The following is a 113383-nucleotide window of genomic DNA, read 5'->3' on the forward strand; positions in this document are numbered from 1 at the left end:
GACCGGGCGCTGGCGCTGCTGGTGGAGAAGGGGATTGCCGAGCCCGGGGATCATGTCATCCTGACCCGGGGCGATCACATGAACGCCCACGGTGGCACCAATACCCTGAAGATCCTCGAGGTAAGCCAGCCATGACCGATAACCGCCCCCGGCGCAGCGTCAAACGCACCCTGCCGGCACGCAAGCGCATCGCCCTGATCGCCCACGACGGCAAGAAAGCCGAGCTCCTCGAATGGGCCACGCGTTGGCGCGATACCCTCGCCGAGCATGAACTGGTAGGCACCGGCACTACCGCCGGACGTCTTTCCGCCAGCCTGAGCCTCGACGTGGAGGGTGTGATGAGCGGCCCCCTGGGCGGCGATCAGCAGATCGGAGCGCGCATTACCGAACAGCGCCTCGACCTGCTGATCTTCTTCTGGGACCCCTTCGCACCCCAGCCCCACGATCCCGACGTCAAGGCACTCTTGCGCCTCGCCGCACTGTGGAACGTACCGGTGGCCTGCAACGCCGCCAGTGCCGACTTCATCGTCAGCTCGCCATGGCTGGGTCAGCCCTACGAGATGGCCATTCCCGACGCCGAGGCCTGGGCGGCCTCGCGTCACTCATAACCAAAGAGACGTTCCTGCGGGCCCGCGCCCGCTCGACCATGCCCGAGGACAACCATGTTCCAACTCACTCGCAGCGTCACCTGGCAGGCTCTCACGCGGCTGCGCGAACAAACCGCCCATGACCGCATCAGCGACTACTTTGCCGCCGATCCGCAGCGCTTCGACAAGATGAGCCTGCGCGTCGGCGGGCTGTTCCTCGACTATTCCAAGCATCACGTCTCCGAAGCGGTGCTGGCCAAACTGCTCGAGCTCGCCGATCACTCGGCGCTGGTCCAGCGCCGCGCGCAGATGTTCTCCGGCGACATCATCAATGTCACCGAGAACCGCCCGGTATTGCACACCGCCTTGCGCAACCTCGGCGAGGAACCGCTGATGGTCGACGGACAGGACGTGATGCCCGAGATCCAGCGCACCCGCGAGCAGATTCGCGCCTTCTCCGAGGCGGTACGCAGCGGCGAGTGGCGAGGCTACAGCGGCGAGCGCATCCGGGACGTGGTCAACATCGGTATCGGCGGCTCCGACCTCGGCCCCAACATGGCCAGCCGCGCGCTACTCAAGTACCGTCATCCCGAGCTCAACTTCCACTTCGTCTCCAACGTGGACGGCGCCCATATTCAGAAAGTCCTGGCACGCCTCGATCCGGCCACGACCCTGTTCATCGTCTCGACCAAGACCTTTTCCACCCAGGAGACGCTGCTCAACGCCAAGACCGCGCGGCGCTGGTTCCTCGACAACGCCGGCGAGGACGCCGACGTGGGCGCCCACTTCATCGCCGCTTCGACCAACCGCAAGGCGGCCATGGAGTTCGGCATTCGCGAGGAGAACGTGTTCGAGTTCTGGGCCTGGGTCGGCGGGCGCTACTCGATGTGGTCCTCCATCGGACTGCCCATTGCGCTCTCCATCGGCTTCGATGGCTTCATGGAGATGCTCGAGGGCGCCTACGAGATGGACCAGCACTTCATCCAGGCACCCAATGCACGCAACATGCCGGTACTGATGGCACTGATCGGTATCTGGTACATCAATTTCCAGGGCGCCGAGACCCATGCCATCGTGCCCTACGACCAGGCGCTGCATCAGTTGCCGTCCTTCCTGCAACAGCTCGACATGGAGTCCAACGGCAAGTCGGTGGATATCTTCGGTCATCCGGTCGACTACAAGACCGGCCCCATCGTCTGGGGGCAGACCGGCTCCAACGGACAGCACGCCTTCTTCCAGCTGCTGCACCAGGGCACGCGCTACGTGCCGATCGACTTCATCGCCTCGCTCAAGCCCGAGCCCGGCGTCGAGGAGCATCACTTCGCCCTGCTCACCAATATGCTGGCCCAGGCCAACGCCTTCATGGAGGGCAGCCAGAAAGGCAGTCAACTCGATCCCTATAGCTGTCCCGGCAACCGCCCCTCCAGCGTGCTGCTGCTCGACGAGCTGACGCCAAGGAACCTCGGCGCGCTGATCGCGCTCTACGAGCACAAGGTCTTCGTGCAGGGGGTGATCTGGAACATCAACTCGTTCGATCAGTGGGGCGTGCAGCTGGGCAAGCGTATCGCCGGCGAGCTCAGCGAGCGTATCGACGAACACAGCCAGGATTTCGACACCTCCACCCAGGGCCTGCTGGCGCTGGTGCGCGAGGCGTTCGGGGCCACGCCCGGGGCAGCCGAGCAGAAGGCACCGGGTACGGACCGTGCCGGCAAGACGCACAGGAAGCGCCTGGGCAGGACCGGCGGCAAGACCTGAGTCACGGCGGGCCCGTCGGCGTCAACCCTGGCGGTCCCGTACCAGGCGATCGCCCAACCAGGCCGCCAGCAGCCAAAGCGGCACGTTGACCAGGGCGTAGCCCAGCGCCAGCCACGGCCGGCCCGCTTCGACCAGCTGCAGGGTCTCCAATCCGAACAGTGAGAAGGTGGTAAAACCGCCGCAGAAACCGGCCATCAGGAAAGGCTGCCAGCGCCACAGGGCGCCACCGCGCCGGCAGGCAATACAGGCGGCGAACACTGCGATCAGCCATGAGCCCAACAGATTGACCGCCAGCGTACCCCAGGGGAGGGCGGCACCGGGTACGGCCTGCGCCAGCAGCGAAACCCCGTGGCGCAGCGTGCTGCCAAGGGCGCTGCCCGTCCCTACCGCGACATAGCCGCGCCAGCCGCTCAACCCCCACCTCCCATCAACCACCAGCCCAGCGCCGCCAGCGCCACGCCGGCGACCGCGGTACCCAGCAGGTTGGCGAGCGCGGCATCGCGGCGGCCGCTCTGCCATAGGACCAGGGTTTGCAGGCTGAGCGAAGAGACGGTGGTGAACCCTCCCAGCCCGCCGGCCACGAGCCCCAGCCAGGCGGTGGTAGCCTCGCCATCGAACCAGCCGATCAGCATGCCCGCCAGCAGAGCACCGCTGAGGTTGACGGTCAACGTGCCCCAGGGGAAATCGCTTCCCGCCAGCCTGGCCAGCAGCTCGGAAACCGCCAGACGCGCCATGCCGCCCAGTGCGCCACCCAGCGCTACCAGCCACCACGCTTCTCCCATTGCGGGCCCTCGCTCGTAATCGATCGCTCGATACTAGCAAGTCGATGGCACGAACGAAAAAGAAGCCACCCGGCAGTGGCAAAGTCCTGTCGAAACAAGCCGGGTCGTGTCTGGCCGGGACACACCAGAACATGATACAAAAACTATACAGTGCATAAATCACGCATAGATATATGATACCGCCACGTTCGTGCCCCGCTGACAAAGTCCGTATCATGAGCGCAGGAATAGCCCCCCTTCCGACGACACGCCCGAGATGGAGGTCATGCGTGATACCACATCGCTCGTTCCTTTGGCTGCTCGCCTGGCTCATGCTGATCATGCTCGCCGCCGCCCCCACCTTCGCCCAGGACACTGGCGGCGCCGACGTCCCCCCGCCCGAGGTCCTGGCCGACCTGCTCGAAGACGATCAAGCCCGTCAGCAGCTGATCGACCATCTGCGCCAACAGGCGGCCGCTGACCCAGCCCTCGCCGCCAGCGAGCCTGTGCAGGACGCCGGTCCGATATCGCTGCCCAGGCAACTGGCTGAACTGACCAGCGGCATCGTCAGCGATATCGGCGGTGAGGTGCGCAACCTGTTCGAGGTCGTGGTGGGGCTGTTTACCGCCGATACCGATACCAGCGCCATCGATTTCGGCGCCATTGCCACGGCGGCGATCAACCTGGGCCTGGTGATCGCTGCCACCTTTGCTCTCTTTCTGATATTCCGATCCCTGACTCGGCCCCTGTTCGCCCGGCTCAGTCGTTGGTCGCAGCAGGGCAACGGCATGACCCCGGTGCTGCGCCTGGTGCTTTGCGTGGCCCTGGCCGCTCTGGCCGATGTGCTGGTCGTGGCGCTGGCCTACGTGGGCGGCAACCTGATTGCCACCTTCGCCATCGGCGAAAGCGGCGACCTGTCGACCCGGGCATCGCTATTTCTCAATGCCTTCATGATCATCGAGCTGATCAAGGCGGCACTGCGCATGCTGTTCTCGTCGCGCTACGAGGGGCTCAGGCTACTGCCCATCTCGGCCACCGAGGCCTCCTACTGGAATCGCTGGCTCGCCCGACTGGTCGGTCTGGTGGGTTACGGCCTGATGGTGGTGGTACCGTTGGCCAGTGCCTACCTGGCGCCGACGCTGGCGCAGGGAATCGGCGCGCTGATCATGTTCGCCGCCTTCTTCTATGCCTTGGCGGTGGTTCTCAGGAACCGCGTGCGCATCCGCGACAATCTGAATGCCATGGCGGCCCGCTCCGACCTCACCGCCACCCGCGTCTCGCTACAGCTCTTCGCCCGCACCTGGCACCTGTTCGCCCTGGCCTATTTCCTGATGGTGCTGGTACTGACCCTGACACGCCCGGCCGACGCCCTGCCGTTCGTGCTCTTCGCTACTCTCAAGACCCTGGTCGCGGTGGTCGTCGGCATGCTGCTGTCGAGCCTGTTGACACAGACCATCGGTCGGCGCATTCGCCTCTCCGACGACCTGCGGCGCAAGTTGCCGCAGCTCGAACCGCGTCTCAACAGTTACGTGCCCAATGCACTGAGAGTGATCCGGATCGTGATCCTGATCGCCGTGGTCATGCTGGTCCTCGACGCCTGGGGCGCTTTCGACCTGGCCACCTGGTACGCCTCCGAGGCGGGGCGCAGCTTGGTCGGCACGCTGGTCAGCGTGGCCATGATCCTGCTGCTCGCCATCGGCGTATGGCTGGCGCTGGCCAGCCTGATCGAACACAAGCTCAACCCGGAAACCGGCAAGGGCGAGCCCGATGCCCGCGCCAAGACCCTGCTGTCCCTGTTCCGCAACGCCCTGGCCATCGCCCTGATCACCATGACCGCGATGATCGTACTGGCCGAGATCGGCATCAACATCGGCCCGCTGATCGCCGGTGCCGGTGTGCTCGGCCTGGCCATCGGCTTCGGCGCGCAGAAGCTGGTGCAGGACATCATCACCGGCATCTTCATCCAGGTGGAAAACGCCATGAACACCGGCGACGTGGTCTCGGTAGGCGGCATCACTGGCACCGCCGAGCGGCTCAGCATTCGTTCGGTGGGCATCCGCGATCTCTTCGGCACCTACCATATCGTGCCCTTCTCCAGCGTCGACACGGTCTCCAACTTCATGCGCGGGTTCGGCTATCACGTCGGCGAGTACGGCATCGCCTACCGCGAGAGTATCGACGAGGCGATCGTCGCCCTGCGTGAAGCCTTCGACGAACTGGCCGCCGACGAGGAACACAAGATGAACATCGTGGCGCCGCTGGAGGTGGCCGGTGTCATCGCCCTGGCCGACAGCTCGGTGAACATCCGCGTGCGCATCAAGACCACGCCGGGCTCCCAATGGGGCGTGGGTCGCGCCTACAACCGCCTGGTCAAGCTCCACTTCGACGCCAAGGGCATCGAGATTCCCTTCCCCCACACCACGCTCTACTTCGGCGTGGGCAAGGAAGCCGAGGCGCCGCCGGCCAATGTCCGCCTGATGCGGCAGAACTTCGATATCGACGGGCGCCCGGGTGGTCAGCCTCGCTCAGGCGAGAGCAGCCGCGAAGCTCAGGACGACCCGCGCGCCAGGCCCGATCCGGCACCCGAAGGCGACTACGAGGAGCGGGACTGACCCGCACCGGCCCGTAAGCGACCGCCGCGTCACGCCACGCATCCCCCAACGCATCCCGTTGGGGGATGCGCTTTTATAAGGCCACTGTCGAGTCGATTCTCCGCCGGCAGGAAGAATCGCGGGTCGTGCCTATACTGTTCCTGGGCTCTGGCGAAGCGCTGCCCGCGTTCCGGCAGCGCAGCCATCCATGCTTAGAAGGCGTTCAAGGGACGGGACTATTATTATGGCAAGCAAACCTCAGGGCGCCGCCTACGGCGCCTGGCTGCTGCTCGCGATTTCGATCATCTCGCTGATCCTCGCGGCTGTCGCCACGTTCAACGAAGGCAACGGCATTGCCTACACCCCAGGCACCTACCTGGTGCTGATTTCCACTGCACTGATGTTGATCGGGTCGCTGCTGCTGACCTTCGTACGCGGCATGCCGCGCTGGCTGGGCGGGCTGATCGCCTTTCTGATTCTGCTCGACCTGCTGGGCACGGGCCTGGCGGCCTATCTTCTGCAGACCGAGTGGCTGCTCGGCTGCATGGGGGTCGGGCTCGTGGCCTGGCTCGTCCATGTGATTGCCGACCCCGCCACAGGCCAGCGCGACCGCCACATGACGCAACGCAAGGAGGCCGTTTCATGAATCGCCACGACGCCGTCGCCCTGATCGCCGCGCTCCTGCTGACGGGCTCTGTCGGCCATGTGCTGGCTCAGGAGGAGTCGTCCGCCGAAGAGGAAGGCGGTCAACCGCAGGGCATCACCGAGACGCAGGATGACGAGCCCGAACGGACGACTGACGACGAAGCCGAGACCGACGATACGGACGGCGCCGATACCGGCGATTCCTCCATGACCCCGACCGGCCCCGGCGGCCGTGTCGAGACGGGCCCCGCCGGCCAGCCCCCCAGCGGCGACGACCAGGTCGAGCCGCCCCGCCAGGGGCCGGACGCCTGGATGGAGTCGCCGGATAGCTGGGCGACCTTCAACGGCGACCTGCGCGCCCAGAAGTACTCGCCCGCCGATCAGATCACGCCGGAGAATGTCGACGAGCTCGAGCAGGCGTGGGAATACCATACCGGCGACGTCTCGGATGGCAGCAGCGAGGTGCCGCTGTCGGTGTGGTCGGCGACTCCCCTGTTCGTCAACGACACGCTCTACCTGGGGACACCCTTCTACCGCATCATCGCCCTGGATCCGGGCAGCGGCGAAGAGAAGTGGACCTTCGACCCCGAAGCTCCCCTGGAAGCCCTGACCCAGCCCAACATGAAGGGCCGCGGCGTGGCCTACTGGGAAGCCGATGAACCGCAGGCGGGCGAGGCCTGCCAGAAGAGGGTCTACATCGGCACCATGGACGCCAAGCTCTACGGCGTCGATGCCGACACGGGAGAACCCTGCGCCGACTTCGGCGATAACGGCATGGTCGACGTCAACCAGTGGAACACCGTCAACGACAAGTGGCCGCTATCGCTGTTCCAGCCGCCCACGGTGTACAACGACACGCTCTTCCTCGGCTGGGCCGGCAAGGATTGGGCGGACGCCGTCGCGCCGCCGGGAACGGTCTTCGCGCTCGACGCACGTACCGGCGAGCGCAAGTGGACTTTTCACGCCCTTCCCGAAGAGGTGGTCGACCGGACCGGCACGGCCAATGTCTGGGCGTCGATGTCGCTGGATCCCGAAACTGGGCTTCTCTACATTCCGATCAGTTCGCCGAGCCCCAACTACTACGGTGGCGAGCGTACCGAGGAGCTGCCCCTGGCCACCTCGGTGACGGCGCTGAACACCGAGACCGGCGAGGTGGTATGGAGCCGGCAACTCGTACACCACGATATCTGGGACTACGATACCGTCGCACCGCCTACGCTGGTCGATATCCAGAAGGATGGCGAGACCGTTCCCGCCCTGGTCCAGCCGTCCAAGCAGGGCTTTCTCTACGTGCTGAACCGGGAGACGGGAGAGCCCGTTTACCCCATCGAAGAGCGCGAGGTGCCGGCCTCGGATGCCGAAGGCGAGCAAGCCTCCCCGACCCAGCCCTTCGTCGACGTTCCCGAACCGGTGATTCCGGATGAGTGGCCGGGCATCTCGAAGATCGCCGATATCGTGAGCCTGGGCGAGTGCAGCCGCAAGGCCGAAGGCCTACGCTACGAGGGGCGCTTCACGCCGCCGAGCGTCGAGGGCACGCTCACCTACCCGCCCACGACGGGAGGCTCCCAGTGGGGCGGTGGCGCCGTCGACCCGGAGAGGGGCGTGTTCGTAATCAACTCCAACAGCGTGGTGCAGATCTATCGCCTCATCCCGCGCGACGAATACCAGCAGCTGGAACAGTCGGGCGAGACGGGCGGTTACTACGCGCAGGGCGACACGGCCTACGGCTTCCAACTCGAGACGTTCCTCAACTGGGCCGGCATGCCGTGCTGGAAGCCACCCTACGGCACGCTTGCCGCCTACGACCTCACGACCGGCGAGCGACTGTGGAACGAGCCGTTCGGCCAGGTGCAGAAGCATGGCTTCTACATGCCCGAGTCGTGGGGGTCGGTTACCATCGGCGCACCGGTGATCACCCGTTCGGGGCTGATCTTCATCGGCGCCTCGATGGATTCGCGCGTGCGCGCGATCGATCTCGAGAGCGGCGAGGTGCTGTGGAAGCACCTGGTGGAGGCCCCCGCCGTCTCGATGCCGGCGGTCTATACCTACGAAGGCAAGCAGTACGTCACCTTCGCCGTGGGCGGCAACTCCATCCTGCTGCCCAAGGTCAGCGACCAGGTGGTTGCCTTCGCTCTGCCAGACTGAACGCCCCCTAACGGCGGACGACAGACCGCAAAACGGAAGGGCGCCTTGCGGCGCCCTTCCGTCTGCTCTTCTGTCATTTTCTAACGACCACGAGACGCCATGGGACCAGCCCGCTCAGGCGGACCTCTCTCCGTCCTTGCCGGCCGCTTCCGGCTCGGCGGGCTGTGGCAGCGAGGGCAGCGACTTGTCGAGCAGCTCGACACTCTGGCGGTAGTAGAGCTGGCTCTTGTTGTGCTCACCCAGGTTGGCGTAGAGCCGCGCCAACTCGGCGCATACCACGCCGCTGGGTCGCTGTCGCTGGCTCGCCTCGAAGTACTCCTGGGCCTTGCCCCAGTAGGCGTTGCGCAACGACAGGCGACCCAAAGTCAGCAACAGGTCGGGGTCGTTGGGCCGCTCCTGCAGCCACTTCTCGGCGTGCACCAACTGCCGCGCCGGATCGACGCTGAGCAGCCCGTAGCGCAGCACCAAGCGGCTGTCCCAGTGCTCCTTGAGCGAGTGACGCAGCAGGCGCTCGGCGATCCCCTCCTCGTTGCCGCGCACCAGCGCCTCGGTGTATAGCACCACGAGTTCGACGTTGTTGCGCAGCGGGTCGGGCATGTCGGCCCACAGGCTGCGGATGCGCTCCACGTTGCCCGGATCGCGCGCCTCGTGAACCAGCAGTTCGCGGTAGGCGCGCAACTCGAGCTGGTTGCGCTCCTGGGGCGAGATCAGCTGACGAGATGCCAGGCGCGGCGTCAGGCGGCGCAGGCCGTCCCAGTCGTTGACGCTGAGGTAGGCCTGCTTGAGCTGCTTGAGTACCTGAGGGTGGTTGGGCAGTTGCCGGTCGAGGCGCGTGAGGATGGCCAGCGCCTCCTCGTACTGCTGTCGGTCGAGCATGAGCTGCACCTGCATCAGCCCGACCGCCGTATCGGCACCTTCGGTGGAGAGATGGGCCCGCTTGAGCAGCGTATCCGCCTGATCGTAGCGGCCCTGATAGTGAGCGGCCAACGCGGCGGACAGATAGTTCACCAGTGGCGTGCTGGAGTCGTCGGCGGCCTTGACCAAGGATTTCTCGGCGCGCTTCCAGCGCCCTTCGGCCAGGGCTACCAGGCCACGCACGGTGCGCTTCATGGCATTGCGCTGCCGGGTCCGACGGTTCCATACCTTGAGCCGGCTGACCGGATAACGCATGCGCATCAGCACGCGCAGCAGGAAGTGAAGGATCAGGAATACCGCCAGCAGCAGCACCAGACCGAACCAGAAGGAGGTCTGGTAAGAGGTGTCGCCGACCCGCACCAGCCAATAGCCGGGCACCGAAACCATCAGTTGGCCGAACAGCGCGCCCAGCGCCAGGCCGAGGAGAACGATCAGCAGCAGCTTTCTCATGCGTCATCTCCCTGCTCGCCGCGCGAACCGAAACGACGCTCGATGAACTCCTGAAGAGCCTCGTGAGAGCCGCTGATATCGGGCAGCTCGGGCTGGATAGTCTCGTCGCGAAGCTCCTCCAACCGCTCGATGACCGCCTGGACCTCGTCATGCTCGGTGTCGTAGAAGGCTCCGATCAGCTCCAGCGCCTTGTCGAGGCTCGCCTCGTACAGCGCCTGCTCCTCCTCGAGCAGCGCCAACTGGGCCTGCTCGATCACGAGCCTGGCGCTCTGGCGCAGGTAGGATTCCTGCTCGGGGGCGACCAGCCCTTCCAGCGCTTCGTCGTGGTGGCGAATGACGATGAGGTCCTTCAGCTCCTGGCCGAAGCTCGCGAGCTGCTCCTGCCAGCCCCCAGTGGGCGCTTCCTCGATGCCGGAGCGGGCCGGAATCTCCTCCAGCTCGCGCGACAGCGGCAGCTCGGCCAGGCGCTCCTGCTGGGCATTCAGGGCGAGATAGAGGCCGGTACGGTCGACCTGAGGCACGCTGTCGAGAATCGACAATTCCGAGGCGATGGCACGTCGAATGGAAAGCAACGCCGGGTTGTCGGCTTCGCTAAGCCGCGCGTCGGCGGTGCGCAGCAGGGCCGCGGCCCCTTCCACATCGCGCTCGAGCTGCAGGCGCTGGTTGGCCAGCCGCAGCAGGTAGGCGGCCTCGGCGTGCAGCCACTCGCGCTCGTCGGTGTTCTGTTCGCGGGAAAGTTCTTCGAGCACCTGGTCCAGGGCTTCGTCGACCTCGCTGCGGTAACCGGCGAACTCGTTGCGCATCGACTCGACCGCCTCGGTCAGCTCGGCGTCGCGCTGCTGCTCGCCGCTCTCCAGCTGCTCGCGCAGGTCGGCGAGTTCGTCTGCCGATGCCGCGCTGCCAGCCTGCTCCTCGAGTTCGGCCAGACGCTGCTGCTGGGCGTCGAGACGCTCCCAGGTGTTCCAGGCGAAGAGCCCGGAGCCGATGCCGAGGAACAGAACCAGAATCAACGCCAGCACCCCGGCGACACGACCACCCCCCTTGCCGCTGCCGCTGGTGGTGGTCCCGGTGTTCGCCCCGGTCCCGCCCGCCGCGGCCGACGACCTGGCGCTGTCCCGGGCCGAATCCGTGCCGGCGGACGCCTGGCTGGTCGACTTGTCCTGGCCTGCGGCCTTGGGCCTTCTCTTGTCCGCGGCACCGCCCTTGTCCACGCCACTGTTTTTATCCGCGGCATTACTCTTACCGGTGGCCCTGTCGTCACCGTCGGGCCGGCCTGTGGGTGGCTGTCCGGCCGCCGCGCCTGACGGGGCGTCGGACGAACCCTGCCCCGGCTTGTCGCCCACCGCCGGCGCGCTCTGCCCGGATCGGTCCCCGCTCGACTTGGCCCCGGCCGTGTCGGCGCCGGGCTTGGCGGCCTCGGAGGATGCGCCAACCGTGCCCTTGGCGTCGCCAGGACCGGCGGCATCGCTAGCAGCAGTTGCCGGCTTTCCCTCGCCTGCCTTGCCTTCGCCGGGCGACTGTGGCGAATTGCCGTGGCCCGAAGCGCGGTCGCTGCCGCCGCTCCTGTCCTCGGTCTCGCGGCCCTTGCTGCCCTGGGCTCCTGCGGAAGGCGTCTTCTGTTCGTCCTTATCGTTGGTCTGCTTGCTCATCTGTCGCTAGCCCTTTTCGAGATCGTCGTGATCGGCATCGGCATCCTCCTGGTCGCAGGCCGCGACCACGGCGCTGGCGAGCGCCGAGGGCGTGGCACCCGATGCCACCACGGGAGTGCGAAACCCCAAGTCGTCGGCTAGTGTAGCCAAACGGCGACTGGACACGATTATCGGTTGGTTCAAAGTGGCCCCGGTACACCATCTTGCCAGATGTTCGAGTAATTCTCCGCTGCTGACCACCAGTGCCCGGAAATCGCCGGCCGCGAGCTTCGCCTGCAGCGCCGTGGGCGGGGGCTGCAGCCGGCGGCGGTAGAGTGTCAACCGGGTGACGCGCGCACCGCGCCCGGCGAACGTGTCGGCCAGCAGCGTGCGCCCGCCCTCACCGGCCGCCAGCAGCACGCGCTGCCCCGCAAGATCGCGAAGCGAAGCCAGCTGCAACAGGGCCTCGCTGGTATCCTCGCCGGCCCGTACCGGCGGCAGATGCACGCGCACGCCGAGCCGGCGGTGAAGCACTTCGGCGGTGGCGGCCCCCACTGCATACCAGGCGGTGCCGAGCGGCAGTTGCGGCCAGTAACGATCGAGCGCATCGTGCAGACACTCGGCGGCGAAGGGGCTGATCACCACCACCTTGTGGAACTGATCGAAATCGAGCCAGGCACTGCGCATCGCCGGGGTCTCGGGCAGCGTCTCCAGCGCCATGGCCTGGAGGTGCGCCACGGCGAAGCCCGCAGCCTCGATGGCCGCGGCCAAGGCATCGGCTCGCTCGCCCGGCCGGCATATCAGGACAGGGCGCCTAGCAGCCATTCAAGCGCCGTAGACCTGCGCCAGGATCTCGCCGGCACCCTGTTCTAGCAGGTCCTCGGCCACGCGTACGCCCAGCGCCTCCGGCTCGTGAATCGAGCCGCGCCCCTCGGCGCGCAGCACCTCGGTGCCTTCGGGGTTGCCCACCAGCGCCCGCAGCCACAGGGTCTGCCCGTCCTCCTCGAAAACGGCGTAGCCGCCGATCGGCACCTGGCAGCCTCCTTCCAGTCGCGTGTTCATGGCGCGCTCGGCGCGAACCCGAGTGGCGGTGATCGGGTCGTCCAGCGGCGCCAGCAGCGAGATCAGCTCGGGGTCGTTGCTGCGGCACTCGATGCCCAGCGCGCCCTGGCCGCACGCCGGCAGGCACACCTCGGGGGGGAGCTCCTGGGCGATGCGCTCGCCAAGCCCCAGCCGCTTGAGGCCGGAGGTCGCCAGGATGATGGCATCGAACTCGCCGGCATCGAGCTTGGCCAGGCGTGTCTGGACGTTGCCGCGCAGGGTCAGGATTTCCACGTCCGGGCGCGTCTCACGCATCTGCAGGCCGCGGCGCAGGCTGGAGGTGCCGACGCGCGCACCCTGGGGCAGCTCGTCAAGCGAGCCGTAATCGTTGGAAACGAAGGCGTCGGTGGGCTCAGCGCCGGCGAAAATCACCGACAGTCCCAGGCCCTCGGGGAAGTGCATGGGCACGTCCTTCATCGAGTGCACGGCGATGTCGGCGCGGCCGTCGAGGATCGCCTCCTCAAGCTCCTTGACGAACAGCCCTTTGCCGCCAACCTTCGCCAGCGGCGTATCGAGAATCTTGTCGCCGCGGGTGGAGAGCGCGACCAGCTCCACCGTGAGCCCGGGATGCTCGGCCATGAGCAGGTCGCGAACGTGTTCGGCCTGCCACAAGGCCAGTTGACTCTTGCGGGTGGCAATGCGCAGCGTGGTGTTGGATCGCACGTTGTTCTCCCCTGCAGCGGGCGCGATGACCCGGCTCGGCGGTTGTCGCCGCGGCCGGTCGCGGTCGCGGACATAGTTAGACATTGGCTTCATCATAAAGCACCCGACGAAGCAGGAAAAATCAGGCAGGACGTCACACCGGTGGCGCCCCTCGCCACATCCGTCGACTCTGGTACACTGCAAGACCATGATCCTGGCCGCTGCACGCGGCCTCCCCGAGAACGCCACAGCATGCAACACGCAGGATGCCCACGCCGATGAGCCCTAGTTCCACAAACCCCGGCACCAACCAGTCCTGGGGCGGTCGCTTCAGCGAGCCCACCGATGCCTTCGTCGAACGTTTCACCGCCTCGGTCGACTTCGATCGGCGCCTCGCCCTGCAGGACATCCAGGGCTCCGTCGCTCACGCCACCATGCTGGCGCGGGTGGGCGTGCTGACCGACGCGGAGCGCGACGCCATCGTCACCGGGCTCGGCGAGATCCGCGCCGAGATCGAAGCCGGCACCTTCCAGTGGTCGGTCAAGCTCGAGGACGTGCACATGAACATCGAGGCACGCCTGACCGAGAAGATCGGCATCATCGGCAAGAAGCTGCACACCGGCCGTTCGCGCAATGACCAGGTGGCCACCGACATCCGCCTGTTCCTGCGCGACGAGATCGACGTGGTCGAGGCTGAGCTCAAGCGTCTGCGCCAGGGCCTGATCGAGCTCGCCGAGCGCGAAGCCGACACCATCATGCCCGGCTTCACCCACCTGCAGACCGCGCAGCCGGTAACCTTCGGCCACCACCTGCTGGCCTGGCAGGAGATGCTCGCGCGCGATCACGAGCGCCTGCTGGACTGTCGCGGCCGGGTCAACGTGATGCCGCTGGGCGCAGCCGCGCTGGCCGGCACTACCTACCCCATCGACCGCCACGTCACCGCCGAGCTGCTGGGCTTTTCACGCCCCGCCGAAAATTCGCTCGACGCGGTGAGCGATCGCGACTTCGCCATCGAGTTCACCAGTTTCGCCAGCATCCTGCTGATGCACCTCTCGCGCATGAGCGAGGAGCTGGTGCTGTGGACCAGCGCCCAGTTCGATTTCATCGATCTGCCCGACCGCTTCTGCACCGGCTCGTCGATCATGCCGCAGAAGAAGAATCCCGACGTGCCCGAGCTGGTGCGCGGCAAGACCGGGCGCGTCTATGGCCACCTGATGGGCCTGCTGACGCTGATGAAGTCGCAGCCGCTGGCCTACAACAAGGACAACCAGGAGGACAAGGAGCCGCTGTTCGATACCCTCGACACGGTGCGCGACTGCCTCAAGGCCTTCGCCGACATGATCCCGGCCATCGAGGCGCGCAAGGCGAACATGTACGACGCGGCGCGGCGCGGCTTCTCCACCGCCACCGATCTCGCCGACTACCTGGTGCGCCGTGGCGTGGCCTTCCGCGACGCCCACGAGATCGTCGGTCAGTCGGTGGCCTTCGGCATTCGCGAGAAGAAGGACCTCTCCGAGATGAGCCTCGACGAGCTGCGCCAGTTCTCCGAGGTCATCGAAGACGACGTCTTCGAGGTGCTGACGCTGGAGGGCTCGGTGGCGGCGAGAAATCATATCGGTGGCACCGCCCCGGACCAGGTGCGTGCCGCCGCGCAGCGCGCCCGCGAGGCCCTGGCGGCGCTGGAGCGCGAGGCATGAGCCGGACGTTGGCGCTGGCAGCGCTGGCGCTCGCGCTGCTGGCCGGCTGCGGCCAGAAGGGGCCGCTCTACCTGCCAGACGATGAAGCCGCCGCCGAACGTTACGGCGGCAGCGCGGCGCAGCAGAACGAGCGAGGCGAAGACGACGCCGACGAGGATACGGACTGACCATGGACCACTTCGAATACCGCGACGGCGTGCTCTACGGCGAGGAAGTCCCGCTGACACAGGTGGCCGACGCGGTCGGCACGCCCTGCTACGTCTACTCCAAGGCGACCCTGGCGCGGCACTTTCGCGCCTACACCGAGGCGCTGGGCAGCCATCCCCACCTGATCTGCTATGCGGTGAAGGCCAACTCCAACCTGGCGGTGCTGGGGCTGCTGGCGCGCCTGGGCGCCGGCTTCGACATCGTCTCGGGGGGCGAGCTCGAGCGCGTGCTGGTCGCCGGCGGCGATCCGGCCAAGGTAGTGTTCTCCGGCGTGGCCAAGCAGGAGGGCGAAATGGCCCGCGCGCTCGAGGTGGGCATCAAGTGCTTCAACGTCGAGTCGCGCCCCGAGCTCGAGCGCCTCAATGCGGTGGCCGAACGGCTCGGCAAGGTGGCGCCGGTATCGCTGCGGGTCAATCCGGATGTCGACGCCGGCACCCATCCCTATATCTCCACCGGGCTCAAGGCCAACAAGTTCGGCATTCCCGTCGAGGAGGCGGTGGCGGTCTACGAACTCGCCGCTCGACTGCCGGCGGTGAAGGTGGTGGGCCTGGATTGCCACATCGGCTCGCAGCTCACCGAACTCGCCCCTTTCCTCGACGCCCTGGATCGCCTACTGGTGCTGCTCGAACGCCTGCGCGAGCGCGGCATCACGATCGAGCACCTCGACCTGGGCGGAGGGCTGGGCGTGCCCTACCGCGGCGAGCGGCCGCCGCAGCCGTTCGACTATGCCGCCTCACTGCTGGAGCGCCTGGCCCGCTGGGAACACGGTACCGGCCTGACGCTGCTGTTCGAGCCGGGCCGGTCGATCGCCGCCAATGCCGGTGTGCTGCTGACGCGAGTGGAGTACCTCAAGCCCGGCGAGACCAAGAACTTCGCCATCGTCGATGCCGGCATGAACGATCTGATCCGACCGTCGCTGTACCAGGCCTGGCAGGCGATCATCCCGGTGGATACCCGGACGCTGCGAGAGAGCGCCGTTTACGACGTGGTCGGGCCGGTGTGCGAGACCGGCGATTTTCTGGGCAAGGAGCGCGAGCTGGCCGTCGGCGAGGGCGACCTGTTGGCAGTGCGCTCCGCCGGTGCCTACGGCTTCGTCATGGCCTCCAACTACAACAGCCGGCCGCGCCCCGCCGAGGTGATGGTCGACGGCGACGCCTTCCACGTCGTGCGCCGCCGCGAGACCGTGGCATCGCTATGGGCGGGCGAGTCGCTGCTGCCCGAGGCCACGCCGGCGCACGATGAGGAGTCGCGCTGATGCTGCTGCACTTCACCAAGATGCATGGCCTCGGCAACGATTTCATGGTGGTCGACCTGGTCACCCAGCGGGCGCGGCTGCGCGACGAGCAGATCCGCCAGCTCGCCGACCGCCGCTTCGGCATCGGCTTCGACCAGTTGCTGGTCGTCGAGCCGCCGCGCGACCCCGACATGGACTTTCGCTATCGCATCTACAACGCCGACGGCAGCGAGGTGGAGAACTGCGGCAACGGTGCGCGCTGCTTTGCCCGCTTCGTGCGCGACCAGCGCCTCACTCACAAGCGCGAGATTCACGTCGAGACCGCCGGCGGTCCGTTGACACTGCTGGTGCAGGACGATGAGCAGGTGACGGTGGACATGGGCACCCCGCGCTTCGCGCCGGACGCGCTGCCCTTCGAGGCGGAACGCGATCTGCCACGGCACACCCTCGAGGTAGACGGCGAGACCTACCAGATCGGCGCCGTCTCGATGGGCAACCCCCACGCGGTATTGCGGGTCGACGACGTCGACGGCGCCCCGGTCGAGCGGCTGGGGCCGCGAATCGAGCACCATCCGCGCTTTCCGCGGCGGGTCAACGTCGGCTTCATGCAGATCGTCACGCCCCATGAGATCCGCCTTCGAGTCTTCGAGCGCGGCAGCGGCGAGACGCTGGCCTGTGGCACCGGCGCCTGCGCCGCGGTGGCCTGCGGCATTCGCCAGGGGCTGCTGGAAAGCCCCGTCACGGTGCACCTGCCCGGCGGCGACCTGCGCATCGAATGGCCCGGCGAAGGCGCCTCGCTGTGCATGACCGGCCCCGCCGAGCGCGTCTTCGACGGACGCATCGTCCTGGCCTGACCTCCAGGCCGCCCGACCCTTCAAGGAGCCACGCATGAGCCGAGCCGTTCCCGAACCGCGCAAGACCCTGGATCCGGACCGGGTGGCCGAATGGCTCGCCCGCCACCCCGACTTCTTCGTTGGCCGCGAGGGCCTGTTGCAGCAGCTCAAGGTCCCGCATCCCGAGGCCCACGGCACCACCTCGCTGCTCGAGCGTCTAGTCTACGACCTGCGGCGCCGCGCCGAGCAGGCCGAATGGCGGCTGGAGCAGCTGCTTGAGTCGGCCCGCCACAACGAGGTTCAATATCGCCGCACCCGCGAGCTGGTGCTGGCCCTGCTGGAAGCCGAGGACCCAGACGCCCTGGGCCAGGCGCTGGCCACGCAGATGGCCGAACGCTTCCAGATCCCCGCCGTGGCGCTGTGGTGCCCAGCGCAGTTCAGCGACCACGAGCCGCTGCCGCCCCAGCCGCCTCGTCAGGTCCTCGACGAGCACGCCGGCGTGCGCCTGGCCGCACTGCTCGACGGGCGCACCAGTCGCTGCACGCGGCTGACGCCCACCGACTGGGGACGCCTGATGCCCCACGTACGCCCACCGCGCCAGGCTGGCTCCTGCGCCCTGACGCGGCTGACCTTGGGCGAACCGATGGGCTACCTGGTGCTGGCGAGCCCCGATCCGGATCACTTCCGCGCCAGTATGGACACCCTGTTCACCGAGTACCTCGGCGACGTGCTCGCGCGGCTTCTGCTGCGCCTCGGCGTCTCCGCCCAGGGCTGCCCGCCGGTACATGGCTGACACGCCCCTACGCCGCCAGCTAGGCGCCTGCCTGGAGGCGTTGGCATGCACCGCCAGCCCGGCCACGGTAAGCGCCTATCGGCGCGACCTGGAGGCGTTGGCCGAGTTCCTCGAGACGCGCGGCGTCGACGACGGCGCCTTGCTCGACACCGGCCTGCTGCGTCGCTTCCTCGGCGCCGAACGCAGCCGCGGCCTGGCCCCACGCAGCCTGGCGCGGCGCCGTGCGGCGGTGTCGCACTTCGCCCGTCATCTGGTCGAGAACGGACGGCTCGGCCACAACCCGGCCGAACTGGTGCCCACCCCGCGCCAGCCCGCACACCTGCCCAAGCCGCTGGATGTCGACCAGCTGAGCCAGCTGCTCGACACGCCCCACGACGGCTCGCCGCTGGCGGTGCGCGACCAGGCAATGCTGGAGCTGTTCTACTCCAGCGGACTGCGCCTGGCGGAGCTGGCAGGGCTCGATCTCGGCGACCTGGACAGCCGCCGCGTGCGGGTGGTGGGCAAGGGCGGCAAGCCGCGCCAGGTCCCGGTGGGGCGCAGCGCCCGGGGCGCGCTCGAGGCCTGGCTGGCCAGCCGGTCGGCACTGGCCGCGCCCGGCGAGGCGGCGCTGTTCGTCGGCAGCCGGGGGCAGCGGCTGGGCCACCGCGCCATCCAGAAGCGGATGGCCGAGGTAGCCCGTCGCCGCGGGCTGCCCGAGCATCTCCATCCCCACCGGCTGCGCCACTCCTTCGCCAGCCACCTGCTGGAATCGAGCCAGGATCTGCGCGCCGTGCAGGAACTGCTGGGGCATGCCAACCTGGCCACCACCCAGGTCTACACCAAGCTCGACTGGCAGCACCTGGCGGCGACCTACGATGCCGCCCATCCCCGCGCTCGCCGTCGCAACGACGAACCGGATACGACATGACCGATCGGCCCCTGCGCATCGAGGCCATCACCTTCGATCTCGACGATACCCTGTGGGACAACCACGGCGTCATGGTGGCGACCGAAACCGGCCACTACGCATGGCTAGACGATGAGCTCGCCGACTGGCTGCGGCTGCGCGGCCGAATGCCGCGTCAACGCTTCGCCGAACGCTTTCCGCTGGAAAGCTTCGAGCAGCGCCGCCGAGCGCTGGCTCGCGCCCATCCGCTGCACCGCGGCGACTTCACCTGGCTGCGCGAGCGGGCACTGCGGGAAATGCTGGGAGAGTACGGCCTCGATCCGGCCGCGGCGGAACAGTGGGCCGGCGCGACGATGGAACGCTTCATGGCGCTGCGCCATCGGGTCGCGCCGCATCCGGAAGTCGAGCCGCTGCTGACGTCGCTGGGTGAGCGCTATCGCTTGGCCAGCATCACCAACGGCAACGTCGAGATCGAACGTCTGTCTCTCGGCCGCCACTTCCCGGTGGCCATCGCCGCTGGCGCCATGCTCGCCCCCAAGCCCGACGCCCGCCCCTTCCTCGCCGCCCTGGCCCGGCTCGCCACCGCACCGGCCCGGGCGCTGCATGTGGGCGACTCCTGGCGCGAGGACGTCGAGCCGGCCCGACGCCTGGGCATGCAGGTGGCGTGGATCTCACCCCACGTGGACCACACGCCCATGCCGCCCGGCGTGCATCGGCTCGATCACGTTCGCGAGCTGCCGGAACTGCTGACACGCCTGACCGGCCGGCCGCACTAGGTATCGGCGTCCGCCAGCCAATCGTCCAGCCGTGCGCCGGCCTCGTCGATGCCTTGGCGCTTGAGCGATGAAAACAGCTGCAACGTGACCAGGTCCTCCCACTCGCGTAGACGACTGCGCACCTGCTGCAGGGCGCTCTTGGCCGCCCCCGACTTCAGCTTGTCGGCCTTGGTCAACAGGATGTGAACCGGCATCTCCTGGTCGTCGGCCCAGCCCAACAAGGTCTGGTCGAACTCGGTCAGCGGATGGCGGACGTCCATCACCAACACCAGGCCGCGCAGCGAGTGGCGCTTGCGCAGGTACTCGGCCAGATGCTGCTGCCACTCGAGCTTGACCGCTTCGGGCACTTTGGCATAACCGTAGCCGGGCAGATCGACGAGGCGACGGCCGCTGTCATCCCCCAGCGTGAAGAAGTTGATCAGTTGGGTACGCCCGGGGGTTCGCGAGGTGCGCGCCAGCGACTTTTGCCGGGTCAGGGCATTGATGGCGCTGGACTTGCCGGCGTTGGAGCGGCCGGCAAAGGCCACCTCGGCACCGGTGTCGGGGGGGCACTGGGCGAGCGTCGGCGCGCTGGTGAGGAAGCGCGCGGTCTGGTAATTGAGTCGTGTCATGGCGTCAGTGTGGAACCGGTTGGCATCAGGGCGGCACCGTCGGGTCTTGATCTGCATTCCCGATGCCGGCTTGTTTCGTTATAATGCAGTGTCTTTTATCTGCGACCTGGGCGCGCTAGTGTACCACCGTGCTCTTGCCGGCAGCGACCGCCGAGACGGCGCGCCGAGCAGCGGGGCGAGCCCGGCCCGAAACCCGTGGGGCCCGGGCGGCACCCAGGATGCGTACCGGTAACCTATAACGGCATAGTGAAACAGCGATGAGAAAGCTACTGGCAAGCCTGGCATTTACCCTTGGCGCCTTCGGCGTCGCCCATGCGGATCCGGAAGCGGACGCCGACGCTGCCGCCGGCCGTGAAAAGGCGCAGAGCTGCGCGGCCTGTCACGGCCAGAACGGCATCAGCTCCAGTCCCTCCTTCCCTCACCTGGCCGGCCAGCAGATGTCCTACGTGGCCAAGCAGGTCATGGATATTCGCGACGGCCACCGACTGGTACCGGAAATGGCTGGGCAGGTCGACGATTTCTCCGACCAGGACGCCTGGGACGTCGCTGCCTACTTTGCCGAGCAGGACGCCAACGTCGGTCAGGCCGACCCGGCCGAGGAAGCCCTCATGCGCGGACAGGAACTCTATCGCGCCGGCGACATGGCAAAGGGGATTCCCGCCTGTGCGGCCTGCCATGGCCCGACCGGCGCCGGCATTCATACCGCGATCTACCCGGCCCTTTCAGGCCAGTTCTCCCAGTACCTGGTCGCCACGCTGCAGGATTTCGCTGCGGGCGAGCGCAACAACGATCCCAACGGCATGATGGGCGACATCGCTTCCAAGATGAGCGATACCGACATGGAAGCCGTGGCCAACTACATTCACGGCCTGCACTGAGTGCAGCGCTGCTGACATCGGCCGGCCCGTGGCCGACGGAAGGCGGCTTCGGCCGCCTTCCGCGTTTACCCTCCCTCGGGAACCGCAGCGGCCGACCATGCTCAAAGTGATCGATGGCGGCGCTCGCACGCGTACCGGCGGGCCAACCGCTTCCATGCGGCCCTTTCAAGGAGTCAAGAATTCATGTTCAAGCCATTTCGCACGCTTCAGTCCGCCCTGGTCGCCGTCGCCGGTCTCGGCCTCGCCTCGCTGGTGGCAGCCGACAACCTGGTCGAGGGCCAACATTACGAGATGTTGCCCGAGCCGGTCGAGACCCAGGTCGAGGAGGATCAGATCGAGGTCACCGAAGTGTTCTGGTATGGCTGTCCCCACTGCTACGACCTGGAGGAGCCGCTCAATGCCTGGGTCGCCGAGCAGCCCGACGACGTCGTCTTTCGCCGTATGCCGGCTACCATGGGCGGCGACTGGAACACGCATGCCGTCATGTTCTACGCCGCGGAGGAACTCGGCGTTCGCGAGGAGGCCCATGACGACATCTTCGACGCCATTCATCAGGACGGGCAGAAGCTGAACAGCGCCGACAGCATCGCCAAGTTCCTCAGTCAGTACGACGTCAGCGAAGACGAGGCGCGCCAGGCGCTGGACGCCTTCGGCGTCAAGGCGAAGGTCAACCAGGCACACGCGCGCATGCGCACCATGCGCCTGATGGGCGTACCGGCCCTGGTCATCGACGGCCGCTACCTGGTGACTCCGAGCAGCGCCGGCAGCCTGGATAACATGCCGCAGGTCGCCGATGCGCTGGTTGAGCTCGTACGCCAGGAACGCCAGGGCTGACGTGTCCTCCGAGTCGCTACACCTGGCCGATGCCAGGACGCCGCCCCTGGAGGGTGGGCACCTGAAGCTGCTCACCTTCAACATGCAGGTCGGTATCCAGACCTCGGCCTACCATCACTACGTTACGCGCAGCTGGCAGCACCTGTTGCCGCATCCCCAGCGGATGCGGCGGCTGGACATGGTCAGCGAGGTGCTCAGGCGCTTCGATATCGTCGGCCTACAGGAGGTCGACGGCGGCAGCTTCCGCTCGAGCCACATCAATCAGGTCGAGTACCTGGCGACACGCAGCGGCTTTCCGCACCACTATCAGCAGCTCAACCGCAACCTGGGACGTTTCGCCCAGCACAGCAACGGTCTGCTGTCGCGCCTGGCTCCCACCCGGGTCGAGGAGCATCGCCTGCCGGGCACGCTGCCCGGTCGCGGCGCCATTCACGCTCGCTACGGCGATGGCCCAGACGCCCTCCACCTGTTCGTCGCCCACCTGGCGCTAAGTCACCGCGGCCGGGTGCGCCAGCTGGATTATCTCAGCGAGATCATCCAGCCCCTGAGCCACGTGGTGGTGATGGGCGATCTCAACTGCACGCCGGATCAGTTGCACACGCATAAGCGCTTCTGCGCCTCGCTGCCGCTGCATCCAGTGCGCCCCCTGCTCAGCTACCCCTCCTGGCAACCGCGCCGAGCGTTGGATCACATTCTGATTTCGAGCTCACTGAAAGCATGCGACGTTCGTGTGCTCGACCATCTGTTCTCCGACCATTTGCCGATCGCCGTCGACGTGGAGTTGCCCAAGGCGTGCCGAGACATTCTCCAGGCGCTGCTGAAGGCACAAGCCCGCTAGTCTAGCTTGGCGACCACAGCTGGCGTTGAGACCCGGGGATGACGCCCGGCGCCTAATCGGCGATGATGCGTTCCCTGTTTTACTTCGACACGAGACTCTCCCATGCCAACCGCGAACCGTGATCCGGTCCTGCTCGCATGGCTCGACGGCTTTACCGAGGTCGTGGGCCGCTCCATCGCCTGGCTGGTGTTTGCCATGATGGTGGTGCAGTTTGCCATCGTGGTGATGCGCTACGTCTTCAACGTCCACAGCGTGGCGATGCAGGAAGGGGTAATGTTCATGCACGCCATGGTGTTCATGCTGGGGGCCGCCTGGACCCTGCGCCACGACGGCCACGTTCGCGTCGACATCTTCTATCGCAAGCTTTCCGCCCGCGGCCGGGCCTGGATCGACCTGCTGGGCACACTGCTGCTGCTGTTCCCGGTGACGCTGTTCATTGCCATCGGCAGTTTCAACTATGTGAAGAGCAGCTGGGCGATCCTCGAGCGCTCGTCGGACAGCGGGCTCCCCAGCGTTTTCCTGCTCAAGACGTTGATTCTCGTAATGATGGCGCTGCTGCTGCTGCAAGGGGTGGCACAGGTCATTCGCCAGGTACTGATCCTGCGCGGCGAGGCCCCGGGCAACACTCCCGATCACGACGAGGTGCTCTGACGTGGAAGCGTTGCTCGAATTCATGCCGTTGTTCCTGTTCTTCGCCGTCTGCGCGGTGCTGATGCTGGGGTACCCTGTGGCGCTGGCCCTGGCGGGTACCGCATTGATGTTCGCCGGGCTGGGGCACCTGCTGCTGCAACTCGGCCTGCCGGTGCCCTTCGAGCCGAGCATGCTGGGTGCCATGCCCAACCGACTCTATGGCGTCATGATCAACCAGACGCTGCTGGCGGTACCGCTGTTCGTACTGATGGGCGTGCTGCTGGAGAAGTCGCGGGTCGCCGAGACCCTGCTCGACGCCATGGCGTTGCTGTTCGGCTCATTGCGCGGCGGACTGGGGATCTCGGTCATCCTGGTTGGCATGCTGCTGGCCGCTTCCACCGGTATCGTCGGTGCCACCGTGGTCACCATGGGCCTGCTGTCGCTGCCGACCATGCTCAAGCGTGGCTATTCGCCGGCGCTCGCCACCGGCAGCATCTGCGCCACCGGCACCCTGGGCCAGATCATTCCGCCCTCCATCGCCCTGGTGTTGCTGGGTGACGTGCTGTCGAACGCCTACCAGCGCGCCCAGCTCGCCATGGGCGTATGGAGCCCCAAGACGGTGTCGGTGGGCGATCTGTTCGTCGGCGCCCTGATCCCGGGTCTGCTGCTGGTCGTGGCGTATATCCTTTACCTGCTGGCGGTGGCCTGGTGGAAGCCTGAATGCGCGCCGCCGGCCGACCGCGAGGCGCTTAAACAGGAACTTGGCCATAACGGCAGCCTGCTGCCGATGCTGCTCAAGGGATTGATTCCCCCGGTGCTGCTGATCGTCGCCGTTCTGGGCTCGATCCTTGCGGGCCTCGCCACCCCCACCGAGGCCTCGGCGGTGGGCGCCACCGGCGCCTTCCTGCTGGCGCTGACCCATCGCCGCCTGAACCTGCCGATGCTGCGCGAGGTGGTACGTACCACCGCCCAGGTCACCAGCATGGTGTTCCTGATCCTGATCGGTGCCGCGCTGTTCTCGCTGGTGTTTCGTGCCTACGGCGGCGAGGAGTTGGTCACCGGCCTCTTCGAGGCCCTGCCCGGCGGCGTGGTCGGCGCCACTCTGGTGGTGATGCTGGTGATCTTCCTGCTCGGCTTCATCCTCGACTTCATCGAGATCACCTTCGTGGTGGTGCCCATCGTCGGGCCGGTTCTGCTGATGATGGGCCTCGACCCCATCTGGCTCGGCATCATGATCGCGGTGAACCTGCAGACGTCGTTCCTCACGCCGCCGTTCGGATTCGCGCTGTTCTATTTGCGCGGCGTGACACCGGAGTCGATACCCACGTCGACCATCTATCGCGGCGTGATCCCGTTCATCCTGCTCCAGCTCTGCATGCTGGTGGCGCTGGCCCTGTTCCCGGGTCTGGCCACCTGGCTGCCATCCGTGCTTTGACCGGGCCTAGCCGTAGCTTCGCCGTACGCGGGCGGCTCGACCGTCAGCCGCAGAGGGGAGCGAGCCAGGCCTGAGCCAGGTAGAGGACCACGGCGTAGCGCACCCCCTTGGCCAGACCGATGAGCAGGATGGCCCGCCACCAGGGCAGGCGGAAGACACCCGCCAGCACGGTGAGCGGGTCGCCGATCACCGGTACCCAGCTCGCCAGCAGACTCCATTCGCCGAAGCGCAGGTACCAGCGCTCGGCTCGGGCCAGCCCCTGCGGCGAGGCGGGAAACCAGCGGCGATCCTGGAAGCGGCGCGCATAGCGCCCCAGCCAGACATTGACCAGACTGCCTAGAGTGTTGCCGGCCGTAGCCACCAGCCACAGCATCGATTCCGGCTCACCCAGACACCAGAGGCGCGCCAGCCAGACTTCGGAGCCTCCCGGCAACAAGGTGGCGCTGGCCAGCGCCACCACGAACAGACTCAGCATTTCGCCTCCCAGGCCCATTCACGATGCGAGACGAAGATCCCATGACCTCGACCCGTTCCATCCCCAACGTGCTTACCATCGCCGGTTCCGATCCCAGCGGCGGTGCCGGCATCCAGGCCGACCTCAAGGCCTTCTCCGCACTGGGCGCCTATGGTAGCAGCGTCATCACGGCGTTGACCGCACAGAACACTCGGGGCGTGCGAGGCGTGCATCCAGTGCCGGTGGAGTTCATCCGCCTGCAGCTCGATACCCTGCTCGACGACGTGGCGATCGATGCGGTCAAGATCGGCATGGTCGCCAATCGCGAGGTGGCCGAGGCGATTCGCGACGCGCTCGTGGCACGCCGGCCGCGCTGGATCGTGCTCGACCCCGTCATGGTGGCCAAGAGCGGCGACGTGCTGGTCGAAGCGACCGGTATCGCCGCGGTACGCGAAGTGCTGGTGCCCCTGGCCGACCTGATCACCCCCAATCTACCTGAAGCGGCGGTACTGCTGAGCGGCGGCGCCCCGGCATCGCGCGATGACATGGCGGCGATGGCACCTCGGCTGGCGGCCCTCGGCGCCGGCGCCACACTGCTCAAGGGCGGTCACCTGCGCGGCGAGGACTGCCCCGACCTGCTGATCACGGCCGACGAGACGCGCTGGATCGAGGGGACCCGAATCGGTACGTCCAACCTGCACGGCACCGGCTGTTCGCTCTCCTCGGCCATCGCCGCTCGTCTGGCGCTGGGCGACACTCTGTCCGAGGCGGTGATAGCGGCCAAGAGCTGGCTCGAGACGGCACTGACCGAGAGTCGGCGTCTCGATGTGGGCCAGGGACAGGGGCCGGTTCACCACTTCCACCCTTGGTGGTGACAGGCACGCCTTGCGCCCACGACGGGTGCCGCCCATGCTGAAGTCTGCTCGCCGCATCTTCCGTTACGGAGAGAGACTCATGACCCAGACCCTGCTGTTCGCCTGCGATCTCTCGGCCGAGAACCGCGCCGCCTATGCCCGCTCGATACGACTGGCCAACGAGAGCGGCGCACGCCTGGATGTGCTTCATGTGCTCGACCCCTACCTCCCGCACCGGGTGCTGCACGACCTGGAAGAAGCCGTGGTGGCCGACATGCAGGCCATGCTGACGGATCTGCGTGAGGATTATGCGTTATCGGCACCGAGCGTGATGCTGCAGACGGTAGCCGGAGCGCCCTACGCCGAAATCGTCCGCGAAGCCTATGATCGCGATGCGGACATGATCGTGCTCGGTTCGCATCGCAAGCGCGGCCAGCCCGACCTGATCGCGGGGACCACCCTGGCGCGAGTGCTGCGCAGCGCCCCCTGCCCGGTGCTCTCGGTCAGCCAACCGGCCAATCGCGACTGGGAGGATATCCTGGTGCCGGTGGATTTCTCGCTGGCGAGCCGCCATACCCTGCGCGAAGCGCTCAAGCGCTTTCCCGAATCCCGCCTGACCCTGTTGCACGCCTGGAACATCGCCGGCGAGCGCGTCCTGGGCTCGGACCAGAACTACGCGCGCTGGCGCGACAGCGAGGTGGCGCGCCTGCGCTGTCAGCTCGAACGGGAAACCGATCAACTGATGAGCGAACTTGACAGCGTGCCGGAGGTGGAGCTGGTACTCGAGCAGGGCGATCCGCTGGAGGTACTGCTCACCCGGCTACGGCGCCAGCCACCGGACCTGCTCGCGCTGAGCAGCCGCGGCCAGTTGGGTCGACAGAGTGCCATCACCGAGGCTCTGCTGTGCGAGCCGCACTGCGACATCATGCTTTGCCGGGCCTGGTGAAGACTTGGCCTCGAGCGCGCGCATGATACCCTGACGGCGAACCGTAGCCGCAAGGAAGCTCGCCGGATGAAAGCCCTGATACAGCGCGTGCGCCGCGCCAGCGTGACGGTCGACGAACGGGAGGTAGGCACCATCGCTCATGGCCTGCTGGCCCTGGTCGGCGTGGAGAAGGGCGACGACGAGGCCGCCGCCGAGCGGCTCCTCCACAAGCTGCTGCGCTATCGGGTGTTCGGCGACGAGGCGGGCAAGATGAACCTCGACCTGCAGCAGGTCGACGGTGGGCTGCTGCTGGTCTCGCAGTTCACCCTGGCCGCCGACACGCGCAAGGGGTTGCGACCGAGCTTCTCCAGCGCCGCCCCACCGGACGAGGGCGAGCGGCTGTTCAACTACCTGCTCGAGCGTGCCCGAGCGGTCTGGCCCAGGGTAGAGAGCGGCGAGTTCGCCGCCAACATGCAGGTCGAGCTGGTCAACGATGGGCCGGTGACGTTTCTGCTTGAGAGCTGAGAGTGGTCAGTAAGCCGAACCAAGCATAGGCCGGTTGGATGGTGCGAAGCTGGCAAGCCTCGTGGGCAGGATTGCCGTCTGCCAGGCCGCGCACCATCCTCAGGTGGACCAATAGACCCGAGCTAATGGAATAGGGTAGCGGGCTGATGAAACAGGGTTCTTCGAAACATCTGTGGTGGATAGTTCCGCTCCTGTTCGCGGTACTGCTCGTCGCGGCGGCGGCACTTCTGCCCTGGAATTTCCTGAAGCCGGTCATCAGCGAGCGCATCGAGGAGGCCACCGGTCGCCAAGTGGCCATACGCGGCGATGTGGGAATCGACCTGTTTCCACGACCAGAGTTAACGCTGAATGAGGTGACGCTCGACAATCCGGATTGGGCCGCTTCGCCGCACATGCTTGAGGCGCAGCGCATCAGCCTCGCGCCCTCTCTCCGCGACCTGCTCCGCGGACAGGTCACGATGAATGATATCGGAATCGACAGCGCGACCCTGAACCTGGAACAGCGTGCCGATGGCATCAACAGCTGGGAATTCGGCGACGGGCGGCAGGATCGACAGGATCAGCAGGCACAGTCACAAGTAGGTGCCGCCTCACCCCTGCCCGATCTCTCCGTATTCGATTCTGAGGTGCACTACCGAGCCGCCCAGGCCGATACCCCCCTCGACCTATTCATATCCAACCTTGAGGTTCAAACTGATGACGAGGCCCTGCACACTAGGGCGACACTGACATTTCAGGAGCGGCGCTTTGAGCTGGAGGCTGAAACCGATCCCATCGAAGCCTTCACGGATGGTGCCCAGGCCTTCGGCGGCGAAGTTTCGCTCAGCTCCGGGGAGAGTCGATTCACGGGAAGCTTCGAGGCACCCGAAACTCCGTCATTGGAGCGATTTCAGGTGGACGGGGAGCTCATCCTGGAGAACCTTACCCATTGGTCACAATGGTTGGAGCTGCCGCCAGTCGAGCTGGATCGCCTAGAAATGGCGGCACACCTCGAGCGCGATGGCAGCGAGTGGCACTTGCGCGACATCGACGCCTCCGCTGCCGGGAGTCGCATCACCGGTGAGCTGTCGCTGGATAACTCAGGCAAGGCACCGACATTCGACGGCCGGCTCTCCTCACCGGAACTCGATGTCGCCGCATTGCGTGAGGCCACGCCGGAATCAGAGAAAGAGACGGCAGTCTCGATTCCCGTGCTGCCGAACTGGCGAGGCGAGGTTGCACTCGCGGTGGATCGCCTCAGGTTTGCCGACACGGCGATTCACAACCTCCAGGGACAGCTTCGGTTCGCCGAGCATACGGCGTCACTCGAGCCTTTCTCCTTCGAGATGGCGCACGGTAGCGTCGAGGGTAATGCGCGGCTGACGAGCGGCCCCGAGACGCTCGACGCGCAGGCGCGCATCTCATTGCAGGAAATTGACCTGGCCCAGCTCGGCATGCCGCAGGAGGCTGATGGCACGCTGGATGCCGACCTCTCGCTCCACCTCGAGCCACTCCCGCAGGGCCCAAGCCACGAGCGCAGCACGCTGCTTGCCAATTTGCGGATCGCCAACGCTCGTGCTGCCTATCGCCACGACGAAACCGACAGCGACCTGGAAGCGATGCTTGAAAACGAAGGCGGGGGGGAGCCACCCGGACTGCGGCTGACGGTGAATGGCACCTTTCGCGACAAGCCGCTGGACATGCAGGTCAGCGGCGCTCCCCTACCCGCTCTGATCGACCTGGAAGAGACTACCCTGCGAGAGGACTACCCGCTCGAGGCGGAAGCCACCTCCGACGGACTACATGTCCAGGCGGATACCACGTTGGATCTGATCCTCAGCCCCGAAACCTTTTCAGCAGACCTGATACTGAACGACGAAAGTGGCCGCGATCTTGAAGCCTGGATCGGCCCGGTGCTGCCCCCCCTGCCAGAATACCGGCTCGCGGGCCGGTTGAGCCGTGAAGGGGAGCAGTGGTCTGCCACCGGGGTCGAAGGAGAAATCGGTTCGACCTCCATCGCCGGCAGCGTGGAGGTTCTTGCCGCTGACCACCCTGTCGTCACAGCCGATCTCGAGGCCGGGCGCATCGACCTGGCGCAGTTCCTTCCCGCTGGCGAAACGTCGGATGATACGGCCCGGAACGAATCGCTGCTGGTGCCGCTACGAAGCTTCGACGGCCAAATGGACCTGCAAGCCACTGCCCTGGTGCTGCCCAACGGACTCGTGCTTCAAGACCTCGTACTCGACGCCGACCTGGACGCAGGCAGACTGCAGGTGGATCCCCTCCGGTTTCGCCTTGGCGGCGGCTCTCTTGCCGGCACGCTTGCGCTGGACGCGACCGGAGACCCGGCATCCGGGCGCCTGGATATCGCACTCGACGACATCGCTCTGAGTAGCTTGGGTGATACGTTTACACCCGTGGAGGATCGGCTCGGCAGGCTATCCGGAAATCTGCACATCCATGTGAGTGAAACGCTGCCCACCGACAGACGCGACGATCTGCTGCTGCCGTTCATCGGCCGTCTGAGTTTCGAGCCCTCGGAGCTTCGCTTCGCTGACCCCGAGGCCGGAACCGAACTGACCCTGCGCCTGGAAACCCAGGGCGCCGATACCGGAAACCAGACGTTTCGGCTTGAGGGCGAAGGTCGCTACGATGGCGCCCCGGCATCGCTCTCCCTGCGGAGCGACCCCCTGCTTGCCGCCCGCGACCCGGACCGTTCGTATGCGGTGGATCTCGAGGCCGACATCGTCGACACGCGGCTCAGATTGCAAGGCACGCTTCTGCGGCCGCTGGCGTTGGAAGGACTGGATCTCGAACTCGCACTGGAAGGCCCGAACCCACAGCGCCTGAGCCGCCTGCTAGGCATAGCGTTACCGCAGCTCCCTGCCTATTCCGTATCTGGAAACGTGGACCTGGAAAACGAGCGCTGGGTCTTCAGCGAGATGCAGGGGCAGGTTGGCGACAGCGATCTAGCAGGACGCCTGACACTCGATACCGGCACCACGCCGCCTCGACTGGAAGGGGAGCTATCCTCCCAGTACCTCGACATCGAGGACCTCGGCTTTCTCGCCGGAGCGACCCCAGAGGAGATCGAAGCCGACGACCGCTTCGTGCTGCCCGATACGCCGATCATCACCGGTGGGTGGCTTGGGGTGGCAGCCAATATTAACTACCGGGGCGAGTCCGTGCTCGCGGGCGAGGTTCCATTGAGCAATGTAGCCATCAACTTCGTGCTCGAGAATGGGCGCGGAAACTTCGACCCCGTCAGTTTCGGCGTCGAAGAAGGAAGAGTTGATCTCACGCTCGAGATCGATGCGAGTACACAGCCCCCCAGTGGCACGGTGCAGGTGGAGCTCCGGAAACTGGACCTCGACGCTTTACTGCAAAATTGGAATCTGGCCGATGAGAGCGTCGGCACCATCGGCGGGCGCGGCAAGCTCTGGGTCGAGGGCGCTTCGATTGCGGAACTTCTGGCCTCTGCCGATGGTGGCGTGGTACTGCTAATGACCGGCGGCAAGCTGGACGCGTTGCTCGTGGAACTCGCCGGAATCGATGCGGGCCAGACATTTCTAAGCTGGATTCGAGGGCGCGATCCCATCCCCATCGATTGCGCTTACGCCGATCTTCAGGCAAGAGACGGTGTAACCCAGCTGGACACCTTCGTGGTGGACACAACCGACACCACCTTTACCTTTGGTGGCCAGGTGAATTTGAATACGGAACGCCTGGATATCAGCATTATCGCCCACCCCAAGGACCCCAGCCTTTTCGTCGGACGCTCTCCGCTCCACCTGGGCGGCACCTTCGACGATGTCGAGCTCAGCGTGCATCGGCAAGGCCTTGCTCTGCGGGCCGGCGCAAGCGCTGTCCTTGGCGCCCTCGCCGGCCCCATCACCGCTCTCTTGCCGCTACTGGAAGTCGGCGCAGGCCCCGACATGGCATACTGCCAAGGACTTATCAGCCGTTCCCGCGATGCCATCGAAGAGGAGGGCGCCGACTGATGCGTCAACGCTACTGGTTCGCCATCCTGTCGATACAAGGCCTTTTCATGCTCGGTCTTCTGGCCGGCTGCGCCGACACCCCCGTCAATGAATCTGCCAGGCTCGAACAGCAGGATTCGCTCGAAGCGGTGCAGATCAAAGCCCGGCTCCTTGAAGCACCGGACCTTGCCGGCTCGGCCATCGACGTGGATCTGGACGGTGACCGAGCCATCCTGAAGGGCTTCGTTGAGACCACGGAGCAGCGCAAGAGAGCCGAGGACATCGCACGGGATCAGGACCGGGTGAAGACGGTGGACAATCAGATCACCGTGAAATAGAGGTTTCGCTCTGTTGTCAGTTCACTACTCGCTCCCTGCCGCCAGCAGCTCCGCCTCCATTGCTTCCAGCTCCTCTTCGGCGACGAGCCATTCAGCCTCCAGCTCCTCGAGTCGCGACTTCAGCTCACCCTGGCGGGCCAGGCGCTCGGTAAGCTCGCCCTTGCGTGCCGGCTCGGTATAGAGATCGGCCTCGCCCAGCGCCTCCTCCACCGCGGCGAGCTCGCCCTGTACCTTTTCCATGGCCTGCTCGGCGCGGTCGCGCGCCTTCTTCAGCGGGCGCAGCTTCTCGCGCAGCTCGGCGGCGGCGCGGCGTGCCGCCTTGCGATCGTCCTTCGGCGCCGCGCTCTCCGCCAGGCGCCCGGCCTTTTCGGCGCGCGCCTCGCGCCGCTCCCCCTCCAGCCGCGCCTTGAGCCAAGCGCGGTAATCCTCCAGGTCACCGTCGAAGGGCTCGACGCGGTGATCGGCCACCTTCCAGAACTCGTCCACGGTGGCGCGTAGCAGGTGGCGGTCGTGGGAGACCAGGATCACCGTGCCCTCGAAGCTCGCCAAGGCTTCGGTGAGCGCCTCGCGCATCTCCAGGTCGAGATGGTTGGTGGGCTCGTCGAGCAGCAGCAGGTTGGGCTTTTGCCAAGCCACCAGCGCCAGCGCCAGGCGCGCCTTTTCGCCGCCGGAAAAGCGCCCCACCTCGCCGAAGGCATCGTCGCCGTGGAAGCCGAAGCCGCCCAGGAAGGTGCGGATCGACTGGTCGCTGGCGGTGGGCGAGAGCCGCTGCACGTGCATGAACGGCGTCGCCGTCATGTCGAGCCCCTCGAGCTGGTGCTGGGCGAAGTAGCCGATGGCGAGATGCTCGCCCGGCACGCGCCTTCCCGCGAGCAGCGGCAACTCACCGGTCAGCGACTTGATCAGCGTCGACTTGCCGGCCCCGTTGGGTCCCAACAGCCCGATGCGCTGGCCGGGCAGCAGGGTGAGCTTCACCTCGTCGAGCTGGGTGGTCTCCCGGCCGTCGGCGCTGCGGTAGCCGAGCCTGGCGCGATCGAGCACCAGCAGCGGATGCGAGGTCTTCTCCGCCGCGGGCAGGGTGAAGTGAAAAGGCGAATCGGCATGGGCCACGGCGATGTCGCCCATGCGCTCGAGCATCTTGAGTCGGCTCTGGGCCTGGCGCGCCTTGGTCGCCTTGGCGCGGAAGCGCGCCACGAATTGCTCGATCTCCTCGCGCCGGGCCTGCTGCTTGGCGGCCTCGGCCTGCTGCAGGGCCAGCTTCTCGGCACGGGTACGTTCGAAAGTGGTGTAGTTGCCGCGATAGAGCACCAGCCGGCGCCGGTCGAAGTGGACGATGTGGTCGCAGACCGCATCGAGGAAATCGCGGTCGTGGGAGATCAGCAGCAGCGTGCCGGGATAGCGCATGAGCCACTGTTCCAGCCACAGCAGGGCATCGAGATCGAGGTGGTTGGTGGGCTCGTCGAGCAGCAGCAGGTCCGACGGCATGAACAGGGTGCGTGCCAGGTTGGCGCGCATGCGCCAACCGCCTGAAAACGCCGACAGCGGACGCTCGAGGTCGGCCTGGGCGAAGCCAAGCCCGATCAATAGCTGGGCGGCACGCGCCGGCGCACTGTAGCCATCCAACGCCTCGATCGTCCCGTGCAGCTCGCCTTCGCGGTTGGCATCGCCTCGCTCGCGGGCCTCGGCCAAGGCCGCTTCGGTCTGGCGCAACTCATGATCGCCGTCGAGCACGTAGTCGACGATGGGGCGATCGAGCGCGTCCACTTCCTGGGCCATATGGGCGATACGCTGCCCGCCGCTCATCTCGATTTCACCGCGATCGGGCGCCAAGGTGCCCAGCAATAAACCGAACAGGCTGGACTTGCCGGCGCCGTTGGGGCCGACGATGCCGGCCTTGTGGCCGGCGTGCAGGGTCAGCTCGGCCTCCTCGAGCAGGGTCTGGGTACCGCGTTGCAGGGCAACCTGGCGCAGTGCAATCATGCAGGCTCCAACTGGCAGAGGGAGAAGGCCATCGCCGATACCGCTCAGTGGCAGGCATCGGAGGCGACGACCGGATCATGAACGAGGATTCTACCGCAACGACCAAGGCTCTGTGGCCCCAGCTGGCCACCGATCCGCTATGGGATTTCGCCCTGTCGTTTTATGCCCGGCCCGGCGTGGAGGCTGCCTGCCTGCTGCTGCAGGACGAAGCCGGCGTCGACGTCTGCGAACTGCTCTGGCACTGTTGGCTCCATCGTCATGGCTTGCGGCTCGTCGAGGCACCGCCCGAGCTGGCCGCCATTCGCCGCTGGCAAGAGGAGGTCACGGTGCCACTGCGAGGCCTGCGCCGCCGACTGAAAGCCGAAGCGATCCGGAGCGCAGGCGTCGCCCACGTTCGCGAGCAATTGAAGCAGGCCGAGCTCGCCGCCGAGCGCGAGACCCTTGCTCGTCTGCAGCGCCTGGCCGAGCAGGGCAGTGGCCTGAGCCCTTTAACCACTTGTGCTTCAAGTCTGGAAATTTCCCTTGCTTCGCGCTGGGAATTACAGAAAAAAGCGCAACTTTTGGCAGTTCAAACCCTCGAATGCCAGCTTGACCCTCTGTAGGGGGCACGCTAGCCTGAAAAAAGTTATGCAGCCAAACTGGCTGTTTGACGCCTGCTGATGCGTAATGCTTGATATATCGTTTTTGAGATATAGCTTTCACGGGCCCAACCTGCGAGGAGAACATAATAATGAAGGCAACCAAGTTGTTGACCACGGCCAGTATCGGCGCAGCGCTATTCGGTATGTCTACGGCTGCGTATTCCGATGACTGGCGCTACGCGCATGAGGAATTCGAAGGTGACGTTCAGGATGTTTTCGCTGTCGCCTTCAAGGAGCATATCGAGGAAAACTCCGATCATACCGTTCAGGTTTATCGCTTCGGCGAGCTGGGTGAATCCGACGATATCATGGAGCAGACGCAGGCTGGCATTCTCCAGTTCGTCAACCAGTCGCCTGGCTTCACCGGAGCGCTGATCCCCGAAGCTCAGATTTTCTTCATTCCCTATCTGCTGCCCACCGACGAAGAAACCGTGCTCGAGTTCTTCGAGGAGAGCAAGGCGATCAACGAAATGTTCCCCGAGCTCTACGCCGAGCAGGGGCTCGAACTCCTCCAGATGTATCCCGAAGGCGAAATGGTCATCACCGTGGATGAGCCTGTTCGCAGCCCGGAAGATCTGCGCGGCAAGAACATCCGCACCATGACCAACCCGCTGCTCTCCGAGACCTACCGCGCTTTCGGCGCCACCCCCACCCCGCTGCCCTGGGGCGAGGTGTATGGCGGCCTGCAGACCGGCATCATTCAGGGTCAGGAAAATCCCATCTTCTGGATCGAATCCGGCGGTCTCTACGAGGTTTCCCCGCATCTGGTGTTCACCGGCCATGGCTGGTTCACCACCGCAATGATGGCCAACAAGGACTTCTTCGACGGTCTCCCCGAGGAGGACCAGGAGCTGATCCGCGAGGCCTCGGAAGCGGCCTACGATCATACCATCGAGCATATCTCCGGCCTGGCCGAGGAGTCCCTGCAGAAGATCCAGGAGGACTCCGACGAAGTGACCGTGACGCGTCTCGACGAGGAGGAGATCGAAGCCTTCCGCGAGCGTGCGCCGCAGGTCGAGGAGCGCTTCATCGAAATGACCGGCGAAAGCGGACGTGAGCTGCTCGAGCAGTTCAAGGCCGACCTGGAAGCCGTGACCGAAGAGTAAGCCGTTTCGGCTTGCCGTCGCAGGGGGGTAGCCATCTGGCTACCCCCTTACGTTTCCGGCCGGTGCGCTTCCCGGCCAAACAGCGTTGAAGGTTTCGGCGCTCATTTGCCGCACCGTTGCTTACCCTTGAGGTCGAGAAAAGCGCTCTACTATCTTGCAGGGAAGTATCCAGGAGATCGGTCGCATGACTGAAGAAGAATCCGAAAAGAATTATCGCTCCACCCTTCCTGGCCCTCTCGGCATCCTCGACACCTGGATCAGCCGCGCCGAATCGGCCATCCTGGCGTTGGGCGTGATCCTGATGGCCGTCAATACCGTCGCCAACGTGATCAGCCGCTTCGCCCTTGGCGAGAGCCTGCATTTCTCCGAGGAGATCAACCGCATCCTGATCGTGATGGTCACCTTCGCCGGTCTCGGTTATGCGGCACGGCACGGCCGGCACATCCGCATGTCCGCTTTCTACGATGCCCTGCCCACCGGCGCTCGTCGCTGGCTGATGGTGGCGATCTGTCTGTTCACCTCGCTGGTGATGTTCGTGCTCTGCTACTTCTCCATCGGCTATATCGAGACTCTCTACGACCGGGGACGAGTCTTGCCATCGCTGAGCGTTCCGGTATGGATGATCTATCTATGGGTACCGGTAGGCTTCACCATTACCGGGATCCAGTACTTGCTCACCGCGGTCAAGAATCTCACCTCCCGTGACGTTTATTTGTCGACCCACGTGGTCGATGGATACAAGGATACGGAAACGGAAGTCTGACGCAGGGCTGAGGAACAATAACCATGACACCCATCATACTTTCCATCATGATCGTGCTCCTCCTGCTGGGGTTCCCGATGATGATTCCGCTGGCGACGGCAGCCTTCGTCGGCTTCTTCATGACCTTCGGCGGGCTGGGGCAAATGGAAACCCTCATCCAGCAGATGATGGGGGGCATTCGCCCCACCGCCCTGATCGCCGTGCCGATGTTCATTCTGGCCGCCGACATCATGACCCGCGGCCAATCCGCCGGGCGCCTGATCGATATGGTCATGAGCTTCGTCGGCCACGTGAAGGGCGGCCTGGCGGTCAGTACCGCCGCTTCCTGCACCCTGTTCGGCGCCGTATCGGGCTCGACCCAGGCCACCGTGGTGGCGGTGGGCTCGCCGCTGCGGCCACGCCTGCTCAAGGCCGGCTACTCGGACTCCTTCACCCTGGCGCTGATCATCAACTCCAGCGATATCGCCTTTCTGATACCGCCGAGCATCGGCATGATCATTTACGGGGTCATCTCCGGCACCTCGATCGGCGAGCTGTTCATCGCCGGTATAGGCCCCGGCCTGCTGATCCTGGCCATGTTCTCGGCCTATTGCGTGATCTACGCCATCGTTCGCAAGGTTCCCGCGGAGCCCAAGTCGAGCTGGAAGGAGCGCGTCAGGGCCGTGCGCGACGCGCTGTGGCCGCTCGGCTTCCCGGTGCTGATCGTCGGCGGTATCTATGGCGGTATCTTCAGCCCCACCGAGGCCGCGGCAGCGTGCGTACTTTATGCCGTTCTGCTCGAGTTCGTGATCTTCCGTTCGCTGCAGCTGCCGGACATTTACACCATCGCCAAGTCCACCGGCCTGATCACCGCGGTGGTGTTCATCCTGGTGGCGGTGGGCAACGGCTTCTCCTGGATCATCTCGTTCGCCCAGATTCCGCAGACCCTGCTGGGTGCGTTCGGTGTCAACGAGGCCGGACCGATCGGTGTGCTGGTGGCCATCTCGATATCCTTCTTCATCGCCTGCATGTTCGTCGACCCGATCGTGGTGATCCTGGTGCTGACGCCGATCTTCGCCCCGGCGATAGCGGCCTCGGGTCTCGATCCAGTGCTGGTGGGGGTATTGATCACGCTACAGGTCGCGATCGGTTCGGCCACGCCGCCCTTCGGCTGCGATATCTTTACCGCCATCGCCATATTCAAGCGCCCCTACTGGGAAGTGATTCGTGGGACGCCACCGTTCATCTTCATGCTGATCCTGTCGGCGGCATTGATCATCATGTTCCCGCAGATCGCCCTGTTCCTGCGGGACGTGGCGTTCAACTGATGGCGGAACCGACCTGAGGAGACGGTGATGTTCAATCGAATACTGGTACCGGTGGACGGCTCGAAGGGGGCTCTCAAGGCGCTTCAGAAGGCCGTGGCGCTGCATCTGCTGACCGGCGCCGAACTCTACATACTATGTGTGTTCAAGCATCACAGCCTGCTGGAAGCCTCGCTCTCCATGGTGCGCCCCGAAAAGCTGGATATCCCCGACGACGCGCTCAAGGAGTACGCCACCGAGATCGCCGTGCATGCCAAGAGCGAGGCCGTGGCTCTGGGCGCCGATCCGGACAGGCTGCGTGCCTTCGTCAAGGGCGGGCGACCATCGCGCACTATCGTGCGCTTCGCCCTCAAGCGCGAGTGCGACCTGGTCGTGATCGGCGCGCAGGGCACCAACGGCGAAAAGAGCCTGCTGCTGGGCAGCGTCGCCCAGCGGGTGGCGGGATCCGCCCACTGCCCCACGCTGGTCGTTTGACCGCCGCAGGGGCGGCGCGCCCGCGGGTGCGGAACCGACCCGGCCCTGTTAGAGTCCGATAATGAGGTCAAGCCGACCGCCCCATTAACCTTCGATAGGACTCTGCATGAAAACACTGCTGACTTTCGCCTCCGTGGCCGCTCTGCTGGCCGCGGCGCCAGTCGCGTTGGCCGCACCGGAAACAGAGGACGAGCGTCTCAGTTACAGCCTGGGCATTGCCTATGGCCAGAGCATCGCTCAGGAATATTCCGACCTCGATGTGGACGCCTTCGCCGATGCCATTCGCGACATAATCGAGGGCAACGAACCGGCCATGGACGCAGACGAGATGGCCGAAACGCTGAGCCGATTCCAGCAGGAGGCGCTGGCTGCCCGTCAGGCCGAGGCCGAAGAGCTGGCCGAGCAGAATCACGCCGAAGGAGAGGCCTACCTCGAAGAGAATGCGCAGCGCGAGGAGGTCACCACCACCGATTCCGGCTTGCAGTACGAGGTACTCGAGAGCGGCGACGGTGAAAGCCCCGAACCGACCTCCCACGTCGAAGTGCATTACGAGGGTACGCTGGTCGACGGTACCGTCTTCGACAGCTCCTTCGAACGCGGCCAGCCGCTGAGCTTTCGGGTGGACCAGGTGATCGAGGGGTGGCAGGAAGCCCTGCAGATGATGAGCGTGGGGGATACCTGGATGCTCTATATTCCCCCCGAGCTTGGCTATGGCGCCCAGGGCCAGGGTCCCATCGGCCCCAATGAGACGTTGATCTTCCGGGTCGAACTCCTCGATGTCATGGATTGACGCCCGCTCGGTCCCGCTAGTGCCCGCCCTGCTGGCCGGGCTGCTGTTCGCCGCCGGCGCGCGGGCCGAGAGCTCTCCTTCCGAGCTGCCGCCACTCGCCACCGACCCCGATGACGTCAGCGTCATCGGGGTCTCCTCGGGCGGCTACATGGCCACCCAGCTCGCGGTGGCCTGGCCCCGTCGCTTTACGGGCCTGGCGGTGCTCGCCGCCGGTCCCTGGAGCTGTGCCCAGGGTGGCCTGGGGCGCGCGCTGGGACAGTGCATGACGACACGCCACGGCGACCCCGACCTGGGCGAGCTCGCCATCCGCCTGCGTGACTATCGAGCCCGTGAGCTGGTGGGTGAGGAGGAGGATCTGGCCTCGCTGCGCGCCTTCGTCTGGTATGGCGAAAAGGACGCCGTCGTTGACCCCTCGCTGGGCAGGGCGCTGGTCGAGCAGCTCGAGGATTGGCTCGCCGAGCCGGACTCGCAGCTCAAGGTGGTCCGTTCGCCCGGAGTCGGTCATGGCTGGCCCGTCGAAGCCGACGAGCGGCTGTCGCCGAGTCAGATGGGCGAATGCCGGGACGGTGGCGGCACGCACCTGCTGGCCTGCGGTATCGACATCGCCGGTGAAGCCCTGAATTGGCTGCACGATGAGCTGAAGCCTCCCACGGAAGACGACGTCGCGCGCCTGGAGCGCTTCGATCAGACGACCTTCGACGCACGCGGCCTGGGAGACATCGGCTACGTGCTGATACCCGAGGCATGCGAATCGGGCGGCTGCGGCCTGACCGTCGCGCTGCATGGCTGCGGCATGACACTGGAACAGATCGACGATGCCTTCGTACGCCACAGCGGGCTCAATGAGTGGGCCACGGCCAACCGACGAGTCGTGCTCTATCCGCAGGCGACCACCAGCCTCGCCAATCCTCAGGGCTGCTGGGACTGGTGGGGTTTCGCGGAAAGTACCTGGCAGCTCGATCCGCTACACGACACCCGCGAAGGGGTGCAGGTGCGATCACTGATGGCGATGATCGACCAGTTGGAGGAGCGTCCGGAACGCTAGACCGCTCAGCTTTCGATGCCCAGCTCGCTGTGCAGCGCCGAGCGCAGCGGCTGCGGTGTCGGCGAATAGAGGACTCGCTGGCGAATCTTGCCATGGCGGTCGACCAGATAGAGCGATGAGGTATGATCGACCGTGTACTGCATGGCCGAGTCTGGCGTCTCCACCCGCCGCCAGACCACACCATAGCGGGTGGCAAGCTCCTTGAGCTGCTCCTCGCTGCCGGTGGCGCCGATGAAGTCGTCGCCGAAGAAGCTCACGTATTCGCTCAGTCGATCCAGCGTGTCGCGTTCCGGATCCACGGATACCAATACCGGCACTACCCGACGCCGCTGCTCCTCGTCCAGCCCCTGCATCACCTGACGCATTACCGCCAGGCTCATGGGGCAGACATCGGGGCAATGGGTGTAACCGAAGAACAGCACCGCCACCTGGTCCTCCTGCAACTGGGTCAGCGAGAAGTCTCCCCGTGTCGAAGGCAGCTCAACGGGACCGCCCCGAGGCATCCCGTCGTCCTCCTCTCGCAGCTGCTGGTAGCCGAAAAAGCCGCCGATTGCCGCCAGGAGAATCAGGGCGACGAGTGCCATCCCCATACGATTCACCATCATGATCCGCTCCGTTCCACACTGAAATCGAACCGACTGCCCAGACGGCCATCGGGCGTCTTAACTACGACTTCGGCCTGCCATGCCATGACCGATTCGGTACAGATGGGCACCTGGACGAGCCCCTCGAACCGGTTACCATCCTGCGCGTCGAGAGGGAAGCGATGCAAGCCCATGTCCATGTCGCGGCCGACCAGATCGACGCGCACGGACTGGGCGTTTACTCCTGCGACCTCGACTCTCAACGGCAACGGCTCGAGCGCGCGGATTCCCCCCGGTGCGTCGACGCGGAGTGTGAGCTGACGCGCCCCGCCAAGGCTGGCGCTACAGGTGGCAGCAGGCAGATCGCAGGGAAGCGTGGCGAGATACCAGTCGATATCGGAGTCGCCGCGCAGCAGGTGGGCCGCCAGATACCACAGCGCCACGCACAGGGTGATCAGCGTGGCCAGCATCATCAAGCGCAACCTGGGGAAACGGGATTCACCGGCATCGGGCAGGGAGGGGGACGTCATGGCGGCGAAAGCAGCACTTCAATGGATAGAGAGGGTAAGCTTAACAGCATTTGTCTTTCGGCCAGGCGTGTACCGTTGTCGCAGGGTTTAACGCTCATTAAATGGCCAGTAACCACAAGGATACCGATATGCAAGGCGTCGCCGACGCACTGGGTCCGTTATTCCTGCTGATCCTGTTGGGCGCCGTCCTGGGCCGCTTGCGCCAGCCGGACGGAGAATTCTGGTCCCAGCTTGAGCGTCTGATCTACTTTCTGCTGTTCCCCGCCATGCTGATCGCCACTCTGGCGACGGCCGATGTGGGCGAGGTCATGGTGGTGCGCCTGGCCGTGGCCCTGCTGGGCGGCATGTTGCTATTCGCGGCCCTGCTATGGCTGGCGCATAGCTGGCTGGGACTCCAGGCGGCGGCCTTCACCTCCGTCTTTCAGGGCGCGCTGCGCTTCAATACCTATGTCGGCGTCGCTGGCGCCGCGGCGCTGCACGGCACGGCCGGCATCACCGTGGCAGCGGTGGCCGTGGCGCTGATGGTGCCGCTGGTCAACGTGCTCTGCGTGGCCAGCTTCATCGGCGCCGGTACGCTCGGCACCTCCAGCCTGGGCAAAAGCCTGGCGGCACTGATACGCAATCCATTGATCCTCGCCTGCCTGACGGGTATCGGCCTCAACCTGACGGGGATCGGACTACCCGGCTGGAGCGGCGCCGCCGTGGAGCTGCTGGGGCGTGCCGCACTGCCGCTGGGGCTGGTGGCGGTAGGAGTGGCGCTACGGCCCCAGGCGCTGCTGCGCCTGGATCGTGGGGTATGGGCGGCCAATCTGATCAAGCTGGTGCTCATGCCGACCGTGGTGCTGGCACTGGCCCTGCCGCTGGGACTGGATGCAGTCAGCCGCGACGTGGCGCTACTGTTCGCGGCCCTACCGACCGCCACATCGGCCTATATCCTGGCCCGTCAGCTGGGCGGCGACGCCGAGCTGATGGCCGCCCTGATTACCGGCCAGACGCTTTTGGCCATGGCGACGCTGCCGCTGTGGCTGCATCTGGCAGGCGGATGAAATAAAAAACGTTCGCATTCGTGTTGACAGCGATAATGAGAATGGATTACATTGAAGGCGTGGTGTTGATGAGGCACCACAGCCATTAGGGGAATTGCCAGTTTCCCGCTATGGTTTCTCCCCCTCATTGCTAGTCACGGTCTTGCCTGCGCCCTCCCTGAGGGCGCTTTTTTTTGCCTCGCCGGTTCCTCATTGCAGCGCTTTATCCGATAGTACTGCCATCCACGCCCTGCCGGGAGCGCCCTTCCTTCAGGTCGCTGCGGCGCCTCGCCAAGGGCCTCGTTCGAGCAAGCGTTCACGCAGCATGGCGGCCAGCGCCTCTACCGCCGGGCGCGACTCCGCCTCGATATGGCGAGCGAAGTGCAGCCGCGCCTCGCAGCGGTCGAGCGTGGGCAGCCCCTCAGCGGCACCCAGTTCGCGCATGGCGGGGGTGAGGCGTTCACGGTCGAGTACGCTTATCGCCAGGCCCTTTTCCACCGCCCGCTCGACAGCGTGAATACTGGTGCTGGTAAACACCGCATGCCAGGACCTGCCCAGCCGCTCCAGGGCTTCGGTCGCCAGCGCCCGATAGGGGCAATCGACCTCATGCAATGCCAGTGGCAGACTCTCCCGGTCCGCCAGGCCGGCGGCACGCGGCCCCGCCCAGACGGGCGAGGTGCGCCACAGCGTCTCGCCGCCCGGCAGGGATACTGGACGGTCGAGCACCACCGCCAGGTGCAGCCGCGAGCGACCCAACTGGCGGCCCAGCTCACCGCTGGTGGCGGTGACGGCTTCCAGCAGCACGTCGGGGTGGCGCGAGGTGAATTCCGGTAGCACGTCGCCGAGCAGTTCGCGCGCATAGTCTTCGGGCAAGCCGAAGCGCACCCGACCGCGCAGCCCCTGGCCGGCATAGCGGGCCACGATCCCGTCATGCATGCGGAGCAACTCACGGGCTTCCTGCAGCAGCGCCTCACCCGTAGCAGTAGGGATGACACCGCGCGGACCGCGCTCCAGCAACCTGGCGTTCAAGGCGGCTTCCAGGCGCTTGATCTGCATGCTGATGGCGCTGACGGTGCGATGCCGCTGCTCGGCCGCCGCCGCCAGCGACCCGAGCTGAGCGGCGGCCTGGAAGCTGCGTAGCAGCTCGAGATCCAGCGCGGCCGCTTCGACTTCAGCCATATTGAACTCTCCCTGCAATAAGTTTCGCTTCATTGAAGCTGGCATAGCCGCCAAGCTCAAGGTCCCCGAACCCAGCAGAGGAGGACCCGACATGCCGAACCGGATTATATCCCTGGCGATTGCCGCCGGATTCGTGGTGTGCTGGAGTTCCGGCTTCGTCGGCGGTCGACTCGCCACCCAGGCCGACATGCCGGTGCTGACGCTGTTCGTTTGGCGTTTTCTGCTGGCCGGACTGCTGGTCGGGGCGTGGTGGCGCCTGACGTCCCGCAGGCCGGTATCAGGGGGCGAGGTGCGCTACGAGATGCTGATCGGCAGCCTGACCATGGGGGGTTATCTGCTCGGCGTGATCCTCGCCCTCGAGTTCGGGGTCAGCGCCGGCGTCACGGCATTGATTGCCGCGCTCCAGCCGCTTCTGGCGGCGGCCGTGGCGGGACCCCTGCTGGGCGAGCGTCTTGGGCGAAGAGGCTGGACGGGGATGACGCTCGCTCTCGCCGGCGCAGCACTGTGCGTTGGCGACGACCTGGGGGGCGAACACCCGGCGCCGATCTGGGCCTATGCGCTTCCGCTGCTGTCGGTCGCGTCGGTGACGCTCGGCAGCTTGCTATCGGTGCGCAGGGCGCCCACGCTGCCGCTACCCGCCGCGCTGCTGGCGCAGCTCACCGCCGCCGCCGGTATCTTCCTGGTCGCCGCGCTGCTCGCCGAAGGCGGCAAGTTGACGCCGCCCGCGCCGGAACCACTCACGCTGGGGGCGCTCGCCTGGCTGGTGGTGCTATCGAGCCTGGGCGGCTACGGTTTCTTCGTGGCCAGCCTGCGACGCTTCGGCGTCACCCTGACCTCGGCGCTGGTCCACCTCACTCCCGGCGTAACCCTGCTATGGGCCGCCGCCATGTTTGCCGAGCATCCGGGGCCCGCCGGCATAGTAGGCATGACTCTCGCCGGAGCCGGAGCGCTGCTGGCTATTCGCAGCGCTCGAAGATCAGGTCCCACACGCCGTGACCCAGGCGCTCACCGCGCGCCTCGAACTTGGTCAGCGGACGAAAGTCGGGGCGCGGCACATAGGGCGCCGTCTCCGCAGACGCCGTATTGACGAAACCAGGTGCGGCGGTCATGACCTCCGCCATCCACTCGGCATAGGCCTGCCAGTCGGTGGCCATGTGCAGCAGGCCGCCGGGCTTGAGCCGCGTCCGGATCAGCTCGACGAAGGCGGGCTGCACGATACGCCGCTTGTGGTGCTTCTTCTTTGGCCAGGGATCGGGAAAGAACAGTTGCAGCGTATCAAGGCTCGCTTCCGGCAGGCATCGCTCGAGCACCGCCAGCGCATCCTCGCGATAGACCCGGATATTGGTCAGGCCCCGCTTGTCGGCCTCATCAAGCAGCTTGCCCACGCCGGGCGCGTGCACCTCGATGCCGATGAAGTCGGTATCGGGATGCCGCGTGGCCTGTTCGATCAGCGAGGCGCCCATGCCGAAGCCGATCTCCACCACCCGCGGCGCGCGTCGACCGAACAGGGAATCGAGATCCTGGCGGCCGTCGGCCAGGGTCAGGCCCAGCCGCGGCCAGACCTCTTCCAGCCCGCGCGTCTGGGCCTGGGTCATGCGCCCGGCGCGCAGCACGTAGCTCTTGATGCCGCGGCGGTGCAAAGGGGCGTCCGGCCCTTCCGGGCCGGTACTCGAGGTGACGGTATCGCGTTGCGGATCGCTCATGGAAAATCGCTGGGCTCGGATGGGTCAGCCGTTGATGCGGCCGGCAAAGGGAGAGGAGGGGTCGGCGGTCTGGCGGCGCGGCATGCGGCCGGCGAGAAACGCCTCGCGACCGGCCTCGACGGCTTTTTTCATGGCGCTCGCCATCAGCACCGGCTGGCGGGCGTGGGCGATGGCCGAGTTCATCAACACGCCGTCGCAGCCCAGCTCCATGGCCATGGCGGCATCGGAAGCGGTGCCGATCCCGGCATCGACCAGCACGGGCACGCTCGCCTGTTCGATGATCAGACGAATGTTGTGCGGGTTCTGGATACCGTGGCCGGAGCCGATCAGCGAGCCCAGCGGCATGACCGCGCAGCAACCCAGGCGCTCGAGTTCCCTGGCGACGATAGGGTCGTCGCTGGTGTAGACCATGACGTCGAAGCCGTCGGCGAGCAACTCTTCGGCCGCCTTGAGGGTCTCGGTCACGTTGGGGTAGAGCGTCGAGTCGTCGCCCAGCACCTCGAGCTTGACCAGCTTGTGCCCGTCAAGCAGCTCGCGGGCCAGCTTGCAGGTGCGCACGGCATCCTTGGCGGTGTAGCAGCCGGCGGTGTTGGGCAGCAGGGTAAAGCGATCCGGCGGTACCACATCGAGCAGGTTCGGCTGGCCGGCGTCCTGCCCCAGGTTGGTGCGACGCACGGCGAAGGTGACGACTTCGGCGCCCGACGCGGCGATGGCGTCGGCCGTCTCGTCGAAGTCCTTGTACTTGCCGGTGCCGACCAGCAGGCGGGAAGTGAAGGCGTGGCCGGCAATCCGCAGCGGCTGGTCCTGGAAGAAGTCTGTCATTCGCGTATGCCTTTCTCTGGTCCGGGGTCCGGGATCGGAAGCGATTGCGCGGGGCGGCCCGCGCTAGCCGCCACCGATGGCGTGGACAATCTCGATGCGGTCGCCGTCGGTCAGCCGCGTGGTGTCGTGCTCACTCTTGGGCACGATCTCTTCGTTGCGCTCGACAGCGATACGACGGCCTTTCAGGCCGAGGCTGTCGATCAGCTGCGCCACCGTGAGGCCGGCGGCGAGGTCCTTGGCCTCACCGTTGAGCTGGATCTGCATGGCATCCTCTCTACGTTGACAGGTGTCGCGGGGGCGTATTGTAGCCGGTTCGCGCCCCCCGCGGTACGGTAGGTGACGAACCCACCTCATACAGGAGCAGCGCGATGCAGGACCGATTCTGGTGGAGCGGCGTGGCGCTGTCGGGCGCCCTGGCGGTGATAGCGGGCGCTTTCGGCGCTCACGCCCTGCAGGGCCAGCTATCGCCGCGCCTGGTCGCCGTCTTCGAGACAGGCGTACGCTACCAGGCGTGGCACACCCTGGCGATGCTGGGCGTGCTGGCCTGGCGCGCCTCGCGCCCTTACCGCGGCCAATGCCTCGCACTGGCTCTTTGGACAACGGGAATGCTGCTGTTCTCCGGCTCTCTTTACGCCCTGGCCCTGACCGGTGTGCGCGGCCTGGGCATGATCACGCCGTTCGGCGGACTGTTGCTGATCGGCGGCTGGCTGACGCTTGCGGTGTGCGCACTGCGCGCCAGGCCGGCCTAAGCCGAATACTCGAGCGCAAGGACATTAGAAGAACGCTCAGTCGGCGTCGGGGATGGCATAAGTCGCCGTCACATGCGCTACGGGGCGCTCGTCCCCGGCGGAGAAGAGCTGCACCTCACCCACCGCCAGGCGTCGACCTAGCTTGATGACACGGGCATTGGCGATCAAGTCGCGATCGCCGCGGGCGCGGCGCAGGAAGTGGCAGTTGAGGTCGGTGGTCACGGCCATCGGCTCAGGTCCGATCTGGGCCAGGATCGCCACGTAGAGGCAGACGTCGGCCAGTCCCATCATGGTCGGCCCGGAGACACTGGAGCCGGGGCGCAGATGCTCGTCCTCGATGGCCAGGCTCATGGTCGCCCGCATGTGGTCGACCCCCTCGATGGTACCCTCGCGCTGGGGGAATACCTCGTCGAGAAAGTCCTCGATGGCGGCGGCGGTCATCACGGTCATCTGCGGGCTCCTGGGCATGCTGGTCGGGGCGGGTCGCCGACACGAAACGGCGACGCTCAGTCAACATAACCCAAAGCGCCCCGGGCGGGTACCCGGGGCGCTTAACGGCCACACTCTTGGCTACGAGCTACGAGCTACGAGCTACGAGCTACGAGCTACGAGCTACGAGCTACGGATAGCAGTGTATACGCTACGCTGCCCGAAGCCCGAAGCCCGAAGCCCGAAGCCCGAAGCCCGAAGCCCGAAGCCCGAAGCCGATTATTTCGCCTTGTGTACGGCGCGCCAGTGGTGCAGCAGCGGCTCGGTATAGCCGGCCGGCTGCTCGCGGCCCTTGAAGACCAGGTCGCTGGCGGCCTGGAAGGCGCTGGAGTTGGCGTAATCGGCCGACATCGGCGTATAGGCCGGGTCTGCGGCGTTCTGCTCGTCGACCACCTTGGCCATACGCTCCAGGGTTTTGCGCACGCGCTCGGCATCGACCACGCCGTGGTGCAGCCAGTTGGCGATGTGCTGGCTGGAGATCCGCAGCGTGGCGCGGTCCTCCATCAGTCCCACGTCATGGATGTCCGGCACCTTGGAGCACCCCACGCCGTGCTCGACCCAGCGCACCACGTAGCCGAGGATGCCCTGACAGTTGTTGTCGAGCTCCTGCTGGATCTCCTCGTCGGACCAGCCGGCCTTCTCGGCCACCGGTACGGTGAGCAGGTCGTCGAGCAGGTCGGGCTCGCCCTTCTCCTCCAGTTCGCGCTGTATCTCAGTGACGTCGATCTGATGGTAATGCAGCGCGTGCAGGGCGGCGGCGGTGGGCGACGGTACCCAGGCGGTGTTGGCACCGGCCTTGGGGTGGCCGATCTTCTGCTCGAGCATGGCGGCCATGAGATCCGGCATGGCCCACATGCCCTTGCCGATCTGGGCGCGACCGCGCAGGCCGCAGGCCAGGCCGACCTGGACGTTGTTGCGCTCGTAGGCGCCGATCCAGGCGGCATTCTTCATGTCACCCTTGCGAATCATCGGGCCCGCTTCCATGGCGGTGTGCATCTCGTCGCCGGTGCGGTCGAGGAAGCCGGTATTGATGAACACCACGCGCGAGGCGGCCTCGGCGATGCAGGCCTTGAGGTTGACCGAGGTGCGACGCTCCTCGTCCATGATGCCCATCTTCAGCGTGTCGCGAGCCAGGCCGAGCAGGTCTTCGATGCGGCCGAACAGAGCGCTGGAGAAAGCGACCTCCTTGGGGCCATGCATCTTCGGCTTGACGATGTAGACCGAGCCCTGGCGCGAGTTGCGCGCCTCACCTTCGCCCTTCTTCAGGTCGTGCAGGGCGAGCAGGCTGGTGACGATGCCGTCGAGGATGCCCTCGGGTAGTTCGTTGCCGTCGGCGTCGAGCACCGCCGGCGTGGTCATCAGGTGACCGACGTTGCGCACGAACATCAGCGAGCGCCCGGGCAGGGTCAGGCTGCCGCCGTCCGGCGTGGTGTAGGTACGGTCGCCATTTAGGCGACGGGTGAAGGTCTTGCCGCCCTTCGCCACCGGCTCGGACAGATCGCCCCGCATCAGGCCCAGCCAATTGGTGTAGACGCCGACCTTGTCCTCGGCGTCCACCGCGGCCACGGAGTCCTCGCAGTCCATGATCGCGGTCAGCGCGGCCTCGACCAGCAGGTCCTTGACGCCGGCCGGGTCGGTCTTGCCGATCGGATGGTCGGGATCGATCTGAATTTCCAGATGCAGGTCGTTGTTGGCCAGCAGGATCGCCTCGGGGCTGGCGGCATCGCCATGGTAGCCGACCAGCTTGCCCGGCTCCTTCAGCCCGGTCTCCTGGCCGTCCTTCAAGGTCACCGCCAAGTGACCGTCGCGCAGGACATACTTGATGGCATCGCGGTGCGAGCCGGTAGCCAGCGGCGCGGCCAGATCGAGCACGCCGCGGGCGTAGGCAATGACCTTCTCGCCGCGCTTGGGGTTGTACTCGGCGGTCTTCTCGGCGCCGTCCTCCTCGGAGATGGCATCGGTGCCGTAAAGGGCGTCGTAGAGGCTGCCCCAGCGCGCGTTGGCGGCGTTGAGCGCATAGCGCGCGTTGCTTACCGGCACCACCAGCTGCGGCCCGGCCTGGATGGAGACCTCACGATCGACGTTGGCGGTGGAAACCGTGACCTGGGACGGGGCCTGGGTCAGGTAGCCGATCCGCTCGAGGAAGTCGCGGTAGGCGGACATGTCGCGTACCGGGCCGGGATTCTCGCGATGCCAGGTGTCGAGCTGCGTCTGCAGCCGGTCGCGTTCGGCCAGCAGTTCGCGATTCTTCGACGCCAGGTCGTGGAAAATGGCGTCGACGCCGGCCCAGAAGGCATCGGCTTCGATACCGGTACCCGGCAACGCCTGCTCATTGATGAAGCTGTCCAGTTCGGCAGCTACCTGTAGGCGATGGCGCGTGACGCGTTCGGACATGAAAGATCTCCTCGTGCGGGAGGGCAGGTAGCGTGCTGTTCCGCCTGCCACCATGTTGGGGTCGTGGGGGGTGATACCACTGCGATGGCGCCAATTTTGTGGAAAACTGTTCCACATGTAAACCCGAGGCAGGGTCAACCACACTAGACATAGGGTTTAGATCATGGGTTCTGACCAACTGGTCAGCTCCGATTGCCACTGATGCCGCTTTTCGCCTCGCTAGCCGGCATCCCCGCGGGTAAACTTTCCTGGCCACGCGGAATCACATCGTAGGAAGGGCAAGGAATCGCCGTATGCCGCTGGAGACTGCCATGACCGACTTTACCCCCCTGCAGGCCCTGGGGCCGATCGCCCCCCTCAGGTCGGATGGCGAGCCGCCGCTGAGCGATTATCTCGCGCACTATGGATTGGCTCCCCTGCTCACCGAACGCGTCGGTCTCTACGTCGGTTACCTGGGGACGGACCGCTATCGGCTATGGACCCAGGTCTGGCGACCGGAACATGCCATCGGCACGATCTTCGTGGTACATGGCTACTTCGATCATCTGGGGCTCTACCGACATCTGCTGGAGCGCCTGCTGAACTGCAGCTGGCAGGTCGTCTTGTGGGACCTGCCCGGCCACGGGCTCTCCAGCGGTCGGCGTGCCTGCATCGATGACTTCGCCCATTACGGCGAGTGCCTGCACGCCCTGCAGGCCCAGCTTCGGGAGCGCGACCTGGCCCCTCGTCCCTGGATCGGCATTGGCCAGAGCACCGGCGCGGCGATTCTCGCCACCGACGCCCTGACCCATCCCGACGACGGCCGCTGGGCCGGCCTGGCGTTGCTCGCGCCGCTGGTGCGCCCGCTGGGCTGGCCTCAGGCGAGCTGGCTGCACCGATTGGTCGGCCCCTTCATGCGCAGCGTGCCGCGCAAGTTCCGCGCCAACTCCACCGACGCCGAATTCGCCGCCTTCCTGCGTGAGCACGACCCGCTCCAACCCGACCATATCTCGCTCAACTGGGTCGGCTCCATGCGCCGCTGGATGCCCCAGCTGCTCGCCCTACCGCCCTGCGAGCTGCCGACACTGATCCTGCAAGGCGAGCAGGACCTCACCGTGGATTGGGAATGGAACCTGGGCGTGCTCGAGCGCAAGTTTCCCAACGCCCGCATTCATCTCCATCCCGAGGCGCGCCATCACTTGGTCAACGAGGCCGCACCGATACGCGAAACGCTATTCGCCGTTCTGGACAATTTCGTCGCCGAGCTGGCGTCCGGCGATAGCGCCCGCTCCCGGGAACCGCTGCATCGATGCTGAGGTCCCTCGCCCTGGCCGCTATGCTGGCCCTGTTTCTGGCCGGCTGCGCCGGCCAGCCCCCCGAGCCCGATCCCGTGCGCCGCGCCCTGCAGAACCTGAGCGACCGAGCCGTCGACCGTGTCCTCCAGGTGGAGGCGCTGCAGCCGCCCGAAGACCAGGTACTGTTGCTGGTTGCGCCCGAGGTGGATACCAGCCTGGGCATCGAGAGCGAACGCTTCCTGGAAAACCTGACCCGAGCCCTGCTCGGCGTTTCCGACGGCCCCCAGGTGATCGACTGGCGGCCTGCCATGAGCGGCGAGGGGCGCTCGCACCAGTGGAAGCTGGAGAGTCGCCTGGAGGCCACCGCACCGAGGCTGACACTTTCCGACCGCGACCTGCTGCCCTACCGCCTGACGCTGACGCTCCATCACCCGGACAAGGAGGGCGCCGTGTGGCAGACGGATATCGACGGCGCGTTCGACGCCACGGCACTGTAGCCGCGCGGGAGGTACGGCTAGGGGGAACGCCCGCCCTCGCCGCCGATCAGCACCATGGCGATGCCGAGCAGGTAGCAGGCCAGGATGGCCACGCTCTCGAAGCCGATTCGCCCTGGCCCCTGCTCCTCGCGCCGAATCAATCCGACCAGCAGGATGCCGGTCATGAGCAGCGACAGCGCGATCCATAGCGACACCGAGTCCGGCATGGCGTGATAGATCGAGCCCTGACGATAGGCCAGGTCGGAGGCGGCGGCGAACAGCGTGTCGAAGGCATTGCCGCCGATGATGCCGGCAACCGCCAGGGTCAGGGCGCCGCGTCGCACCGCGGCGACCGTGGTCACCAGCTCCGGCAAGGAGGTCGCCACCGAGGTCAGCAGGATACCGATCGCCGCCTGATCGAGGCCGGTGGCATCGGAGAGGGCCGTGGCGCTGCGCTCCATCAGCCAGCCGGCCGTTCCCATCGTCGCGGCGAGCGCGACGAACGCCAGCCATAGCCGGGGCAGCGAGCGCCTCGCCGATGCGGCATCCGGCTCGTCGACGCGCGTCTCGAGGGTCTGGGCGGGACTCCACATGGGGTCGAACTGCGCCTGGTTGATCAGACGCAGGCCGAACAGGTAACCGAAGAACAGCAGCGGTGTGATCGGGTGGACGTGCCAAAGCGTCAGCTCCGGCGAGAAGCGTCCCACCAGCAGCAAGGAGAGCAGGCAGAGCAGCAGCGCTCCCTGCAGCAGGTTGCCGAGGGAGGCCGCGGCGTGCTCGAGATTGGCGCGTCGGTAGGAGACGTCGGCGATGGTTAGGAACAGGGTCTGGGCGGCGATGCCGCCCAGTGCGTTGCTCATTGCCAGTTCCGCGCGCCCGCTCCAGGCCGCCGAGACCGAGAGCACGATGCCCGCCAACGAGGTCGCGAGCCCCAGCAGCACCGCTCCGGCGATCGCTTCCCCCAGGCCGGTGCGGTCGGCCAGCTCGTCGACGATGCGCGCCAGCCGCGTTCCCGCCACGCCGATCACCGCCGCCGTGGCGATGAACAGGGCCACGGCCAGCGGCAGCGATAGGCTTGCCGGGCTCAGGAACATGCGACAGATAGAGGGTGGCGGCTAGGGGGCGGCAGCATGTTGCGCATGGGGTCTCCCTGATGACGGTCGCCTGGGCGCGCCATCGCCATGGCGACCCGCTCTTCAGCGTAGCCTCGCTGCAGCCTTCCTCAACCCTGGCGCAGCTGTCGATCGAGCTGGCGGTAGCCGATCGCCTCCATCAGTTCGCCGCGCTCCGGATGCGGCTTGGCCGCCAGGTCGGCCAGGGTCAGCGCCACCCGCAGCACCCGATGGTAGGCGCGCGCCGATAGCCGCAGACGTTCGAGCACGCCGGCCAGCCAGGCGCGGTCGGCCGTCGACAGAGCGCAGGCCGCTTCCAGCTCGCGTCCGCCCAGGTGGGCGTTGAGAGCGCCCCGCGCGTATTGCCGTTCGCGCGCTGCCATGACCCGGGCACGCACCTCGGCCGAGCTTTCGCCCACGTCGCGCGACGTGAGCTGCTCCGGCGGCAACGCCGGCACTTCGATCTGCAGGTCGATGCGGTCGAGCAGCGGTCCGGAGAGCCGTGACTGGTAGCGCTGGATCTGCGCCGCGGAGCACTGGCAGGCCTGACGCGGGTCGCCCAGGTGCCCGCAGGGGCAGGGGTTCATCGCCGCCACCAGTTGGAAGCGCGCCGGGAAGCGACGTTCGTGATTGGCCCGAGCGATGTGGATGCGCCCCGACTCCATCGGCTCGCGCATCACCTCGAGCACGTGACGGCTGAATTCGGGCAGTTCGTCGAGGAACAGCACGCCATGGTGGGCCAGCGAGATCTCGCCCGGGCGTGGCCAGGAACCGCCTCCTACCAGGGCCACGGCGCTGGCGGTATGGTGGGGCGCACGAAACGGCCGACGCCCCCACTGCTCGGCCAGCGGCAGACCGCACACCGAGCGGACAGCGGCCACTTCCAGCGCCTCGTCCTCGGTGAGTGGCGGCAGGATGCCGGGCAGGCGGCTGGCCAGCATGGTCTTGCCGGTACCGGGCGGGCCGGCGAACAACAGGTTGTGCGAGCCGGCCGCGGCGATCTCCAGCGCGCGGCGCGCCTGGTGCTGGCCGCGTACCTCGGCGAGATCGCCTTCGATGCCGTGGGCGACGGGGGGCACCGCGAGACGGTGCGCGGCGATCGGCGTCTGGTTTAGCAGATGCCCCATCACGTCGAGCAGGTGATCGGCCGGCAGCACCTGCAGGTCCCCGGCGAGCGCCGCCTCGTCGGCGTTCTCGCGCGGCACGATCAGCTTGCGCCCGGCCTTGCGCGCCGCCATGGCCAGCGGCAACACTCCCGTTATCGGGCGCAGCCGGCCATCCAGCGCCAACTCACCAACACTTTCGATACCCTCGATCGCCTCGCCCGGCAGCTGGCCGGAAGCGACCAATATTCCCAGTGCGATGGGCAGGTCGAAGCGCCCGCCGACCTTGGGGAGGTCGGCGGGCGCCAGGTTGAGCACGATTCGACGGGTATTGGGGAAATCGAAGCCGGCGTTGGTGAGGGCGCTGCGCACCCGCTCGCGGCTCTCCTTGACGGCGGCCTCGGGCAGGCCGACCAGTGTCATGCCCGGCAAACCATTGGCCAGGTGTACTTCGACCAGCACCTCGGGCGCTTCCAGCCCCAGGCCGGCCCGCGTGGCAACGATTGCCAGCATCTTGCGGTCCCTCGCAGTCCATTAGCGTAAGGGGGAGATACTAGCACTATGCCGCAGCGAGCTCTCCACGCTGGCTCAGCGGTTGTCGGATAAGCCGTTCTTGCTTCCCTTGTCGTCCTCGGGCAGCCCGAGGTTCGCCCGGGGCGCGGGGGTGTCGCGCGCCGCCAGCGCCTTCTCCAGCGCCTCGACCTGCTGCTCCAGCGCCTCGACCCGGATGCGCGTGCGCTGCATCACGTCCATGAGAATGTCGAAATCCTCCCGCGAGACCAGCTCCAGGCGGTCGAAGGCGCCGCGCACCACCTGCTGTATCCCCTTCTGAAACTCCTCCGGGGCCTGGGCCGCTCCCTGAAGGCGCTCGCCCAGTTGTTGGGCCAGTCGGCTGATGGGGTCCTGATTCGCCATGGTGCGTTTCTCCTGTGCACGGATCGTTGCCTACAGGATACGCAAGGGTCGAGCCTCTCGCATTCGATTCTCCCGCCCCGTGGTGGAGCGCCTGCACCGCACACGGGCACCACTCTGGTGCATGGGCTCCGTTGCCTGTGCGCCATTGCAGCGCACGGCCGGCAATAAATGACGCATAACCCATTGACCATATAAGCAAAATGTCATTCTGGCACGGTCCGAGCATGCCGCGTTGTATAGCCGGCTGGCGAACCTCGCCGCCCCCTAATCCAGCAGGGAGAAACGCGATGAAGCTCATCACTGCCATCATCAAGCCATTCAAGCTCGACGACGTGCGCGAGGCGCTGGCCGACAACGGCGTTCAAGGCATTACCGTCACCGAAGTCAAGGGTTTCGGTCGCCAGAAAGGCCATACCGAACTTTATCGCGGCGCCGAATACGTGGTCGATTTCCTGCCCAAGGTCAAGGTCGAGGTCGCCGTGGACGACTCGCGGGTGGAGGGCGTGCTCGACGCCATCTGCAGCGCGGCCAACAGCGGCAAGATCGGCGACGGCAAGGTCTTCGTGACTCCGCTGGAGGATGTCATCCGCATCCGTACCGGCGAGCGCGGCGCCGACGCCGTTTAAGCCATAAGCCATAACAAGCGCAACGGAGGGATTCCCATGAGTGACCTTGCAGAGCTGAGCTACGCGCTCGACACCTTCTATTTCCTGATCTGCGGCGTGCTGGTGATGTGGATGGCCGCCGGTTTCTCGATGCTCGAAGCCGGGCTCGTGCGGGCCAAGAACACCGCCGAGATCCTGACCAAGAACATCGCCTTGTTCGCCATCGCCTGCACCATGTACCTGCTGGTGGGCTACGCCATCATGTATTCGAGCGATGCCGGCGGCATCCTGCCCAACCTGGGCGTGCTGATCGGGAGCGAGAATGGCGTCGACGCGGTCACCGCCGGTGGCGAAGACGCTCCCTACTATTCGATGCGCGCCGACTTCTTCTTCCAGGTGGTGTTCGTCGCCACCGCCATGTCGATCGTCTCCGGCGCCGTGGCCGAGCGCATGAAGCTGTGGGCCTTCCTCGCCTTCGCCGTGGTCATGACCGGGGTCATCTATCCGGTCTCGGGTTACTGGACCTGGGGTGGCGGCTGGCTTTCCGAACTGGGCTTCTCCGACTATGCCGGCTCCGGCATCGTGCACATGGCCGGTGCCGCCGCGGCCCTCGCCGGCGTGCTGATCCTCGGCCCGCGCAAGGGCAAATACGGCAAGGACGGCAGTATCCACGCCATCCCGGGCGCCAACCTGCCGCTGGCCACCGTGGGCACCTTCATCCTGTGGATGGGCTGGTTCGGCTTCAACGGCGGCTCCGAGCTCAAGCTCTCCGACGTCGCCTCGGCCAACAACGTGGCGCAGGTGCTGGTCAACACCAACGCCGCCGCCGCCGGCGGAGTAATCGCCGCGCTGATTCTGGCCAAGCTGTGGTTCCGCAAGGCCGATCTGACCATGGCGCTCAATGGCGCCCTGGCGGGCCTGGTGGCGATCACCGCCGGACCGCTCACACCCTCGGCGCTGGGCGCCACGCTGATCGGTGCCGTCGGCGGCCTGATCGTGGTGGCCGCCATCGTCACTCTCGACAAGCTCAGGATCGACGACCCGGTCGGCGCCATCTCGGTGCACGGTGTGGTGGGCATCTGGGGTCTGCTGGCGGTGCCACTGTCCGACGGTGACGCCAGCTTCGGCGCTCAGATCGTCGGCGCGATCGCCATCTTCGCCTGGGTCTTCGCCGCTAGCCTCGGTGTGTGGCTGGTTCTCAAGACGATCATGGGCATCCGCGTCAGCGACGAAGAGGAGTACGAAGGGGTCGATCTCGTCGAATGCGGCATGGAGGCCTACCCCGAGTTCAGCGTTGCCAAGGTGTACGGTGGCAGCGGCGGCCGACCGCAGTCCGGCGGCTACGGTGTCGTTGCACCGACCGGTCAGCAACCCCACGTCGGGTAAGCGCCCATCAGCGGAAAAGGCTCCCCAAGGGGAGCCTTTTTTCTTCGCGCCAATGGCGGTGTATGCTTGAGCCCAACAGGGGCTTACACTGCGACGGCGCACCCGTCGCTCTTTTGGATACGAGGAAACAGACCATGAAGCTGGTGACCGCCATCATCAAGCCGTTCAAGCTCGACGACGTTCGCGAGTCGCTCTCGGAAATCGGGGTACAGGGCATTACCGTGACCGAAGTGAAAGGTTTTGGCCGCCAGAAGGGCCATACCGAGCTTTATCGCGGCGCCGAATACGTGGTCGACTTCCTGCCCAAGGTGAAGGTCGAGATCGCCGTCGACGACGACATGGCCGAACAGGTCATCGACGCCATCACCCAGGTCGCCAATACCGGCAAGATTGGCGACGGCAAGATCTTCATTACCCCGCTGGAGCAGGTCATTCGCATCCGTACCGGCGAGACCGGCAAGGACGCCGTCTAGGCCAGGTCGCGCTTATACATTCAGCAAGATTGGCGACGGCAAGATCTTCATTACCCCGCTGGAGCAGGTCATCGGAGAGCCGCACCTTCGCATCCGTACCGGCGAGACCGACAAGGATGCCGTCTAAGCCCGAAGCCCGAAGCCCGAAGTCAGCCCAAACCAAACCGCCTCCGTTGCAGAGCTGCGGAGGCGGATTTCCTTCCAGCCTCGAGCTGCTGGCAGCAGCTCGGGCGAAGCCGATCACTTCTCGACGAAGGCGCGCTCGATCACATAGTCACCCGGCTCGCCCATGCGCGGCGAGATGTTGAAGCCCAGGTCGTCGAGCAGCGCGCTGGTCTCGTCGAGCATTGCCGGGCTGCCGCAGATCATGGCGCGATCCTGTTTCGGATCCATCGGCGCCACGCCGGTGTCCTCGAACAGCTTGCCGCTGCGGATATGATCGGTGAGGCGTCCCATGGTATGGAACTCCTCGCGGGTGACGGTGGGGTAGTAGACCAGCTTCTCGCGGATGTCGTCGCCCAGGTATTCGTGCGCCGGCAGCTCCTTCTCGATGAAGTCGGCGTAGGCCAGCTCGCTGACGCTGCGCACCCCGTGCACCAGGATCACCTTCTCGAAGCGCTCGTAGACTTCGGGGTCCTGAATCAGGCTCATGAACGGTGCCAGGCCGGTGCCGGTAGAGAGGAAGTAGAGGTTGCGCCCCGGCAGCAGGTCGTCGGTGACCAGGGTGCCGGTTGGCTTGCGGCTGACCATGATCTGGTCGCCCACCTTGAGGTGCTGCAGGCGCGAGGTCAGGGGACCGTCGGGTACCTTGATGCTGAAGAATTCGAGGTGGTCCTCGTAGTTGGGGCTGGCGATGGAATAGGCCCGCATCAGCGGCTTGCCCTCGACCTCGAGACCGATCATCACGAACTGGCCGCTCTTGAAACGCAGGCTGCGCTCGCGGGTGGTGCGGAAGCTGAAAAGGGTATCGTTCCAGTGGTGGACGCTGAGCACGTCCTCCAGGGCAAACTTGCTCATGCCGGCTCCTTGATATTCCAGTAGCGAATAACGCCAAAGGCAATACGGTTTGTCTGGATTATAAGAGCGTCAGGTTTATCTGTTAATTGGATTGTATGGATATCGTTTATCTATACTCGTGATATAGATCAAAACCAGAGTCATCTTCCCCATGCATTTCACTCTGCGCCAGCTTGAAATCTTCGTCGCCGTGGCCCAGCACGAAAGCGTATCCCACGCCGCACGCGCGTTGTCGCTATCACAGTCGGCCACCAGCACGGCGCTGGCCGAGCTCGAGCGCCAGTTCGACTGCCAGTTGCTGGATCGAATCGGCAAGCGCCTGCGCCTCAACGCCCTGGGTTTCCAGCTACTGCCCAAGGCCGTGGCGCTGCTCGACCGCGCCGAGGAGATCGAGGAAATTCTGCACGGCCAGCAGGGCATCGGATCACTCGACGTGGGCGCTACCCTGACCATCGGCAACTACCTGGCGACGCTGCTGATCAGCGATTTCATGCAACGCCACCCGGGCAGCCGGGTGCGGCTTGCGGTGCGCAATACCCGGGAGATCGTCGATCGCGTCCGCCAGCACGAGCTGGACCTGGGGCTCATCGAGGGGCACTGCGAGGAGGAGGACGTGATCACCCAGCCCTGGGTGGAGGACGAGCTATCGATCTTCTGTTCGCCGCGCCACTCGCTGGCCGGCAAGGGGCCGGTGGAACTCGACCGGCTGCTGCGCGAAGCCTGGATCATGCGCGAGCAGGGCTCGGGCACCCGCATGACCCTGGAGCAGGCCGCCCGCCATCGGCGCGGGCGCTTCAATACTCTGCTGGAGCTGGAACACACGGAAGGCATCAAGCGGGCGGTGGAATCGGGGCTCGGCATCGGCTGCGTCTCGAAGCTAGCGCTGCGCGACGCCTTCCGCCGTGGCAGCCTGGTGCCGATCCCCACGCCGGAGCTCGATCTGAGCCGCCAGTTCGCCTTCATCTGGCACCGTCACAAGTACCTGGCCACCGGCATGCGCGAGTTCCTGCGCCTGTGCCGGCAGATGACCGAGGGGATCCGGCGCAGCGACGAGATCGACCTGCCCACGGTACCCTAGGGGAAAGGGCGGCTGGCGCCGCCCCGTCTGCCCGCTAGCCGTTGTCGCGCAGGGTGAATCCCCCCACTACTCGGGCCAGGCGATCGGCCTGCTCGCTCAGGCGTTCGGCGGCGGTGGTCGATTCCTCCACCAGCGCCGCATTCTGCTGGGTCATGCGATCCAGGTCGGCGACCGCCACGCTGACCTGGCCGATGCCATCGCTCTGCTCGCGCGCCGCCACGCTGATTTCGTTCAGCATGCTGGCCACCCGGTTGACGCTGGCCATCAGCTCGCCCATGGTCTCGCCGGCCCGTCCCACCAGCTCCGTACCAGCGACGACCCGCTGGGTCGAGGCCTCGATCAGTGAACGGATATCGCGCGAGGCCTCCGCGCTGCGGGTGGCGAGCTGGCGCACCTCGCCGGCCACCACGGCGAACCCTCGGCCGTGCTCGCCGGCCCGTGCCGCCTCGACCGAGGCGTTGAGCGCCAGCAAGTTGGTCTGGAAGGCGATGCCGTCGATCACCTTGACGATCTCGCCGATCTTGCCCGACGCCTGGCTGATCTCGCTCATGGTCTCGACGACCTGGCCCACCGTCTCGCCCGATCGCTGCGCCACGTCGGCCGCCGACTTCGACAGGCCGTTGGCTTCGCGCGACGAGGCCGAGGTGTGTTCGACGGTAGCTGAGATCTCTTCCATCGACGCCGAGGTCTGCTGCAGGCTGGCGGCGGCCTGCTCGGTGCGCCGCGAGAGGTCCTCGCCACCGCTGGCGATCTCACTGGCCGCCAGGCGCACCGACTCGCTGCTGTCGCGCACGTCGAGCAGCACGTCGTGGATCTTGTCGACGAAGGCGTTGAACTGGGTAGCCAGCTCGGCGCCCTCGTCACGACCGCGAACCGGCAGCCGCTGGGTCAGGTCGCCGTTGCCGGTGGCGATCTCGCGCATGCGCTCGGCCAGCAGGCGCAGCGGACGCGAGACCCGGGTGCCGACCCACCACAGCGCGGCGAGCCCCAGGGCGGCCAGGACCAGGCCGACCAGGGCCATGCCCAGGGTGTCGGCGCGGCGCTGTTCCTGCAGCACGTCCTGAAGCGCCAGGTCGCCCATGACCGCCTGCTCCGGAAGCCGGATCAACAGCGTCCAGGGCGCCTCGCTATCGCCGATGGTGAATGGCCGGTAGCGCTCCAGCATGCCGTCCCGCGTCATGCTCACGCTGGTTCCCTGCTCGCGCGCCCGCTCGATGGCGCTCATGACCTCGCCGGAGAAGGCTTCCTGGGCCGCCGCGCCGAGCCGGCCGGTGTCACCGGTATGTGCCACCAGCCCGCCGCGCCCGGCGATCAGGGCCATTTCGCCCGCGCCGTCGTAGAGCGAGAGGTTGGCCTGCACCAGCAGGTCCTGAATGAAGTCGAGCGCCAGATCGACGCCGGCCACGCCGCGAAACTCGCCGTCGACCACGATCGGCACGTTGAACGAGGTGACCAGCAGCGTCTCGCCGCCGTAGTCGTAGGGCGCCGGATCGATGATGCAGGGCGCGAGGGTCTCGCGTGGGCAGAGGTAGTACTCGCCTTCCCGCACGCCGCTGGCCAGAGGCGTCTCACTCTCCATGGTCCCGCCCAGCGGCAGCACCTCCACCGAATTCTCGTTGGCGCGGTACCACCACGGCATGAAACGGCCGCTGCCGTCGTAGCCCTCCGCCTCGCCGAGGTCCGCATACAGCGCATCGCGTCCGAAGGCATCCGGCTCCCAGCCGATGAAGGCATCCAGCAGCGAAGGATTCTCGATCACCGTCTGGCGCACCAGGTTGGAGAGCTCGCGGCGGCTCAGCGTCAAGGCGCGGCGGCCGCTGGCGTCCTGCTGCCCCATCAGGGCATTGGTATCGGCCAACTGGGTGGCCAGCGTCAGGGCATGCTCGAGTTCGCGTTGGATGCGTCCGGCCTCGGCGTCGGCCAGCACCGCCAGACGCGCATCGATGCCGCCTTCGAGCAGTTCGCGCGTGTGGGTCCCGACGGTCTGCTGGGTGCGCGCGGAGGAGAACAGGCCATAAAGGACCAGAGCGGCCACCACGACCAATAGACAGGGGCCGGCCAGCAGGAGAATGAACTGGCGGATCGATTTGACTTGCATGGGCGCTCTCGCTGGGAGGGATGCAATGCCGCACGCGTGTCGTACGGCCTGTTTCCTCTATCGGCAAGAGCGCCCGCAGCTTGAGGCGAAAGGCTCAGCGCAGGTCGCTGACCGCTTCCTGGATATCGGCCAGCGAGGCCTTGGTGAGGTCCTTGTCGACGCTATGCAGGATCAGCTTGCTCGTGGGCGCATCGAGCTTGTCGCGCAGCACCCCGAGGAAGCGCGGCGGGGCCACCAGTATCAGCTTCTCCATGTCGTTGCTGACGCGAGCCTGGTAGATACGCTGAGCGATCTCCTTGGCGAAGAGCTCCGCCTCGTGGTCCAGGGCCACGCTGTCGCCGCGGCTGGCACGTCGTGTATGGGACGTCGACTCGTCGACGCTTCCCGTGGTCCCGGTGACCAGATCCCCCTCGTGCAGGCGTCCTTCGCCGTGCACCAGGTTCTCCTTCTCTTCCAGCTTGCGTGCGTCGCGGGTGAATACGCGCGCCCGAGCGGCATCAGCGACCACGATATAGGTTGTCATAGCCTCTCCTTGCTGCCGATGGATGGAAAAGCCCGCAGGCGTTCCTTCTTCCCTGATCAACATGGCAAGCCCTGGAGACAGGGTCAACCAACCTAGATCACTCGTCGCCTCAACCAGCTGGTCACCGCTTCGCCGAACAGCACCAGGGCGATGATGGCCAGCAGGATGGTGGCCACGGTGCGCCAGGCGAAAGTATCGATCGAGCCCTGCAGGATCACGCCGATGCCGCCGGCCCCGACCAGCCCGAGCACGGTGGATTCGCGGATATTGATGTCCCAGCGCAGGATGACGATGGCGAAGAAGGCCGGCATCACCTGGGGCACGATGGCATAGGCCACTACCTTGAGCTTGGACGCGCCGGTGGCCTCCATGGCCTCCACCGGTCGACGGTCGATCTCCTCGATGGCCTCGCCCATCAGCTTACCGACGAAGCCGATCGAGCGGAACATGATCGCCAGGATCCCGGCCAGCACGCCGGGGCCGAAGATCGCCACGAACAGCAGCGCCCAGATGATGGTGTTCACCGAGCGGCTGGCCACCAGGATGAAGCGCCCCAGCCACAGGCAGACGCGATTGGGTGTGGTGTTCTGCGCCGCGATATACGCCACCGGCAGAGCGATGAACACGTTGAGCATGGTCGCTAGGGTGGCGATGTGCACTGTCTCGACCATGGCCAGGACGATCTCGCTCAGGCGCGCGGGGTCCGGTGGCCACATGCGCGCGCCGAGGTTCGAAATCTGATTGGGGGCATCCCATACCCAGGGCCAGAAGATGTCGATGTCCTTGACCGCCCAGACGATCAGCGTCAGCGTCAGCAGCATCGAGAAGAAGCGGACAAGGCGCTGGCGGCGGTCGTAACGCTGCCAGATTCGCGACGTCGGAGAAGCGGCGTGGTCTACCATATGCGTTTCCTTATCCAGCCGCTGATGCCTTCGCTGACCAGGATCATGGCGATGATCACCAGCAGGATGGCGAAAGCGAAGTCATAGTCGTAACGACCGAAGGCGTTCATCAGCGTGGCGCCGATGCCCCCAGCGCCGACGATGCCCACCACCGCGGAGGCGCGCAGGTTGCTGTCAAGCTGGTACATCGACAGCCCCACCTGGCGCGGCAGGATCTGCGGGAACACGGCATAGGTGAGGATGGCGAAGTAGCCCGCGCCGGTGGCCTTCATCGCCTCGACCTGACCCCAGTCGATCTCCTCGATCTCCTCGGCGAGCAGCTTGCCGACGAACCCGATCGAATAGACGGTCAGCGTCAGGACCCCCGCCAGCGGACCGAAGCCCACCGCGGCAACGAAGAGGATGGCGACGATCACCGGATGGAAGCTGCGCGAGACAATGATCACCGCCCGGCCGAACAGATAGACCGGCTTGGGTACGATATTCTTGGCCGCCATCACGGCGAACGGAATCGACAGCAACACGCCCAGCAGCGTGGCCAGGACGGCGATCTGCAGGCTCTCCTTGAAGCCGGTGAGCAGCAGTCCGCTACGCGAGAAATCCGGCGGAAAGCCGCCACCGAAGATGCGCGAGGCGCGCGGCAGCCCTTCGGCGATGCGCTCCCAGTTGAACGGCAGGCTGCCCAGCGCCCATACCAGATAAATCAACACGCCGAGCCACAGCCCGTAGCGCAGCCAGGGGTTGGCGATGAACGGCGGCTTGCGCCAGGCGCGCGTTGCCGATGCATCCCCGGCGGCGTCAGATCTGGCCATGCGACACTCCTTCGCCGGGCGTTCGCGATGGCGCCGCGGTGATCTCTTCCTCGGGCGCCTCGATACCGCCGTAGATGGCGTCCAGCGCCTCCTTGTCGAAGTCGCCGGGGGCGCCATCGAAGATCATCTTGCCATGGCGCAGACCGACGATGCGCTCGGTGTAGGCCTTGGCCTGGGCGACGTTGTGGATGTTTATCAGCACGGGAAGCGCAAGCTCCTGCGCCAGGCTCTGCAGCAGCTTCATGATCTGCTCGGAGGTGCGCGGGTCGAGCGAGGCCGTGGGCTCGTCGGCGAGCAGGATCTCCGGCTCCTGCATCATTGCCCGTACCACCCCGACCCGTTGCCGCTCGCCGCCGGAAAGCGCATCGGCGCGCTTGTTGGCGTAATGCGCGATGCCCACCCGCTCCATGAGTGCGAAGGCGCGCTCGATGTCCTGCTGCGGGTAGCGGCGAGTCACCGCCTGGTAGAGGCTCACGTAGCCGAGGCGACCGGCCAGCACGTTCTCCATGACCGTCAGCCGGTCGATCAGGTTGAAGCCCTGAAAGACCATGCCGATCTTGCGCCGCGCCCGCCGCAGCGCTCCGCCGCGCAGGTTGACCAGCTCGGTGCCGTTGAGCCGGATCGAGCCCGAAGTGGGCTCCACCAGGCGGTTGATACAGCGCAGCATGGTGCTCTTGCCAGCCCCGGAGGCGCCGACGATGGAGACGACACTGCTGCCCTCCACCACCAGATCGAGCTCCTTGAGTACCGGCTCGTCATTGCCGTAGCGCTTGACCAGCTTCGATATCTCCAGCATTCCATCCCCTCACTCAGCACACTGAGCATGCCCCCGAGATGCCCGGGGGCACGAGACTCACTCCTGTTCCAGGTTTTCGGGGGTGTACTCGACCCCGTTGGCCTCCTGGATAGTGCGGATGACCTTCCAGTGCTCCTGGTAGTTGATGGGGATGAACTTCTCGACGCCGTCGAACTCCTCACCCAGCTCGGTGCCTTCGAACTCGAAGCTGAAGAAGGCCTCCTCGATCTTGTCGACCAGATCGGGATGCAGGTTGTGCGCGTAAGTGTAGGAAGTGGTCGGGAAACGGTCCGACTCGAATATCATGCGCACCTCGTCCGGATCGTAGAGGCCACGATCGGCCATGCGTTCGACCACCTCCGAGGCGACCGGCGCGGCGTCGTAGTCACGCGCGACCACGCCCAGCATCGACTGGTCATGGCTGCCGGAGTAGATCACTTCGTAGTCCTCGTCGGGTACGACACCCAGTTCGGGGAACAGCGCACGGGGCGCTTGATTGCCCGAGTTGGAGGTCGGCGAGGTGTGCGCAACACGTTTACCCTTGAGATCCTCCATCTCCTCGATGTCCGAATCGACATGGGTGTAGACCTGCAGGGTGTAGCCGAACTGGCCGTCGTCGGAGCCCATCAGCGCGAAGGGCACGGCGCCGGCGAGGTTGACCGCGAACGGCGTGGGGCCGGTGGAGAAGCCGGCGATATGCAGCCGCCCGCTGCGCATCGCCTCGACCTGGGCCGAGTTGGACTGCACGGCGAAGAAGCGCACGTCGCGTCCGGTCACTTCCTGCAGGTGATCGATGAACGGCTGCCAGATGTCGCCATAGATGGCGGGGTCTTCCACGGGGGTGTAGGCGAAGATCAGCGTATCCGGGTCGACCCACTCCGATTCATCTTCGGGGCGGTCGGCGACCAGATCGCCATCCTCGTCGCAATAAAGGCTGTCCAGGTCACCGCGCTCGCAGTCGTCCTGGGCCTGCAGCGGGGCCGAGGCGAGCAGTGCCAGCGGTAGCAGGGAGGCGAAGGCCAACTGGGGAAGAGGATGTGGGAACAGCTTCTTGTCGATTGTCATGGCGTGACTCTCTATGCGCTCGGTTGTTATATGTGTATCCAGAATAGGCGAAAAGCCGCCTATGCTGGGCATTACTTGCTCGAAAGCGAACATTCAAGCGCTGCAATGGTCGCAAACGAAACTGACCTTCAATCTAGGTAGCATGACAACACGATGTCAATCCCGTTACAGTCCGCCCCGTCCCGGCGGTGCAATCGCTATCTGCTGATGCGCCATGGCCACAGCCAGGCCAATGCCCAGCAGCGCATCATCAGTACGCCGAGCCAGGGACTCCTGGCATTCGGCCTCTCCCGCCAGGGTGCGCAGGAGCTCGACGCACGGCTTGCCGACTGGCGCTGGCCCATTCCCACTCGCATCCTGCATTCGGATTTTCTGCGCACGACCGAGACCGCCGAACGAGTGGCCGCTCACTTCGGCCTCGAAGCACAACCGGAACCGCGCCTGCGCGAGCGGGAGTTCGGCGAATTCGAAGGAGCCTCGGATCGCCATTACCGTGACGTCTGGGCGCTGGATGCCCACGATCCGGAACATCGCGAATACGGCGTCGAAAGCGTGGCCAGCGTTGCCGCCCGCATGCAAGGGGTGATCGCCTCGCTGGAGAGCGCCCTGCGCGACGAGACCATCCTCTTGGTCAGTCACGGCGATCCGCTGCAGATCCTGCTCACCGCGCTCGAGGGCCGATTGCTGAGCGAGCATCGCGATCGCGAGTCGTTAGTGCCTTCCGGCGTTACTGTGCTGGAGTGAGCGTTACCTTCGCTTGCAAAAGGCAACAGCTGACCGCCGCGAACTTCTGGGGTAGCATCGGATGACCGTCATGGATGTCGGCACGTTCATCGTACCGCGATGCGTTCCCGGGAGGATCCGATGCGCCAGTTCCTGTTTCCCCGCCGCCCGTTGTCCCGCGGCACCCTGCTCGTCTCACACTGTCTGCTGCAGCTCGCCCTGCTCGGCATCGCGGCATTCTGGCTGCTGCCTCGCAGCCCCTGGTTCGACACCGCCGGCTGGGCAACGGCCTGGCCGACCCTGGCGCTGGGCGTCGGGCTATGGCTGGCCGTCGCCCTGGGCCTGCGCCTGCTGGTCGAGCTATGCCTGCTGCCGCACCATCTCGAGGCTCGAGTGGGGTTCGCCCCGCGCGACGTGGTTACCCGCTCGTTCGAACGCCGGCCAGCCGTGCACGGTACCGATGCGGCCTGGACCAGCGAGGCGCGTCCGCTCGAGACCGAACCCAGCGTGCTGGGCAGCGCCCGGACCATGCGCCCCGCGCAGCCGCTGAAGCCGCAGGGCACCGGTTGTTGACCGACTTCCTGCCCGCCCGCTCGCAGGACCATCACGCCGCTAACGCCAGCGGCGCCATGCCCACGGCAAGCCCGCCACGGCCGGTCCTGCGTTAGCGCAGACCCGGCCACGCGCATCCCTCAGTGACCGAGTATCTGGCTCAGGAAGAGCTGGGTACGCTCGGATTGTGGGTTGTTGAAGAACGGCTCGGGCGCGTTCTCCTCGATGATCTGGCCCTGGTCCATGAAGATCACGCGGTCGGCCACGGTCTTGGCGAAGCCCATCTCGTGGGTCACGCAGAGCATGGTCATGCCCTCCTCCGCCAGCTCCACCATGACGTCGAGCACTTCCTTGATCATCTCGGGATCGAGCGCCGACGTGGGCTCGTCGAACAGCATCACCTCGGGGTGCATGCACAGCGAGCGGGCTATCGCCACGCGCTGCTGCTGACCGCCCGATAACTGACCGGGATACTTGAGCGCCTGCTCGGCGATCTTGACCCGTTCCAGGTACTGCATGGCAAGCCGCTCCGCCTCGCGGCGCGGCTTCCTCTGCACCCATGTCTGCGCCAGGCAGCAGTTCTCCAGCACCGTGAGGTGCGGGAAGAGATTGAAGTGCTGGAACACCATGCCCACGCTGCGGCGTATCTGCTCGATGCGCTTGACGTCCTGGGTCAGCGGAACGCCACCGACCACGATCTCGCCGGCCTGGTGCTCCTCGAGGTGATTGATGCAGCGGATCAGCGTCGACTTGCCCGACCCCGAGGGCCCACAGATGACGATCCGCTCGCCACGCTGGACCTCCAGGTTGATATCGCGCAGCACGTGGAAGTCGCCGTACCACTTGTTGACGCCGCGCATCTCGACCATCGAGGTCTCGTTGCCGGCCTGGGTTGCTTGCTCAGTCATTGTTTACGTCCTTAACGCTTGTGGCCGGTGTGCAGTTTCCGCTCGAGATACTGGCTGTAGCGCGACATGCTGAAACAGAAGATCCAGAACATGAACGCGGCGAACACGTAGCCTTCCAGGGAGAAACCCAGCCAGCGGGAGTCCGACAGCGCTGCCTGCACGATCCCCAGCAGGTCGAACAGCCCGATGATCATAACCAGGGTGGTATCCTTGAACAGCGAAATGAAGGTGTTGACGATCCCGGGGATCATCATCTTCAGCGCCTGAGGCAGCACGATCAGCCCCATGCGCAGCCAGTAGCTCATGCCCAGCGCCGCTGCCGCCTCCTCCTGGCCGCGGGGAATCGCTTGCAGCCCGCCGCGGATCACCTCGGCCATGTAGGCGCTCTGAAACAGGGTGATGCCGATGAAGGCGCGAATCAGGCGATCGACGCTGACGCCGGTCGGCAGAAACAGCGGCAACATCACCGACGCCATGAACAGCACGGTGATCAGCGGTACGCCACGCCAGAACTCGATGAAGACCACGCAGAAGCTCTTGACGATGGGCATCTGCGAGCGTCGCCCCAGCGCCAGCACGATGCCGATCGGCAGCGCCCCAACCATGCCCACCACGGCCAGCACCAGCGTCAGCATCAGGCCGCCCCAGCGATGGGTCTGAACCAGCGGCAGGCCGAACAGACCGCCGTAAAGCAGCACGAAGGCGAGCAGCGGGAACACCACCAGCGTGGCCAACGCCACCCATCGCTTGAACGGCAGTCGCGGAATCGCCAGCCAGGCTATCAGTACCGCGAACACGCCGAAGGTCAGGTTAACCCGCCAGATCTCATCGCGCGGGTAGAGGCCATAGATGAACTGACCGATTCGCGCATTGACGAAAACCCAGCAGGCCCCTTCCCGGGAACAATCGTCACGGCTGGTACCGATCCAGTCGGCATCGATAAAGGCCCATTCGATGGTGGGCACCAGCAGCAGATAGAGCAGGTAGAAGCCCAGCAGGGTGAAGACGCTGTTCACCGGCCCGCTGAACAGGTTGGCGCGCAGCCAGGCAAGCGGACCCACGGTGTTCTTGGGCGCCGGGCGCGCCTCGATCATCTTGTGTTGAATTGTCATGGCGCCTCTCCTAGCGTTCCACCAGCGCCACGCGGGCGTTGAACCAGTTCATGAACATCGACACCAACAGACTGATGGTCAGGTAGACCGCCATGGTCATGGCGATGACCTCGATCGCCTGCCCCGTCTGGTTGAGGGTGGTGCCGGCGAACACCGAGACCAGGTCCGGGTAGCCGATGGCGGTGGCCAGCGAGGAGTTCTTGATCAGGTTGAGGTACTGGCTGGTCAACGGCGGAATGATCACGCGCAGCGCCTGCGGCACCACCACCAGGCGCAGCACCAGGTTCTGCGGCAGGCTCAGCGCCTGTGCCGCCTCGGTCTGGCCGTGGGGGATCGCCTGGATGCCCGAGCGTACGATCTCGGCGATGAACGACGCCGTGTAGATCGACAGCGCCAGCCACAGCGCCAGGAACTCGGGGATCACGGTGAAGCCGCCGCGAAAGTTGAAACCTCGCAGCTCCGGCACTTCCCAGGTCACGGGAACACCGGTGACGACCAGAACCAGCAGCGGCAGGCCGATGATCAGTCCCAGCGAGATCCAGCCCGCCGGCAGGCGCTTGCCGGTAGCCTCGTGGCGACGCTTGTTCCAGATCACCAGCACGATGCTGGCCACGACGGCAATCGCCAGGGCCAGCGGGATCAGCCCGAAACCGGACAGGAACTGCGGCTCGGGCAGAAACAGGCCGCGTACGTTGAGGAAGGCCACTTCGCCCAGCGTCAGGCTGTCGCGTGGACTGGGCATGGCGCGCAGCACGGCGAAGTACCAGAAGAATATCTGCAGCAGCAGCGGGATGTTGCGGAATATCTCGATATAGCCGCTGGCCAGCCGGGCGATCAGCCAGTTGGGCGATAGCCGGGCGATGCCGACGACGAAGCCGATCAGGGTGGCCGCCAGGATACCCAGCGCGGACACCACCAAGGTGTTGAGCAGGCCCACCACGAAGGTACGGCCATAGGTACTCTGCGACGAGTAATCGATCAGGCTCTGGACGATGCCGAAGCCGGCGGTATTGGTCAGGAAACCGAAGCCGGTGGTGATGCCGCGGGCCGCGAGGTTGGCCTGGGTATTGCCGACAATGTAGAGCAGGAAGACCACGACAGCGGCGATCAGCAGCACCTGGAAGATCAGCGCACGCTTGGCGCGATCACGCCAGAAAGGCGGTTTTGGGCCCACGGACTGGGCCTTGGGTCGAACAGACATGAAGGGACTCTCCGCCTGGATCCGTCAAGCAGTTGTCAAACCCCGACCCGGGGTGTCCGGGTCGGGGCACAGTTGGATCGAGGCACTTAAGCGGTGTCTCGGGCGGTTCGATCAGCGAATCGGCGGAGCGTACTGGATGCCGCCTTCGGTCCACAGGGCATTGATGCCGCGCTCGATCTGGAGCGGGGAGTCCATGCCCACGTTGCGATCGTAGCTCTCGCCGTAGTTACCCACTTGCTTGATGATGTTGTAGGCCCAGTCGGCGGAGAGCCCCATCGCCTCGCCGTAGTTGCCGTCGCGGCCGAGCAGGCGGGCGACATCAGGGTTGTCGGATTCGAGCATCTCGTCGACGTTCTCGCTGGTGATGCCCATCTCTTCGGCGTTGAGCATGGCGAACAGCGACCACTTGACGATGTTGAACCACTTGTCATCGCCTTGGCGCACCACCGGGCCCAGCGGCTCCTTGGAGATGATCTCGGGCAGGATGACGGACTGGTCCGGGTCGGAGAGCTGGATGCGCAGCGCGGCGAGCTGCGAAGAGTCGGAGGTCAGCACGTCGCAGCGGCCGGCCTCGTAGCCGCCCACGGTCTGCTCTGAGGTATCGAAGACGATGGGGTCGAACTCCATGCCGTTGGCACGGAAGTAGTCGGCCACGTTGAGCTCGGTGGTGGTGCCGGACTGGACGCAGATCGCCGCGCCGTCGAGCTCCGTGGCGCTGGAGACGCCCAGGTCCTTGTTGATCATGAAGCCGATGCCGTCGTAGAAGGTCACGCCGGTGAAGTTCAGGCCCAGGGTGGTGTCGCGGGTGGTGGTCCAGGTGGTGTTGCGCGAGAGCACGTCCACCTCGCCCGACTGCAGCGCGGTGAAGCGCTCAACGGCGTTCAGCGAGATGTAGCGTACCGCCTCGGAGTCGCCGAATACGGCGGCCGCCACGGCGCGGCAAACGTCGACGTCCAGACCCTGCCACTCGCCCTGATCGTTCGGTGCGGAGAACCCCGGCAGACCGTCGCTGACGCCGCACTGCAAGGTGCCGCGCTCGAGCGTGTTATCGAGTGTATCGGCGGACGCCATGGAAACGGTACCTACTGCCAGTGCCGCTGCGGAAGTGAGCAACAGCCACTTGTTCTTGTTGTCGCGCATGAAAGATCCCTCGTAGATAGATGTTGTGTCTTGAACGCTGCATGCCTGGGCATGTGCCAGCACCTTAGCAAGGTTTGTTCCAAGGCGGGGATAGCGCAGGCAAAACCCTTATTCAACGGTCGTGTCAAAGGATATCCGGCCGTTTGAGGCGCACCATGATGGTGCGCAAGTGCGTCTCAGCGCACCGGCGGCGCATATTGCAGTCCCCCCTCGGTCCACAGGGCATTCTGGCCACGCTCGATGCCGAACTCCGAACCAGCCCCGACATTGCGTTCGAACACCTCACCGTAGTTGCCGACCTGCTTGACGATCTGATAAGCCCAATCGGCGCCGAGCCCCATCGCCTCGCCGTAGTTGCCGTCACGCCCGAGCAGGCGAGCGATGTCGGGGTTGTCGGATTCTAGCCTCTCGTCGACATTGTCGCTGGTAATGCCCATCTCCTCGGCGTTGATCATCGCGAATAGCGACCACTTGACGATATTGAACCACTGGTCGTCACCCTGCCGCACCGCCGGCCCCAAGGGCTCCTTGGAGATGATCTCGGGCAGCACCACGGCGCTGGCGGGATCGTCCAGCTGCATGCGCTGGGCATGCAACTGGGAAGCGTCGGAGCTGAGCACATCGCAGCGCCCCGCCTCGAAGCCGTTGATGGACTGCTCCGGCGAATCGAAGACCACCGCCTCGTAGGTCAGGTCGTTGGCGCGAAAGTAGTCCGCCAGGTTGAGTTCGCTGGTGGTCCCCGACTGGGTGCACACCGCCGCGCCATCCAACTCCAGCGCGCTCTGTACGCCGAGGTCGCTTGCGACCAGGAACGCCTGGCCGTCGTAGTAGCTGATGCCGGTAAAGTTGACGCCCAGGGTGGTATCCCGGCTCGAGGTCCACGTGGTGGTTCGCGACAGCACATCCACCTCGCCCGACTGCAGCGCCGTGAAGCGCTCCACCGAGTCGAGCGGCACATAGTGCACCTTGCTGGCATCCCCCAGTACGGCTGCGGCAACGGCGCGACAGACGTCGGTATCCAAGCCTCGATAGGTGTCGTTCTCGTCCAGCGCTGAGAAGCCCGGCTGGGCGGCATTGACGCCGCACCTGACGCGGTCCTGTTCACGCACGTCATCCAGCGTGGCGGCGTGGGCCAAGCCACCCGCGCCGAGCGTCGCCAGCGCCACGGTGACCTGCCATCTGCGCGTGTTGTTATGATTCATGTCGCCTTCCTTCGCTAGTGGTGAGTCGTGGGTTGCCAGGCAACCCCTCGAGTCATCCTTAGCCTATATTGCCGCGCGTTTCACCTCTTCTCGCTTGCGCAGCCATTCCCGGCCCAATGGCAGGGGAAGATACGACTGCGCCCCCGCAGGCAAAACCTGCGGGGGCGCGAGGGAGGGAGAGCGGGGCGCCGGGCGCCCTCAATGACACAATGCTATCAGCGACACAACGGCCTCAGTGGCGAATCAGGTAGTCGAAAGAGCCCAGCGCAGCCTTCGAGCCTTCACCCATGGCGATGACGATCTGCTTGTAGGGCACGGTCGTAACGTCGCCGGCGGCGAAGATGCCGGGCACCGAGGTCATGCCGCGCTCGTCGACCACGATCTCGCCGCGCGCCGACAGCTCGATCGACGAATCGGTCAGCCACTCGGTGTTGGGTACCAGCCCGATCTGCACGAACACGCCGGCCAGCTCGACCCGCTTGATCTCGCCGCTGGCCCGCTCCTCGTAGGTGAGGCCGGTGACCCGAGTGCCGTCGCCGTTGACCTCGGTGGTGCGTGCGCCCTTGATCACGTCGACGTTGGGCAGGCTGGCGAGCTTTTTCTGCAGCACCGCGTCGGCGCGCAGCTCATCCATGAACTCGATCAGGGTGACATGCTCCACCACCCCGGCCAGGTCGATGGCCGCCTCGACGCCGGAATTGCCACCGCCGATCACCGCCACGCGCTTGCCCTTGAACAGCGGGCCGTCGCAGTGCGGGCAGTAGGCCACGCCCTTGTTGCGGTACTCGTTCTCGCCGGGCACGTTCATCTCGCGCCAGCGGGCGCCGGTGGCCAGCACCAGAGTCTTGCTCTTGAGCCGCGCGCCGGACTCGAACACCACCTCGTGCTCGCCGCCCTGATCGGCGGCCGGCACCAGCTCCACCGCGCGCTGCAGGTTCATGATGTCGACTTCATAGTGCTTGACGTGCTCCTCGAGCGCGGCCGCGAGCTTGGGCCCTTCGGTCTCCTTGACTGAGATGAAGTTCTCGATCGCCATAGTGTCGAGCACTTGGCCGCCGAAACGCTCCGCCGCCACACCGGTGCGAATCCCCTTGCGCGCGGCGTAGATAGCCGCCGCGGCCCCGGCCGGACCACCGCCCACCACCAGCACGTCGAACGGATCCTTCTCGTTGAGCCTGGCCGCCTCGCGCTTGGCCGCGCCGGTGTCCACCTTGGCCAGGATCTGCTCCAGGCTCATGCGGCCCTGGTCGAAGGGTTCGCCATTTAGATAGATGCTCGGCACCGACATCACCTGGCGCTCTTCCACCTCGTCCTGGAACAGGGCGCCGTCGATGGCGACGTGACGCACGTTCGGGTTGAGGATCGCCATCAAGTTCAGCGCCTGCACCACGTCGGGGCAGTTCTGGCAGGAAAGCGAGAAATAAGTCTCGAAGTGCAGTTCGCCCTCGAGCTGCTTGATCTGCTCGATCTTGTCGTCGCTGACCTTGGGCGGATGGCCGCCAACCTGTAGCAGGGCCAGCACCAGCGAAGTGAACTCGTGGCCCATGGGGATGCCGGCGAACGTCAGGCCGGTGTCCTCGCCGGGGCGGTTCAGTGCGAAGGAGGGCTTGCGCGCATCCTCGCCGTCGAGGCGCAGGGTGATCTTGTCGCTGAGATGGCTGATGTCCTGCAGCAACCCATGCAGCTCCCTGGACTTCTCGCCGTCATCGAGGGATGCGACGATCTCGAACGGTTGTGTGACCTTCTGCAGGTACGTCTTCAGCTGGTTCTTCAGATTGTCGTCCAACATGACAGCGGTTCCCTCATGTCTGGCTCAAGAACGGCGGCAAGACGCTATCTAGACGCGGACCGGAAGCCAGCGCAGACAAGAGCTTGCACGTTTCGGAAAGAGCGCCCGGGCAACGCGTGCCCGGGCGTGTCATACGCGCGAGGTCAGGGGATAGCCTCGCGGGTCGGAAGATCGCTTAGATCTTGCCGACCAGGTCCAGTGACGGGGCGAGAGTTTCTTCGCCTTCCTTCCACTTGGCCGGGCAGACTTCGTTCGGGTTGTTGCGAACGTACTGGGCGGCCTTGACCTTGCGCAGCAGCTCCTCGGCGTTACGGCCGATGTTGCCGGCGTTGATCTCGACGATCTGAATCTTGCCGTCGGGGTCGACGACGAAGGTGCCGCGCTCGGCCAGGCCTGAATCCTCGATCAGCACTTCGAAGTTGCGCGAGATCTGCAGGGTCGGGTCGGCCAGCATCGGGAACTGCAGCTTGCCGATGGTCTCGGAGCTGTCGTGCCACGCCTTATGGGTGAAATGGGTGTCGGTGGAGACGCTGTAGATCTCGACGCCCAGCTTCTGGAATTCGGCGTAGTTGTCGGCCAGATCGCCCAGCTCGGTCGGGCAGACGAAGGTGAAGTCGGCCGGATAGAAGAAGAAGATGCTCCACTTACCCTTCAGGTCGGCGTCGGTGACGTCGACGAACTCACCGTTGTGGTAGGCGGTGGCTTTGAACGGCTTCACTTCGGTGTTGATCAGGGACATTCAGCAATGCTCCTTGGCTTGGGTATGGGATGATCCGAATACGGCGCCCATCTTAACCATGCTAGCCAATAGTCGAAAATTGAAACCGACCATGGTTTCGATAAGCCTTTTCTATGGGACGTCCGCTTCAGGCCATATGGTGGCGCACGCCGTTCATTGCAAGGCCATCACCTCGCCCTCGCGGTCGAACGCCAGATAGCGTTGCACGCTGCCCATCTGCAAGGCCTCGACCATGCGCTGCAGCTGGCGCTCGGCCTCCTCCGGCGAAGGCGGTTGATGCCCTTGGCCGGACAGTGCGCCGACGAAGACGAGATCCCAGTCGGTGCCGGTGCGCCTCGATTCCTCGACCAGCGCCGCCATGTCGCTGAGCTCTTCGGGGGTTTTGTCGACGCATAGCACCGGGGTCAGCACGCCGCCCTCGCCCTGCTCGAAGCGCTGGCGCTGTTCCATGCTGGGGTCATCCGGCAGCTCGGCGCGGGTGAAGACGAACAACAGTCGCTGCGGCTCGGGCTGTCGCCGTGCCTCGTCGAGCAGATCGGCAAAACGGGAAATGGCCAAGGCGAACCTCCTGCATCGCAGCCCCGCGGGCGGGGCGGGTGAAAACCTCGCCGGACTCGCCGACGCTGCGCCCAACATACCGTATTCGGCGGCGGCTTACCTGATCTGGGTCAGTGCCTCGCATCGTCGTCGCGCGCGGGAAAGCGTACCAGCACTTCCTGCACCTCGCCTTGGCGACGAATCTCGAGCGGCAACAGGGTGCCGGACGGCTGGCGGCGTACTTGCGCGATCAGGCCGCCGGGCTGCGCGATCGTTTCACCGGCCGCGCGCAGGATGACGTCGCCCGCCTCGAGGCCAGCGCGCTCCGCCAGCGACCCCTCAATCACGCTCTGCACTGTCACTCCCGCCTCGGCCGGCGCCAGGAGAATGCCCAGCTGCGGCGGAGAGGATGCCGGCTCGCCGCGCTCGGCAATGCCGAACACCGCCTGCGCCACGTCCGTCGGCGGCGGCTCGCAGTCCGCGCCTGCCGCCGGCCAGGGCAGCAGGACGGCACGCGACGCCACGCCCAGGTCGTCAAGCTGATGGGGCACGCCATGGCCGAACTGCAGGTGGCCCTGGCCGACCAGGCCGACCACCAGCGCGCCTGCTTCGCCGGCCTCTGCCAAGCCCGCGGCCATTGCCCGGTCCCATACCAGCTGCGCCGCGACGAAACGTTCGAAGCCCTCTTCCTCGTCGCCGCCGGGATGTTGGGCGTAGATCTCAGCCAGCCGCTCGCGGTAGGCCGCCGCCGGCTCGGCCGGTGACGAAATGCCGAAGCGTTCGTTCTCGGGCACCGCCGCCCAGCCCTTCTCGGCCAGGCGGCTGCGCAGCTCGGGCGTCACGTTGATGGCCACCAGCGGCACCTGCTGCAGGCGGGCGAAATGCAGAATCGGTAGATAGAGTTCGGGATCGAAGCCCCAGGCGTCATACCAGTCGCTCTCTTCGAGAAAGGCCGCCTCGTCGAGCTCGCCCGCGACCCAGGCGTCCAGCGCCGGCTGCGCCTCGCGCGGCAACATCTCCAGGGCGATCACCATGTCGGAGCGTCGCGCATGCAGCCCGGCCAGGGTATGCAGCTGCCAGCGATGGTGGTCGACCCTCTCGTGCTGCTCGCCAAGCAGCACCACGTCACGTGCGGCCAGCTCGCCCAGCAGTTCGGAAGAATCGAGCGGCTCGTCGCCGGGCCGCAGCCACTCGCCAGGCACCGGGCAGGCATCCGAATGCGCCGCGGCAGGCGGCGCCGCGAGAGCCAACAGCAGAACGAGCCTCCGTACATGGCACAGGGCGTTGACATATCGCATCGGTATCTCCAGCGAGGAAAAAACCATAATGCCGCATTCGCTTCCCGGGGGAAGCCTCAGGCGGCTTCCTGCGTCATGTCACCCTCGCCCGAAACGGCGGCCTCATCCTCGAAGTGAAACTCCAGTTGGGTCGGCTCCAGGCGCGGGTCGAGCTCGGCGAAGTGCGGCGTCTCCAGCGTGGGCACCGCGACGAAGGGTTCCTGCTCGACCTCCTCGACGGGAACGCCGGGGCGCCGACGCAAACGCAGCGCCACGAACGCCGCCAAGGTCAACGAAGCGCCACCGAGGAACATCCACAGACCGTCGGGGCCCACCAGGCGCATGACCAGCGAGGCGGCGAAGGGGCCGATGATCGAGCCGATGCCGTACCAGATCATCAGCTTGGCGTTGGCGGCCACGACCTCGCCGGGATCGAGCCAGTCGTTGGTATGCGCCAGGCTCAGGGCGTAGAGGGTATGCAGCATGGCGGTATGGAAACAGGCCGCCACGACCAGCATCCAGAAGTCGATGCGCACCATCATCGACACGAAGGCGCCGGATATCGTCATCATCACGGCCATGCCGAGGATCACCTTGCGCCGGTCGATGTAATCCGAGAGTCGTCCGAGCCCCCACTGGGCGAACAGCGCCACCATGGTGGTGATCGCCATGAAGCGCGCCGTCTCGCCGGTGGTCAGGCCGATTTCCTGGCCGTAGAACGGCGTCATGGCGAAGAAGGCTTGTACCATCATACCGGCGGTGAAGGCGCCGACCAGGCCTACCGGGGCACGCTTGAACAGCGCCTTCAGGCGGATCTTCTGGGGCTGGAAGTCGTGGGCCTGGCGCGGGCCGTGGATGCGCACGATCGACAGCGGCACCAGCGACAGGGCGAACAGCATGCCGACCAGGGAGAACAGTGCCGGTCCCGCCGGGTCGCCGAAGTTGAGCAACCACTGCCCGCCGGCCAGCGACAGGGTCGAGATGATCATGTAGAGCGCCAGCACCCGGCCGCGATTCTCATTGGTCGACTCCCCCGAGACCCACGACTCCATCACCATCAGCATGCCCGCGGTGGCGACCCCGCCGATCAGCCGCCAGGCCAGCCAAGCCCAGGGGTTGACCCACAGGCCATGAAGCATGGCGGTAACTGCCAGCAGGCCGGCGCAGGCGGAGAACACACGAATATGGCCGACGCTGCGGATGCGCTTCTCCAGCGCGTAGCTGCCCAGCACGAAGCCGAGCGAGAAACTCGACATCAGCAGGCCCGCCATGTGCGAGGGAAACCCCTCCATGGACATGCGCACCCCAAGCAGGGTCATGATCAGGCCGTGGCCAAGCAGGAAACTGATTTCGCAGACGAACAGGATCGGTAGGGTCGCCGGTAAACTGCGCAAGGTGTCACTCCGTTGACGTGGCGAATGCCTCCCGGGCGAATGCCTGCCCGGGGCTCGAACGAATTGCTGGCCTGAGTGTAGGAAGCCCCCTCCCTCCCTCGCCAGTCCGAGGGAGGCGCATTGCCCTCTTCGCTGCGAGCGGTCTACGCTGAAATGACTACGCGCATTTCGAACAGGCTTCTGGAGGTGTTCCATGGCAAGGATGCGCAACCCCGCATGTCACCGCCTGGGCTGGCTCGCCGCCCTGCTGGCCGCCGCCTGGCTGAGTACCGCCGTGGCGGAGGAGCGTACGGCCTCGCCCGGCGAGGGCTCGGTGGGCCAGTACCCCGCCGGGACCATCGAACCACCTGACGTCGACACCGGCCAGTACGGGACCAGCAGCGGGATCACCCACTCCGACATGGACCAGGCGGAAGAGGGTTCCGGCAGCGGCCAGACCCAAGGCGATGACATGTTCCAGACCCCCGCGGCGGGCTCCGACGACGGCCCCGCCTACGAGGTCCAGACCCCCGAGCATGAGGCGGAGCCCGAGGAGCAGACGCTGCCCGACGACCCGCTGGGTGCCGAGGACGAAGGTCGGCGGGAGAGCGGTGAGCCGCAGAGCAGCAACGAGCAATAGAGCAGCAACAAACAATAGACGACTTCGCTACGCACCGTAACAAGTCGTCCGACAGCAGCCGACTGGAACCGCTACGCTTGGCGTATGATCCAAATGTCATACGGACGCAAAGCCTGCCACGTGCGGGGAACGACAAAGCGGTTACAAGACCGACAGCGATACAACTAGCGAAGAGGGTACAGGAACCAGGCAGGAGGCCCCCATGACCCTTCGGGTGACACGTAGACAATTCTTCAAACTAGGTGCGGCGGGGATGGCCACGTCCAGCATGGCCATGATGGGCTTCGCCCCGGAGCCCGCCGTTGCCTCGATCCGCCATTTCAAGCTGACCGGCGCCAAGATCACCCGCAGCAACTGCACCTACTGTTCGGTGGGCTGCGGCGTGCTGCTCTACAGCCGGGGCGATGCGGCAATCAACAACGTCGACGACATCTACCATGTCGAAGGCGACCCGGATCACCCGGTGAGCCGCGGCTCGTTGTGTCCCAAGGGCGCCGGGCTGCTCGACTATATCCAGAGTGACTCCCGGCTGCGCTACCCCCAGGTGCGCGAGGCCGGCAGCGACGAATGGAAGCGGATCGACTGGGACGAAGCCCTCGAGCGCATCGCGCGCCACATGAAGGATGACCGAGACGCCAACTTCGTCGCCGATGACGAAGACGGCAATACCGTCAATCACTGGATCTCGACGGGGATGCTGGCGGCCTCGGCCTCGACCAACGAGACCGCCTACCTGACGCACAAGGTGGTACGCAGCCTCGGCATGTTGGCCTTCGACAACCAGGCGCGCGTCTGACACGGACCGACGGTGGCAGGTCTTGCCCCAACATTCGGTCGCGGTGCCATGACCAATCACTGGGTCGATATTCGCAACGCCGATCTCATCATTGCTATGGGCGGCAACCCCGCCGAAGCGCACCCTGTGGGCTTCCGCTGGGTCATGGAGGCCAAGGAGAAGAACGATGCCCGACTCGTCGTGGTGGACCCCCGCTTCAACCGCACGGCGGCGGTGGCGGACTATTACGCCGAGATACGCACCGGTACCGACATCGCGTTCCTCGGTGGGTTGATCAGCTACCTGATCGAAAACGGCCGGTTCCAGCAGGATTACGTTCGCGCCTATACCGATGCCAGCCTGATCGTCAGCCCCGAGTTCGGCTTCGATGACGGCCTGTTCACTGGCTACGACGCTGACAGTGGCGAGTACGACAAGTCGAGCTGGCAGTACGAGTACGACGACGAGGGTCATGCTCGGCGCGACGAGACACTGCAACACCCGCGCTGCGTCTTCCAGATGATGCGCCAGCATTACAGCCGCTACACCCTCGAGTTGGTCTCCTCGGTGTGCGGCACGCCGCGCGAAAAGATCCAGCGCGTCTGGGACATGATTGCCGAGACGGCCGCTCCCGACAAGACTATGACCTTCCTCTACGCGCTGGGCTGGACGCAGCACTCGATTGGCTCGCAGATCATCCGCACGGCGGCCATCGTCCAGCTGCTGCTGGGCAACATGGGCATGCGCGGTGGCGGGGTCAACGCCCTGCGCGGCCACTCCAACATTCAGGGCCTGACCGATCTCGGCCTGCTCTCCAACCTGTTGCCGGGCTACCTGACGCTGCCTCGCTCCGGTGAGCAGGATTACGAGGAGTACATCCTGGAACGGGCGCGGCCGCCCCTGGTGGAGGACGAAGTCTCCTACTGGCGCCATTACGAACGCTTCCACGTCAGCCTGATGAAAGCATGGTTCGGCGACGCCGCCAGTGAGGAGAACGACTGGTGCTACGACTGGCTGCCGAAGCTGGGCGTGGATCTCTACGACATCCTGCACACCTTCGAACGCATGCATCAGGGCGAAGTAAACGGCTACATCTGTCAAGGCTTCAACCCGCTGGCGGCGTTCCCGCACAAGGCCAAGACCACCGAGTCGCTGTCGCGGCTGAAATACCTGGTGGTGATCGACCCCCTGCGCACCGAGACGGCGGAATTCTGGAAGAACCACGGCGAGTTCCACGACGTGGACCCGGCCACGATCGATACCGAGGTGTTCCGCCTGCCCACTACCGCCTTCGCCGAGGAGGACGGCACTATCGTCAACAGCTCCCGGTGGCTGCAGTGGTTCTGGGCCGCGGCGCTCCCTCCGGGCGAGGCACGCTCCGACACGGCCATTATGGCGGGCATCTTCCTGCGTCTGCAGCGGCTCTATCGGGAGGAGGGTGGCCCCTTCCCCGAGCCGATCCTCAACCTGCACTGGCCCTATCGCTACCCCGAAGAGCCGAGTCCCGAGGAGCTAGCGCGAGAATACAACGGCTGGGCGCTGGAAGACGTCTTCGACGAGGAGCGCAATCTAGTGGTCCGCGCCGGCGAGCAGGTCGAGGATTTCGGCATGCTGCGTGCCGACGGCTCCACCGCCTGCGGCTGTTGGCTGTTCGCCGGCTGCTGGACCGAGGGCGGCAACCAGATGGTGCGCCGCGATAACTCCGATCCTTACGGCACCGGCCAGACGCTGGGCTGGGCCTGGTCGTGGCCCGCCAACCGCCGCATCCTCTACAACCGCGCCAGCGCCCGCCCCGACGGTACGCCTTGGGCGGCGCGCAAGGCCGTGGTGTGGTGGAACGGCCAGCGCTGGGTCGGCAACGACGTGCCCGACTTCCCGCCCACCTCCGCCCCAGGCGACGGCCAGGCGCCATTCATCATGAACCAGACCGGGCGCGGTCAGATCTTTGCTCGCGATCGCATGAACGAAGGGCCATTCCCCGAGCATTACGAGCCTTTCGAGACGCCGATCGCCAATAACCCACTGCACCCGGACAATCCCTTGGCCAAGCACAACCCGGGGGCTCGGGTATTCAAACAGGACCGCGAGAACTTCGGTACCTTCGAGGAGTTCCCGCATGCCGCGACCAGCTATCGCCTGACCGAGCATTTCCACTACTGGACGATGCATAACCGGCTCAACGCCATCGCCCAACCGGAGAAATTCGTCGAGATCGGCGAGAGCCTGGCCGAGGAGTTGGGCATCGCCAAGGGCGACCGCGTGCGGGTCAGCTCCAAGCGCGGCTTCATCGAGGCTGTTGCGGTGGTGACCAAGCGCATCCGCCCGCTGCAGGTCGCCGGCCAGACCGTGCATCAGGTCGGCATCCCGCTGCACTGGGGATTTCTCGGCGAGACGAAGAAGTCCTACCTGACCAACACCCTGACGCCATCCGTCGGCGACGGTAATACGCAAACGCCAGAATTCAAGTCATTCCTGGTGCGGGTCGACAAGCTGTGACGCAAGGAGGCGAAACGACATGAGAGGCGACCAGATCAATCTGCAGAACGTCATCGCCCGGTCGGCGACTCAGGTGCCCTCGCCCCAGGAGCGGAGCGGTGGCGTGGATCGCGTGACCAAGCTGATCGACGTATCGCGCTGCATCGGCTGCAAGGCGTGCCAGGTGGCCTGCGCCGAGTGGAACGACCTGCGCGACGAGGTCGGCGAGTGCGTCGGTGAATACGACAACCCGCTCGATCTCACACCCGACACCTGGCAGGTGATGCGCTTCGACGAATACGAGGACGAGCAGGGCAACCTCGAATGGCTGATCCGCAAGGACAACTGCATGCACTGCGCCGAACCGGGCTGCCTCGAGGCGTGCCCGGCGCCCGGCGCCATCGTGCAGTACGCCAACGGCATCGTCGACTTCAATTCGGAGCACTGCATCGGCTGCGGCTATTGCGTATCGGGCTGCCCCTTCGACGTGCCGCGCATCTCGAAGAAGGACCACAAGGCCTACAAGTGCACGCTCTGCTCCGACCGGGTATTCCATGGCCTGGAGCCGGCCTGCGTGAAGTCATGCCCCACCGGCTCGATCATGTTCGGCACCCGCGAGGACATGTTCGACCTGGCCGAGACCCGCACGAATTTCCTCAAGAGCCGTGGCTTCGACAACGCCGGGGTCTACAACCCCGAAGGGGTCGACGGCACCCATGTGATCTACGTGCTGCAGCACGCCGACAGGCCGGGGCTCTACAGCCACCTGCCCGAGGACCCGCGCATCAGCCCACTGGTCGACGCCTGGAAGGGCGTGACCAAGCCGCTGGCCTCCATGGCGATCGGCCTGGCCGCCCTGACCGGCTTTTTCCATTACGTCACCGCCGGGCCCAAGGAATACGGCGAGGAGGACGAAGCGGCAGTGCGCGAGGACGAGGCCCGCGAACGTGAACGGGAGGAACGCCCATGAGCCTGGCCAAATCGGATCCAGCGCTGCGGCGCTATAGCCTATGGAACCGCCTCAACCACTGGCTCGTCGCGATCAGCTTCGTGCTGCTGGTGCTAAGCGGGTTGCCGTTCTTCCATCCCTACTTCTGGCCGCTGACAGCGCTGTTCGGCGGGCCGACCATGACCCGCATCCTGCACCCCTACATCGGCCTGTTCATGTCACTGATGTTCCTCTTCATGGCGATCGCCTTCTTCAAGGAGAGCCTGATCCGTCGGCGCGACGTCCAGTGGCTCAAGCAGATCCGCGACGTGCTGGCCAATCGCGACGAAAAGCTGCCGCCGGTGGGCAAGAACAACGCCGGCCAGAAGCTGGTGTACTGGATCATGCTTGGCTGCATCGTCCTGCTGCTGATCACCGGCCTGCTGATCTGGCAGCCCTACTTCGCCGACGCCATCCCCATCACCCTGCGCCGGCTGGCGTCCCTGGGGCATGCCTTCCTCGCCTTTCTCGCCATCATCACCCTGATCATCCATATCTACTCGGGTATCTGGGTCAAGGGCTCGTTCCAGGCCATGGTGCGCGGCCGGGTCAGTTGGGCCTGGGCGCGTCATCACCATGGACTGTGGTACGAGGAGGAGCGCGAGAAGGCGCGCAAGCATCGCGCGATCAGCCGCCGCCACGACACGCCCACGAACCGACAGGAGTCGCCGTGACACACGCCTTCGGCAATGCCCCCACGGGGGTGATGCATCCCCCTGAGGTTCGCCTGCCCGACGACGACCATTTCGCCCGGCGCGCCCGGCGCCTGCGAGCTCTCGCCGAGCGCGTCGCGCCGCTCGGAGACTTCCTGCGCTTCATGGCGGAGCTGGCCCAGGCCCAGCAGGCGGCCATCGAGCGTAGCGCCCCGACCTGGCAACCCGAGCCCCAGGCCTTCGCGCTGGCGCTGGAACATGGCATGCCGCCACTCAACGTGCAGGCATTGCGCGGCGATATCGACGCTGGAGCTGAGCTCGATGCTCTGCTGAATGCGCTCGAGCTGCACATCGGCGAAGCCCAGCGTCCGCTGCTCGACACCCTGCGCAAGCTGTCGGCGGAAGAGATCGATCGGCTGGCGGACGACGTGCTCGCGGGCGAAGCCGGCGACGAACGGACTCGCGGCCTGATGCCACTGGTGGCCGCCGCGCTGCAGGTGGCCTGGCTGCGCCTGGCACGTTCGCTGCCCCAGGCACCGGCGCGTCCGGTCGGCGAGGTACGCACCCTGTGCCCCAGCTGTGGCTCGCCGCCCCTGGCCAGCGTGATCGAATCCGATCCGCAGTATAACGGTGTGCGCTACCTGCAGTGCGGCCTGTGCGCCACCCAGTGGTATCTGGAACGCTCCATCTGCAGCGTGTGCGAACAGAGCGGCAAGCTCGACTACCTGAGCCTGGCGGAAGAGAGCGACGCGACCGTCCCCCTGCCGGCCCAGGCCGAGGCCTGCGGCGACTGCGGCAGCTACCTCAAGATCTTCCCGCGCGCGCTCGACGCCGACGCCGAACCGCTGGCCGACGACCTCGCCAGCCTCGCGCTCGATCTGCTCCTTGACGAGGAGGGCCGCTACCGGCGCAGCGGAACCAACCCGCTGCTGATCGTCGACGCCTAGCCAGCCGGACGCGCATGGACGTGGCCCGGCCCGGCATGCTATGCCATAGGGACGACCCCTCTCCTTTGGATAGGAGAAATGACCGTCCCCGGCATGGAATGACGAAAATGGACGTTCGACGCAGCCTGCCCGCGGTGGATGCACTGCTGGCCCACCCTCATGTGCGTGAGGCCCGCGGAAGCTACGGCCAGCGCCTCGTGCGACGCGCCGTGCGCCAGACGCTGGACGAGACCCGCCGCATGCTGGCACAGCCGGCCGCACCGGCCAGCCCCGACCTGGACAGCCTGGCGACGCGGGTGCTGAGCCGCCTGGCCGAACTGGCCCGCCCCGCCAGTCGCGCGGTATTCAACCTCACCGGCACGGTGATCCACACCAACCTGGGGCGCTCGCCGCTCGCCGAGGCGGCCATCGAGGCCATGACGCAAGCGGCGCGCCACCCGGTGGCGCTGGAGTACGACCTCGACAGCGGCGGCCGCGGCGATCGCGACCGACTGGTGGAAGGCCTGCTGTGCGAGCTGACCGGTGCCGAAGCGGCCACCGTGGTCAACAATAATGCCGGCGCCGTGCTGCTGGCCCTGGGCGCGCTGGGCGCGGGCCGCGAGGCGTTGATATCGCGCGGCGAGCTGATCGAGATCGGCGGGGCCTTCCGCATGCCCGACATCATGGCCGCGGCGGGCTGCCGCCTGCGCGAGGTGGGCGCCACCAACCGCACCCATGCGCGTGACTTCGAGGGGGCCGTCGGCGAACATACCGGACTGATCGTCAAGGCCCACACCTCCAACTACGCCATCACCGGCTTCACCTGCAGCGTTCCCGAAACCCGCCTGGCCGAGATCGCCCATGCCCATGGCATTCCCTTCCTGGTCGATCTGGGCAGCGGCGCGCTGGTCGATTTCACCGCCCTCGGCCTGCCCTACGAGGCGCAGCCCGGTGACGCCATCGGCGCCGGCGCCGACGTGGTCACCTTCAGCGGCGACAAGCTGCTGGGCGGCCCTCAGGCCGGCATCATCGTCGGTCGCCGCGAGGCGATCGCACGCATCAAACGTCATCCGCTGAAGCGCGCCCTGCGCCTGGACAAGCTGACCCTGGCCGCACTCGAGGCGACGCTACGCCTTTATCGCGACAGCGATGCCCCTCAGCGCGACATTCCCACCCTGGCGCTGCTGGCCCGTTCGGAGGACGCCATCGCCGCCACCGGCGAGCGGCTGCTGCCCCACGTCCAGCGCCTGCTTCCCGACATCGAGGTGACGCTGGAGCCGTGCCTGAGCCAGCTCGGCAGTGGCTCGCTACCGGTCGACCGCCTGCCCAGCCGAGCGCTGGCATGGCGGCCCAAGGATAGCCAGCGCCGCCTGCGCGAGCGCCGCCTGCGGCGCCTCGAAGCGGCGCTGCGCGACCTGCCCCGACCGGTCATCGGTCGGCTCAGCGAAGGCGCCCTGCGTCTCGATCTACGCTGCCTGTCCGGTGCGGACGAGGAGGCGGCCTTCCTGGATCAGCTGAAAGCCCTGCCGCGGCGCTATGCGACCAGCGAGGCCAGTCATCGGGCCGACGAGGAAGCGAGCGCGCCCGGCATTGGGCGAGAGAGCCGACGCACGGACGAGCCAGCCCGCGCCGTGGCCGCCAGCGACACGAGCGGAGGCGCGCCTTGATCGTCGGCACCGCCGGCCATGTCGATCATGGCAAGACCGCCCTGATCCAGCGGCTCACCGGCATCGACACCGACCGACTGAAGGAGGAGAAGGCGCGCGGGCTGACCATCGAGCCCGGCTTCGCCTATCCAGAGGTGGCCGACGGCGTCGAGCTCGGCTTCGTCGACGTGCCCGGGCACGCCCGCTTCCTTCATCACATGCTGGCGGGCAGCGCCGGCGTCGATACGGTACTGCTGGTCGTGGCCGCCGACGACGGCGTCATGCCGCAAACCGTCGAGCATCTGCAGATTCTTACCCTGCTGGGGCTTAGCCGCGGCATGGTGGCGCTGACCAAGATCGACCGGGTCGACGCCGAGCGCCGGCGCCAGGTGCGTGATGAGATCACCGCACTGCTGGCCGAGACGCCGCTGGCCGAGGCCCCCATTATCGAGGTCTCCAGCCACAGCGGCGAAGGCGTGGACGAGCTGCGCGACAGGCTGTGGACGGCGGCGGCGATGCAGCGCCAGACGCCGGCTCACGGGCGCTTCCGGCTCGCCGTCGACCGGGTCTTCACCAAGGCCGGCGCCGGACTGGTGGTGACCGGCACGGCCTTCGCCGGCTGCGTGAGTCAAGGCGACGAGGTCCGCCTGGTGCCGGCCGGCCTGACGGCGCGGGTGCGGGGGTTGCGTCGGCAGCACCGCGCCGGCGAATGGGCGCAGCAGGGCGATCGCGTGGCGCTCAACCTCGCTGGCGCGGGCATCAGCCGCGACGCGATTCAGCGTGGCGACTGGATCATGGCCGAGTCGCTGGAGACGCCCCCGCTCCGCCGCCTCGACGTCCAGCTGCAACTGCTCGACGACGCGCCGTCGGTCAAGCACTGGGCGCCGATCCACGCGCACCTTGGCGTCACTCGACTGTGCGGCCGCCTGTCGCTGCTCGAGGGCCAGCGGCTCGCGCCGGGCGAAGGCATGCTGGGACAACTCGTGCTCGACACCCCGGTGCACGCCTGCCTCGGCGATCGCTTCGTGATTCGCGATCCCGGCGGGCGCCTCACCCTGGGCGGCGGCATGGTGCTCGACGGAGACCCGCCCCGCCGCGGCCAGCGCCGTCCCGAGCGCCTGGCCTGGCTCTCGGCGCTGGCCGAGTGCGCGGCCGCGGGGCCGCCGTTCGATCTCGACCCGCCCCTGCGCCAGGCGCTGCGCCAGCGGCCCATCGGCGTGGACCTGGGGGCCGTGGCACGCAACGCCAACATCGACGTGGCGGAGCTGAGCGAGCGAGTCGAGGCGCTGGGAGGCCGAGTCATCGCCACCCAAGGCCAGGCCCGCGCCTTTTCCCGGGAGACCGTCGCGACGCTGGAGGCGCGCCTGCTCGAAGCCGTGGCGGCCAACCATGCGCGCGACCCCTCCATGCTCGGCACCGAGCGCGCCCGGCTGGCGCGCCAGACCATGCCCGAGCTGCCCGAGCCGGTCTGTCGGGAGCTGCTGGCGGCGCTGGTCGATCGCGGAGCGCTGGCCACCCACGGCCCCTTCGTCGCCCTGCCCGAGCACCGTACGGTGCTCAGCGATGCCGACGAGGCGTTGTGGCAGCGGCTCGAGCCGCTCATCGCCACCGCCCCCTTCCAGCCGCCGCGGGTACGCGACATGGTCGCCGCCGCGGATCTCGACGAGGAGCGCATCCGCCGGACGCTGGTCGCCAGCGCTCGCCTGGGCCGGCTCTATCAGGTTCGCCGGGACCATTTCTACCTGGCAGAGACGGTGGTCGAGATGGCCGCGATCGTGAAGACGCTCGAGGACATGCACGGCGCGGTGCGGGCGGCCGAATTTCGCGACCGGATCGGCACCGGCCGCAAGCTGGCCATTCACATTCTCGAATTCTTTGATAGGGTAGGGTACACGCGGCGCAGGGGGGACGAGCGCTACATCCGCCAAGCCGGCATGTGGCAATAGAACCCGACCCGCGACACTCAAGGAAGAGGATCGACCCCCGGTGGGGCGGCCAGACTTCAAATCTGGCAGGGGCTGCCAGCGGTCCCTGGTGGGTTCGACTCCCACGCTCTTCCGCCAAGTCTTCCCGGCTAAGAACGGTTATCCCAGGATCACGACGCGCGTGCCGATTCTCAACCACGGGTCGAGAGCGCGGATCTGCTCGTTGTCCACCGCCACGCAGCCTTCCGTCCAGTCGAAGCGCTGATGGACGTAGGGGTCGCCACGGCCCAGGCCGTGTATGCCGATCAGGCCGCCCAGGGCGGTATCGTGCGGCGCACGGCCGTGGCGCGCCCGGTAGCTTTCGATGTAACCGTACTCCTGCGGCGTGATCCTGCCCAGCCGCAGCGCCTCCTGGGCCACCTGCGCCGTGGGATAGTCGAAGCCGAAGAACAGCCCGAAGCGCGAAGCGCGGTTGATCCGGTCGACGCGAAACTCCCCGAGCGGCGTCATCGAGCTGCCCCTGGCGCGCAGCGGTGCCGCGCCGCCAGCCCCGTAGGCAAGGTGCTCGATGCGCTTGATAACCGCCTCGCCGCGGTAGAGCGTCACCTGCCGACGCCGCAGGTCGATACTCAGCCAGACCTCGTCCCGGGTCAGCCCCTCGGGCATGGCCGCGCCATCGAGGGATTGCCATAGCAGCGAGGAAAGGAAGGAATGGCCGCCCGCCTCGGTCGAGGTCGACGGAAGGTTGGCTTGGGCCGATGGCCCGAACGTGAGCAATGCCGCCGTCAGGACGGCAGCCGAGAAGAGTCCCCTGTACATATCACCTTGCCCTGCGCGTTGATGCTTTTTATCGGCTCGTTATGGTGTCGTTATGCGGCTGGCCGAATGCCGAACGGGCAGCGGGTTCATCCGCGAACGGGCCATCGGCTGCCAATGGGCGAAATATATCACGCGGCAGCGCGGGCAAAAGCCCGAACTACCGCGGAAAGCGGCCATTTCTCGCCAGCCTGTTCAACGCTATGCGCGGTGCCGAGGATCAGTCTCGACCCGTCGTTCCCGCCTCCGGCTCCAGCCCCCAACCAAGCTCCAGCGTCACCCCGACAACGCCGCCCTCGACAAGGCGCCGTGACGAGTGAGCGAGCAGCGCCGAGCCATCGGCCAGGCGCAGCCCGAGCTCGTAGCGCTCGCCGCGAAAGATCGCCCGCTCCACCCGCGCCCGCATGCCGCGCTCGCCCAGGCGTACATGTTCGGGGCGAATCAGCACGGGGCCTCGCCCTTGCGGCCCCGCCTCTCCAGCGGCCGACATCAGGGCCTCACCCTGCAGCCACTGCCCGGGCGCGGCACCCGGCAGCATCAGCACGCTGCCCTGGCCGATGAAGCCGGCCAACCATTCACTGCGCGGTTGACGATAGAGGGTTTCGGGGGTCGACCACTGCACCAGCCGTCCCTCGCGCATCACGGCGATGCGATCGGCCAGCGCCATCGCCTCGCCCTGGTCGTGGGTGACGTAGACGAGCGTGGCGCCACTGCGGCGATGGAAGGTGCGAAAGCCCTCCTCCATGGTGGCGCGCAGGTGGCGGTCGAGATTCGCCAGCGGCTCGTCGAGCAACACCACTGACGGCGAGGCTACCAGGCAGCGGGCCAGCGCCACGCGCTGACGCTGGCCCCCGCTGAGCTCCTGCGGGCGGTGCTCGGCCAACGCCGCGAGCTGTACCATGGCGAGCGCCTCGTCGACGCGGCGGCGATAGTCGCGACCGCCGACGCCGCGCAGCTTGAGCGGGTAGCCGACGTTATCGGCCACGTTCATGTGCGGCCACAACGCATAGGACTGGAAGACCATGCCCATGTGCCGCTCCTCGGGAGGCACATGGCAGGTCGCGTCGGACAGCGTCCGGTCGCCGAGCCGGATGCGCCCCTCGCTGGGATGCTCGAAGCCCGCCAGCATGCGCAGCACAGTGGTCTTGCCGCAACCGCTGGGTCCGAGCAGTGCCACGAACTCCCCCGGGGCGACGTCCAGCGTCAGCCCGCTCACCGCCGCATGCTCGCCGAAACGCTTGCCGACACCATCCAGACTCAGTTCCGCCAAGGGATCACCCCCCGCGGCAGGCGTGAAGCCAGCAGGCTCAGCGCCAGCATCATCAGCGCCACCACGGCGACGACCAGCACCGCCACTGCCGAGGCCAGCACGCTGTCGCCGCCCTGGTCGAGGGTGTAAACGAGAACACCCAGCGTCTCGTTGCCGGCGCTCCACAGCAGCGCCGAGACGGTGAGTTCGTTCACCGCAATCAGGAACACCAGCAGACCGCCGGCGAACAGCGCCGGAGCCATCAGCGGCAGCACGATGCCGGAAAGACGCCGCCACAGGCCGGCGCCTGCCAGTTGGGCGGCCTCTTCGAGCGACGGGTCGAGCTGCGCCAGGCTCGCCGTCACGGGCTTCAGGCCGACCATCAGGAAGCGTGCCAGGTAGGCGATGAAAATCAGCCCTAGGGTGCCGTAGAGCGTCACCTCGACCAGCGGCAGCGGTCGCACGAACAGCAGGATGCAGGCTACCGCCAGCACCACCCCCGGCAGGGCGTAGGGCAGCTCGATGGCGCCGAGGGCCAACCCCTGCCAGCGCCGCGGCAGACGCAGCAGGCGATAGGCCAGCGGCAGGGATACGGCCATCAGCGTGAGCGCAGCTCCGCCGGCCAGCCACAGGCTGTTGTGCAGGGCCCGGCGCGTCACGCCCTGGCGTCCCAGCATTTCGCGGTAGGCTTCCAGCGTGGCGCTCTCGATCGTCAGCGGTACCCCCATGGCCGGAACCAGCGAACCCACCACCAGCGCCAGCAGCGGAGCGACGAGGAGCACCGCGAGCAGCGCCGCGAGGCCGGCTTCGACCCAGCCTCGCCAGCGACCCAGCGACAGGTCGTGCGCCCGCCCCACGTGACCGATCAGGCCGAAGCGGCTGCGCTTCATCAGTCGCTGCTGCAGAGCGACGCCGGCCAGCGCCAGCCCGCCGATCAGCATCGACAGGACGGCCATCTCGGCCAGCACGCCGGTGCCGAAGCCTGCCATACGCTGATAGATCAGGGTGGGCAGCACATGGTAGCCGGCGGGGATGCCGAGCATGGCGGGGATGCCGAAGTTGCCGAGATTGGAGACGAAGGCCATGGCGCCGCCGGCGACCAGCCCGCCGCGCGTGAGCGGCAGCACGGTATGCCACCACACCTGGAACGGCCGGGCACCACTGATGCGCGCGGCTTCCACCAGCTCGCGCGGCAGCGCCACCAGGCTGGTACGCAGTGCCAGGAACACTAGTGGCGCGCTCTGGATGCCCAGCAGCAGGGCAATCCCCTCGCCCGAATGGAGCGGCTGGGGGCTGCCCAGCGCCGGGGCCACGCCCAGGCTGTTGAGCAACGGACTGGCCGGGCCGAACAGCTGCAGCCAGCTCAATGCGGTGACCTGGGGCGGGATCATCATCGGCAGCATGAAGCAGAACATCAGCATGCCCTTGCCGCGCACGTCGGTCAGGGTGATGGCGAAGGCGAACAGACCGCCCAGCAGCAGCGCGATCAACATGCCCAGCACGCTGGTATAGACGCTGTGCCACAGCGCCAGCCAGGTACGGGACGAGGAGAGAACGCGCCACAGCGGGGCCTCATTGCCCAGACCGAGATCGCTGAGGGCTTCCACCAGCAGGCGCAGGCTGGGGGTCAGGCTGAGCAGCAGGATCGCCCCCAGTAGCAGGGAGAGCAGCCAGCGCTGCTGGCTGCCCGGCGCTGCCATCGACGGCATCGTCAGCCTCCGAACAGCTCGCTGAAGCGCTGCTTATGCACCTCGGCCTGCTCCAGGGCGCGTTCGGCGTCGAGCGGCATCACGCGGATCTCGTCACGGGCGGGGAAGCCCGGGGGCGGCTCGATACCGTCGAGCGCCGGCAGGTAGCCCTGCTGGCTGACCAGTTGCTGTCCCTCTTCGGAAAGCAGGAAATCGACGAACCGCTGCGCGGCCTGGGGATTGCGGGCCTCGGCCAGGATGGCCACCGGCTCGGTCACGGCGGTGACGCCCTCCTCGGGAAAGACGAAGGCCACCGGTGAGCCCTTGGCCGCCTCGCGGATGGGCAGGAAGTCCACTACCACCCCATAGGGCTTGGTTCCCCCGGCCACGTCGTTGAACACGCCGCCATTGCCGCCCTGGGCCTCTGCCCGGTTGGCAGCCAGCGCCTCGTAGTAGTCCCAGCCCAGGTCGGGATGCTGGGTCAGCGCGGCCAGGTGGATCAGGGCGGCACCGGAGTAGAGCGGGCTGGGCATGGTCACCTGACCGGCATAGTCGTCGTCGACGAGCTCCCGCCAGCTCGTCGGTGCCCGCTCGGCGCGCGTGTTGTAAACGATGCCGGTGGTGATCAGCTTGGTGCCGTAGTAGTAGCCTTCGGGATCGTAGAGCGAAGCGTCATAGCGGTCGCGCGATTCGCTCAGGTAGGGCTGCAGCCTGCCCTCCTGCTCGAGCGACTCCATGGTCACGCTGTCGGCGATCAACAGCACGTCGGGCTTGGCCATGCCGGCCTCGAACTCCGAGCGCAACCGGGTCATCAGCTGCGTGGTGCCGTCTCGCACCCACTCCACCTCGATGTCGGGGTGGGCGGCCTGGAAGGCGTCCACGGTCTGCTGGGCATCGCTGTTGGGCTGACTGGTGTAGAGCACCAGCGTGTCGGCCTGGGCCTGGGCAAGCAAAGAGAGACCGGCCCACAGGCAGGCCAGGGCGGTACGGGTGAGGCATCGGGACATGGGACTGGCTCCTGTCGGGTAAGCAGTCCCACGTTAGTGCCGCCGCCTTACAGCTTTGTGACGCCTACAGAGGAGACGGCCTTAAAAACTGACTTCGGTCAGCCAAACGTCATGTTCTTATAAAAAAACTTGCCTTCCCTTTGCCGGTGCGCTCTGCGAGACTCCTGCACCTATTTTGTGCAATCGGGCAACGATGAAGACCTATTTCGCCAAGATGCGCGCCGAGCGAATCCAAGCTCCCAGCCCGGACTGGCAGGACGCCCTGTGGTCCTGGTTCGGTGCGTTCAGCGGGATGGGTGCCATCTGTTGGCTCAGCGCGCACTGGTTGTCCCACCATCTGCTGATCGTAGCCTCCTTCGGCGCCACCTCCGTGCTGCTCTATGCCGCCCCAGACAGTCCGTTCGCACAGCCGCGTAACGTCCTGCTGGGGAGCATGCTCTCCGCTCTGGTGGGGGTAGGCTGCTTCCAGCTATTGGGCAGTACCGCGCTGGCCGTCACGCTCGCCGTGTCGCTCTCGGTGCTCGTCATGCAGCTCACGCATACCGTGCATCCCCCGGGAGCCGCCGCGGCGCTGGTCGCCGTGATCGGCGGTCCACCGATCACGGCCCTGAATTGGTGGTACCCCTTGATGCCGATCGGCATCGGTTGCAGCGTCATGCTGCTGGTGGCAATCCTGGTCAACAATCTGGCCCGCCATCGGCGCTATCCGCGCTACTGGTAGCAGACGATCTCACCCCGCGCGGGCGACCTGCTCCTGCGCCAGCCGCTCGACGGCCTGCCTGGCCACGGGCGAGAGCTTGCTGCCGTCCTCGCGCAGGTAGTCGACGATCTGGCGCTTCATGCTGCGAGCCCAGAATTTCTTGAGGTGGGTGGATACGCGCTCGGCCGCGGCGTCGCCATAGTGAACGTTGTTGGCGGCGATCTGGTTGGCCATGTGGATCAGGGAATCGAGCTGGCTGCGACTCATGGCGGGGTCAACCTCCGCTGGCATGGGAGACCGGCAGCGCTGCGCTTGCCGGCTGGTGGTAGATGACATGACGCCCCGAGCGGGCGAAGCCGACCAGCAACAGACCCGCCTGGCGTGCCTGCTCGATGGCAAGCGAGGTGGGTGCCGATACCGCGATCAAGCAGCCGATGCCGGCGCCGGCGCATTTCTGCACCATCTCGTAGCTGGCACGACTGGAGACCAGAACAAAGCCGTCCTGCGCTTCACGGTCACGTCTCGCCAGTGCCCCGATCAGCTTGTCCAATGCGTTGTGCCGGCCCACGTCCTCACGCGCCAATAGCACCTGTCCGGCAAGGTCGCACCAGGCCGCGCCATGGGTGGCGCCGGTCTCGCGCTGCAACGGCTGGTGCCAGCGCAGCATCTCGAGAGCGTGCTGAATGGCGTCGTCGGCCACGACGGGAGCGACGACCGGGGCGATCGGGCGGATCGCCTGATCCAGCGATTCGGTGCCGCACAGGCCGCAGCCGGTGCGCCCGGCCAGGCTGCGCCGACGCTGCTTGAGTTCCATGAAGCGCTGGGTGGCGATCTGCAGGTGCACGGCGATACCGGCGGCCTCTTCGCGCACCTCCAGGCCGTAGAGCTCCTCGGGCGCCTCGAGGATGCCCTCGGTGAGGCTGAAGCCGAGGGCGAAGTCCTCCAGGTCGGCGGGCGTGGCCATCATCACGGCATGCGAGATGCCGTTGAAGACCAGCGCCACCGGGGTCTCCACGGCGATGCTGTCATCGGTTAACTCGGTGCCGCCGGCCCGGCGCACGTCCACCGGGGCTCGGCAGCTGCTGGGGTCGTCACTCATTAGCACGCTCCGCTGAGGGCTGCTTGCCCGCTTCGTCCTTCACGCCGCGCAGCAGCTCGAGCTGGAGCCGGTCGAAATTCTGGAACTGGCGCTGCCAGGCAGACGGCTGGCTGACCTTCTCGACCTGCACGGCGGTCACCTTGTACTCCGGACAGTTGGTCGCCCAGTCGGAGCTGTCGGTGGTGATCACGTTGGCCCCGCTGCCCGGGTGGTGGAAGGTAGTGTAGACCACCCCCGGCGGCATGCGGTCGCTGATCCGGGCGCGCAGCACCGTCTGGCCGGCACGGCTGGTGATGCCGACCCAGTCGCCGTCGCGCACACCGCGCAGCTCGGCGTCCGCGGGGTGCAGCTCGAGCACGTCCTCGTCGTGCCAGGCCTGGTTGCCGGTGCGCCGGGTCTGGGCGCCGACGTTGTACTGGGAGAGGATGCGCCCGGTGGTCAGCAGCAGCGGGAAGCGGCGGTTGCTGAGCTCGGCGCTCTCCACGTAGTCGGTGATGGCGAACTGGCCGCGGCCGATGGGGAAGTCCTCGATGTGCATGGTCGGCGTGCCTTCTGGATGCGCCTCGTTGCACGGCCACTGGATGCTGCCCAGTTCGTCGAGCCGCGCGAAGCTGACACCGGCGAAGCTCGGCGTGAGGCTGGCGATCTCGTCCATGATCTCTGCCGGATGATCGTAGTGCATGGGGTAGCCCAGCGCGTTGGCCAGGTCCACGGTTACCTCCCAGTCCTCCTTGCCGGCCAGCGGCGGCATCACCTTGCGTACCCGATTGATGCGCCGCTCGGCGTTGGTGAAGGTGCCGTTCTTCTCCAGGAAGGAGGAGCCCGGCAGCAGCACGTGGGCGTACTTGGCCGTCTCGTTGAGGAATATGTCCTGCACGATCAGGCACTCCAGCGAGCGCAGCGCCTGTTCCACGTGCTGGGTGTTCGGGTCGGACTGGGCGATGTCCTCGCCCTGCACATAGAGCGCCTTGAAGTCGCCGGCGACAGCGGCGTCGAACATGTTGGGGATGCGCAGCCCCGGCTCGTCGTCGATGGGCACGCCCCAGGCCGCCTCGAAGCGCTCGCGCACGGCGGGATCGCCGACATGCTGATAGCCCGGCAGCTCGTGGGGGAAGGAGCCCATGTCGCAGGAGCCCTGGACGTTGTTCTGTCCGCGCAGCGGATTCACGCCCACGCCTTCACGGCCGATATTACCGGTGGCCAGGGCCAGGTTGGCGATGCCCATGACCATGCTCGAGCCCTGGCTGTGCTCGGTGACGCCGAGGCCGTAGTAGATAGCGCCGTTGGGCGCGCGGGCGTAGGTGCGCGCGGCGCGGCGCACCTGCTCGGCCGGCACGCCGGTGACCGCCTCGACGTGCTCGGGCGAGTGGCGCTCGTCGAGGATGAACTCGCGCCAGGCCAGGTAGCCTGACTCGTCGCAGCGGCCGGCGATGAACTCACGGTCCTCCAGCCCTTCGCTGATCACCACGTGGGCCAGGGCGTTGACCATCGCCACGTTGGTGCCGGGGCGCAGAGCGAGATGCTGGGCGCCGCGATGGTGCGGCGTCTTGAGCAGGTCGATGCGCCGCGGGTCGATCACGATCAGCTCGGCGCCCTGGCGCAGGCGGCGACGCATCTGCGAGGCGAATACCGGGTGGGCGTCGGTGGGGTTGGCGCCGATGACGACGATGGCATCGGCCTTCATTACCGAATCGAAGGTCTGGGTACCGGCGGACTCGCCCAGGGTCGCCTTTAGGCCGAAGCCGGTGGGCGAGTGGCACACCCGCGCGCAGGTGTCGGTGTTGTTGTTGCCGAAGGCCGCGCGCACCAGCTTCTGCACCAGGTAGGTCTCCTCGTTGGTACAGCGCGACGAGGTGATGCCGCCGATGCTCTCACGACCGTACCGGGCCTGGATCGCCTTGAGCCGCTCGGCGGCGAAGGCAATCGCTTCCTCCCAGCCCACCTCACGCCAGGGCTGGTCGATCGACTCGCGAATCATCGGCGTTTTCAGCCGATCCGGATGGGTGGCGTAGCCGAAGGCGAAGCGGCCCTTGACGCAGGAGTGGCCGTGGTTGGCGTCGCCGCCCTTGTACGGCACCATGCGCACCACCCGGTCGCCCTGCATCTCGGCCTTGAACGAGCAACCCACGCCGCAGTAGGAGCAGGTGGTGACCACGCTGTGTTCCGGCTGGCCCTGCTCGATCACCGATTTCTCCATCAGCGTCGAGGTCGGGCAGGCCTGCACGCAGGCCCCGCAGGAGACGCACTCGGAGTCCATGAAGGCCTCGCTCTGCCCCGCGGCGACCTTGGACTCGAAGCCACGCCCCTCGATGGTCAGGGCAAAGGTGCCCTGCACTTCATTGCAGGCACGCACGCAGCGCGAGCAGACGATGCACTTGCTGGGGTCGAAGCTGAAGTAGGGGTTGGAGTCGTCGGTCTCGGCCGCCAGGTGGTTCTCGCCGTCGAAGCCGTAGCGCACCTCGCGCAGGCCCACCGCGCCGGCCATGTCCTGCAGCTCGCAGTCACCGTTGGCCGGGCAGGTCAGGCAGTCCAGCGGGTGGTCGGAGATGTAGAGCTCCATCACGTTGCGCCGCAGCTTGGCGAGCCGCGCGTTCTGCGTGGTGACCTTCATTCCGTTCTCGACCGGCGTGGTGCAGGAGGCCGGCAGCCCGCGCTTGCCCTCGATCTGCACCGCGCACAGGCGGCAGGAGCCGAACGCCTCGAGGTTGTCCGAGGCGCACAGCTTGGGAATATTGATATCGGCCAGGGCCGCGGCGCGCAGTACCGAGGTACCCTCGGGCACGCTGATCTCGGTGCCGTCGATCTCGAGGGTGACGAGCGTCTCGGAGAGCCGTGCCGGGGTGCCGTAGTCGCGTTCCGGCAAAAGGTGCTGGGGAACGGACGCCTGCTTGGGGTCGTAATAGTGCAACATGTCGTACCTCCTCCCGCTCAACGCTGCAGGTCGTCGGGAAAGTGTTTCATCACGCTCTGCACCGGGAACGGCGTCATGCCACCCATGGCACAGAGGGAACCGTCCACCATGGTCTCGCACAGGTCGCCCAGCAGCACGAGGTTGGCCTCGCGGTTGTCGCCCGCGCGAATGCGGTCGATCACCTCGACGCCGCGCACCGCCCCGATGCGGCAGGGGGTGCACTTGCCGCAGGACTCCACGGCGCAGAACTCCATGGCGAAGCGCGCCTGCTCGGCCATGTCCACCGTGTCGTCGAACATCACCACGCCGCCGTGGCCGACCCCCGCGCCGACGTCGGCGAAGGCCTCGTAGTCGAGCGGCAGGTCCCACTGGCTTTCGGGCAGGTAAGCACACAGCGGGCCGCCCACCTGCACCGCGCGCAGCGGGCGGTCGCTCGCGGTGCCGCCGCCGAAGTCCTCCATCAGCTCGCGCAGGGTGGTACCGAAGGCGAGCTCCACCAGCCCGCCGCGCTTGACGTTGCCGGCCAGTTGCAATGCCAGGGTGCCCCGCGAGCGGCCCATGCCGTAGTCGGCATAGGCCGTGGCTCCGCGGGCGAGAATAAAGGGCACCGCGGCCAACGACAGCACGTTGTTGACCACTGTGGGCTGGCCGAACAGGCCCTCGATCGCCGGCAGCGGCGGCTTGAAGCGCACCATGCCGCGCTTGCCCTCGAGGCTCTCCAGTAGCGAAGTCTCCTCGCCGCAGATGTAGGCGCCCGCGCCGAGCCGTACTTCCAGCTCGAAGCGCTGGCCGCTGCCGCGGATATCCGCACCGAGATAGCCGGCGGCCTCGGCGCGGGCGATCGCCTCATTGAAGATCTCGTGAGCCAAGGGATATTCCGAACGCAGGTAGACGTAACCCTGGGTGGCGCCCACGGCGAGACCGGCAATGGCCATGCCCTCGATCAGCAGGTAAGGGTCACACTCCATCACCAAGCGATCGGCGAAGGTGCCGGAGTCGCCCTCGTCGGCGTTGCAGACGATATATTTCTGTTCGGCGGGTGCGTCGAGCACCGTCTGCCACTTGATGCCAGTGGGAAACGCCGCCCCGCCGCGGCCACGCAGGCCGGAAGCCTTGACCTCGTCGACGATCTCCTGGGGCGAGAGCGAGAGCGCCCGCTCCAGGCCCCGGAAGCCGTCATGAGCGCGATAATCGTCGATGGAGAGTGGGTCGGTGACGCCGATGCGTGAAAATGTCAGCCGCTGCTGAGCCTGCAGGTAGGGGATCGCCTCGACCGGCCCTTGGTAGAGGGGAGACTGGGCGCCGTGTGTCTGCAAACCGGCTTCGAGCAGCCCGGCGTCGAACAGGCCGGCCACGTCGCTCGGCTCGACTGGACCATAGGCAATGCGGCCCGCCGACGTCTCGACCTCGATCAGCGGCTCCAGCCAGAACAGACCGCGCGAGCCGTTGCGTACCAGCTCGATCTCGGCACCACGGGCGGCGGCCTCCGCCTCGATGCGCGCGACCACCTCATCGGCACCGAGGGCGAGCGCCGTGGTTTCGCGGGGCACGTAGATTCGAACGCTCATCAGCCCACCTCCAGCACTTGGACGCTCAGTTCGTCGACCAGACGATCGAATTTCTCGGGCGTGACCCGGCCATGGATGCGATCACCGATGCGCAGCGACGGGCCGCAGGCACAGTTGCCCAGGCAGTAGACCGGCTCCAGGGTGATCTCGCGGTCAGGGGTGGTCTGATGGAAGTCGATGCCGAGGGTCGCCCGCGCATGGTTCTCCAGCCCTCGCGAACCGCGCGCCTGGCACGCCTCTGCGCGGCAGAGCTGCATCACATGGCGCCCCGGCGGCGCGGTGCGAAAGTGGTGATAGAAGCTGATCACGCCATGCACTTCGGCACGGGTGAGCTGCAGCGATTCGGCAATGATCGGCACCGCCTCGCGCGGTACGTAGCCGCAGCGATCCTGGATCGCATGCAGGATGGGAAGCAGAGCCCCGGGCTTGTGCTTCAGGACGTCGATCTCGTCCTGAATCAGCTGAGGGGTCCACTGAGGAGAGTCACTGTTGAGCATGGCCTGGCCTCGAGTCGAACGCAGGACGCACATTGTTCTTGCGTCGGGACGTTCGAAGCTGCTAATTATGTTTTATAGTTCATATATGACAATCGATGCCTATCGACACCGCGGTATCTGTGAAAGTAGCAGTACTACCTCCGTTTCAAAATATGAAAAATACAGCATATGAAGCGCATTCGAATCGAGCCTGCCTGGTCCTTCACCGACGAGTCGGGTAACCGCCTGGATCCACAGCTGTTTGGCCTGCTGCAGGGCATCCATCGCAGCGGCAAGCTGACCGCAGCCGCCGTCGAGGCCGGCATCTCCTATCGCCACGCCTGGAACTTGCTCAACAGGTGGGCGGACTTCTTCGGCGTCGCCCTGGTGGAATTGCAAAAGGGTCGCGGGGCACGACTGACCCCGCTCGGCGACAAGCTGTTGTGGGCCCGCCAACGCGTGGCCGCCCGGCTCGGCCCGCAGCTCGAGAGCCTGGGCTCGGAGCTCAATCTCGAACTGCAGCAGCTGTTCGAGGGCGTCGAGCCGGTGCTGCGCATGCACGCCAGTCACGGCTACGCAGTGGCGCTGCTGCCCCGGTTCGCCACCGGCTTCCAGCTCGATCTGCAGTATTGCAGCCCCCAGGAAGCCCTGGCTGCGCTCAATCGAGGCGCCTGCGACGTGGCCGGCTATCATATGCCGACCACGGCTACCCGCGGCCCGCTGATGCAGGATTACCGGCGCCAGCTGCGGCCGCGCAGCCACTGCATCATTCGTTTCATCACCCGCTGCCAGGGGCTCATGGTGGGGCCGGGCAATCCCCGCGGCATCGTCGGTCTGTCCGACCTTGCGCGCGGCGACGTGCGCTTCATTAACCGCCAGAAGGCCTCGGGCACCCGGGCGCTGCTCGACATCCTGCTGCGCGAGGCCGGGCTCTCCTCACAGCGGATCCAGGGCTTCGAGCTGGAGGAGTACACGCACTCGGCGGTGGCCGCCTACATCGCCGCCGGCATGGCCGACGTGGGCTTCGGCGTCGAGGCCGCCGCGCGCCTGTTCGGGCTCGAATTCCTGCCCCTGGCCCATGAGCACTACATGCTGGTCTGCCAGCGCAGGAGCCTCGCCGACCCCAGCGTCAAGCGCCTGCTCGAGATGATCCGCAGCGAGCCGTTCCTCGAGGCCGTCGCCGAGCTGCCCGGCTATTCGCCGGATCACTGTGGCGAGGTGTGCCGTGTCGACGAGTTGTTCGGCGAGGTCCGGCGCGCCTGAGCCTTGCGTCAATAATCGACCACTACGTTGCCGATCGGCTTGCTGCAGCACGAGAGAATGTAGCCCTCCTCGATGTCCTCGTCGGTAATGCCGCCGTTGTGCTCCATATCCACTTCGCCGGACTTGAGCCCCACCCGGCAAGTGCCGCATATGCCCATGCCGCAGGCCTTGGGGATGTGCAGCCCGAGCTTGGACGCGGCGGCGTGCACCGTCTCGCCCGGCTGGATGCGCACGCTCTTGCCCGAGCCGACGAACTCGACGCTGAGCATGTCGGCATAGTCGATTTCCCCGGCTTCTGCCTCGGCTTGCTCGGCCAGCTCCAGCACGTCCTCGCGTACGTCCAGCGGCGTGGCGCCGAAGGACTCCTCATGGTAGTGGCTCATGTCGAAGCCGTTGTCGCGCAGGATGCGCTTGATCGCGTTCATGTACGGCGTGGGGCCGCAGCAGAAGATCTCGCGCTCGAGGAAGTCCGGCGCCATCAGCTCCAGCATCGGCTGGGTCAGATACCCTCGGTAGCCGGCCCAGGCCTCGCCGATGTCGTCCTTGTTCTCGCAAACGATATGCAGCTTGAACTCGGGGATCCGCGAGAACATGTGCACCAGCTCGCGATGGTAGATGACATCGCGCGGGGCACGGGCACTGTGGATGAATTCGACGTCGACGTTGGCGTTGGTGTCGAAGAACCAGCGGGTCATCGACATCAACGGCGTGATGCCGACTCCGCCGGAGAGGAACAGCACCTTGTCGGCGGGAAAGTCGATCGAGTTGAAGTTGCCCACCGGGCCGTGCACCACCAACTCGTCGCCCACCTTCATGTTGTCATGCAGCCAGTTGGACACCCGACCGCCCGGCATCCGCTTGACGGTGATCGAGAAGCTATAGGGGATCGATGGCGAACTGGAGATGGTGTAGGAGCGCATGATCGGCTCGCCGTCGATCTCAAGCTCCAGGGTCACGAACTGCCCCGGCTTGAAGAAGAACAGCACCGGCTGCTCGGCCATGAAGCAGAAGGTGCGAACGTCCCAAGTTTCCTGGATCACCTTGACGCAGCGCACCAGGTGTCGGCCGTTGGTCCAGGTCTGGGTCGTGACGGGGTTGAGAAAGTTCATGGTCATGTCGAGTCGCCTGGCATTGATCAGCGTGGAAGGCTCCGACTGCGGAACACCGCCTGCCGTTGAACGAATTCTGCGCCAGGCGGCAAGGCCCCGACTTGCCTGACTGCGACACGGGCATGCCCATGACTCCCACCCGGTGTGTCTTTTCTCCCTTCGCGCGTCGCGCCTGCATTCATGCTTGTCGCCGGCAGACAACTGGGCGCCCGGCGGCTGTTCCACACTCGCCGTATTCCCATCGGCAACCGACACCGTCACGACGTCGAAGCCCGTGACGATACCAACAATCCGACCGATGCCGCAGCCGCGGCCAGCAATGAGGAAGCTTCCATGGACACACTCTCCCCGGCTCCCCTGGACGATCCCCTGGATCCGGCGCGTCAGGCCACTGCCGCGATGCTCGCCGAGCGCGCGCGCAACTTCTCGCTGCCCCAGCCCTTCTACAACGATGCCCGGCTGTTCGCCCTGGACATGCAGGAGATCTTCGGCAAGGAGTGGCTGTTTGCCGGCATGACCTGCGAGATTCCTGCCAAGGGCAACTACATGACCCTGCAGGTCGGCGACAACCCGGTGATCCTGGTGCGCGGCGAAGGCGGTGCGATCCATGCCTTCCACAACGTCTGTCGTCACCGCGGCTCGCGGCTCTGCGTCAGCGACAAGGGCAAGGTCGCCAAGCTGGTCTGCCCCTATCATCAGTGGACCTACGAGCTCGACGGCCGCCTGCTGTTCGCCGGCAGCGACATGGGCGCGGACTTCGATCTTGCCACCTACGGCCTCAAGCCGGTCCACGTGCGCACCGGCGGTGGCTTCATGTTCATCAGCCTGGCCGAACAGCCGCCGGCCATCGACGACTTCCTGGTCACCCTGGAGCACTATCTCGAGCCCTACGAGATGTCCAATCTCAAGGTCGCCGTGGAGTCGAACATCGTCGAGCAGGCCAACTGGAAGCTGGTGATCGAGAATAATCGCGAGTGCTACCACTGCAACGGCGCTCACCCGGAGTTGCTGAACTCGCTGCAGGAGTTTGACGACACCGACGACCCCCGCGCCACGCCCGCCTACAAGGCGCTGGTGGCGAAGAAGCAGTCCGACTGGGACGACCAGCAGATTCCCTGGCAGCTCAAGCGTTTCGGCAAGCGCAACCGGTTGACCCGCACGCCGCTGCTGGACGGCGTGGTCTCCATGACCGTGGACGGCAAGCCGGCCTGCCGCAAGCTGATGGGCCGCCTGACCAGCCCCGACATGGGCTCGCTGCGCATCCTCCACCTGCCCAATTCCTGGAACCACTTCATGGGCGACCACGCCATCGTGTTCCGCGTGCTGCCGCTGGGACCGCAGGAGACCCTGGTGACTACCAAGTGGCTGGTGCACAAGGACGCCGAGGAGGGCGTCGACTACCGCCCCGAGGAGATGCGCCGGGTGTGGGACGCCACCAACGCCCAGGACAAGCGCCTGGCCGAGGAGAACCAGCGCGGTATCAACTCCCAGGCCTACCAGCCGGGCCCCTACTCCGAAACCTACGAGTTCGGCGTGATCGACTTCATCGACTGGTACAGCGAACGGATGCAGGAGAACCTGGGCCACAGCGCCCCCCACCTGCAGCTGGTGCGCGGCTAGGCTCCGCTACCTGCTGACATAGACTCCTCCACTTCCGGACAAAAGGCATCGCCCCCGACCATGGTCGGGGGCGATGCGTTGTCACGCAGTTTCCAGGGCGGCGCGGCCACAAGGCGCCGCCATGATGAGGTATCAGCCTACGGCAGGCCGCAAATGACGCGCCAGCGCCTCTCGCACTTCGGGCAGCATGACGCCGGCCTGCGCTTCGAGCCCAGCGACCAGCGCCGGCAGGCCGGGCACGGCGCGGCATGCATGCTGCTGCGCGGCCAACCGAGCGCAGGTGTCGGGATCGGCGTTCGAGGGAACGTCGATGCCCAACGCCAGCAGGCGTTCGCGGAAATCCTGCTCATCGATCAAATCGGCGATCATCATGTCGCGTACCTCCTACTGCCGTTGGCTGCCATTTCCTTCACATTACCCGGCCAGCGCTCAGGTGGCCACGCTGCCGTGGGGTCGATAAACCCAGAAATGGCTCGCCGCGCCGCCTTCAGTGGACGCCGTCGGCGAACTCGGGCTCCTCCTTACGCGGCCACGCTGCCGTGGGGGTCGATACCCCGAAATGGCTCGCCGCGCCACCTTCAATGGGCGCCGTCGGCGAACTCGGGCTCCTCCTTACGCGGCCACGCTGCCGTGGGGTCGATACCCCGAAATGGCTCGCCGCGCCGCCTTCAGTGGGCACCGTCGGCGAACTCGGGCTCCTCCTTACGCGGCCACGCTGCCGTGGGGGTCGATGACGAATTTCTTCGCCGCGCCGCCGTCGAAGTCGGCGTAGCCCTGCGGGGCCTGATCCAGGGTGATCATCTGCACGTTGACCGCATCGGCGATATTGACCTTGCCGAACAGGATCGCCTGCATCAGCGGGCGGTGATACTTCATTACGGGGCACTGGCCGGTATGGAAGGAGTGGGACTTGGCCCAGCCCAGGCCAAAGCGCATGCTCAATGCCCCTTGCTTGGCGGCATCGTCGGAGGCGCCCGGGTCCTCGGTCACGTAGAGGCCCGGAATGCCGATCTGACCACCGGCGCGAGTCAGCTGCATCGCCGAGTTGAGTACCGTGGCGGGCGCTTCCTTGGCGTGGTTGCAACCGCAGGCATGCGCCTCGAAGCCGACGCAGTCGACGAAGCAGTCGACCTCGCGCTCGCCGAGGATTGCTTCGAGCTTGTCGGCCATGTCGCCCTCCTGGGTCAGGTCGAGGGTCTCGCAGCCGAAGCTTCTCGCCTGGGCCAGGCGTTCCTCGATCATGTCGCCGACGATCACGCAGGCCGCCCCCAGCAACTGGGCCGAGACCGCCGCCGCCAGTCCCACCGGGCCGGCCCCGGCAATGTAGACGGTACTGCCCGGCCCGACACCGGCCGTCACGCAGCCGTGAAAGCCGGTGGGGAAGATGTCCGATAGCAGGGTCAGGTCGCGGATCTTTTCCATGGCCTGGTCGGCATCCGGGAATTTCAGCAGGTTGAAGTCGGCGTAAGGCACCATGACGTACTCGGTCTGGCCGCCGACCCAGCCACCCATGTCGACGTAGCCGTAGGCGGCGCCGGGACGCGCCGGATTAACGTTGAGGCAGATCCCCGTCCGTCCCTCCTTGCAGTTGCGGCAGCGCCCGCAGGCGATATTGAACGGCACCGAGACCAGATCGCTCGGCTGGATGAATTCGACATCGCGCCCGCACTCCACCACCAGGCCGGTGATTTCGTGGCCCAGCACCAGACCGGACGGCGCGGTAGTACGCCCCCTCACCATGTGCTGATCGCTGCCGCAGATGTTGGTGGTGACGACCTTCAGTATTACCCCGTGGTCGCATTTGCGATTGCCGAGAGCGAGCTCGGGATAAGGGATGGATTCGACGGCGACCTTGCCCGGGCCCTGGTAGACGACTCCGCGGTTGGCTTGGCTCATGTCAGGCTCCAGTTCGTTGTTGTCACGTGACGGATGATTCCGTCGCTTCAGCCTATGCCCTTCGCCATGCCGCACTTGCCCCACAGAGACATCCGCTTGTCTGCCCGAGACATGCTGCGGTCGCGATGGGCCAGCGGACAGCTAGAGGTCGCTTTCACGACATTCCTCAGGACGATCGGGGCCAACAATGGTCCGCCCGGGAGTGCCTGTCGCTGCCGGCCCCAACAACAACACGCGAGGTTCCCCATGAAGCATGACGATGCCCCTATCCTCTCTCCCGGGCAGGACAACGCCCAGATGCTGGGGATGGACTTCCACCATCCCGTCTTCCCGCTCTCGGCCTTGGCCATCCTGGCCTTCATCCTCTACGCCCTGATCTATCCCGACGCCGCCAACGGCCATCTCACCTCGGCCCGCGGCTGGTCGATCGAGCATTTCGACTGGCTGTTCATGATCGCCGGCAACCTCTTCGTGCTGCTCTGCCTGGCGCTGATCGCCATGCCGGTGGGGCGCATTCGCCTGGGTGGCAGCCAGGCCCGGCCGGAATACTCGACGCTCTCCTGGTTCGCCATGCTGTTCGCTGCGGGCATGGGCATCGGCCTGATGTTCTGGAGCGTGGCCGAGCCGGTGGCCTATTACACCGACTGGTACGGCACCCCGCTCAATGTCGAAGCGCATACCCCGGCCGGTGCCAGCGCAGCGATCGGCGCCACCATGTTCCACTGGGGCCTGCATCCCTGGGCGATCTACGGCGTGGTGGGGCTATCGCTGGCCTTCTTCGCCTACAACCGCGGCCTGCCGCTGACCCTGCGCTCTGCCTTCACGCCGATCCTCGGCGAGCGGGTCCGCGGCTGGTTCGGCCACGTCATCGACATCGTCGCGGTATTGGCCACCATCTTCGGCCTGGCCACCTCGCTGGGCTTCGGTGCCTCTCAGGCGGCGGGTGGTCTCAACTACCTGTTCGACGTGCCCAACACCCTCGGCACCCAGTTGGCGATCATCGTGGTGGTCACCGCCGTGGCGCTGTTCTCGGTGTGGCGCGGCATCGACGGTGGCGTGAAGCTGTTCTCCAACATCAACATGGTGATCGCACTGGCGCTGCTTGCTTTCGTGATCATCACCGGCGGCGTGCTGCTGTTCGTCAATAATCTCTGGAGCACGACCCTGGCCTATGTCAGCCATATCGTACCGCTCTCCAACTGGGTCGGCCGCGACGATACCACCTGGTACCACGGCTGGACGGTGTTCTACTGGGCCTGGTGGATATCCTGGTCGCCCTTCGTCGGCATGTTTATCGCGCGGGTTTCCCGCGGGCGCACTGTGCGCGAGTTCCTCACCGCCGTGCTGGTGGTACCGACCCTGGTCACGCTGGTGTGGATGAGCGCCTTCGGCGGCACCGCCCTGGACCAGTCGGCTACCGGCGTCGGCGCCCTGGCCAACGGCATCAGCGATGTCTCGCTGGCGATGTTCCAGATGCTCGAGCACCTGCCGCTGACCACCCTGACCTCCAGCCTGGCGATCCTGCTGGTACTGATCTTCTTCATCACCTCGTCGGACTCCGGCTCGTTGGTGATCGACAACATCACCGCCGGCGGCAAGACCGACGCCCCCCGCGGCCAGCGCGTGTTCTGGGCCGTTTTGGAAGGTGCGATTGCAGGTATCCTGCTCTACGGTGGCGGCAGCACCGCACTGGGCGCGCTGCAGGCCGGCGCCGTGGCTACCGGGCTGCCCTTCACTCTGGTGCTGCTGGGCATGGCCTTCTGCCTGGTGAAGGGACTGCGTGAGGAGCAGCGCGGGCTGGCGGCGGCCAGGCTGGCCTGATACGCCTCTACCAGTCAGCACTAACGCAAAGACCCCGGCCTTGGCCGGGGTCTTATTATTTGTGGAAGATGCTAGCTAGGTTAGAAATGCCAAGCTTAGTCCGAGAAGGCAGCGAGCGAAGGCCAGGGCTAGGCCCGCTCCCTACGGGCCAACGCACTTCCCATATCCCTGTGGGTCGCAAGGCAAAAATTGACAAAAAACGGAGTTTACGGAGCGTAAGCGACTATTTTGAGTCAGTTTTTAACGCAGTATGGCCGAACCCAGCCAGTTTTCGAACAAGCTTAGCGAAGGATGCCCTCCTCCTTCAGCAGCTTGAAGATCGCCTCGGCACCTTGCTCCGGCGTCACGTCGGTCAGCACCTGGCCACCGCCGCCTTCGGCCTTGGCCGCGGCGGCCTTGAAACGTTCCCGTGCCGAAGTCGCCTTGACGATCTTGAGCCGCTTGGGGCGCTTGCGGGCCGGCGACACGCTCCACTCTTCCTGGGCTTCGTCCCACGCCACTGCGGCGGGTTCGACCTCGATTTCGCCTCGCCGGGCCGGCCCGAAGGCGCTCTGGCGGGCTGCCGAGGCGGCTGCGTCGACGGTGACGATGGCCGGCAGTCGCACCTGGAGTCGACGGCGCTGGCCGCGCGGCAGGGCCTGGAGCAGCGTGGCCACGCCATGCTCGACTTTCTCCACGTCAGCCAGGCCGCTGACCAGCGGCCAGCCCAGGCGTTCGGCCAGAAGGTAAGGCAACAACCCCGAGCCTTCCCCCTGCTCGGCCCGCCCACCGGCGATCACCAGCTGCGGCTGGGCGTCGCTCAGCGCGCGGGCCAGGGCGGGAACCACGTCGGCGCCATGCGGCTGCTCGACCAGGGTCAACGCCGGCAGCCCCATGCCCAGATAGCCGCGCATCGCGCTTTCGCTCTCCGCGTCGAACTCTCCCGCATGCAGCAGCGTGACATGGGCCCTGTCGAGCGATTTGGCCAGCTCCACGCCGCGGGCATCCTGATCGGCACGCCGGGCGCGACCGGTCAACGGGTGCCGGCCGACCGAAACCAGCACCGCCACCTCGAGTACCGCTTCGGTGTTTGCTCCTGTTTCATGAGCATCAGGCTGCATCGCGCTTCTCCCCTCGCTGTCGCTCCACCATTTCGACCAGTGCCGCGAGTATGCTCGCCGAGTCACCGATCACCGCCAGATCGGCGCGCTTGATCATGTCGCATCCCGGATCGAGATTGACCGCCACCACCTTCTCGCAGCTCTGGATGCCCTGCAGATGCTGGATGGCACCGCTGACGCCCACGGCCACGTAGACCCGGGCGGTGACCCAGGTGCCGGTGGCACCCACCTGGCGGTCGCGCGGCATAAAGCCGTCGTCTACCGCCACGCGCGAGGCGCCTTCGGTGGCTCCCAATACCTTGGCGGCGTGGTGGAACCCCTCCCAGTCCTTGACGCCGTTGCCGGCGGAAAGGATGAACTCGGCTTCGGCCAGGGCCACGCCGGCCGGATCGACGGCCACCTGGCCCAGATCCTCGATACGCGCCAGAAGGCGAGGCAACGGCTGCGACAGGGCGAGCGGTTGCGCCCCATGGCGGGTCTCGGCGACCGGCTCGGCACATTCGGGCAATGCCAATACGATGCGCGGCAGGGCGCGCTGGATATCGGTGGTGCCGGCAGCACCCCGCCCAGTGCAGCGCCAGCCCAGCGGTGCCGTAGCGTCGGGCTCGATCTGCCAGACCCCCGTAGCGGGCCGCTCCTGAAGGCGTGCCGCCAACCGCCGTCCCAGGTCGGCACCGCCCAGCTTGGAGTCGGGCAGCAACCAATGGGACGGGGCGAGCTCACCTTCGACGGCGGCGAGCGCCGCCAGGCGTGCCTCCGGCGCGTAGCCATCGAACAGGGCATCATCGAAATGCATCAGGCGGTCGACGCCGGCCTCGTCGAACGCTCCTTCCTTATGATGGCCAAAGACTACCGCCAGCACAGCACCCGGACGCTGGTCATCGGCATCGGCCAGCTGCCGGGCCAGCCCCAGCAGGTCGCGGTCGTGGCTGGAGAGGCGCCCGCCGGGCATGTCCGGCACCACCGCCACCAGGAAGGCGGGCGCCTCGATCGCCACACGCCGACGATCGTCGGTCGCTGCACTCGCCTGGCCCGCGCCCCGGCCCGCGGCGGCCGCCTGCTGGGCGCCACTGCGGTCGATGCGCTTGATGCCGTTGGGACCGATGAAGCCCACCGCATGGGGATTCTTACGCATTACCCCATTGGGGCCCATCCACTCCGTCGCCACGGTGCCCTGGCCCACACTTCCGCCGAGTTCCGCCAGCACGTTCAAATGCTCGGGGTGCAGGCGGTTGCGGGCGATCCACTCGCGGCGCGGATCGCGGCGCAGGATCTCGCTCATGATGCTACCTCCTTGACCGCGATGCGGGCCTCGGCCGTCGGCTGGACTTGGCGTACGCCATCGCGGCGCGATTCGCTTTCCGGCACCAGGGCATCGGCCACCAGCTCGGCGATGTCACGAACCTCGGCGCTGGCATCCACCACACCTTCGAGCATGGCGGTGCACTGCGGACAGCCGACCGCCACCAGTTCGGCCCCGGTCTCGCTCACGTCGTTCATGCGCATGTCGGGAATCCGCCGTTTGCCGGGAATATCGGTGATCGGCGCGCCGCCGCCACCGCCGCAACAGCGCGAGCGAAAGCCCGAACGCGCCATCTCGGCGACTTCGATACCCAGCGCCTTGAGTACGTTGCGCGGTGCCTCAAACTCGCCGTTGTAGCGGCCCAGGTAACAGGGGTCGTGGTAGGTGACCCTGCCTCCCTTCCAGGGCGCGAAGTGCAGCCGCCCCGACTCATACAGTTCGGCGATGTAGGTGCTGTGATGGGACACCGCATAGTCGCCACCCAGCACGCCGTATTCGTTCTTCAGTACGTGGAAGCTGTGCGGATCGCAGGTGACGATGCGCTGGAAGCGATACTGCGCCAGGGTCGTGATATTGCGCCTGGCGAGCGACTGGAAGGTCGCCTCGTCGCCCAGACGACGCGCCACGTCGCCGCTGTCGCGCTCTTCAACGCCGAGCACGGCAAAGTCGACGCTGGCCGCACGCAGTACTTTCACCAGGGCTCGCAACGTCCTTTGGTTGCGCATGTCGAAGACACCGTCGCCGAGCCACAGCAGCACTTCCGCTTGCCCCACGTCGCGCATCAAGGGCAGATTCAGGTCCGCCGCCCAGTGCATGCGCGAGCCGGGATCGAAACCGCCGGGGTTGTCGGTGGCGATCAGGTTGTCGAGCACCTCGGCGCCCTTGCCCGGCGTATCGCCATGTTCCAACGTCAGGAAGCGGCGCATGTCGACGATGGCGTCGACGTGCTCGATCATCATCGGGCACTCCTCGACGCAGGCGCGGCAGGTGGTGCACGACCACAGCGTCTCGGCATCGACCAGCGCCGTGCCCCGCCTAGCGACGATCGGCCCATGCGGCTCGCCGACGTGCTCGCCGATGGGCTTGCCTGGGTAGGGACTGCCGGCATACCTAGCATCGCTGCCGCCGGTCATGCCGACCACCATGTCCTGGATCAGCTTCTTGGGGTTGAGCGGCTGACCGGCGGCGAAGGCCGGGCAGGCGGCTTCGCAGCGACCGCACTGCACACAGGCGTCGAAGCCGAGCAACTGGTTCCAGGTGAAGTCGCTGGGCGTTTCAACACCCAGCGGGGCCTTGGGGTCGTCCAGGTCCAGTGCCTTGAGACCGGTGGAGCGCCCACCCCCCTGTTTGGATGAGAAGCGCTCGGGGCGGCGGTGAAAGGCCAGATGCAGGGCGCCGGCGAAGGCGTGCTTCATCGGTCCGCCCCAGGTCATGCCGAAGAACATCTCGCCCAGGCCCCAGGCCAACACTGCGGCCAGCGCCACGGCGAGGAGCCAACTGCCCGTTCCTTCAGGGAGTATGCCGACCGTCGGCAGGGTGATCAGAAAGACGCTCAACGCGAATGCCATCAGGCTCTTCGGCAGGCGCATCCACGGGCCCTTCGAGAGCCGCGCCGGCGGGTTGCGCCGCCGCCTGGCGACGAACAGGCTGCCTACGAACATGGCGCTACTGGCCAGCAGCAACAGCCCGCCGAGGACAGGGTTGGCCAGTCCCAGGCCATGCACCAGGATCATCAGCACGGCAGCGGCGACGAAACCGCCGGCGGTAGCCACGTGGGTGTTGGACATCACCTTGTCGCGTGCCACCACGTGGTGCAGATCCACCAGGTAACGACGCGGCATGGCCGCAAGGCCTTGAAGAATCGGTACTCGCGACGGCCGCCCCTGGCGCCACAGGCGAACGCGGCGAACGGCGCCGATCACGGCCAGCGCCAGGGCGGAGAAGATCAATATCGGCAGGAGGGTGTCGAGCATGGTGCTCACCTCGTCTCATGAGCCGTTGGCTTTGGCGTTGTCATTGGCATCGGGGCTGCACCGACAACAGAGGCCGGCACGGTGAAAGCGTCATGAGCGACGGCCAGGCTAGGCGAAGTTCGGCGAGTCAGCGGAGTGGACTTGCTGCTCCATGAGCTTGACGAGCCGAACTTCAACAACACCTGGCCGAGCGCAATAGCTTTCAAAGGTCTTTGCATAGCCGCAGGGCGTCGTATATGGCCGCATGCGTATTGCGCGGCGCGGTGCAGTCGCCCAGGCGGAACAGCAGGTAGCCGTCACCCTCCTCGGCGAGGCAGGGCTGCGCCTGGGCAGCGTAGAGCGCCTCGAGATCCACCTGGCCGCGGTTGCGCGAACGATCCTTGAGCGCGTAGTAGAGCGTCTCGTCCGGTCGCACACCGTTCTCCACCACCACCTGGTCGACCACCCGCTCCTCCAGGGCGCCGGTGTACTCGTTTTCGAGCACCGCCACCAGGCCGCTGCCCTCGCGGTAGACCTTGTGCAGCATCAGGTCGGAGGTCATGATCACCTCCTTCTCGTAGAGGCTGCGGTAGTAGGTGGGGAAGGTGGTGCCCCCTACCGCCGCACCCGGCTTGATGTCGTCGGTGACGATCTCGACCTTGGCGCCCTTGTCGGCCAGGTAGTCGGCCGCCGAAACGCCGGAGAACTCGCAGATGGCGTCGTAGATCAGCACGTTCTTGCCCGGCGCCACCTTGCCCGAGAGGATGTCCCAAGTACTCACCACCAGGCTCTCCTCGGGGTTCTCCGAATAGCCCCACTCAGGGAACTGGCTGAGGAAGGGCTGGCCACCGGTGGCGAGCATCACGACGTCGGGTCGCAGGTCCTCTATCGTCGCCTCGTCGGCGCGAGTGCCCAGGCGCAGGTCGACGCCGAGGCGCGTCAGTTCGAGCTGGTACCAGCGGGTGATACCGGCGATCTGGTCGCGCTGCGGGGCCTGGGCGGCGATGGTGATCTGTCCGCCCAGGGCCTCCGCCGCCTCGAACAGGGTGACGTCGTGGCCGCGCTCGGCGGCAACGCGTGCCGCCTCCATGCCGCCGGGGCCGCCGCCGACCACCACGACCTTGCGCCGGGAGCCTTCGCTCTTCTCGATGATGTGCGGCAGGCCCATGTACTCCCGCGAAGTGGCGGCGTTCTGGATGCACAGCACGTCGAGTCCCTGGTACTGGCGGTCGATGCAGTAGTTGGCGCCGACGCACTGCTTGATCTGGTCGACCTGGCCCATCTTGATCTTGGCGATCAGGTGCGGGTCGGCGATGTGCGCCCGGGTCATGCCCACCAGGTCGACGTAGCCTCCTTCGAGGATACGCTGGGCCTGGTTGGGGTCCTTGATGTTCTGGGCGTGAATTACCGGCACGCCGACCACTTCCTTGATGCCCGCCGCCAGGTGCAGGAAGGGCTCCGGCGGGTAGGACATGTTGGGAATCACGTTGGCCAGGCTGTTGTGGGTGTCGCAGCCCGAGCCGATCACGCCGAAGAAGTCGACCTGACCGGTGGCATCGTAGTAGGCGGCGATCTGCTTCATGTCCTCGTGGGTCAGGCCATCCGGGTGGAACTCGTCGCCGCAGATGCGCATGCCGACGACGAAGTCGTCGCCGACCTCGGCGCGCACCGCCTTGAGCACTTCCATGCCGAAGCGCATGCGGTTCTCGAAGCTGCCGCCCCACTGGTCCTCGCGCTTGTTGACCCGCGGGCTCCAGAATTGGTCGATCAAATGCTGGTGCACGGCGGAAAGCTCGACGCCATCCAGGCCACCCTCTTTCGCACGCCGCGCGGCCTGGGCGAAGTCGCCGACGATGCGCCAGATCTCCTCCTCCTCGATGGTCTTGCAGGTGGAGCGGTGCACCGGCTCACGGATGCCGGAGGGCGATACCAGGGTCGGCCAGTCGAAGCCGTCCCAGCGCGAGCGGCGCCCCATGTGGGTGATCTGGATCATGATCTTGCCGCCATGCATGTGCACGGCATCGGCCAGATTCTGGAAGTGCGGAATGATCCGGTCGGTGGCAAGGTTGACCGAGCTCCACCAG

The 113383-nt window shown here is 66.2% G+C and carries 103 protein-coding genes, 1 tRNA gene and 2 pseudogenes (1 of these 106 cut by a window edge); 53 read left to right on the forward strand and 53 right to left on the reverse strand.

What is annotated here, in order from left to right; translation table 11 throughout:
• From CYJ07_RS20275 to pgi, 3 genes are all read left to right on the forward strand, one after another.
• On the forward strand, window positions 1-135 hold a 135-nt coding region (locus CYJ07_RS20275; protein WP_156085478.1), incomplete at its 5' end, for a pyruvate kinase alpha/beta domain-containing protein.
• Window positions 132-608: a methylglyoxal synthase gene (locus CYJ07_RS06940; protein ID WP_104202963.1), complete on the forward strand. Its 477-nt coding sequence runs from the start codon at window positions 132-134 to the stop codon at window positions 606-608. The genes CYJ07_RS20275 and CYJ07_RS06940, both read left to right, overlap by 4 nt.
• A gap of 54 nt (window positions 609-662) precedes the next feature.
• Window positions 663-2342 (forward strand): glucose-6-phosphate isomerase, encoded by a 1680-nt coding sequence (gene pgi, locus CYJ07_RS06945; protein WP_104202964.1) that lies wholly within the window; start codon window positions 663-665, stop codon window positions 2340-2342.
• A gap of 21 nt (window positions 2343-2363) precedes the next feature.
• On the opposite strand, the gene CYJ07_RS06950 is transcribed toward pgi, so the two are convergent.
• Entirely contained in the window at window positions 2364-2756 is a 393-nt protein-coding gene (locus CYJ07_RS06950; RefSeq protein ID WP_104202965.1) for a fluoride efflux transporter FluC, read from the reverse strand.
• On the reverse strand, window positions 2753-3124 hold the full coding sequence (locus tag CYJ07_RS06955) for a fluoride efflux transporter FluC (protein WP_104202966.1): 372 nt from the start codon (window positions 3122-3124) through the stop codon (window positions 2753-2755). Before CYJ07_RS06955 ends, CYJ07_RS06950 begins: the two co-directional genes overlap by 4 nt.
• Before the next feature lie 320 nt (window positions 3125-3444).
• On the opposite strand from CYJ07_RS06955, the gene ybiO reads away from it, so the two are divergent.
• The 3 genes from ybiO (at window position 3445) to CYJ07_RS06970 (ending at window position 8484) form a co-directional block, all read left to right on the forward strand.
• On the forward strand, window positions 3445-5715 hold the full coding sequence (gene ybiO, locus CYJ07_RS06960) for a mechanosensitive channel protein (RefSeq protein ID WP_231489567.1): 2271 nt from the start codon (window positions 3445-3447) through the stop codon (window positions 5713-5715).
• A 223-nt stretch (window positions 5716-5938) separates the two neighbouring features.
• On the forward strand, window positions 5939-6340 hold the full coding sequence (locus CYJ07_RS06965) for a hypothetical protein (RefSeq protein WP_104202967.1): 402 nt from the start codon (window positions 5939-5941) through the stop codon (window positions 6338-6340).
• The gene (locus tag CYJ07_RS06970; RefSeq protein ID WP_104202968.1) at window positions 6337-8484 is read left to right on the forward strand and encodes a pyrroloquinoline quinone-dependent dehydrogenase; all 2148 of its coding nucleotides are present in this window, start codon (window positions 6337-6339) and stop codon (window positions 8482-8484) included. The genes CYJ07_RS06965 and CYJ07_RS06970 overlap by 4 nt, the downstream gene beginning before the upstream one ends.
• Before the next feature lie 114 nt (window positions 8485-8598).
• Here the strand turns inward: CYJ07_RS06970 and CYJ07_RS06975 are convergent, their stop codons facing one another.
• Genes CYJ07_RS06975 through hemC form a run of 4 tightly spaced genes read right to left on the reverse strand, consistent with a single transcriptional unit; the run spans window position 8599 to window position 13241 of the window.
• Window positions 8599-9849, reverse strand: coding sequence for a heme biosynthesis HemY N-terminal domain-containing protein (locus CYJ07_RS06975; protein ID WP_104202969.1), 1251 nt, complete (start codon window positions 9847-9849; stop codon window positions 8599-8601).
• Entirely contained in the window at window positions 9846-11498 is a 1653-nt protein-coding gene (locus tag CYJ07_RS06980; RefSeq protein WP_104202970.1) for a uroporphyrinogen-III C-methyltransferase, read from the reverse strand. The genes CYJ07_RS06975 and CYJ07_RS06980 overlap by 4 nt, the downstream gene beginning before the upstream one ends.
• Before the next feature lie 6 nt (window positions 11499-11504).
• On the reverse strand, window positions 11505-12302 hold the full coding sequence (locus CYJ07_RS06985; protein WP_104202971.1) for a uroporphyrinogen-III synthase: 798 nt from the start codon (window positions 12300-12302) through the stop codon (window positions 11505-11507).
• Entirely contained in the window at window positions 12303-13241 is a 939-nt protein-coding gene (gene hemC / locus CYJ07_RS06990; protein WP_104202972.1) for a hydroxymethylbilane synthase, read from the reverse strand.
• A gap of 257 nt (window positions 13242-13498) precedes the next feature.
• Here hemC and argH point away from each other — a divergent pair, with 257 nt between their 5' ends.
• The 7 genes and pseudogenes from argH to CYJ07_RS07025 all read left to right on the forward strand — a co-directional run bounded on the left by argH (window position 13499) and on the right by CYJ07_RS07025 (window position 19646).
• Window positions 13499-14917: an argininosuccinate lyase gene (argH, locus tag CYJ07_RS06995; RefSeq protein ID WP_104202973.1), complete on the forward strand. Its 1419-nt coding sequence runs from the start codon at window positions 13499-13501 to the stop codon at window positions 14915-14917.
• Window positions 14914-15024 (forward strand): annotated as a pseudogene (lptM, locus tag CYJ07_RS20570) (LPS translocon maturation chaperone LptM); the annotation flags it as partial. The gene argH and the pseudogene lptM, both read left to right, overlap by 4 nt.
• 62 nt (window positions 15025-15086) lie before the next feature.
• Complete coding sequence (lysA, locus tag CYJ07_RS07005; protein ID WP_104202975.1) at window positions 15087-16379, forward strand: diaminopimelate decarboxylase; 1293 nt, start codon at window positions 15087-15089, stop codon at window positions 16377-16379.
• Entirely contained in the window at window positions 16379-17212 is an 834-nt protein-coding gene (gene dapF / locus CYJ07_RS07010; protein WP_104202976.1) for a diaminopimelate epimerase, read from the forward strand. The genes lysA and dapF overlap by 1 nt, the downstream gene beginning before the upstream one ends.
• Before the next feature lie 34 nt (window positions 17213-17246).
• Window positions 17247-17984: a DUF484 family protein gene (locus CYJ07_RS07015; RefSeq protein WP_104202977.1), complete on the forward strand. Its 738-nt coding sequence runs from the start codon at window positions 17247-17249 to the stop codon at window positions 17982-17984.
• Entirely contained in the window at window positions 17977-18891 is a 915-nt protein-coding gene (locus tag CYJ07_RS07020; RefSeq protein WP_104202978.1) for a tyrosine recombinase XerC, read from the forward strand. The genes CYJ07_RS07015 and CYJ07_RS07020 overlap by 8 nt, the downstream gene beginning before the upstream one ends.
• A complete protein-coding gene (locus tag CYJ07_RS07025; protein ID WP_104202979.1) occupies window positions 18888-19646 on the forward strand; it encodes an HAD family hydrolase in 759 nt (252 codons plus the stop codon). The genes CYJ07_RS07020 and CYJ07_RS07025 overlap by 4 nt, the downstream gene beginning before the upstream one ends.
• Here the strand turns inward: CYJ07_RS07025 and yihA are convergent.
• On the reverse strand, window positions 19643-20257 hold the full coding sequence (yihA, locus tag CYJ07_RS07030; protein ID WP_104203180.1) for a ribosome biogenesis GTP-binding protein YihA/YsxC: 615 nt from the start codon (window positions 20255-20257) through the stop codon (window positions 19643-19645). The two genes, CYJ07_RS07025 and yihA, sit on opposite strands and share 4 nt — an antisense overlap.
• A gap of 257 nt (window positions 20258-20514) precedes the next feature.
• Here yihA and CYJ07_RS07035 point away from each other — a divergent pair, with 257 nt between their 5' ends.
• The 5 genes from CYJ07_RS07035 to CYJ07_RS07055 all read left to right on the forward strand — a co-directional run bounded on the left by CYJ07_RS07035 (window position 20515) and on the right by CYJ07_RS07055 (window position 24872).
• Window positions 20515-21135 (forward strand): c-type cytochrome, encoded by a 621-nt coding sequence (locus CYJ07_RS07035; RefSeq protein WP_104202980.1) that lies wholly within the window; start codon window positions 20515-20517, stop codon window positions 21133-21135.
• A gap of 183 nt (window positions 21136-21318) precedes the next feature.
• Complete coding sequence (locus tag CYJ07_RS07040; RefSeq protein ID WP_104202981.1) at window positions 21319-21969, forward strand: thiol:disulfide interchange protein DsbA/DsbL; 651 nt, start codon at window positions 21319-21321, stop codon at window positions 21967-21969.
• 82 nt (window positions 21970-22051) lie between these two features.
• Window positions 22052-22807, forward strand: coding sequence for an endonuclease/exonuclease/phosphatase family protein (locus CYJ07_RS07045; RefSeq protein ID WP_231489568.1), 756 nt, complete (start codon window positions 22052-22054; stop codon window positions 22805-22807).
• Window positions 22808-22909: 102 nt separating this feature from the next.
• Complete coding sequence (locus CYJ07_RS07050) at window positions 22910-23458, forward strand: TRAP transporter small permease subunit (RefSeq protein WP_104202983.1); 549 nt, start codon at window positions 22910-22912, stop codon at window positions 23456-23458.
• A gap of 10 nt (window positions 23459-23468) precedes the next feature.
• A complete protein-coding gene (locus tag CYJ07_RS07055) occupies window positions 23469-24872 on the forward strand; it encodes a TRAP transporter large permease (RefSeq protein WP_197038291.1) in 1404 nt (467 codons plus the stop codon).
• 43 nt (window positions 24873-24915) lie between these two features.
• Here CYJ07_RS07055 and CYJ07_RS07060 read toward each other — a convergent pair whose 3' ends face one another.
• Window positions 24916-25347, reverse strand: a complete 432-nt coding sequence (locus CYJ07_RS07060) for a YqaA family protein (protein WP_104202984.1) — start codon at window positions 25345-25347, stop codon at window positions 24916-24918.
• Window positions 25348-25388: 41 nt separating this feature from the next.
• Between CYJ07_RS07060 and thiD the strand changes: the two genes are divergently transcribed.
• The 5 genes from thiD to CYJ07_RS07085 all read left to right on the forward strand — a co-directional run bounded on the left by thiD (window position 25389) and on the right by CYJ07_RS07085 (window position 31927).
• Window positions 25389-26201 (forward strand): bifunctional hydroxymethylpyrimidine kinase/phosphomethylpyrimidine kinase, encoded by an 813-nt coding sequence (thiD, locus tag CYJ07_RS07065; RefSeq protein WP_104202985.1) that lies wholly within the window; start codon window positions 25389-25391, stop codon window positions 26199-26201.
• A gap of 79 nt (window positions 26202-26280) precedes the next feature.
• Window positions 26281-27126 carry a universal stress protein gene (locus CYJ07_RS07070; RefSeq protein ID WP_104202986.1) on the forward strand — a complete coding sequence of 282 codons (846 nt, stop codon included), beginning with the start codon at window positions 26281-26283 and terminating at the stop codon, window positions 27124-27126.
• Window positions 27127-27192: 66 nt separating this feature from the next.
• On the forward strand, window positions 27193-27630 hold the full coding sequence (dtd, locus tag CYJ07_RS07075) for a D-aminoacyl-tRNA deacylase (protein ID WP_104202987.1): 438 nt from the start codon (window positions 27193-27195) through the stop codon (window positions 27628-27630).
• A gap of 146 nt (window positions 27631-27776) precedes the next feature.
• Window positions 27777-31610 carry an AsmA family protein gene (locus tag CYJ07_RS07080; RefSeq protein WP_104202988.1) on the forward strand — a complete coding sequence of 1278 codons (3834 nt, stop codon included), beginning with the start codon at window positions 27777-27779 and terminating at the stop codon, window positions 31608-31610.
• Entirely contained in the window at window positions 31610-31927 is a 318-nt protein-coding gene (locus CYJ07_RS07085; protein WP_104202989.1) for a BON domain-containing protein, read from the forward strand. Before CYJ07_RS07080 ends, CYJ07_RS07085 begins: the two co-directional genes overlap by 1 nt.
• Before the next feature lie 24 nt (window positions 31928-31951).
• Here the strand turns inward: CYJ07_RS07085 and CYJ07_RS07090 are convergent, their stop codons facing one another.
• Window positions 31952-33907, reverse strand: coding sequence for an ATP-binding cassette domain-containing protein (locus CYJ07_RS07090; RefSeq protein WP_104202990.1), 1956 nt, complete (start codon window positions 33905-33907; stop codon window positions 31952-31954).
• Between the two features lie 77 nt (window positions 33908-33984).
• On the opposite strand from CYJ07_RS07090, the gene CYJ07_RS07095 reads away from it, so the two are divergent.
• From CYJ07_RS07095 to CYJ07_RS07125, 7 genes are all read left to right on the forward strand, one after another.
• Window positions 33985-34509 carry a TIGR02444 family protein gene (locus CYJ07_RS07095; protein WP_104203182.1) on the forward strand — a complete coding sequence of 175 codons (525 nt, stop codon included), beginning with the start codon at window positions 33985-33987 and terminating at the stop codon, window positions 34507-34509.
• A 128-nt stretch (window positions 34510-34637) separates the two neighbouring features.
• On the forward strand, window positions 34638-35654 hold the full coding sequence (locus CYJ07_RS07100) for a TRAP transporter substrate-binding protein (protein ID WP_104202991.1): 1017 nt from the start codon (window positions 34638-34640) through the stop codon (window positions 35652-35654).
• A 184-nt stretch (window positions 35655-35838) separates the two neighbouring features.
• The gene (locus CYJ07_RS07105) at window positions 35839-36417 is read left to right on the forward strand and encodes a TRAP transporter small permease (protein ID WP_104202992.1); all 579 of its coding nucleotides are present in this window, start codon (window positions 35839-35841) and stop codon (window positions 36415-36417) included.
• Window positions 36418-36440: 23 nt separating this feature from the next.
• Entirely contained in the window at window positions 36441-37724 is a 1284-nt protein-coding gene (locus CYJ07_RS07110; protein ID WP_104202993.1) for a TRAP transporter large permease, read from the forward strand.
• A gap of 27 nt (window positions 37725-37751) precedes the next feature.
• Window positions 37752-38195 carry a universal stress protein gene (locus tag CYJ07_RS07115; protein ID WP_104202994.1) on the forward strand — a complete coding sequence of 148 codons (444 nt, stop codon included), beginning with the start codon at window positions 37752-37754 and terminating at the stop codon, window positions 38193-38195.
• Window positions 38196-38301: 106 nt separating this feature from the next.
• Entirely contained in the window at window positions 38302-38985 is a 684-nt protein-coding gene (locus tag CYJ07_RS07120) for a BamJ family beta-barrel-assembly machinery protein (RefSeq protein WP_104202995.1), read from the forward strand.
• The gene (locus CYJ07_RS07125) at window positions 38972-40030 is read left to right on the forward strand and encodes an alpha/beta hydrolase family protein (protein ID WP_156085479.1); all 1059 of its coding nucleotides are present in this window, start codon (window positions 38972-38974) and stop codon (window positions 40028-40030) included. Before CYJ07_RS07120 ends, CYJ07_RS07125 begins: the two co-directional genes overlap by 14 nt.
• 5 nt (window positions 40031-40035) lie before the next feature.
• Here the strand turns inward: CYJ07_RS07125 and CYJ07_RS07130 are convergent, their stop codons facing one another.
• The gene (locus CYJ07_RS07130) at window positions 40036-40635 is read right to left on the reverse strand and encodes an SCO family protein (RefSeq protein WP_422666948.1); all 600 of its coding nucleotides are present in this window, start codon (window positions 40633-40635) and stop codon (window positions 40036-40038) included.
• Window positions 40632-41144 carry a hypothetical protein gene (locus tag CYJ07_RS07135; protein WP_104202996.1) on the reverse strand — a complete coding sequence of 171 codons (513 nt, stop codon included), beginning with the start codon at window positions 41142-41144 and terminating at the stop codon, window positions 40632-40634. The genes CYJ07_RS07130 and CYJ07_RS07135 overlap by 4 nt, the downstream gene beginning before the upstream one ends.
• 128 nt (window positions 41145-41272) lie before the next feature.
• Between CYJ07_RS07135 and CYJ07_RS07140 the strand changes: the two genes are divergently transcribed.
• Window positions 41273-42190, forward strand: a complete 918-nt coding sequence (locus tag CYJ07_RS07140; RefSeq protein ID WP_104202997.1) for an AEC family transporter — start codon at window positions 41273-41275, stop codon at window positions 42188-42190.
• Between the two features lie 249 nt (window positions 42191-42439).
• Here the strand turns inward: CYJ07_RS07140 and CYJ07_RS07145 are convergent, their stop codons facing one another.
• Window positions 42440-43348, reverse strand: coding sequence for a LysR substrate-binding domain-containing protein (locus CYJ07_RS07145; RefSeq protein ID WP_104202998.1), 909 nt, complete (start codon window positions 43346-43348; stop codon window positions 42440-42442).
• Between the two features lie 91 nt (window positions 43349-43439).
• Between CYJ07_RS07145 and CYJ07_RS07150 the strand changes: the two are divergent.
• A pseudogene (locus tag CYJ07_RS07150) lies at window positions 43440-44249 on the forward strand (DMT family transporter); the annotation flags it as partial.
• A 55-nt stretch (window positions 44250-44304) separates the two neighbouring features.
• On the opposite strand, the gene trmB reads toward CYJ07_RS07150, so the two are convergent.
• From trmB to thiS, 3 genes are all read right to left on the reverse strand, one after another.
• Window positions 44305-45051: a tRNA (guanosine(46)-N7)-methyltransferase TrmB gene (gene trmB / locus CYJ07_RS20575; RefSeq protein ID WP_104203000.1), complete on the reverse strand. Its 747-nt coding sequence runs from the start codon at window positions 45049-45051 to the stop codon at window positions 44305-44307.
• Between the two features lie 24 nt (window positions 45052-45075).
• Window positions 45076-45873 (reverse strand): thiazole synthase, encoded by a 798-nt coding sequence (locus tag CYJ07_RS07160; protein WP_104203001.1) that lies wholly within the window; start codon window positions 45871-45873, stop codon window positions 45076-45078.
• Between the two features lie 63 nt (window positions 45874-45936).
• Window positions 45937-46137 (reverse strand): sulfur carrier protein ThiS, encoded by a 201-nt coding sequence (thiS, locus tag CYJ07_RS07165; protein WP_104203002.1) that lies wholly within the window; start codon window positions 46135-46137, stop codon window positions 45937-45939.
• Window positions 46138-46241: 104 nt separating this feature from the next.
• On the opposite strand from thiS, the gene CYJ07_RS07170 reads away from it, so the two are divergent.
• Window positions 46242-46622 (forward strand): DUF423 domain-containing protein, encoded by a 381-nt coding sequence (locus CYJ07_RS07170; protein WP_104203003.1) that lies wholly within the window; start codon window positions 46242-46244, stop codon window positions 46620-46622.
• A gap of 36 nt (window positions 46623-46658) precedes the next feature.
• Here the strand turns inward: CYJ07_RS07170 and CYJ07_RS07175 are convergent, their stop codons facing one another.
• The gene (locus tag CYJ07_RS07175; RefSeq protein WP_104203004.1) at window positions 46659-47072 is read right to left on the reverse strand and encodes a PaaI family thioesterase; all 414 of its coding nucleotides are present in this window, start codon (window positions 47070-47072) and stop codon (window positions 46659-46661) included.
• Window positions 47073-47330: 258 nt separating this feature from the next.
• The gene (locus CYJ07_RS07180) at window positions 47331-49505 is read right to left on the reverse strand and encodes a malate synthase G (protein ID WP_104203005.1); all 2175 of its coding nucleotides are present in this window, start codon (window positions 49503-49505) and stop codon (window positions 47331-47333) included.
• Between the two features lie 311 nt (window positions 49506-49816).
• Between CYJ07_RS07180 and CYJ07_RS07185 the strand changes: the two genes are divergently transcribed.
• Both CYJ07_RS07185 and CYJ07_RS07190 read left to right on the forward strand, forming a co-directional pair.
• Window positions 49817-50800, forward strand: coding sequence for an alpha/beta hydrolase (locus CYJ07_RS07185; RefSeq protein WP_104203185.1), 984 nt, complete (start codon window positions 49817-49819; stop codon window positions 50798-50800).
• Entirely contained in the window at window positions 50794-51276 is a 483-nt protein-coding gene (locus CYJ07_RS07190) for a hypothetical protein (RefSeq protein ID WP_104203006.1), read from the forward strand. The genes CYJ07_RS07185 and CYJ07_RS07190 overlap by 7 nt, the downstream gene beginning before the upstream one ends.
• Window positions 51277-51293: 17 nt before the next feature.
• On the opposite strand, the gene CYJ07_RS07195 is transcribed toward CYJ07_RS07190, so the two are convergent.
• From CYJ07_RS07195 to CYJ07_RS07205, 3 genes are all read right to left on the reverse strand, one after another.
• Window positions 51294-52349: a sodium:calcium antiporter gene (locus CYJ07_RS07195; protein WP_104203007.1), complete on the reverse strand. Its 1056-nt coding sequence runs from the start codon at window positions 52347-52349 to the stop codon at window positions 51294-51296.
• Window positions 52350-52477: 128 nt separating this feature from the next.
• Window positions 52478-53983: a YifB family Mg chelatase-like AAA ATPase gene (locus CYJ07_RS07200; RefSeq protein WP_104203008.1), complete on the reverse strand. Its 1506-nt coding sequence runs from the start codon at window positions 53981-53983 to the stop codon at window positions 52478-52480.
• A gap of 75 nt (window positions 53984-54058) precedes the next feature.
• Entirely contained in the window at window positions 54059-54385 is a 327-nt protein-coding gene (locus CYJ07_RS07205; RefSeq protein ID WP_104203009.1) for an accessory factor UbiK family protein, read from the reverse strand.
• Window positions 54386-54672: 287 nt separating this feature from the next.
• Here CYJ07_RS07205 and CYJ07_RS07210 point away from each other — a divergent pair, with 287 nt between their 5' ends.
• From CYJ07_RS07210 to glnK, 3 genes are all read left to right on the forward strand, one after another.
• The gene (locus CYJ07_RS07210) at window positions 54673-55011 is read left to right on the forward strand and encodes a P-II family nitrogen regulator (RefSeq protein WP_104203010.1); all 339 of its coding nucleotides are present in this window, start codon (window positions 54673-54675) and stop codon (window positions 55009-55011) included.
• Window positions 55012-55047: 36 nt separating this feature from the next.
• Window positions 55048-56376 (forward strand): ammonium transporter, encoded by a 1329-nt coding sequence (locus tag CYJ07_RS07215; protein ID WP_104203011.1) that lies wholly within the window; start codon window positions 55048-55050, stop codon window positions 56374-56376.
• A gap of 134 nt (window positions 56377-56510) precedes the next feature.
• Window positions 56511-56849 (forward strand): P-II family nitrogen regulator, encoded by a 339-nt coding sequence (glnK, locus tag CYJ07_RS07220; RefSeq protein ID WP_104203012.1) that lies wholly within the window; start codon window positions 56511-56513, stop codon window positions 56847-56849.
• A 240-nt stretch (window positions 56850-57089) separates the two neighbouring features.
• Here the strand turns inward: glnK and CYJ07_RS07230 are convergent, their stop codons facing one another.
• Window positions 57090-57866: a ferredoxin--NADP reductase gene (locus CYJ07_RS07230; protein WP_104203014.1), complete on the reverse strand. Its 777-nt coding sequence runs from the start codon at window positions 57864-57866 to the stop codon at window positions 57090-57092.
• Window positions 57867-58017: 151 nt separating this feature from the next.
• On the opposite strand from CYJ07_RS07230, the gene CYJ07_RS07235 reads away from it, so the two are divergent.
• Entirely contained in the window at window positions 58018-58944 is a 927-nt protein-coding gene (locus tag CYJ07_RS07235) for a LysR family transcriptional regulator (protein WP_104203015.1), read from the forward strand.
• 34 nt (window positions 58945-58978) lie between these two features.
• Here the strand turns inward: CYJ07_RS07235 and CYJ07_RS07240 are convergent, their stop codons facing one another.
• The 6 genes from CYJ07_RS07240 to phnD form a co-directional block, all read right to left on the reverse strand.
• Window positions 58979-61042, reverse strand: coding sequence for a methyl-accepting chemotaxis protein (locus CYJ07_RS07240; RefSeq protein ID WP_104203016.1), 2064 nt, complete (start codon window positions 61040-61042; stop codon window positions 58979-58981).
• Between the two features lie 94 nt (window positions 61043-61136).
• A complete protein-coding gene (locus CYJ07_RS07245) occupies window positions 61137-61565 on the reverse strand; it encodes a host attachment protein (protein ID WP_104203017.1) in 429 nt (142 codons plus the stop codon).
• A 92-nt stretch (window positions 61566-61657) separates the two neighbouring features.
• Complete coding sequence (gene phnE / locus CYJ07_RS07250) at window positions 61658-62467, reverse strand: phosphonate ABC transporter, permease protein PhnE (RefSeq protein WP_104203018.1); 810 nt, start codon at window positions 62465-62467, stop codon at window positions 61658-61660.
• Entirely contained in the window at window positions 62461-63279 is an 819-nt protein-coding gene (gene phnE / locus CYJ07_RS07255; protein ID WP_104203019.1) for a phosphonate ABC transporter, permease protein PhnE, read from the reverse strand. Before phnE (CYJ07_RS07255) ends, phnE (CYJ07_RS07250) begins: the two co-directional genes overlap by 7 nt.
• The gene (phnC, locus tag CYJ07_RS07260) at window positions 63266-64075 is read right to left on the reverse strand and encodes a phosphonate ABC transporter ATP-binding protein (RefSeq protein WP_104203020.1); all 810 of its coding nucleotides are present in this window, start codon (window positions 64073-64075) and stop codon (window positions 63266-63268) included. The genes phnE (CYJ07_RS07255) and phnC overlap by 14 nt, the downstream gene beginning before the upstream one ends.
• 57 nt (window positions 64076-64132) lie before the next feature.
• On the reverse strand, window positions 64133-65140 hold the full coding sequence (gene phnD / locus CYJ07_RS07265) for a phosphate/phosphite/phosphonate ABC transporter substrate-binding protein (protein ID WP_104203021.1): 1008 nt from the start codon (window positions 65138-65140) through the stop codon (window positions 64133-64135).
• Window positions 65141-65293: 153 nt separating this feature from the next.
• On the opposite strand from phnD, the gene CYJ07_RS07270 reads away from it, so the two are divergent.
• Complete coding sequence (locus CYJ07_RS07270; RefSeq protein WP_231489561.1) at window positions 65294-65884, forward strand: histidine phosphatase family protein; 591 nt, start codon at window positions 65294-65296, stop codon at window positions 65882-65884.
• A gap of 120 nt (window positions 65885-66004) precedes the next feature.
• Complete coding sequence (locus CYJ07_RS07275; protein ID WP_104203022.1) at window positions 66005-66436, forward strand: hypothetical protein; 432 nt, start codon at window positions 66005-66007, stop codon at window positions 66434-66436.
• A 119-nt stretch (window positions 66437-66555) separates the two neighbouring features.
• Here the strand turns inward: CYJ07_RS07275 and CYJ07_RS07280 are convergent, their stop codons facing one another.
• From CYJ07_RS07280 to CYJ07_RS07325, 10 genes are all read right to left on the reverse strand, one after another.
• A complete protein-coding gene (locus CYJ07_RS07280; RefSeq protein ID WP_104203187.1) occupies window positions 66556-67284 on the reverse strand; it encodes an amino acid ABC transporter ATP-binding protein in 729 nt (242 codons plus the stop codon).
• Window positions 67285-67334: 50 nt separating this feature from the next.
• Window positions 67335-68435 (reverse strand): amino acid ABC transporter permease, encoded by a 1101-nt coding sequence (locus tag CYJ07_RS07285; protein WP_104203023.1) that lies wholly within the window; start codon window positions 68433-68435, stop codon window positions 67335-67337.
• 10 nt (window positions 68436-68445) lie between these two features.
• Entirely contained in the window at window positions 68446-69636 is a 1191-nt protein-coding gene (locus CYJ07_RS07290; RefSeq protein ID WP_104203024.1) for an amino acid ABC transporter permease, read from the reverse strand.
• A 111-nt stretch (window positions 69637-69747) separates the two neighbouring features.
• Window positions 69748-70776, reverse strand: a complete 1029-nt coding sequence (locus CYJ07_RS07295) for an amino acid ABC transporter substrate-binding protein (protein WP_104203025.1) — start codon at window positions 70774-70776, stop codon at window positions 69748-69750.
• A 176-nt stretch (window positions 70777-70952) separates the two neighbouring features.
• Window positions 70953-71978: an amino acid ABC transporter substrate-binding protein gene (locus tag CYJ07_RS07300; RefSeq protein WP_104203026.1), complete on the reverse strand. Its 1026-nt coding sequence runs from the start codon at window positions 71976-71978 to the stop codon at window positions 70953-70955.
• 232 nt (window positions 71979-72210) lie between these two features.
• Entirely contained in the window at window positions 72211-73767 is a 1557-nt protein-coding gene (gene ahpF / locus CYJ07_RS07305; protein WP_104203027.1) for an alkyl hydroperoxide reductase subunit F, read from the reverse strand.
• A 175-nt stretch (window positions 73768-73942) separates the two neighbouring features.
• Entirely contained in the window at window positions 73943-74506 is a 564-nt protein-coding gene (ahpC, locus tag CYJ07_RS07310; protein ID WP_104203028.1) for an alkyl hydroperoxide reductase subunit C, read from the reverse strand.
• A gap of 153 nt (window positions 74507-74659) precedes the next feature.
• Window positions 74660-75064 (reverse strand): ribonucleotide reductase subunit alpha, encoded by a 405-nt coding sequence (locus CYJ07_RS07315; RefSeq protein WP_104203029.1) that lies wholly within the window; start codon window positions 75062-75064, stop codon window positions 74660-74662.
• Window positions 75065-75174: 110 nt separating this feature from the next.
• Window positions 75175-76341: a ChaN family lipoprotein gene (locus CYJ07_RS07320; RefSeq protein WP_104203030.1), complete on the reverse strand. Its 1167-nt coding sequence runs from the start codon at window positions 76339-76341 to the stop codon at window positions 75175-75177.
• A 56-nt stretch (window positions 76342-76397) separates the two neighbouring features.
• On the reverse strand, window positions 76398-77714 hold the full coding sequence (locus CYJ07_RS07325; RefSeq protein ID WP_104203031.1) for an MFS transporter: 1317 nt from the start codon (window positions 77712-77714) through the stop codon (window positions 76398-76400).
• A gap of 193 nt (window positions 77715-77907) precedes the next feature.
• Between CYJ07_RS07325 and CYJ07_RS07330 the strand changes: the two genes are divergently transcribed.
• The 8 genes from CYJ07_RS07330 (at window position 77908) to CYJ07_RS07370 (ending at window position 87859) form a co-directional block, all read left to right on the forward strand.
• Complete coding sequence (locus CYJ07_RS07330) at window positions 77908-78333, forward strand: hypothetical protein (protein WP_231489562.1); 426 nt, start codon at window positions 77908-77910, stop codon at window positions 78331-78333.
• Between the two features lie 277 nt (window positions 78334-78610).
• Window positions 78611-81604 carry a formate dehydrogenase-N subunit alpha gene (fdnG, locus tag CYJ07_RS07340; RefSeq protein ID WP_479688551.1) on the forward strand — a complete coding sequence of 998 codons (2994 nt, stop codon included), beginning with the start codon at window positions 78611-78613 and terminating at the stop codon, window positions 81602-81604.
• A 19-nt stretch (window positions 81605-81623) separates the two neighbouring features.
• A complete protein-coding gene (fdxH, locus tag CYJ07_RS07345; RefSeq protein ID WP_104203035.1) occupies window positions 81624-82553 on the forward strand; it encodes a formate dehydrogenase subunit beta in 930 nt (309 codons plus the stop codon).
• A complete protein-coding gene (locus CYJ07_RS07350) occupies window positions 82550-83245 on the forward strand; it encodes a formate dehydrogenase subunit gamma (protein ID WP_104203036.1) in 696 nt (231 codons plus the stop codon). The genes fdxH and CYJ07_RS07350 overlap by 4 nt, the downstream gene beginning before the upstream one ends.
• Window positions 83242-84171, forward strand: a complete 930-nt coding sequence (gene fdhE, locus CYJ07_RS07355; protein WP_197038284.1) for a formate dehydrogenase accessory protein FdhE — start codon at window positions 83242-83244, stop codon at window positions 84169-84171. Before CYJ07_RS07350 ends, fdhE begins: the two co-directional genes overlap by 4 nt.
• 107 nt (window positions 84172-84278) lie before the next feature.
• Window positions 84279-85817 (forward strand): L-seryl-tRNA(Sec) selenium transferase, encoded by a 1539-nt coding sequence (selA, locus tag CYJ07_RS07360; RefSeq protein ID WP_104203037.1) that lies wholly within the window; start codon window positions 84279-84281, stop codon window positions 85815-85817.
• On the forward strand, window positions 85814-87742 hold the full coding sequence (gene selB / locus CYJ07_RS07365) for a selenocysteine-specific translation elongation factor (protein WP_104203038.1): 1929 nt from the start codon (window positions 85814-85816) through the stop codon (window positions 87740-87742). Before selA ends, selB begins: the two co-directional genes overlap by 4 nt.
• A 21-nt stretch (window positions 87743-87763) precedes the next feature.
• Window positions 87764-87859: transfer RNA gene (locus CYJ07_RS07370), tRNA-Sec, on the forward strand.
• Window positions 87860-87880: 21 nt separating this feature from the next.
• Here CYJ07_RS07370 and CYJ07_RS07375 read toward each other — a convergent pair.
• The 4 genes from CYJ07_RS07375 to CYJ07_RS07390 all read right to left on the reverse strand — a co-directional run bounded on the left by CYJ07_RS07375 (window position 87881) and on the right by CYJ07_RS07390 (window position 92481).
• Window positions 87881-88540: a L,D-transpeptidase gene (locus CYJ07_RS07375; RefSeq protein ID WP_104203039.1), complete on the reverse strand. Its 660-nt coding sequence runs from the start codon at window positions 88538-88540 to the stop codon at window positions 87881-87883.
• 217 nt (window positions 88541-88757) lie between these two features.
• Window positions 88758-89807, reverse strand: a complete 1050-nt coding sequence (locus CYJ07_RS07380; protein WP_104203040.1) for an ABC transporter ATP-binding protein — start codon at window positions 89805-89807, stop codon at window positions 88758-88760.
• Complete coding sequence (locus tag CYJ07_RS07385; protein WP_104203041.1) at window positions 89795-91495, reverse strand: ABC transporter permease; 1701 nt, start codon at window positions 91493-91495, stop codon at window positions 89795-89797. Before CYJ07_RS07385 ends, CYJ07_RS07380 begins: the two co-directional genes overlap by 13 nt.
• 2 nt (window positions 91496-91497) lie before the next feature.
• A complete protein-coding gene (locus CYJ07_RS07390; protein ID WP_104203042.1) occupies window positions 91498-92481 on the reverse strand; it encodes an ABC transporter substrate-binding protein in 984 nt (327 codons plus the stop codon).
• Window positions 92482-92674: 193 nt separating this feature from the next.
• Here CYJ07_RS07390 and CYJ07_RS07395 point away from each other — a divergent pair, with 193 nt between their 5' ends.
• The gene (locus tag CYJ07_RS07395; RefSeq protein ID WP_104203043.1) at window positions 92675-93202 is read left to right on the forward strand and encodes an HPP family protein; all 528 of its coding nucleotides are present in this window, start codon (window positions 92675-92677) and stop codon (window positions 93200-93202) included.
• Window positions 93203-93211: 9 nt separating this feature from the next.
• Here the strand turns inward: CYJ07_RS07395 and CYJ07_RS07400 are convergent, their stop codons facing one another.
• The 5 genes from CYJ07_RS07400 to CYJ07_RS07420 are packed head-to-tail and all read right to left on the reverse strand — an operon-like array spanning window position 93212 to window position 99256.
• On the reverse strand, window positions 93212-93448 hold the full coding sequence (locus CYJ07_RS07400; RefSeq protein ID WP_104203044.1) for a formate dehydrogenase subunit delta: 237 nt from the start codon (window positions 93446-93448) through the stop codon (window positions 93212-93214).
• A gap of 7 nt (window positions 93449-93455) precedes the next feature.
• Entirely contained in the window at window positions 93456-94280 is an 825-nt protein-coding gene (fdhD, locus tag CYJ07_RS07405; RefSeq protein ID WP_104203045.1) for a formate dehydrogenase accessory sulfurtransferase FdhD, read from the reverse strand.
• Window positions 94273-97191 carry a formate dehydrogenase subunit alpha gene (gene fdhF, locus CYJ07_RS07410; RefSeq protein WP_104203046.1) on the reverse strand — a complete coding sequence of 973 codons (2919 nt, stop codon included), beginning with the start codon at window positions 97189-97191 and terminating at the stop codon, window positions 94273-94275. The genes fdhD and fdhF overlap by 8 nt, the downstream gene beginning before the upstream one ends.
• Before the next feature lie 17 nt (window positions 97192-97208).
• Complete coding sequence (locus tag CYJ07_RS07415) at window positions 97209-98759, reverse strand: formate dehydrogenase beta subunit (RefSeq protein WP_104203047.1); 1551 nt, start codon at window positions 98757-98759, stop codon at window positions 97209-97211.
• Entirely contained in the window at window positions 98759-99256 is a 498-nt protein-coding gene (locus tag CYJ07_RS07420; RefSeq protein ID WP_104203048.1) for a formate dehydrogenase subunit gamma, read from the reverse strand. The genes CYJ07_RS07415 and CYJ07_RS07420 overlap by 1 nt, the downstream gene beginning before the upstream one ends.
• Window positions 99257-99424: 168 nt before the next feature.
• Here CYJ07_RS07420 and CYJ07_RS07425 point away from each other — a divergent pair, with 168 nt between their 5' ends.
• Window positions 99425-100498, forward strand: a complete 1074-nt coding sequence (locus CYJ07_RS07425; RefSeq protein ID WP_104203049.1) for a substrate-binding domain-containing protein — start codon at window positions 99425-99427, stop codon at window positions 100496-100498.
• An 8-nt stretch (window positions 100499-100506) separates the two neighbouring features.
• Here the strand turns inward: CYJ07_RS07425 and CYJ07_RS07430 are convergent, their stop codons facing one another.
• Window positions 100507-101613 carry an FAD-binding oxidoreductase gene (locus CYJ07_RS07430; protein WP_104203050.1) on the reverse strand — a complete coding sequence of 369 codons (1107 nt, stop codon included), beginning with the start codon at window positions 101611-101613 and terminating at the stop codon, window positions 100507-100509.
• Between the two features lie 327 nt (window positions 101614-101940).
• Here CYJ07_RS07430 and CYJ07_RS07435 point away from each other — a divergent pair, with 327 nt between their 5' ends.
• Complete coding sequence (locus CYJ07_RS07435; RefSeq protein WP_104203189.1) at window positions 101941-103227, forward strand: aromatic ring-hydroxylating oxygenase subunit alpha; 1287 nt, start codon at window positions 101941-101943, stop codon at window positions 103225-103227.
• Between the two features lie 132 nt (window positions 103228-103359).
• Here the strand turns inward: CYJ07_RS07435 and CYJ07_RS07440 are convergent, their stop codons facing one another.
• On the reverse strand, window positions 103360-103599 hold the full coding sequence (locus tag CYJ07_RS07440) for a hypothetical protein (RefSeq protein ID WP_104203051.1): 240 nt from the start codon (window positions 103597-103599) through the stop codon (window positions 103360-103362).
• A gap of 330 nt (window positions 103600-103929) precedes the next feature.
• Window positions 103930-105123, reverse strand: coding sequence for a formaldehyde dehydrogenase, glutathione-independent (gene fdhA, locus CYJ07_RS07445; protein WP_104203052.1), 1194 nt, complete (start codon window positions 105121-105123; stop codon window positions 103930-103932).
• Between the two features lie 246 nt (window positions 105124-105369).
• Here fdhA and CYJ07_RS07450 point away from each other — a divergent pair, with 246 nt between their 5' ends.
• On the forward strand, window positions 105370-106944 hold the full coding sequence (locus CYJ07_RS07450; RefSeq protein WP_104203053.1) for a BCCT family transporter: 1575 nt from the start codon (window positions 105370-105372) through the stop codon (window positions 106942-106944).
• Between the two features lie 281 nt (window positions 106945-107225).
• Here CYJ07_RS07450 and etfB read toward each other — a convergent pair whose 3' ends face one another.
• From etfB to dgcA, 4 genes are all read right to left on the reverse strand, one after another.
• Entirely contained in the window at window positions 107226-108044 is an 819-nt protein-coding gene (gene etfB, locus CYJ07_RS07455; RefSeq protein ID WP_104203054.1) for an electron transfer flavoprotein subunit beta, read from the reverse strand.
• On the reverse strand, window positions 108034-109326 hold the full coding sequence (gene etfA / locus CYJ07_RS07460) for an electron transfer flavoprotein subunit alpha (protein WP_104203055.1): 1293 nt from the start codon (window positions 109324-109326) through the stop codon (window positions 108034-108036). The genes etfB and etfA overlap by 11 nt, the downstream gene beginning before the upstream one ends.
• Window positions 109323-111320, reverse strand: coding sequence for a (Fe-S)-binding protein (locus CYJ07_RS07465; protein ID WP_197038285.1), 1998 nt, complete (start codon window positions 111318-111320; stop codon window positions 109323-109325). The genes etfA and CYJ07_RS07465 overlap by 4 nt, the downstream gene beginning before the upstream one ends.
• Before the next feature lie 202 nt (window positions 111321-111522).
• A protein-coding gene (dgcA, locus tag CYJ07_RS07470) for a dimethylglycine demethylation protein DgcA (protein WP_104203056.1) crosses the window boundary here: on the reverse strand, window positions 111523-113383 show its 3' portion. The gene runs 212 nt beyond the window's last position; the window shows 1861 of its 2073 coding nt (coding positions 213-2073); its start codon lies beyond the right edge, outside the window; it ends in the stop codon at window positions 111523-111525.

This window comes from Billgrantia saliphila (assembly GCF_002930105.1).
Classification (GTDB): domain Bacteria; phylum Pseudomonadota; class Gammaproteobacteria; order Pseudomonadales; family Halomonadaceae; genus Halomonas; species Halomonas saliphila.

Coding starts and splice junctions, on each gene's coding strand:
- CYJ07_RS07130 (WP_422666948.1), bottom strand. CDS start 40,635: ATGATGGTGAATCGTATGGGGATGGCACTCGTCGCCCTGATTCTCCTG.
- CYJ07_RS07330 (WP_231489562.1), top strand. CDS start 77,908: ATGGCAAGGATGCGCAACCCCGCATGTCACCGCCTGGGCTGGCTCGCC.
- CYJ07_RS07390 (WP_104203042.1), bottom strand. CDS start 92,481: ATGTCCCGATGCCTCACCCGTACCGCCCTGGCCTGCCTGTGGGCCGGT.
- CYJ07_RS07175 (WP_104203004.1), bottom strand. CDS start 47,072: ATGACCGTGATGACCGCCGCCGCCATCGAGGACTTTCTCGACGAGGTA.
- CYJ07_RS07395 (WP_104203043.1), top strand. CDS start 92,675: ATGAAGACCTATTTCGCCAAGATGCGCGCCGAGCGAATCCAAGCTCCC.
- yihA (WP_104203180.1), bottom strand. CDS start 20,257: ATGACACGACTCAATTACCAGACCGCGCGCTTCCTCACCAGCGCGCCG.
- phnC (WP_104203020.1), bottom strand. CDS start 64,075: ATGCTGGAGATATCGAAGCTGGTCAAGCGCTACGGCAATGACGAGCCG.
- CYJ07_RS07230 (WP_104203014.1), bottom strand. CDS start 57,866: ATGAGCAAGTTTGCCCTGGAGGACGTGCTCAGCGTCCACCACTGGAAC.
- etfA (WP_104203055.1), bottom strand. CDS start 109,326: ATGAGCGAGATCCTGCGCCGCGATCCGCGCCGCGAGTGGATCGCCCGC.
- CYJ07_RS07100 (WP_104202991.1), top strand. CDS start 34,638: ATGAAGGCAACCAAGTTGTTGACCACGGCCAGTATCGGCGCAGCGCTA.
- CYJ07_RS07190 (WP_104203006.1), top strand. CDS start 50,794: ATGCTGAGGTCCCTCGCCCTGGCCGCTATGCTGGCCCTGTTTCTGGCC.
- CYJ07_RS06955 (WP_104202966.1), bottom strand. CDS start 3,124: ATGGGAGAAGCGTGGTGGCTGGTAGCGCTGGGTGGCGCACTGGGCGGC.
- ahpF (WP_104203027.1), bottom strand. CDS start 73,767: ATGTTGGACGACAATCTGAAGAACCAGCTGAAGACGTACCTGCAGAAG.
- fdhA (WP_104203052.1), bottom strand. CDS start 105,123: ATGAGCCAAGCCAACCGCGGAGTCGTCTACCAGGGCCCGGGCAAGGTC.
- CYJ07_RS07385 (WP_104203041.1), bottom strand. CDS start 91,495: ATGCCGTCGATGGCAGCGCCGGGCAGCCAGCAGCGCTGGCTGCTCTCC.
- CYJ07_RS07240 (WP_104203016.1), bottom strand. CDS start 61,042: ATGCAAGTCAAATCGATCCGCCAGTTCATTCTCCTGCTGGCCGGCCCC.
- etfB (WP_104203054.1), bottom strand. CDS start 108,044: ATGCAGCCTGATGCTCATGAAACAGGAGCAAACACCGAAGCGGTACTC.
- pgi (WP_104202964.1), top strand. CDS start 663: ATGTTCCAACTCACTCGCAGCGTCACCTGGCAGGCTCTCACGCGGCTG.
- CYJ07_RS07145 (WP_104202998.1), bottom strand. CDS start 43,348: ATGGCTGAAGTCGAAGCGGCCGCGCTGGATCTCGAGCTGCTACGCAGC.
- CYJ07_RS07270 (WP_231489561.1), top strand. CDS start 65,294: ATGTCAATCCCGTTACAGTCCGCCCCGTCCCGGCGGTGCAATCGCTAT.
- CYJ07_RS07210 (WP_104203010.1), top strand. CDS start 54,673: ATGAAGCTCATCACTGCCATCATCAAGCCATTCAAGCTCGACGACGTG.
- CYJ07_RS07185 (WP_104203185.1), top strand. CDS start 49,817: ATGACCGACTTTACCCCCCTGCAGGCCCTGGGGCCGATCGCCCCCCTC.
- CYJ07_RS07110 (WP_104202993.1), top strand. CDS start 36,441: ATGACACCCATCATACTTTCCATCATGATCGTGCTCCTCCTGCTGGGG.
- CYJ07_RS07290 (WP_104203024.1), bottom strand. CDS start 69,636: ATGTCTGTTCGACCCAAGGCCCAGTCCGTGGGCCCAAAACCGCCTTTC.
- CYJ07_RS07140 (WP_104202997.1), top strand. CDS start 41,273: ATGCAAGGCGTCGCCGACGCACTGGGTCCGTTATTCCTGCTGATCCTG.
- CYJ07_RS07400 (WP_104203044.1), bottom strand. CDS start 93,448: ATGAGTCGCAGCCAGCTCGATTCCCTGATCCACATGGCCAACCAGATC.
- CYJ07_RS07070 (WP_104202986.1), top strand. CDS start 26,281: ATGACCCAGACCCTGCTGTTCGCCTGCGATCTCTCGGCCGAGAACCGC.
- CYJ07_RS07295 (WP_104203025.1), bottom strand. CDS start 70,776: ATGCGCGACAACAAGAACAAGTGGCTGTTGCTCACTTCCGCAGCGGCA.
- dapF (WP_104202976.1), top strand. CDS start 16,379: ATGCTGCTGCACTTCACCAAGATGCATGGCCTCGGCAACGATTTCATG.
- CYJ07_RS07440 (WP_104203051.1), bottom strand. CDS start 103,599: ATGATGATCGCCGATTTGATCGATGAGCAGGATTTCCGCGAACGCCTG.
- CYJ07_RS06985 (WP_104202971.1), bottom strand. CDS start 12,302: ATGGCTGCTAGGCGCCCTGTCCTGATATGCCGGCCGGGCGAGCGAGCC.
- glnK (WP_104203012.1), top strand. CDS start 56,511: ATGAAGCTGGTGACCGCCATCATCAAGCCGTTCAAGCTCGACGACGTT.
- CYJ07_RS07195 (WP_104203007.1), bottom strand. CDS start 52,349: ATGTTCCTGAGCCCGGCAAGCCTATCGCTGCCGCTGGCCGTGGCCCTG.
- CYJ07_RS07415 (WP_104203047.1), bottom strand. CDS start 98,759: ATGAGCGTTCGAATCTACGTGCCCCGCGAAACCACGGCGCTCGCCCTC.
- CYJ07_RS06975 (WP_104202969.1), bottom strand. CDS start 9,849: ATGAGAAAGCTGCTGCTGATCGTTCTCCTCGGCCTGGCGCTGGGCGCG.
- CYJ07_RS07045 (WP_231489568.1), top strand. CDS start 22,052: ATGCAGGTCGGTATCCAGACCTCGGCCTACCATCACTACGTTACGCGC.
- selA (WP_104203037.1), top strand. CDS start 84,279: ATGGACGTTCGACGCAGCCTGCCCGCGGTGGATGCACTGCTGGCCCAC.
- CYJ07_RS07015 (WP_104202977.1), top strand. CDS start 17,247: ATGAGCCGAGCCGTTCCCGAACCGCGCAAGACCCTGGATCCGGACCGG.
- fdhF (WP_104203046.1), bottom strand. CDS start 97,191: ATGTTGCACTATTACGACCCCAAGCAGGCGTCCGTTCCCCAGCACCTT.
- lysA (WP_104202975.1), top strand. CDS start 15,087: ATGGACCACTTCGAATACCGCGACGGCGTGCTCTACGGCGAGGAAGTC.
- CYJ07_RS07435 (WP_104203189.1), top strand. CDS start 101,941: ATGGACACACTCTCCCCGGCTCCCCTGGACGATCCCCTGGATCCGGCG.
- CYJ07_RS07105 (WP_104202992.1), top strand. CDS start 35,839: ATGACTGAAGAAGAATCCGAAAAGAATTATCGCTCCACCCTTCCTGGC.
- thiS (WP_104203002.1), bottom strand. CDS start 46,137: ATGCAGATCCAGCTCAACGGTGAGGCCAAGGACCTCGCCGCCGGCCTC.
- dtd (WP_104202987.1), top strand. CDS start 27,193: ATGAAAGCCCTGATACAGCGCGTGCGCCGCGCCAGCGTGACGGTCGAC.
- CYJ07_RS07125 (WP_156085479.1), top strand. CDS start 38,972: ATGTCATGGATTGACGCCCGCTCGGTCCCGCTAGTGCCCGCCCTGCTG.
- argH (WP_104202973.1), top strand. CDS start 13,499: ATGAGCCCTAGTTCCACAAACCCCGGCACCAACCAGTCCTGGGGCGGT.
- CYJ07_RS07320 (WP_104203030.1), bottom strand. CDS start 76,341: ATGCGATATGTCAACGCCCTGTGCCATGTACGGAGGCTCGTTCTGCTG.
- CYJ07_RS06970 (WP_104202968.1), top strand. CDS start 6,337: ATGAATCGCCACGACGCCGTCGCCCTGATCGCCGCGCTCCTGCTGACG.
- thiD (WP_104202985.1), top strand. CDS start 25,389: ATGACCTCGACCCGTTCCATCCCCAACGTGCTTACCATCGCCGGTTCC.
- CYJ07_RS07420 (WP_104203048.1), bottom strand. CDS start 99,256: ATGCTCAACAGTGACTCTCCTCAGTGGACCCCTCAGCTGATTCAGGAC.
- CYJ07_RS07160 (WP_104203001.1), bottom strand. CDS start 45,873: ATGACAGACTTCTTCCAGGACCAGCCGCTGCGGATTGCCGGCCACGCC.
- CYJ07_RS07060 (WP_104202984.1), bottom strand. CDS start 25,347: ATGCTGAGTCTGTTCGTGGTGGCGCTGGCCAGCGCCACCTTGTTGCCG.
- CYJ07_RS07115 (WP_104202994.1), top strand. CDS start 37,752: ATGTTCAATCGAATACTGGTACCGGTGGACGGCTCGAAGGGGGCTCTC.
- CYJ07_RS07280 (WP_104203187.1), bottom strand. CDS start 67,284: ATGGTCGAGATGCGCGGCGTCAACAAGTGGTACGGCGACTTCCACGTG.
- CYJ07_RS07350 (WP_104203036.1), top strand. CDS start 82,550: ATGAGCCTGGCCAAATCGGATCCAGCGCTGCGGCGCTATAGCCTATGG.
- CYJ07_RS07465 (WP_197038285.1), bottom strand. CDS start 111,320: ATGCTCGACACCCTCCTGCCGATATTGATCTTCTCCGCCCTGGCGCTG.
- CYJ07_RS07135 (WP_104202996.1), bottom strand. CDS start 41,144: ATGACGTCCCCCTCCCTGCCCGATGCCGGTGAATCCCGTTTCCCCAGG.
- CYJ07_RS07080 (WP_104202988.1), top strand. CDS start 27,777: ATGAAACAGGGTTCTTCGAAACATCTGTGGTGGATAGTTCCGCTCCTG.
- CYJ07_RS07095 (WP_104203182.1), top strand. CDS start 33,985: ATGAACGAGGATTCTACCGCAACGACCAAGGCTCTGTGGCCCCAGCTG.
- CYJ07_RS07025 (WP_104202979.1), top strand. CDS start 18,888: ATGACCGATCGGCCCCTGCGCATCGAGGCCATCACCTTCGATCTCGAC.
- CYJ07_RS07200 (WP_104203008.1), bottom strand. CDS start 53,983: ATGCTGGCAATCGTTGCCACGCGGGCCGGCCTGGGGCTGGAAGCGCCC.
- CYJ07_RS07235 (WP_104203015.1), top strand. CDS start 58,018: ATGCATTTCACTCTGCGCCAGCTTGAAATCTTCGTCGCCGTGGCCCAG.
- CYJ07_RS07450 (WP_104203053.1), top strand. CDS start 105,370: ATGAAGCATGACGATGCCCCTATCCTCTCTCCCGGGCAGGACAACGCC.
- CYJ07_RS07375 (WP_104203039.1), bottom strand. CDS start 88,540: ATGTACAGGGGACTCTTCTCGGCTGCCGTCCTGACGGCGGCATTGCTC.
- CYJ07_RS07050 (WP_104202983.1), top strand. CDS start 22,910: ATGCCAACCGCGAACCGTGATCCGGTCCTGCTCGCATGGCTCGACGGC.
- ahpC (WP_104203028.1), bottom strand. CDS start 74,506: ATGTCCCTGATCAACACCGAAGTGAAGCCGTTCAAAGCCACCGCCTAC.
- CYJ07_RS07300 (WP_104203026.1), bottom strand. CDS start 71,978: ATGAATCATAACAACACGCGCAGATGGCAGGTCACCGTGGCGCTGGCG.
- CYJ07_RS07285 (WP_104203023.1), bottom strand. CDS start 68,435: ATGACAATTCAACACAAGATGATCGAGGCGCGCCCGGCGCCCAAGAAC.
- CYJ07_RS07085 (WP_104202989.1), top strand. CDS start 31,610: ATGCGTCAACGCTACTGGTTCGCCATCCTGTCGATACAAGGCCTTTTC.
- CYJ07_RS06965 (WP_104202967.1), top strand. CDS start 5,939: ATGGCAAGCAAACCTCAGGGCGCCGCCTACGGCGCCTGGCTGCTGCTC.
- CYJ07_RS07245 (WP_104203017.1), bottom strand. CDS start 61,565: ATGACAACCTATATCGTGGTCGCTGATGCCGCTCGGGCGCGCGTATTC.
- CYJ07_RS07215 (WP_104203011.1), top strand. CDS start 55,048: ATGAGTGACCTTGCAGAGCTGAGCTACGCGCTCGACACCTTCTATTTC.
- trmB (WP_104203000.1), bottom strand. CDS start 45,051: ATGAGCGATCCGCAACGCGATACCGTCACCTCGAGTACCGGCCCGGAA.
- CYJ07_RS07035 (WP_104202980.1), top strand. CDS start 20,515: ATGAGAAAGCTACTGGCAAGCCTGGCATTTACCCTTGGCGCCTTCGGC.
- CYJ07_RS07430 (WP_104203050.1), bottom strand. CDS start 101,613: ATGACCATGAACTTTCTCAACCCCGTCACGACCCAGACCTGGACCAAC.
- CYJ07_RS07040 (WP_104202981.1), top strand. CDS start 21,319: ATGTTCAAGCCATTTCGCACGCTTCAGTCCGCCCTGGTCGCCGTCGCC.
- CYJ07_RS07120 (WP_104202995.1), top strand. CDS start 38,302: ATGAAAACACTGCTGACTTTCGCCTCCGTGGCCGCTCTGCTGGCCGCG.
- fdxH (WP_104203035.1), top strand. CDS start 81,624: ATGAGAGGCGACCAGATCAATCTGCAGAACGTCATCGCCCGGTCGGCG.
- CYJ07_RS06940 (WP_104202963.1), top strand. CDS start 132: ATGACCGATAACCGCCCCCGGCGCAGCGTCAAACGCACCCTGCCGGCA.
- CYJ07_RS07180 (WP_104203005.1), bottom strand. CDS start 49,505: ATGTCCGAACGCGTCACGCGCCATCGCCTACAGGTAGCTGCCGAACTG.
- CYJ07_RS07020 (WP_104202978.1), top strand. CDS start 17,977: ATGGCTGACACGCCCCTACGCCGCCAGCTAGGCGCCTGCCTGGAGGCG.
- phnE (WP_104203019.1), bottom strand. CDS start 63,279: ATGGCCAGATCTGACGCCGCCGGGGATGCATCGGCAACGCGCGCCTGG.
- fdhD (WP_104203045.1), bottom strand. CDS start 94,280: ATGAGTGACGACCCCAGCAGCTGCCGAGCCCCGGTGGACGTGCGCCGG.
- phnE (WP_104203018.1), bottom strand. CDS start 62,467: ATGGTAGACCACGCCGCTTCTCCGACGTCGCGAATCTGGCAGCGTTAC.
- CYJ07_RS07205 (WP_104203009.1), bottom strand. CDS start 54,385: ATGGCGAATCAGGACCCCATCAGCCGACTGGCCCAACAACTGGGCGAG.
- CYJ07_RS07275 (WP_104203022.1), top strand. CDS start 66,005: ATGCGCCAGTTCCTGTTTCCCCGCCGCCCGTTGTCCCGCGGCACCCTG.
- CYJ07_RS07425 (WP_104203049.1), top strand. CDS start 99,425: ATGAAGCGCATTCGAATCGAGCCTGCCTGGTCCTTCACCGACGAGTCG.
- CYJ07_RS07170 (WP_104203003.1), top strand. CDS start 46,242: ATGCAGGACCGATTCTGGTGGAGCGGCGTGGCGCTGTCGGGCGCCCTG.
- ybiO (WP_231489567.1), top strand. CDS start 3,445: ATGCTCGCCGCCGCCCCCACCTTCGCCCAGGACACTGGCGGCGCCGAC.
- CYJ07_RS06980 (WP_104202970.1), bottom strand. CDS start 11,498: ATGAGCAAGCAGACCAACGATAAGGACGAACAGAAGACGCCTTCCGCA.
- phnD (WP_104203021.1), bottom strand. CDS start 65,140: ATGACAATCGACAAGAAGCTGTTCCCACATCCTCTTCCCCAGTTGGCC.
- CYJ07_RS07090 (WP_104202990.1), bottom strand. CDS start 33,907: ATGATTGCACTGCGCCAGGTTGCCCTGCAACGCGGTACCCAGACCCTG.